Origin of the sequence: Methylobacterium sp. WSM2598, from assembly GCF_000379105.1 — a bacterium.
Taxonomy (GTDB): Bacteria; Pseudomonadota; Alphaproteobacteria; order Rhizobiales; family Beijerinckiaceae; genus Methylobacterium.
In genome coordinates this window covers 7,409,024-7,507,747 of record NZ_KB900609.1, presented here as the reverse complement: position 1 = coordinate 7,507,747, position 98,724 = coordinate 7,409,024, and the positions used below count along the sequence as shown (strand labels likewise).

Sequence of the window (98,724 nt, the reverse complement as noted above, 5' to 3'; positions counted from 1 at the left end):
CCCCTGATCAGCCCGGCTGCGCTTCCCCGACCGGCTCCGCCGGGCTGATCAGGGGCGTCACACCGCACCCATCCAGGGGGTCAATTTTGGACGCCGATCTGGGGTCAACATTCCACGCCGTTTGACACTGGACCTTCTCACCGGCAGGATCGCGCCCCTCAGAGACCGCCTGCAAGGCCGTGCGAGCACGTTCACGGGCATCTCCAAGGCCCAGGCGAGGGTAGGGGCCCAGCGTCATCTTCCTGGACTTGCCGTCGATCCTGTACCGCACGGCCCAGGACTTCGCCCCGGAGGGCTGGACGACGAGGTAGAAGCCCGGGAGCGCCCCATCAGGCAGTTCAAGGCGCTTGCTCGGATCTGGTTTGGTGAGCTCGACTGATCGTGCGGTGAAGGCGGGCATCCTGCGAACCTCGGACCACCAACAAGGTCGCCCGAGGCGGATCAGCTGGTCCACTCCGGGTAGCCAAGGGGTAACGGAGAATGCCCGTTTTGGGCTGTTACCCCGTGGTATTAACAACAGCGATCAGTGCTCGTCAATGCGAGTGACGGCAGAGGCTTGAGACAGCGTGAATGTTCTGATCTGATCGAAGATGAAAGGGGGCAGAAAGAGACTTTTAATCTGTAGGTCCTGGGTTCGGGTCTCAGCGCGCTCACCACAGATTTTGCCCGCTTGGTCAATGACTTAGCGGGCTTTTTCATGCCCGCTTCCCAGCCAAAACGTGTTGCAACGGGCTTCAACACGCCCCTTGAATTTACAAGGGGTTACAGCCGGGCGTCGGCGGCTCCTTGCAACACCAAAGCAACACGACACCCGCCCGGTCGAGGCCCCGGAGACAACCCACAGGGCCCGTTCCGCTGCATGCCGGTCGGGGGATGTGTCGGCCCTCATGGCGCCTCAGGACGGGCGCGGGCGACCATCTACCGGACGTGCTGGGTGGGGGGCAGGGGAGGGCGAGCTGCCCACCTTGTCGCCGCCGCTCGCTTCTCGAGCAGTGAATTCCGGCCCGGTCCGGGGGCGTCCCGGCGTAGCCTGCCGTGTGGCTGCGGAGGGCGAAGCTCATGGATCCCGCACTGCTTCTTGACACGCTCGAAGCCCGCATGACCGCGGTCGCCCAAGCCCTCGAGCACTTGACCTCGGGTGGCAATCCCGCGGCCGAAATCGAGAACGTCCGAGCCCAGCTTCTCGAGATCCTGCAGCTCGTCGAGCGTGATCCCGGCATCAATGCCGCGGCGGATGATCTCTACTCCTGCGCCCGCGCGTATGCCGCAGCGGAGGCGGATGAGCCAGGGGTAATGGGCCGCCGAAAGCGGCTTCTGACCGAGGCGTACTCACGGCTCTGGCACAGGCTCGGAATGGCGCACCTGGGCTCGGATGGTGCGAGAACGGCACCGGAGTGAACGAGGCGGCCGAGCCGATGCCAATACGCCGCGACCAGAGGCGGGTCGACGTTCGACGGCCTGCCACTGTTCACCACCCATTCCGGGCTGCCCAGGTGGTGGCCGGGCCGGATCACTCCCGGCTTGTTCGGCTATGCGCCACTTCCAGACCTTCGATCAGGGCTGCCGGAATGGCCGCTCGGCCCCACAAATCGGACGTCTCTGAAGCTTCCATCCCTCTGGTGGCCGACCCCTTCGCGGACGATCGGCGTCGGACGTGAGCGACGCCGCTCCAAGAGGCTTCAGCAGGTCAAATGATTCGACCGTCTCCGGTCCGTTCACGCGCACCTCCCGTGCCTGCGAAAACGGCTCGTGCGTCTCGGCGGCGCGACGTGCCCTTTGTGTTCGCCACCGGCTGCGCCGCCATGACCGTGCCGGCCGCCTACGCCGTGCCGCATCACCAGAAGCAGTGGATGTCGCCGAGGTCGCGTGGCACGCCGGGTCCCGCTGGTCGCGGGCCGGCACGAGGTGCAATGCTGTCAGCTCGTCCGCTGCACATCGGGATTGTCCGCGGCCCCAATCGGCGGCAGGGCGCCCGTGCCCGGCGTGGCTTCGACCCGCGCCACGGTCCGCCGGAAGTTGGCGAGGTGTGGGCGCCAAGACCGAGCGCCCCCGCTGCGGCGCTCGCCGGCCGCCCTCCGGTCACGCGCAAGGTCGCCCTGGAGGAGCGATCACCCGCTCGACCTCCCCACACAGGGTCTCGTTCTCCGAGATCTTCCTGCCCGGGAGGCATCGCAGCGCGCGGATCTGCCGCTGATCTGCACGGACGTGATCTCCTCGACGGGCCCGGCGCGGGGCGGGCCCTCGAACCCACCAGAGGGTCGGTCCGTTCCTCTGCTCGGCTCAAGGGCAAGGGCGTTGACGATCCGGGGCCGGCTCCGCAACCAAGGTGGCAAGGGGGGTGTGTTAAGGCTGATGGCGCGCGAACTTCAGCGCATTCGCGTCCGCGACACTCCTCTATGAGGAACGATCCGATGGCGTCCAGCACGGTCACCGGCGCGGTGCGCTGCAGCGGAGGGCGCCAGATCGCAGTGTCTCGGACATCGGACAAGTCTGCGGGCCGCCATCCATGAAACTCCTTTACCTAGCGGCGTTTCGCGCCGTCATGCTGACCGGAACGGTGAGCGCGGCCGCCGAGGTTCTCGGGCGGAGCCAGCCCGCGGTGAGCCGCCTGCTCGACAAGCTGGAGGCGGAACTCGGCGCCAAACTGTTCGAGCGCCGGCGCGGGCTGGTCGTCCCGACCTCCACGGCCCAACTCCTCCTCGACGAGGTCGAGCGGGCCTACGTCTCGCTCGAATCGCTCAAGACCTTCGCCTCGCGGGCCGCCGAGGGCGAGAGCAGCCGCGTCTCGGCCGCCGTGCTGCCGGCGCTCGGGCTCAACTTCATCCCGGCGACGGTCGCGACCTTCGCGCGGGACTGGCCGCGGACCCGGGTGCTGCTCAACGTCCAGCCCTCGGTCCAGGTCGAGGAGTGGGCAGCCTCGCAGCAGATCGATTTCGGCGTCGCGGAGATGCCGGTCAAGCGGTCCGGCTTCCGGACGGAGATCTTCAGCGACCGCCCCTACCTTCTCGCCGTCCCGCGCGATCATCCCCTCGCCGAGCGGGACCAGGTCGGGCCGTCGGATCTCCGTGGAGAGCCGTTCATCGTCGGTTCGTCGTTCACCGCGATGGGGCAGTTGCTGCCCCAGGCATTCCGGACGAGCGGCGTGCCGCTGGAGGCCCGCTACGAGGCCCCGCTGTCGATGGTCGTCTACGAACTCGTCAAGCAGGGCGTCGGCATCGGCCTCGTGGATCCCTACACCGCGCTCATGCAACGCGACGAGCGCCTGCGGCTCCTGCGCTTCGTGCCCACCATTCCCTTCAACGTCGCGCTCCTGCGTCCCGAATCGCGCCCGGCCAACCCGGCCGCCGACGCCCTGCTGGACCTGATGGCCTCGGAACGCGACCGCCTGATGGCGCGCTTCCCGGACTGAGCCTATTATGCGGAACGCGCATAACGCTCCGCGAACAATCAATTTTGCGCATTCCGAATTCCGGTGTTCACTCCATCAAGTCGCTGATTTAGAGGAAGGGCAGTGGGTATTCCCTCACGGCGAGAAGCACAGGGCGATCGCCGCTACGATGTCGTCATCATCGGTGGCGGCATCAACGGCACGAGCGCGGCGCGCGAACTCACCGCGGCCGGGTACAAGGTCCTGCTCGCCGAGATGTTCGACCTCGCCCACGGCGCGTCGAGCCGCTCGTCTCGGATCCTCCACTGCGGGTTGCGCTACTTCGAAACGTCGCGGCCCCTGCGCAGCTTCCTGTCCTCGCCCAGGCGCTTGGCCAGCGCGGCCGGCATGGCGCGGGCGGCGATGCAGGCGCGCGCCGAACTCAACGCCCTGAGACCGGAGATCTGCAAGCCCTTCACGATGTGCTTCCCCGTCTACGGCGGCGACGCCGTCAAAGGGTGGCATCTCGACCTCGGCTTCGGCCTGCTCAGGCGCCTCGGCCCGGCCCGGCCGGTCCTCGACTACCGGCGCGTCGCGGGGGACTTCGACCGGCACGTGCCCTTCGTGTGCGACCTGAGGGATCGCGATCGCCTGCGCTCCGTCGCCACCTACCGCGAGTACATCATCGACTCCCCGGACCGGCTCTGCGTCGATGCCGCCCTGGAGGCGGAGCGCGGCGGGGCGGAGCTGCGCCTGTTCACCCGTGCTACGATCGCCGGGCGCACGGCGGAGGGTGGCTGGTCATTGCGCCTGTCGGGCCAGGGCAGTGTCGAGATGGTCGAGGCCCCCGTCGTGCTCAACCTTGCCGGGACGTGGTCCGACGAGATCATCGCCGGGATCGCGCCGGAGCCGCGCGTACCGCTCGTGACGGGCACCAAGGGTGCGCACATCGTCGTTCGGCTGCCGCCGCGCTACGCGGGCCACGGCATCGCCTGCCTGCATCGCGGGGGACATCCGTTCTACTGCCTCCCCCTCGGAGGCGACCTGTTCTGCTTCGGACCGACCGAGACGCCCTACGGGGGCGACGCCGCGGACGCCGTGGCCACGGACGAGGACGTTGCCTTCCTGATCGAGGAGGCCAACTTCCTCCTTCCCGGTCTCCGGCTGCGGCGATCCGACGTCGTCTTCACCTGGGCCGGCGTACGGCCACTCGGATACGACGCCCGCCAGCCGATGGGGCGCCGGGTGCGCGAGATCCACGACCTCGCGGATCGCGGCCTGCCCGGGATCTTCGCGATGACCGCGGGGCCGGTGATGTCCCACCTGAGCGCCGGCCGCGACTTGCGGAAGGCGGTCGGCCGCGTGCTCGCGCCGTCCAGATTGCCGCCGGTGCCGCCTCTCCCCGCATCGAGACCGGATCCCGCCGCGGGCGACATGGCCCGCATGCGCCATGCCGTCGGCGCAGAGCACGCCCGCGACCTTATGGGCATCCTCTACACGCGCACGGGACTCGCGTGGGGCCGCCACCTCGACCGGCGCACCGTCGAGGTGGCGGCGGAGACCGTCTCCGATCTGCTGGGATGGTCGCCGGGCGATGTCGCGACGCAGGTCGACAGCTTCATGCGGCACCAGAATATCAGGTTCGCGCGGCGAGAGACTGATAGATTGTCGGTTGATCGGGTGGAGGCCAGGACATGACGATGGGCGGACCGATGAGGACGATTGTAGTCGTGGCGGCGGTGCTCGGCGGGGGGCTGGTCGCTTCGTCCGCCGGGGCGGCCGAAGGCCGCCTGAAGGAGATCCTCGATCGTGGCGTGGTGCGGGTCGGCGTGCAGGGCGCCTTCAAGCCGTGGTCGTTCCCGGCGCCAGATGGAACCCTGCAGGGGATCGAGGTCGAACTTGCCAAGTCCGTGGCCGACACGCTCGGCGTCAAGCTCGAGCCGGTGATCATCACCTCGGCCAACCGGATCCAGTACCTCCAGCAGGGCAAGATCGACCTCATCCTCGGCGGCATGTACGACGCCAGCGACCGGCGCAAGATCATCGGGATGATCGAGCCGGCCTACTGGTCGTCCGGACCGACGCTCCTCGCCAAGAAGGGCGCGATCAAAGACTGGAAGGACATCGCCAACAAGCCGGTCTGTGGCAAGCAGGGCAACTACTACAACAAGCAAGTGCAGACCGAGCTGCACGCCAACCTGATTGCCTTTGCGGGGAACACGGAGGGCAAGGAGGGGCTGCGGGCCGGAAAGTGCGTCGCGTGGCTCTACGACGACGTCAGCATCATGGCCGATCTCGCCCTGCCGGAATGGGAAGGCTACGAGATGCCGGTCCCCGTGCTCTACAACAATCCCTGGGCTGCCGCGGTCCCCCTCGACGAGCGCGACAAGGCCTGGGGCGCGTTCATGGCCGGCATGGCCTATCGCTGGCAGGCCGACGGCAAGCTGATCGAGCTCGGAAAGAAGTGGGGCGTGACGATGTCCGACTGGTTCGCGCAGCAGCATCAGAAGCTGCACTGGGACACATCCTACCTCAAGTGAGAATGGTCGCTCGCGGGTTGCGGTTCGAGCGCTGAGGTGTCGGCATGCTGGATCTCATAGGGCCATTCTTTCGAAGCCTCTACGATCGTACCGGGTGGAACTTCAACATCTTCTACGATCCCTACGAGTACGGCCGGTTCATCGCGGGCGCCTCGACGACCCTGTGGCTGATCGCCTGGTCGCTGGCCTTGTCCCTGGTGATCGGCGTGCTCGGAGCCTGGGCCCAGGGCGCCCGATCGCGGACGCTGCGCTGGGGCGTGGACGCCTACATCCAGGCGTTTCGCAACACGCCGCCGATGATCCAGCTCCTGTTCTTCTATCTCGGTCTCGGCGCCTTCACGCCCGAGATCGACATGGGCGGCTACTCGCAGCCTCTGATCTCCTCCTTGGCCTGGGCGGTGATCGCGCTCGGCATCTTCGGCGGTGCGTTTAACGTCGAGATCTTCCGGGCGGGCATTGAGGCCGTGCCCGACTCGACCCTAGAGGCCGCCGAGAGCCTCTGCTTCTCGCGGTTCCAGACCTACCTCTACATCACTCTGCCCCTCGCGTTCCGCATCAGCCTGCCCGCCCTTACCAATAACCTGGTGAGCTTGGCGAAGACGACGTCGCTCGCCTACATCATCACGGTTCCGGAGATGACCTACGTGCTGAACCAGGTCTGGTCCGACAACCTGAACACGTCGGAGATGATGCTGGTCCTGTTCGGGTTCTACATCGTCGTCGTGACGCTGCTGGCGGCCGGCCTGCATGCAGTCGAACGCCGGCTCGTGCTCCCGGGATACGGACAATGAGGCAGCCGGCCTTCCAGCTCAGCATCGCGCGCCTGAGGGACGGTCAGGTCCTGAGGGGGTTCCGGGCGTGGCACGTCGCCGTGGTGCTGCTGGCGCTCGTGGTCGCGCTCGCCGCGGCGGTCGTGCGCTCCTCCGCCCTCGGGACCCCCTCCACGGCGCTGACTGCGCTCATCACCTACGCTCCGTTCATCCTGCGGGGCTTCGCGCTCAACCTCGCCATGAGCTTCCTCGCTATGGCGATCGCGACGATCCTTGGGATCGGCCTCGGCCTCATGCAGATCAGCACGAGGGCGGCCGTCCGGCTGCCGGCCCGTTTCGTCACGCACCTCCTGCGCAACTCGCCGTGGCTGGTGATCCTGTTCCTGGTGACCTACTTCATGCCCGTCGAGGTCCGGCTGCCGGGCGGATGGCTGGTCCCCGTTCCGGACTGGAGCAAGGCCACCCTGGCCTTCGCGCTGCCGGTCATGGGCAATATCAGCGAGATCCTGCGCGGCGCGGTGCGGTCGATCCCGTCGGGGCAGTGGGAATCGGCCGAGGGGCTGGCCTTCACCCGCGCGCAGACCCTGCGCTACATCATCCTGCCGCAATGCGTCCGCCGCTGCATCCCGCCCTGGATGAACTGGTACGCCATGCTGACATTGTCGACGCCGATGGCGTCGATCTTCAGCGTGCACGAGGCGGTCGCGAACGCCCAGGCGAGCATGGAGGCGGCAGGCGCCCGCCCGGAGCTTCTGCTTCCGTTCTACCTGTTCTTGCTGTGTCTGTTCTTCGTCTACATCTACCCGATCGCGGTGTGGACGCGCGTGCTGGAGCGCCGATATGCTGTTGGCTGATCAATCCACCGCCGAGGGCGCCGCGACCGGCGAGGGCCGCCGCGCCCTCGTCTCGCTCCGCAACGTCCGCAAATCCTATGGCGCCTTCGAGGTGCTGAAGGGCATCAGCCTCGACGTCGGCAGGGGCGAGGTCGTGTGCATCATCGGACCCTCGGGCTCCGGCAAGTCGACGCTGATCCGCTGCATCAACGGCCTCAGCGCCATCCAGGGCGGCTCGATCACCGTGGACGGGCAGGAGGTCAACGACCCGAAGCTCGACAAGCTCGCCCTGCGCCGGAAGGTCGGGATCGTCTTCCAGCAGTACAACCTCTTCCCGCACAAGACGGTGCTGGAGAACGTCATGATGGCGCCTATCAAGGTGTTGCGTGAGCCGCGGGCGCAGGTGGAGGAGCGGGCGAGGCGCCTGATCGCCAAGGTGCGCCTCACCGGCAAGGAGGATGCCTATCCGGGGCAGCTGTCGGGCGGGCAGCAGCAGCGGGTGGCCATCGCCAGAAGTCTCGCGATGCGGCCCGAAGTCATGCTCTTCGACGAGGTCACGGCGGCGCTCGATCCGGAGACCGTCAAGGAAGTCCTCTTCACCATCAGGGAACTGGCCGCCGAGGGCATGACTTGCATCCTGGTGACGCACGAGATGGGCTTCGCGCGCGAGGTCGCCAACCACGTCTACTTCACGGATGGCGGCGTCATCGTCGAGGACGGGCCGCCCGACCAGATCTTCAGGAACGCCAAGGATCCGCGGACCCGACAGTTCCTGAGTCAGATCCTCTAAGGATGCGCGATGAGGTAAGCGTTCGTCGCGACGCGCGATGGGATCGATGATCCGGGGCGGCGTCCGTTCCGCGCGGGACGGTCGGGCTTCCGCAAGCGTCACGCCGGAGATCGCCTCGCGCCGGTGAGGCAGGCGTCCAGGCTTGTTCGAGATGGCGGCGCCCCGCGTGCTCACCCCACGCTGGCGGATGGAGCGCGGCCCCATGCCCGATCGCCTCGGGAGCGGCACCACGCCCGCCCCGCGGCGCGCCATGAGCGAGGTTCATACCGGTGAGATCCAATCATTGACGTCCGACGCCCCACCTCTCGATCCCGCGCCGACGGTCGGCCTGATCGGGCTCGGCCGGATCGGGACCGTGCTGCTCACGGCCCTGCGCCGCTTCGCGCCGGAGACGCGCGTGATCGTGGCTGGACGCGACCCGGCGCGGGCCGCCGCCACGGCGGAGGCTTGGCCCGGCGTCGTTTCCATGGACGTCGCGCGCCTCGCGGCGGAGGCGGACATGGCGGTGCCGTGCCTGCCCCCGGAGGCGTACCGCGAGGGCGTGGCGGCGCTCGCCCCTCACCTGCGCGCGGAGGCCGTCCTGGTCAGCGTCACCAACGCGGTGCCGCTCGCAGATCTCGGGCGCCTCTGCGCCCGCCCAATCGTCAAGGTGATCCCGTCGCCGGCCCTGGCGGTGGGCCGGGGCGTCGCCCTCATCACCCCCGGCCCCAACGCCGGGCCTGCGGAGGTCGAGCGCGTCCGCACCCTGCTGCGGCGCTTCTGCCGGCCGGTGCTCGCCGATCCGGCGGATGGGCGCATTGCCTCGAACCTCGCCGGATCGGCGCCCGCGATCCTGGCCGCGTTCTGCGCGGACTTCCTAGAGGCCAACGCTGTCCGGGCGCGGATCGTCGGGCCGGAAGAGCTGCGCACCATGATGACGGAAGCCGTCGCGGCCCTCGCAGCCCTCCTCGATGAGGGATTGCGATTCGAGGACGTCGTCGCACTCACGGCCACGCCTGGCGGCACCACCGAGGCTGCAATCGCTGCCCTGGACGGACCTGCCCTCTGCGCGCGGCTCGTCGATGCGACGGTCCGGCGCGAGGCGCAACTCCTCGGGCTCGCCCCCGTCACCCGTCACCGGCCGCCGGCCGGTTCCACACCCGGCGCCGCCCCGTCCATCCTCCCTTCCGGAGAGGTCCCATGCCCTTAGCCGAAGCGATCACCCCGTCCGTCGCGAGCACCCGCGATCCGCTCCTCCAGCCGCTCCGGATCAAGAACCTGGTCCTGCGCAACCGGGTCATGAGCACCAGCCACGCCGCCGGCCTGGAGGAGGGCGGCATGCCTAGGGAGCGTTATCAGCTCTACCACCTTGAAAAGGCGAAGGGCGGGATCGGCCTCAGCATGTTCGGCGGTTCCTCGAACGTGGCGCCCGACAGCCCCAACATCTTCCGCCAGCTCAATGTCGGCACGGACGAGATCGTCCCCTGGCTGCAGCAATTCTCCGCGCGCATGCACGCGGAGGGCGCGGCGCTGATGGTGCAGATCACCCATCTCGGCCGCCGCGGCGAGCCCTACGGCGACAAGTGGCTGCCGACCATCGGACCCTCGGCGATCCGCGAGACGCTGCACCGCAGCTTCCCCAAGGAAATGGACGAGCACGATATCCGACGGGTCGTGAAGGCCTACGCAGCCGCCGCGCGGCGCTGCCGGGACGGCGGCCTCGACGGCGTCGAGACCCTGGCGGGCGGTCACCTCATCGGCCAGTTCCTCTCCCCCTCGACCAACCGGCGGACCGACCGGTACGGCGGCTCGCTGGAGAACCGCTGCCGTTTCGGGCTTGAAGTGTTCGAGGCGATCCGCCGGGAGGTCGGCGACGACTACGTGGTGGGCATGCGCTACGTCATCGACGAGGGCGAGTCCGGCCTGCCGATGGACGACGCCATCAAGGTCGCGCACCTCTTCGAGCGCACCGGCATGCTCGACTTCTTCAACGCCATCGTCGGCCGCATGGACACCGAGCGGGCGCTCGCCGTGGACAACATGCCGGGCATGGCCTCGCCGATCGCGCCCTGGCTGCGGCAGGTCGGCGCCTTCAAGCGGGAGGTCGGGCTGCCGGTGTTCCACGCGGCCCGGATCTCCGACATTGCGACGGCCCGCCACGCGATCCGCGAGGGGCTCCTCGACATGGTGGCGATGACCCGCGCCCACATCGCCGACCCCCACATCGTGCGCAAGATCGCGGCCGGCGAGGAGGAGCGGGTGCGGCCCTGCGTGGGTGCAACCCACTGCCAGTCGCCCCACCGGCCGCACTGCATCCACAATCCCTCGACCGGGCGGGAAGGGCAGCTCCCCCATGAGATCACCCGGTCCAACCGGCCCGGCCGCAAGGTCGTGGTCGTCGGCGGCGGCCCCGCCGGCCTCGAGGCGGCCCGGGTCGCGGCCCTGCGCGGCCACGAGGTCGTGCTGCTCGAGGCGGGCGCCAAGCTCGGCGGTCAGCTCCTGCTGAGCCAGCGCGCGAGCTGGCGCCGCGACGTGATTGGCATCGTGGACTGGCGCGCCGAGGAGATCCGGCGCCTCGGCGTGCGGGTGGAGGTGAACCGCTACGCCGAGGTGGAGGACGTGCTCGCCGAGGCGCCGGACGCGGTCGTGGTGGCCACCGGCGGTGTCCCGGACATCGATTGGATCCCCGGCGCGGAGCATTGCGGCAGCGTCTGGGATGTGATCGGTGGCACCACCCCCTTCGCCGGGGAGGTCCTCGTCTACGACGGAACCGGCCGCCATCCCGGGCCCCAGGCGGCCGAGGCCGCGGCGCAGGACGGCCGCAAGGTGCAGTTCGTGTCGATCGACGCCCAGATCGCGCAGGAGCTGACCTATGCCGAGCGCATCATCTGGAAGAAGCGGATCTACGAACTCGGCGTGCCGACGACGTTCGACCACGAGATCGTCAAGGTCGAGCGGCGCGGCAACCGTCTCATCGCAACCTTCCGCAACCTCGCCTCTGAGCAGCTCAGCGAGCGCACGGCCGACCAGATCCTGGTGGAGCACGGCACCCGGCCGGCGGACGATCTCTATCACGGTCTCCGGCCCCACTCGGCCAATGACGGTGTCACGGATATCGACGCGCTCCTCGCGGGCGCCGCGCAGCCGCTAACCTGGCGCCCCGAGGCGCAGATGGAGCTGCACCGGGTCGGCGACGCGGTCGCCAGCCGCAACGTGCACACGGCGGTGCTCGATGCGCTGCGCCTCTGCCGGGCGCTCTGACCCATGCGGGTGAGGCAGGTCCGCGTCTACGTGGTCGAGAGCGGCGGCATCCGGCCGGTCATCCTCGAGATGACCGCCGACGACGGCACGGTGGGCCTGGGCGAGGCGGCGGTCGCCTACGGGCTCGGCGGGAAGGCGGCTGCCGCGATGATCGGGGAGCTCTGCGAGCGCTGCGTGATCGACCGCGATCCCTTCCGGATCGAGGCCATCTGGTCCGAGATGTACGACCAGAGCGTCTGGACGAAGGGCGGCGGTCCGATCGTCTTCGCGGCGATGAGTGCGATCGAGCAGGCCCTGGTGGACATCAAGGCGCGGGCGCTCGGCGTGCCCGCCTACGACCTCCTCGGCGGGCGGATCCACGACCGGCTGCCGGCCTATGCCAACGGCTGGTACTTTGGCTGCACGGACGCCGCCGACCTGCCGCGCCTCGCCGAGGCGACGGTGGCGGACGGGTACGACGCGCTGAAGTTCTATCCCTTCGCGGCGATCCTGGAGACGGGCCGATTGCGGCACCCGTCGCGCCGCGGGACGACCGACGACGGCCTGCGCCGACGGGCCGTGGCGGCCGTCGCCGGCCTGCGGGCCGCCCTCGGACCCGGGCCCAAGATCATGCTGGACCTCAGCGGGGGGCTCACCCCCGACGAGACGATCCGCTTCTGCCGCGAGGTCGAAGCCTTCGACATCGCCTATGTCGAGGAGCCGGCGGATCCGTTCGACCCGCACGCCCTCGGCAAGATCGCCGCCGGGATCTCCCAGCCGATCGCCTTCGGGGAGCGCGTCTATACGCGCTACGGCTTCCGGGACCTGCTCGCCGGGCGGGCCGTCGACATCCTGCAGCCGGACCTCGGCAATACGGGCGGTATCCTGGAGGGCCGCAAGATCGCTGCGATGGCCGAAGCCTACGGCGTGAAGGTGCAGCCGCACGTCTGCGCGAGCGCCCTCTCGACGGCGATCGCGATGCATTTCAGCGCGGCAACGCCGAACTTCTCCATGCAGGAGCACTTCCCGTACTGGGACCGCATCCCCGGCTACACCCAGGTGCTGGAGGATCCGATCGAGCCACAGGTCACGGCCGGCACCATCCCGGTGCGGGAGACCGTCGGGTACGGCGTGACGCTCCGCAAGGAGAGCCTGCGCGATTTCCTCTGGGCCGAGTTCCGGTAGGGCTCGACGCGCCGGCCCTGCTTGGTCGCGCGGAGACAGGGGGCCGCCCTCGCCTCCGCGCGGCAACCCCGCGCGGCGGGACCGTGCGTCAGCGGCCGATCGCGTCGAGGAACTGGTACCAGCCCGCGACGAGCCGTATCACCGGCTCGCGCAGGCCGTAGAACGGCAGCGGCTGGAACGCGTGGGTGCCGAGCAGACCGACATCGGGCGATTCGCCGAGCGCGAAGGCGGCGGCGTAGCGACCGAGATGCGTCGACATGGCGACGCCGGCGCCGTTGTAGCCCATCGCGAAGGTCACGCGGTCGTCTAGGCGGCCGACATGCGGCAGCGCGTCGAGGGTCATGGCGACGAGGCCCGACCATTGGTGGGACACCGGCGTGTCGGCGAGCGCCGGGAAGGTGCGCACCATCGCCCGGCGCAGGTCCGCGAATGCCGCCGCGGTGTCGTGGCGGCCGAAGGCGCCGCGACCGCCGTAGACCATTCGGCCGTCGACCATCCGGAACCAGCGCATCATCCGCCGGGTCTCGACGCAGATGCGGCGGGTCGGCAGCATCGCCGCCCGCAGATTGTCCGAGAGGATTTCGGTGGCGAGGATCGCGCTGCGGAACGGAACCAGGCGGGTGCGCAGGGGCTCCGTCGCGGGGGTGAGGTCGGAGTAGCCGTTGGTCGCCACGATCACCTGGCGGGCCCGGACGGAGCCGCGGGACGTCGCGACGCGGATTCCGCCCGCCTCGCGGCGAAGTTCCGTGGCGGGGCTGCCCTCGTGGATCGCGATCCCCCTGGCATGCGCGGCGCGCGCGAGTCCCCGCGCGTAGTTGAGCGGGTGCAGCCCGCCCGCACGGGCCGAGAGGACGCCGCCGACGAAGTCCCGCGAGCCTGTCTCGGCCGCCACTTCCTCGCCCGTGAGCCTCGTGACCGAAGCGTCGCCGATCTCCCGGCGCATCCACTCCATGTCGGCGACGGCGGATGCCAGGGCCTGCGGGGTATGGGCGCATTTGAGCTGGCCGACCCGGGCGTAACCAGCCTCCGGGATGTCGTGCTCGGCGATCATCCGCTCGAGCGTGCCGACCGAATCGTGCGCGATGGCGTGCATGCGCCGCGCCACCTCGATCCCGTGCGCCGCAGCGATCGCTTGGAAGGGGGCGCGAAATTTCGCCGAGACCACGCCGCCGTTGCGACCGCTCGCGCCCCACCCGACGGTGCTCGCCTCGAGGACGATCGCTCGCTCACCGCGCTCGGCCAGCGCCAAAGCCGCCGACAGGCCCGTATAGCCGCCGCCCACCACCGCGACGTCCGCCTGGACGTCGTCGCAGAGCGGCGCGAAATCCTGAGCCGGCACCGCGCGGGCGGCCCAGAGCGAGGCGGCCGAGGGCCTGGGGAAAGGCGATTCCATGGCCGGGCTACCGCCCCGTCACGGCCGCCGCGAAGGCCGCGTCGGCGGCGTCGGCGAGCTTCTCCAAAGTCGGAAAATGAAAATCGGGAGTGGTCACCCTGGCCGGCTTCGGCGTGCCGCCGAAGCCCTCGAGCCCCTGGCGCCGCTCGATCCAGCACACCGTGTAGCCGAGATCGCGGGCGACGCCGATGTCGTGATGCTGGCTCTGGGCCACGTGCAATATCTCGCTCTGCGTGAAGCCGAAGGCGGATTGCCGGCCGCGGTTGAAGGCGAAGAATTGTGGATCGGGCTTGGCGACGCCCGTCTCGTCGTAGGTGACGCTGTCGTGGAAGGGGGTTCCGAGCGTGTGGGAGTAGAACGAGAACGCGGCGCGGTCGGCATTCGTCATCGCGACGAGTCGATAATGGCCGCGCAGGCGCCTGAGGGCTGCGGCAGAGTCGGAGAAGGCCGGCCAGCGCAGCACCGAGAGCTGGAACGCGTCGGCGGCCGCGTCGCTGTCGGGAAATCCCAGTTCCTTGGCGACGTGGTGGTAGACGTCGACGAAGACCTCGCTCGACCGCTCGTGGTGCAACTCGCGGCCTCGCAGGTAAACCTCGAAGATGCGGGCGTCGCTGAGTTCCTCACGGCTGCGCCCGGACACCGCGCGCAGGTGGTCCAGGATCCCCTTCTCGAAGTCGATCAGGGTACCGACGACGTCGAAGGTGAGAACCTTGAAGCTGTCGAGGGAAGGAGTGGGCATGGGAGTTCCTCTCAGGCGGTGGCGCAGGGCGGCTCGGCCGCCCCAGCGATGATGTCTCGCGGCTGAACCAGGACCGCGAGCGTCGGGCGAGGCGCGGGATTGCACGCCGCCCGCCGATGGGATCGTCAAGCGTCCGGCGATGCCGGGCCGTGCGGCACGGCCCACTCGCGACGGCCCGCCAAGGCGCCGGGGCACCTCGCCGCGTGCGGCGTCGAGGACCGCACGGCCGGGAGGGGGGTGGTCTCCACCGCCACCCACCGCTGCGCGACCCAGCGACGGAACCGACGTTGCGCGCGCCGTCTCGGCTGGACGAGTGATCCGAACGTCACCATCGCGCCGACCGCTCTCCCGCGTCCCTGCGTGCTCTGCCCGCACAGGCTCACAAAACCCGACGGCCCGTTCAACATCAGAAAAGTCGACCCCGCATAACTTGAGGTTATGGCGCCCCGAAACACGCCCGCTCCAGGCCGAGGTCGGGGTAGCGCGCGTCGGCCTTGGCGATGTCGGCCCGCATCTCCGCGGTAATCCAATCCCGCACCGCGGCCACCGACGCGCGGAGTGGACGCGCGCGCAGGTGGACAAGTTGGCAGACGCGCGCGGTCCGCGTGAGTCGTTCGCTCGCCGGCACGAGGTCGCCGGTTGCGAGCCAGTGCGACACCACGTTCAGCCAGCCGAGCGCCACGCCCTGGCCGAGGAGCGCGGCCTGGACCACCACCGCGTAGTCGGAGAAGTTCAGGGAAGCGCGGGTGCCGGTCCAGCCCGGCCCGGGATCGACCTCGCGGGTGCGCGCCGGCGAAGTCGCCGTGAGGTTGACCATGGTGGTCCGGCCGCCGCCGGCCGTGCTGCCGGCGAGATAGGTCGGGCTGCAGACCGGGAGCATCACCTCGTTCATCAGGAACAGCGCCTCGTGGTCGCGGTCGGGCCCCTCCACGAAGCGCATCCCGAGGTCGACGCTGTCGACGGGGCCGCCGAGCGCCCCGGGGATGAGCTGGAAGCGGAAGTCGACCGCCGGGAACGCTTCCTGAAGGGTGTTGATGCGGGGCATCAGCCAGTGCGTGGCGAAGGCCGATGAGACCGACAGCGTGACAGTGTCGGTTCCGGTGCGCCTGATGTCGATCTCCCGCAGCGCCGCCTCGATGCCCTGGAATCCGTCCGTCACGCGCTGGAAGAGAAGGCTACCCTCCTCGGTCAGCGCGAGGCCGTCGCTGGAACGGTCGAAGAGCCGCACGCCGAGATGGCGCTCGAGCTGCGAGATTGCCTTGCTAACCGCCGGCTGGGTCACGTTCAGCTCGGTCGCCGCCTGGGTGAAGCTGACGTTGCGCGCCACGGCCTCGAACACGAACAACGCATGGCTGGACGGGATCATCCGGCGCAGAGGCGGCATCCGCGAGCATCCTTTCCCGAGCAGGTTGCGAGGGCGCTGAACCCGTCCCGATCATGCAGAATGTCGGTGTGGAGGATAGCGCTCACGCCGCAGGCCGGCGCATCGTCGCTGCGGTAGCCGACGCTGAAGGCGCCCGCAGCGGGGAGCCATGCGGGAGGCTGGATGACCGACAGGCGAGCGATGTGGCTAGGTGTCCGGTTCATGGCGTCGAGCATCGCGTGCATATCAATCCGTGACAGGGCAGGAGTCATAGCCGCGACATCGGGCTGCTGAGCGCCCGCGGCCGTGCGGGGACAATTCCGCCAATCGCGCAGATGCGCCAGGAATTGGCGTCCGCCCAGTTCGGCTAAGCGCCACTTCCGGACCTTTGCCTGAGGCGGCCAGAAAGGCCGCTCGACAACCGACAGCGGACCCTCGAAGTCGGAGAGTGCCACTCGCCACGGCGCCGATCCGCGTAAGGATGGCCTACGAAACCAGCGCGTCTCGAGAGCTGTGCCGGAAGCCTCGTTGTAGTATGGACGTCGCCCCGCTCCTACTTGCCGCTGCCCGCGCGAATCGTGAAGCCAAGGTTATGACCGCAGAGTCGTGAGCCATTGCAGCAGCGGGTCGGCAGCGGTTTCCCAGCGCGGCTCCAGCATCAATGTATGAGCGAGGTTCGGCACGATGAATGTGCTCGCACCATAATAAATTCCAGTTCTCCGCACTTCATCAGGTGGCACGAAACAGTCATCTGCTCCTCCGAGCACGAAAGTGCGCGGCGCCTGCCACGGCAGTGGGGCAAAGGGTGGCCAGCCTTGTAATTCTGAGCCGATCAAGACCGACTCCTGGCCGGCACGAGAGCGGATGTATTCAAATCGCTCATGTGAGAGGTCTTCGGAAAAGAAACCACGCCGCAGTGCAGCCAAGCTACCGTTTGCGGTGCCGCCAACGCTCATTGAGAGCACGTGCCGGAAGAGATCAGGCGCGGTCAGGCTCATATGGATCGCCGACAACGCTAGGCCCCACGGCGGAACTGAGGCCAGCAGAACCATGCCGGCAGCGTGGCCGCCGCAGCGCACCCAGTTCTGAACCACGGCGCCGCCCAGGGAGTGGCCGATGAGCACCGCCGGACCACCGATCTGCCGCACGGCTTCGGCCACGTCTCTGGTGTAATCCGCCAAGCGCCAGGTCGAAATATTCTCGTGTCCGTCGCTCTCGCCGTGACCACGCAGGCTGAGTGCGTGTGCCTCAAACCCCGCGTCAGCAAAGAAGGGGAGGAAATGTTCGTCCCACACCCAAGCTCCAACTGAAATTCCATGTACGAAAATAAGTTTTACGCTGCGGCTTGCCGCAGACGGTCGGCGATGTAAGATTTCGATTTTCATGTTTTCTACAGCGATGCCGCTCAGGCCGGCATCGCCCTCATCTCCGAGTTTTGCATCCAGCGGACCAAGTAGGAAGGAAAGCTGGCAAGTGTGTGGTGCAAGCCGCGCGGGCGGTCCTGAGCACCTGCCACCGCGTGGCTCGCCGTCCTCGATCGCTTTTCGGGGGCCGATGCTGGTGGAGGCGGGGCAGCGCACGGTCCAGCCGGTCGACGGCGCACCGCCCATCGGAGATCTGGCGGCAGAGCCGGGCCACGCGCGGTACAGACACAGGCATTCGCAGCCTTGCACCGTGCATGGCCTGCGAATGTCAGGCGATGCCCCCCATGCAGAGGTACTTGATCTCCAGGTAGTCCTCGATGCCGTAATGCGAGCCCTCGCGGCCGAGCCCGCTCTCCTTGACGCCGCCGAAGGGCGCCACCTCGGTCGAGATGATCCCCTCGTTGATCCCGACCATGCCGTAGTCGAGCGCCTCCGCCACCCGCCAGACCCGGCCGATGTCGCGGCCGTAGAAGTAGGAGGCGAGCCCGAACTCGGTGTCGTTGGCGAGCGCCACCGCCTCCGCCTCGGTGCGGAAGCGGAACAGGGGCGCGACCGGCCCGAAGGTCTCCTCCCGGAAGATCCGCATGGCGGGCGTGGCGTCGGCGAGGATCGTCGGCTCGTAGAAGCCGCCGCCGAGGGCGTGGCGCCGGCCCCCGGCGACGACGCGGGCGCCCTTCTCCACCGCGTCCGAGACGTGCTCCTCGACCTTGGCGACCGCCTTCACGTCGATGAGCGGGCCGACCAGGGTGCCGTCCGCGAAGCCGTCGCCCACCGGCATCGCCCGCACCGCCGCCGCGAGGCGCTCCGCGAAGGCGTCGTAGACCCCGTCCTGCACCAGGATGCGGTTGGCGCAGACGCAAGTCTGGCCGGCGTTGCGGTACTTCGAGGCGATGGCGCCCTTCACCGCGAGGTCGAGGTCGGCGTCGTCGAAGACGATGAAGGGCGCGTTGCCGCCGAGTTCCATCGAGGTCTTCTTGATCGTCCGGGCGCATTGCGCGAGCAGTTCGCGGCCGATCTCGGTGGAGCCGGTGAAGGAGAGCTTGCGCACGATGGGGCTTGCCGTCATCGCGCCGCCGATCGCTGCCGCCGAGCCGGTCACGCAGGAGAGCACCCCCTTTGGGATCCCGGCCTCCTCGGCGAGCGCGCAGAGCGCCAGCGCCGAGAACGGCGTCTGGCTCGCGGGCTTCACCACCATGGTGCAGCCGGCCGCGAGCGCAGGGCCGGCCTTGCGGGTGATCATGGCGGCCGGGAAGTTCCAGGGCGTGATCGCCGCGCAGACGCCGATCGGCTGTTTGAGCACCACGATGCGCTTGTCCGGGCCGTGGGCCGGGATGACGTCGCCGTAGACGCGCTTGGCCTCCTCGGCGAACCACTCGATGAAGGAGGCCGCGTAGGCGATCTCGCCGCGGCTCTCAGCGAGGGGCTTGCCCTGCTCGGCGGTCATGATCGCCGCCAGATCCTCCTGGTTCTCCATGATCAGGGTGAACCAGCGGCGCAGAATCGTGGCGCGCTCCTTGGCGGTGCGCCGCCGCCAGTCGGGCAGCGCCGCCTCGGCCGCCCTGATGGCGCGCTCGGTCTCGGCCGCGCCCATCTTCGGCACGCGGCCCAGGATGTGGCCCGTGGCTGGATTGTCGACCGCGACGGTCTCGCCACTATCGGCGGCCACGAAGGCGCCGTCGATGTAGGCCTGCTCGCGGAGCAGATCGACGCGGCGCAACCGGAGAGGATCATTCTGAACTGGTTTCGACATCATTCGACACCTCTACGCTGATTGCTTCGCGGGTGATTTCCCGGCGGATCCGCCCGTCCGCGAGGACTCGCCGCGAAGCGCACGAGGGAACTCATCGCGTCAGCCATTCCACGACGAGGCGGATCTGGTCGGGATCGAGCAGCGCGGGCGCGTGCCCGCAGCCCGGGATCTCGACACACTCCGTTCCCGGACGTCGCTGCACCATCTCGGTCGCCGTCCGCGCCAGCAGGAGATCGGAGGTCTCTCCTCGCAGCACGAGCGCTGGGCAGCGCATGGCGTCCCAGTAGTTCCACAGGCTCACGTTGTAGACCCGTCCTGGCCGGAACGCATGGCCGATGCCGGGATCGTAGTGCAGCTCGTACCCACCGCCAGAGCGGGGCAAGAGACTGTGCTCCGTCAGGTGCCGCCACTGGGCGTCGGTCAGCGCTCCGAAGGGCGCCAGCACGCCGCGAAAATAGGCCTCGGCGCGATCGATCGTGTCAAAGAGCCGGGTTGCGTCACGGATCGTGTCGCCGAGCCGTCGCAGCGCCGCCCAGGGCAGGAACGGCCCGATATCGTTGATGACGAGTCGCGAGATCGGAGATTCGGGCATGCCCGCGAGGATCATGCCGATGAGGCCGCCGAGAGAGGTGCCGACCCAGTACACCTCAGGTGCACCGACATGGGCGAGCAGGACCGTCATGTCGACGGCGTATTGCGGCAGGGCGTAATCCTCGGGGTCCCGCAGCCGGCCACTCCGGCCGCGACCGACGAGGTCCGGGCAGACCACGCGGTACCCCTTTGCTGCCAGGGCACGGGCGAGGTCATCGAAGTCCCGCCCCTGGCGGCTCAGGCCGTGGACGCAGACGATCACGCGCTCGCAAGCCGGATCACCCCACTCGACGTAGGCGATGCGGTGGAAGTGCTGCCGCGAGATGCTCCGCACGTCGCCGTACCGGAAGCTCGCAGTCTGCTCGCTCCCGCGAGAGGCGCGTCTCACGGGCGCGGAGTTAAAGTCCAAGAGCCCAGTTCCTGTTGTGATTCAACCGACGCACCATCTACCGCCTACTTCGTCGGCACGACAGCGCCGAGTGCCTCGCCCAAAGCCTTCGCGGCGAGATCGTGGATCTCGCGCGTTTGCTGCGCCACGCATCGAGCCTGGTCGCGGAGGTACTCCTTATGCATGATTGCGGCCTCTCGGGGTGTTCGCGCCTGAAACACGCGCTCCGCGTGGTCGAGGGCCGCCGTCACGTTGACGTCGGCGAAGGTCACCATGCGCTGGCTCACGTCGCGGGCGCCCGACCAGGAAAAGAGTGCTGCATCCGTCGTCACGTTGAGCAGCGTCTCCTGCATCCGCATCGTTCTGTCGTGAACCCTGCGCGCCTGCGCGATGCCATGTCGCGCGATCGTCCGCCATGCCGGGATCGCTGGCCCGGGACGGGGTTCCGTAGTCGCTCCCGGGAAGGGCGCTTCGGCTTGCCTCGACACTAGGCCTCTCCGTTCTTCGGAGCACGAGCGCTCGCCGACGCGTCGAGGGCACGAGTGATCTCGTCGAAGACCTCGTCGACGGGTCGCATCCCGTCGATCGGCCGCAGGAGGTTTCGCTCAGCGTAGTACCGTGTCAGCGGCGCCGTTTCGGCCGCGTACGCCGCCAACCGCCGCGAGAACGCCTCCGGGTTGTCGTCGCGCCGCACCGGCTCGCCGCGCGCGAGGGTATCGGTCACGCGCGCCGTCATCCGCCGCACCAGGATCTCCGGATCGACGACCAGCTCGATGACGGCGTCGAGCCTCGGCCCCTTGGCCCGAAGCACGCTCTCCAGCGCATCGGCCTGGGCGATCGTGCGCGGGAACCCGTCGAGGATGAAGCCCGCCGCCGCATCCGCCGCGTCCAGGCGCTCGCCGACGATGCCGGTCACGATCTCGTCTGACACGAGACCGCCCTCCTCCATCACCGCCTTGGCGGCACGTCCGATCGGGGTCTGGGCCGCGACCGCCGCGCGCAGCATGTCGCCCGTCGAGAGTTGGGGTATCCCGAAGTGGGTGCTCAAGCGTTGGGATTGGGTCCCCTTGCCGGCACCGGGGGGACCGAGCAGCACAAGTCTCACGATGACACCTCTGGACGGATGCAAGGTTCGCTGTTGATCGTCGCGAGCTCTGGATGAGAGCCTGCGTCAGCCATGGCCGCGAACATCGGCCGGTGTCTCACCCGGGGTTGCTCCCGACGGCCGGCGGCGCTGCCCCCGGATCTGATCTGCGGAGACCTGGGCTTCGGCCCGGGTCTCGAACACGTGGGGCGCCAGATCACGCTCCTTCAGCGCCTCGCCGAGCTTCAGCCGCATGAACGCGCTCGTCGTGTAGCGCGACGCCGTCTGATAGTACCGGCCCTGCAGGTACGTGATGGTCGAGAAGTAGGCGTCGCTCACCAGCGGATCGAGCTGAAAGCCGTCGTAGTTGACGATGAGGTGAACTTTCCGGCCGATCGTCCTGCAGCGCTGTTCGAACTCGCGCCGGATCATCTCGACGTCGTCGATGGTCCGGACCTGGAAGCCCTCCCAGTTGACGAACAGCGTGTTGCGCTCGGGATTGTAGCTGATCCGCTCGGCCAGCGTGAGCCCGAGGAGATCCCGTTCGAGCCCCATCGCACCGTCACGAAAGATGCGCGGGTCCATCGTGCGCGGTGCGTCAACCAGCGGAGCGAAGCCCAGGTGAGCCAGGATGTCGCGCTCGATATCGATGCCAGGTGCGACCTCGATCAGTTCCATGCCCGCCGGGACGCGCCGAAACACGCAGCGCTCGGTCACGTAGAGCACGGGCTGGCCCGTTTCCGCCGCGTAGTCGCCCGAGAAGGTAATCTGCTCGACAGCCCCGACGAATTTCGGCACCCGCCCCTCTCGGACGATCCGCAGCTGCCCCTCCTCGATCGCGACCTCCAAGCCTCCGGCCGTGAAGGTCCCGGCGAAGACAAGGGTCTTGGCGTTCTGCGAGATGTTGATGAAGCCGCCGGCCCCTGCGAGCTTGCGGCCGAACTTCGAGACGTTCACGTCGCCTCGGCTGTCCGCCTGCGCCATGCCGAGGCAGGCGAGGTCGAGACCGCCGCCGTTATAGAAATCGAACTGCTGGTTCTGGTGCAGGACGGCTTCCGGGTTGAGGGCGGCACCGAAGTCGAGCCCGCTCTGGGGCAGGCCGCCGATGATCCCGGGCTCGGCCGTGAGCGTCACGTACTTGAGCAGGCGCTCTTCGGCCGCCACGGCCGCCACCCCTTCCGGCATGCCGATGCCGAGATTGACCACGCCGCCTGGCGGCAGCGCGAAGGCGCAGCGCCGGGCGATGACCTTGCGCTCGTCGAGCGGCAGCGGTGCGATCCGATCGAGCGGCACGCGCTGTCGACCGGAAAAGGCGTGGTTGTACGGTGTCCCGTACGTCTGCAGGTGGTTCTCTGGCTTCGCGACGACGACACAGTCGACCAGAATGCCCGGGATCACCACCTCGCGAGGGTTCAGCGACTCCGCCGCGGCCAGTCGCTCGACCTGGGCAATGACGAAGCCGCCGGAGTTCTTCGCCGCCATGGCGGTGGCGAGGTTGTCCAGGGTGAGCGCCTCCCGTTCCATCGTGATGTTGCCGGCCGGATCGGCCGTGGTGCCGCGAATGAGCGCCACCTGGATCGGAAAGGACTTGTAGCGCAGCCAGGGTTCACCGCCGACCTCGACGAGTTCGACCAAGTCCTCCGTCGTGCGGGCGTTGAGTTTGCCGCCGCCGAGACGCGGGTCGACGAAGGTGCGCATGCCCACCTTCGTGAGGGGGCCAGGGCCCCTGGCGGCGATGTCGCGGTAGAGGTGCGACACGACCCCGAGGGGCAGATTGTAGGCCTCGATCTTCTCGTCGAGAGCGAGTTCGGCCAATTTGGGCACCAGCGCCCAGTGGCCGCCGATGACACGTCGAACCAGGCCTTCACACGCGAGACGGTTGAGCCCGCGGTCCTTTCCGTCGCCCGGAGCTGCCGCGAACACGAGGGTGAGGTCATTCGGGGCCTGAGTGGCCTCGAAGCGGGAGGATAGCGCCAGGATCAGCTCGTCGGGCGTGCCGATCCCGACGAAGCCCGAGACGGCGACCGTGTCACCCGAGCGGATGATCGCGGCAGCCTCGTCCGCGGAAACGATCTTGTTCTTGAGTGCCACGGTCGTTCGTCCCCTACTCGCGGCCAGACAGCCACTCGGCGATGCCGGTCCCAAGCAGGCTCTGCGCCCTCCCGCCGACGAAGACGCCGACGTGCCCGCCTGGCAGCGGCAGCTCGGTGTAGTCAGACGTGCCGACGAATTGCTTGAGTGCCTGCGACGTCGCCGGCGGAATGATATGATCATCCTTGGCGTATATATTCAGGACCGGACATTTGATTTCGCCAAGATCGACGGTTCTGCCGGCAAGCTGGAACGAATTTTTGACCAGCTTGTTGTCCTGATACAGATCTTTCAGCCACTGCTTGGCGGCCTCACCCGGATGGTGCGGCCGATCGGAAATCCACTTCTCCATACGCAAGAAGTTCATCAACTTCTTCTTGTCGTCGATGACCTCAAGAAGATCGAGATTGTACTTGGTCATCGTGCGCATCGGCGTCATCAGCGAGAACACCGAGCCCATGAATTCACCAGGTAGCGTGCCGTGCGCCTCGATCATGCGGTCGATGTCGTCAGGCTCTAGGCTGCGCGTCCACACGTTGATGAAGCCGTGACCCTTGCGGTTCTCGACCGTGTCGGCGTGGAAGTCGATCGGCGTGATCGTCAGCACCATCGCGTTCACGTCTTCGGGGTGTAGCGCCGCGTAACACGTCGTGAAGACACCACCCTCGCAAATCCCGAGCAGATTGATCTTCTGCCCCCCGTTCGCCTCGGAGATGACGTTCACGCACTCGGCGAGATAGCCGTCGATGTAATCGTCCAGCGTCACGAAACGGTCGGCTCGGCTCGGATTGCCCCAATCCACGACATAGAGATCGACACCAAGGTTCAGCAGATTGCGAACGAGTGAGCGATCCTCCTGGAGATCAGCCATGGTGTAGCGGCCGATGAGCCCATAGACGATGAGGACGGGTGTCCTGACCTTCTGCTCGGCAAGCGACCGATAGCGGTACAGTGTGACCTTGTCCTGCTGCCAGACGACGTCCTTCTCGCTCGTCGCAATCTGAACGTCCTCGTCGCGGATTTCCTGGAAGAGCTTGGCTCCTTCCGCGAGCCGCTTTCCGAGCGCTGCCGCTTCCGCGAAAGGATCAAGGGCGGCTTTCGATTTGGCAGAGCGGCTCATGTCGGCTCTCCTTCTGATTTTCTGCTGGTCCGCCTCTGGCGATTGAGTGCCCTCACTTCGCGGCGCAGCTGCGTCAGGCTCTGATGCACGTCGTCGAGTTCGGCACGGGTCGGGTAGCCGAACATCTGGCTGTAGAACTCAGCGATGTCCTGCTGAGCAAGGCGCAAATCCGTCGAGGCTTTCAGCGTCTCGCGCTGGCTCTTGAGAAATTCCTCCGACCGCTGCGCCTCCAGCAGAACGTCGTTGGCAGTCTCGACCCAGAGCGCCATCAGCTCGCGGCTCGAGGCGATCCCCTGCTCGTTCTTGGACCGCTCATTGACCACGGCGGAGAAGGCTGCCGTCGCTTTCTTCCAGACCTCCATCATCAGGGTATTGTGTTCGAGGTTGCGGCGGCGCAACGCGACCCAAGCCGTGAACACAGCCGCGAACTTGCGCTCGACGTTCCAGAGATCGGCGAGCCGTGGCCCTTCGGCCATGCGGTTGAGGGCTTCATCGACCTCGCTCGTCGACGAGAGCCACCCGCGCGGGTCGAAGATCTTGGCGAGGACATCGGCCGCGATGGGATCTCGCACCTCGCCTCTGCCCTTGACGCTCTTGGCAAAGGTCGCCGAGACCGCCTGAGCGGCCTCCCAGGCCTGCTGGTACGAGTGTTGTGCCTGTTGCAGGGCCTCCCAGTCCGGGACGAGGGGAAGGCTCGGCTTGCCGTCCTTGTCCAGGGCCGTCGTCATCGCCCCGAACATGTTGCGCTGGGCTTCGAGAAACGACTGGGTGCCTTTGCCCCAGAGCTCTCCCATGGCCTTGAAGGTATCGAATGGATCCATGACGTGCGCTCCTCCTTGAGCGGCTCAGGCAGCGGTTCTGAGCTTGCCGTCGAGGGCCTCGGAGTAGATCGCGAAGGCGTCCTGGTAGGTGACCTCGCGTGGGTTGTTCACGAGGAGCCGGGTCTGCTTCATCGCGTCGGTGGCGAGGCGCGCGAGATCCTCCTCGCGCACACCGACCTCGGCGAGTGAAGCGGGCACACCGCATTCCCGGCAGATCGCCGCGAGGCTCTCGACGAAGCGGGCTGCAGCCTCGCCGGTCGGCAGGTTGACTGCCGCCGGATCGAAGATCGGGGCGAGTTCGGCGTAGAGGGCCTGCGCGTGCGGGAGGTTGAAGCGCATCACGCCCATCAGCACGAGGGCGTTCGACAACCCATGCGGCACGTGGAAGACGGCACCGATCGGATAGGCCAGCGCATGAACCGCGGCGACGGGAGCGTTGGCGAAGGCCATGCCGGCCAGCATCGAGCCGAGCAGCATATTGGAGCGCGCCTCGAGGTTGCGGCCGTCGCTGCAGGCCGTGCGGATGCTGCCGGAGAGCAGAGCCAAGGCCTGTCGGGCGAGCTGGTCCGAGATCGGGTTCTTCTTGTGACGGCTGGTGTAGGCCTCGATCGCGTGCACCATCGCGTCGATGCCGGTCGCGGCGGTGACATGGGCCGGCAGGCCGAGCGTCAGGTCGGGGTCGAGCACCGCCCAGTCCGGCAGCAGCCGGGGCGAGACCACGCCTTTCTTCTCGGTGGTGGGCGTCGTGACGATCGAGATCGGCGTCACCTCGGAGCCGGTCCCGGCCGTGGTCGGCACCAGGATGAGCGGCAGGCGCTGGCCTTGGGCAAGACCGACGCCGTAGATGCTGTCGAGTTGGTCGTCGCTGCGCGCGAGGTAAGCGACGAGCTTCGCGGTATCGAGGGCCGAGCCACCGCCGATGGAGAGGACGAGATCCGTCCCCTCGGCTCGCGCGAGCGCGGCGGCGGCCTCGACGACGTGCGACGGCGGGTCGGCGACCACGTCCTCGAAGACGGTGACCTTAAGGCCTGCCGAGGCCAGAGCAGCCTCCGCAGCGCCGGTAAGCCCCGCGCCACGAACGCCCTTGTCGGTCACCAGCATGATCCGTTGAGCATGGAAGCTCGCCACAAGGTCAGGCAGCTTTGCTGAGGCGCCTGGCTCGAACAGAATATTGGGGCAGGTCTGAAAGGTGAATGGGGTCATGATAAGCTCCGGGAGTTCGTCTGCAGGCAAGAATTTACTCGGCCGGCTCGATATCGCTGACTTTATGGTGAAGCTCTTGGATCAAGACCCGCGTGTTCTCGGAGTAGTCGATCGGTACCGCGACGAGGTGGACCCCACCAGCCTTGAAGGCGGCTTCCAGCGTCGGAGCCAGGTCGCGAACCGCCGTGACGCGGTGGCCCGTCGCCCCGTAGGAGTTGGCGTAGGCGACGAAGTCCGGGTTGCCGAAGGTCATGCCGTAATCGGCGAACTCGTCCACCGCCTGCTTCCAGCGGATCATGCCGTAGGCCGAGTCGTCCAGGATCAGCACGACGAGGTTGAGCCCGAGCCGGACAGCCGTCTCCATCTCTTGGCTGTTCATCATGAAGCCGCCGTCGCCGCAGACCGCCAGCACGCGACGCCCAGGGTGGAGCAGCGCCGCCATCATGGCGGAGGGCAGGCCCGCGCCCATCGTGGCAAGAGCGTTGTCGAGGAGCAGCGTGTTCGCCACGTGCGTGCGGTAGTTCCGCGCGAACCAGATCTTGTACATGCCGTTGTCGAGGCAGACGATGCCGTCCTCCGGCATCACCGCCCGCACGTCGTGCACGAGGCGCTGGGGCGTCACCGGGAACCTGTCCTCCTCGGCCCGGTCGTTGATCCGCTCCAGGATCTGCTGGCGCAACCCCAGCATGCCCTGATCCGGATCGAGTCGCCCGCCGAGGCGGTCGGCGAGCGCCGTCACGGTGGCGCCGATGTCGCCCACCACCTCGGCATCGGGGTGGAACACCTGCTCGACGCTCGCCGACACGTAGCCGACATGGATCACCTTCGGGCCGCCCGCGACCTGCCCCATCAGGAACGGGGGCTTCTCCACCGTGTCGTGCCCGATCGAGATGATCAGGTCCGCCCGGTCGATCGCCTCGTGCACGTAGTCGCGCTCGGACAGGGCCGCGGTGCCGAGATAGAGGTTCGAGCCGCCCGTGACCGCGCCCTTGCCCATCTGGGTGTTGAAGAACGGGATGCGGGTGCGGCGCACGAAGTCGGAGAGCGGCTCGACCAGCCGCGGCCGGTTGCCGGCCGCCCCGATCATGATCAGCGGGCGCTTCGCGGCCAGGATCATCGCCGCCGCGCGCTCGATGGCGGCGGGCGCCGCCACCGGCCGGTCGATCGGGTGCGAGGGCACGAGCGCGACGTCGGCGGTCTCGGCCGCGATGTCCTCGGGCAGTTCGAGGTGGACGGGGCCGGGCCGCTCCTCCGTGGCGACCCGGAAGGCGTCGCGCACGATGGTGGGGATTGAGGCCGCCGAGACGATCTGGCGGGTCATCTTGGTGACGGGCCGCATCGCCCCGATGATGTCGACGATCTGGAAACGGGCCTGGCGCGCGCTCATGATCGGCTTCTGGCCGGTGATCATCAGCATCGGCATGGCGCCGAGATGCGCGTAGGCTGCCCCCGTGGTGAAGTTCAGCGCACCCGGGCCGAGGGTGGAGATGCAGACGCCCGGCCGGCCGGTCAGCCGCCCGTGCGTGGCGGCCATGAAGGCGGCGGCCTGCTCGTGGCGGGTGAGGACGAGTTCGATCTTCGAGGTGCGCAGGGACTCGACGACGTCGAGGTTCTCCTCGCCCGGGATGCCGAAGATGCGATCAACACCCTCATTCTCGAGAGCGGCAACAAGAAGATCAGATCCCTTAGACATGTCCATATTCCGTTCATTCGAAAGGTTATCTAGGCTTGCGCCTGTTGAGAACTCAATTAGGCGAGCACACGCCGGATGATGGCGTCCGCAAATTCCTGTGTTGAGGCAGACCCACCGATATCGCGCGTCCGCACGCTGTCAGCTTGCACCGTTTGCAGGATTGCCGATCTCAACCTGCCAGCGAGATCCGAGCGCTGTACATGCTCAAGCATCAGCGCGGCAGCGAGGAGAAGAGCCAAGGGGTTCGCGATACCCTGACCAGCGATATCGGGCGCCGAACCGTGAACAGCCTCGAAGATCGCGGCCTTCTCTCCGATGTTCGCACCAGGAGCCATGCCTAGGCCGCCCACAAGGCCTGCCAACTGATCGGATAAGATGTCGCCGAAGAGGTTCGTTGTCACGATGACGTCGAATTGCCAGGGATTGAGGACGAGCTGCATCGCACAGGCATCGACGATGCGGTCGTCGACGGCGATACGGCCTTCGTACTCCTTCGCGATCTCACGGCCGGCCTCGAGGAAGAGGCCCGTCAATGCTTTGAGAACATTGGCCTTATGGACGATCGTCACCTTCTTGCGGCCATGCTGCACCGCGTACTCGAACGCGAACCGCACGATCCGCCGCGCCTCCTCCCGCGTGTTGATGCCTTGAGAGATGGCCACGGCCCGCGGATCGTCACCGACGGCAATGAAGTGCTCGAACGCCACGTAGAGGCCTTCGAGGTTCTCGCGCACCAGGACAATATCGATGTCCTCGTAACGTCCGCCCGGGATCATCGTCCGGACGGGGCGCAAGTTTGCGTAGAGACCGAAGGCTTCTCGCAGGCGAACGTTGACGGACCGGAACCCACCACCGACGGGTGTCGTGAGAGGACCTTTGAGTGCGAGTTTCGTGCGGCCGACGCTCTCCAGGAGCGCAGCAGGGAGCGGATCTCCGCTGCTCTCGATGCCGGCCATGCCGCCCTGCTGCACATCCCACGCGAATGGCGCCTCGAGCGCATCGAGGATCTTGACGACAGCATTTGATATTTCTGGACCGATTCCATCGCCCGGGATGAGCGTCGCTGCGATACGGTCGTTGCTTTGAGTACTCACGGACGTCTCCTGCTAGATAGAGCTTTGATTTGGCTCGCTATGTTTGCATTCATAACCTAATGTTCGGCAACATCAGGCACCGGTGGTCTCATATTTTAACGCATTTGGCTGTATCGACACAGTGACGCGGGCTTATTGACGCCCGACTCAGACTACAAGGCTGCAGCACGTAGGTTATAAGTCTTTCAGCTATTGCCCTGTCCCGGCAGCTAGCGGCTCCATCCCGCTCTCTCGGATTGCGTTCGCAGCGTCCGGTGACGCCAAGAATCCGATCAGCGCGGAGGCGGCTTCCGGCGCTTGGCTGCCCTTGATTCGCCCGGCCGAAAACTCAGTGTAAAGCTGCACTTCCGCAGGTAGTGGACCCACGATGTCGATACCCGCCACAGGCTTAAGTTCGCTAAGCTGCTGAAATCCGACCTCCGCCTCCCCACGTGCCACGACCGCGGCGACCGGTTCTGCTGGGATCATGCGTGCCTTGTGCTTGATTTCGTCAGCGATGCCGAGGCGGCGGAACATCTCATTTTGAATGTAGACACCGCTGGCACTGTCTGAGTAGGCGATCGACTTCGCCTCGATCAGAGTCTTGCGTAGGGCGTCGAGCGTCGAGATGTCCGGCTGCGGCGCGCCTTTGCGCACCGCGAGCGCGATGCCGGAGCGCGCGAGCACCCTCTTGCTTTCAGCGTCGATTTTGCCGTCGCGAACCAAGTCATCGAGTGCATAGCCAACCATGATGACGACGTCGATCGACTCACCCCGGGCCAGGCGGGCCGGAACTGCCTGTGGGGTGTGACCCATCGAAGGACCCCAACCGGTCACGAGGGTGTGGCCACTGCGGCGTTCAAATTCAGGCGCGAGGGCCTTGTAGGCGGCGGCGAACCCACCGGAACTGACTACCCGAACCTCCGTGGCTGAAGCGGCAGAGGTGACGAGTGCTGTCATGAGCACTACGACACAGGACAGAAAGACGCGACGTATCACGAGCCCTCTCCATAAGCAGGAATGTTGGACGTACTGATCAGATGTTCTGTTGAATTACTGCCGGCGCAGGCGCTGAACTGCGCCGGCAGCGAACGTGAGAGGATGATCAGACTGCCGCAGCATCTCCGGGGAGCGCTGCCTTTGCGGGGCTTCGCTCCCGGTAGATGAGGAACGTCGCCACGAGGCCGCAGGCACCCGCGAAGACGAGCCAGAAGGCCGGGGCGGCGTTGTTACCGGTCACCTCGATCAGCCAGGTCGAAACCAGCGGCGTGAAGCCGCCAAACAGCGCCGTGGCCAGCGAGTAGGCGAGTGAGAAGCCCGCCGTGCGCACCTCGGGGGGCACGATCTCGGTCAGCGCCACCACCATCGCGCCGTTGTAGCTCCCGTACAGGAAGGACAGCCACAACAGCACGACCAGCATGTTGACGAAGGACGGACTGGCGACGAGCCACGCCAGCGCCGGGTAGGCGGTGAGTAGCGTCAGGGCCGAGAACACCAGCAGGATGGGCTTGCGGCCGATCCGGTCCGAGAGCGCGCCCATCACCGGCAGCCAGAAGAAGTTCGACACCGCGACGCAGAAGGTGACGAGGAGGCTGTCCTCCGCCGACAGCTTCAGCACGCTCTTGCCGAAGGTCGGGGTGTAGACCGTGATCGTGTAGAACGAGACCGTGGTCATCACCACGAGCAGCATGCCGAGCAGCACGATCTGCCAGTTGTGCGCCAGCGAGGCGAAGATCTCACGGGCCCCGGGACGGTGCTTGCGCGCGAGGAACTCCTGGGTCTCCTCCAGCGAGCGGCGGATGTAGAACAGGAACGGCACGATCAGGCAGCCGATCACGAAAGGCACGCGCCAGCCCCAGGAGCCCACGGCCTCCGGCGTGAGCGCCTGGCTCAGGACGTAGCCGATCAGCGCCGAGACCATGATGGCGACCTGCTGGCTGCCCGACTGCCAGGAGACGTAGAAGCCCTTCTTGCCGGGGGTCGCCATCTCGGCGAGGTAGACCGACACGCCGCCGAGTTCGACGCCCGCCGAGAAGCCCTGCAGCAGCCGGCCGATCAGCACCAGGAACGGGGCGAGGAGCCCGATGGTCGCGTAGGAGGGCACGAAGGCGATCAGGATCGTGCCCATCGCCATGATGCCGAGGGTGACGATGAGGCCCTGCCGCCGCCCGACCTGGTCGACGTAGGCGCCGAGGAAGATGGCGCCGAGCGGCCGCATCAGGAAGCCCGCCCCGAAGGTCANGAAGGTGAGCATCAACGAGGCATACTCGTTGCCGGTCGGGAAGAACGCCTTGGAGATGTAGGTGGCGTAGAACCCGAACAGGAAGAAGTCGAACATCTCTAGAAAATTGCCGCTCGTGACGCGCAGCACGGTGGCGATCTTGGATCGTGAGCGATCCTCGGGGGCGAAATGCGCCATGATATCCTCCCAGGGGCTTTGTGATGGTGGTGCCAGGGTGGCCCGCCGCCGGAGCGGACGGGCTGCGGGGTCGGGATCCGCCGGACGGCGGCCCGCGCCGGAGGCCGCGATGCGGCCTCCGTCCGATGCGCGGGGAGCGAGGCGTCGGTCCGGGCTGCGGACGGCTCGCCGTCGTGTCAGGAGCGGGACCCGCGCTAAGGCCGTCGCGCGGGCCTTCGCGTGATCAGGCCACGAAGCGGCACTGCGAGGCGGGCGTGCGCGTGTCCATGTTGCGGCCGCGGTTCGTGTGATCGTCCACCTCCGCCGCGCAGCCGAGCATGCGGGCGAACAGGAAGATCGTGAACGCCGCCGTCTCGAGTGCGGCGCCAGAGAAGTCGCCGTCCTGGTAGGGCCGCCACAGCATCTTCAGGAGCAGCGCCGCGATCACCGCGTCGATGTTCACGCAGTAGACGGTGCGCGACACGCCCGCCTCGTGAAGGGCCCGCACCAGGGCGCGGTAGTAGGCGTGGAAGGCGTTGGTGTCGCCGCGCGCCGCGAGCAGGTCGTGGATCCAGACCTCGCGCGGGTCGTGGTTCACGGCCTTGTCCTTGAAGACCGGGTGGTTGACGCCCGGGATCTTCTGGATGTCGAGGCTGCCCGCGCTCTTCCGGTCGGTCTTGTAGCGGGCGTAGTCCGCGGCGGTGCGGTCGGCGAGCGCCTCGAGGTCGACGTCGTGGTCCGGGTCGCCCGGGTCGGCGAGGCCCGCGTCGCGGAACTGCTCGATCAGGAAGGCGATGCCCTCGTAGCCGTTGCCGCCGTGGGCGTAGCCCGCATGGCTCAGGAACCCGATCACCGCCTTGTTGAGTTGCACCCGCTCCGGGCTCTCCGGCCCGTCGGCCGAGACCGCGCCCTTGGCCCCCTGCGCCGAGATCGTGCCCGGACCGTTCGACAGGAGGAGCCCGATCAGGGTCTCGAACACGAACACGTCGCCGGCTGCGCCCTCCCGGCCGAGGAGCGCGAGGCAGCCGATCTCGCCGAGGGTACGGCGCCCGAGGAGGTCGACGTTCGGCACGCCGCAGAAGCTGTCCGCTTCGTGCCCCTCCGCCGGGACCGCCGCGCCCAGCAGCACGCCGAAGAGCTGCAGCCACCAGGGCAGGCTCTCGGCCGTGAGGCGCGAGATGCGCTTGCGCATCAGCGGCCCCCAGGCGAGCGTGGTGGCGACCGTGGCCAGCACCGCGTCCCGCGTCGGGTGGCCGCCGAGGCTGCGCAGGTAGCGCAGGAACACCGAGCGGGCGCCGCGGGCTTGCAACGCGTCGAGGAGCGCCTCGGCCCGCGGATCGGGCTTCGGGCCGACGAGGAGTGCGGCGAGGTCCGGATCCGCCGCCACGTGACCGAGGTCGAAGCTCTCGTCGAGGGCGCTCGGCAGCCCCGCCTCCACGAAGCGGTCGGTGAGGAGCCGGCAGATCCGCCGCGCCGTCTCGGCCCGGCGCGGGCCGACGAGGCTCGCGGCGGCGGCGAGCACCACGTTCGGCGCGTTGCCGGCCTCGCGGGCGGCCTCAGCGGCCGCGAGTTCCGGCCGCCCGTGCAGGTTCACCTCGGCGGCCACCGCGGCATTGATGAGCGCCCGGTCGTTCTCGCCGGCGGCCTCGCGCAGGAGGGCGAGGGCGAGGTTCGCCTCCATCGGCAGGCGCGCCGCCTCCAGCATCGAGACGCCGTGCAGGCTGGTGACCTGCGTCTTCGGGTCCATCTGTGAGGCGCCCGAGACGTCCTTCATGGTCTGGCGCGGCAGCACGATGCCGATCTGGCGGTTGAGCCGCGCGATCTGCTCGCCGTAGGGCATCGCCGCCGCGACCACCGGCAGGTCGAGCCCGGCCGGCAGGGTCAGGCCGGCATTCGAGCCGAACCAGGGCTTGAGGGCGAGGCTGCTCTCGGGCGCGAAGTCGGGCCGCGCCCCGTTCTCGCGCATCACTGCGGTGAGCGCCGCCGGGATGTGGGCGATGTTCGTGACCACCGCGCCCATGGCCGAGACGACCGGGTTGTCGGGCGTGAACACCTCGTCCACCCCGAACTTCTCCATGAACCAGCGCTCCTTGGCGGCGGCATCGTCGTCGCCGCCCGCCATGGCGCCCGCGTGACCCACCGCCCGGGAGAGCCGGCTCTTCCAGCGCCCGACCACGCAGGCGACGACCGGCTTGGTGAAGTGCGCGTCGAGTTCGTAGTAGCCGCCCGGCTCCACGTAGAGCACCGCCGCCTTGCTGCGCGCGTCGTTGGCGAGCGCGAAGGCGAATTCGGGGGCCGCGTACTGGATGTAGACGTCCTTGCCGCTGGAGATGAGCGTGGTGGTGCCCCAGCCGCTCATGCGCAGGTAGGTGGCGATCGTCGTGGTGAAGTTGCCGGAATTCGAGAAGATCGCGACCGAGCCGGCCTTGAGCGCCTCGCCCGGGCTGTCGCCGCCGAGCGCGCCGCCGATGCGGACCTGATGGTAGGCGTCGGCGACCCCGAGGCTGTTGCCGCCGAAGATGTCGACGCCGTTCTGCTGGCCGAGGGCCCGGATCTCGCGGCTGTCGTGGACCGAGAGCTTCTCGGTGACGATGAAGATCTTGCGCAGGTCCGGATTGACCCGGATCAGCTCGGCGACGCCGTCGCGGGCGCCGGACGGCGGCAGGTAGACGACGCCGCAGTTGAAGCGGTGCCCGGCCTCCAGGCCCTCGCGGACGTTGTTGTAGACCGGGATCTCGCCGAGCGAGGTCTCGAGAACCTGCCCGCGGCGGCCGGGCGAGGTGCCGAACACCACGTTGCCGCCCGAATAGGCGTGGCCGACGGGCGTCACGTCGCTCGACTCACCCCCGAGGATGTTGAGCACGCAGACCCGGTCCTGGCGCGTGGCGACCTGATCGAGCGAAGAGATGCCGACGTGGTACTTGAAGCTGCCGATGCCGTGCTTGTGCATGTCGTCCTCCCCTGATCATTCGGCCGCGTGACGCAGCGGCTCGCCGAGCCCGATGGCGCGCGCCACCGCCTCGCGGCCGCCCTGGCGCATCCACTGGTCGGCCTTGCGGGCGTAGGCGACGACCTCGCTCATGTCGGAATCGAACCCGAACAGCCGGTAGGGCAGGCCGAGCGCCTCGGCCGTGTCGCGCAACGCCCCCATCCCGCGCACCAGGTTCGGGCCGCCGCGGCCGGCCACGATGTACAGCGGCGTCGGCCCGTGCCGGCCGACATGCTCGCGCAGCGCGTCCGCCATCGCCCGGAAAGTCTCGAAGATGTCGGTGTTGTTCGACTTGCCGCCGATGATGAACAGCACGTTCGCTTGGCGGAGCCAGTGCTTGAAGCAGATCCGCGCCACCTCTTTCATCTTCTCGTAGGGCGGGTTGCCGCCGAAGTCCGAGGAGATGATGGCGTCGTCGCCGAGCATCTCGGTGACGAGGGAGTTGGCGCCGCCGCCGAAGGTCGGGGCCAGGATGGTGCCGCCCGCATTGATGATGCAGACGTCGCTCTGGCCCTGGTAGGTCCGCAACTGGTTGATCTCCGCCTCGAAGTCCGAGTAGTCGACCGAGAACAGGTGGCCCGGCAGGCCGAGGCGCTGCCAGCGCGGGTCGTCGCGGTCGAAGCCGCACTTGAAGTCGCAGGCGACGGGGGTGAGGCGGCCGCTGCGGTCGGGGCGCATGCGGATCGGGTTCAGCTCGACCGTGGTCATGCCGAAGCCGTGGTAGAGTTCCCAGAGCTTCGGCAGCTGCTGCACCAGCGGCGAGATCAGGGCCTTCGGGGCGTTCAGTTCCGAGAGGGCGTTCGCCACCACGAAGGCCTTGAGGCCGGTGAGCGGGTCGAAGGGAACCTGCGCCACCTCGCTCTTGTCGAGTTCCTCGATGTCGACGCCGCCGCGGTGGGTCAGCGTCATGGTCGGGGCGCGGTAGCGCGTGCTGTCGGAGATCGAGAAGTAGACCTCGTGCTCGGCCGGCACCGCGCCCTCGAAGGTGACGCCGTTGGCCTTGGCCACCGCGTGGCCGTGGCGGTGCTCCGAGAAGTAGAGCCGCTCCTTCTCGCGCAGCGCCGTCCTCAGGTCCGAGGCGCGGCCGACGAGCCCCGCCTTGCCCTTCTTGCCGACGCCGCCCTTGAAGACCGGCTTGATGAAGATCGAACCGTGGCGATCGATCAGCCCCTTGATCTCTTCCTCGCTCGCGTCCGGGCCGAGCACCTCGGACGTGGGAAAGCCGGCGAACTGCAGGAGCTTCGCGCCGTGCAACATGCCCGTGACTTGCATCCGTTCCCTCCCGTCTGTGTTGGAGGCACTTTACGGATGGAACCTGTCACCGACCTGTCGCGGCCTAAAGTTTTGGCGAATTCACGCTTAAGCTTGCCGGCTACCGCCCCTCGATGACGCGCCAGCTCGCCCGGGCCTGCGAGGAGCGGGTCGACGTGATGGTGGTCACCGGCCTGAACCGGCCCGACTTCCGCACCATCGCCGATTTCCGCAAGCGGCATCTGGCGGCGCTCTCCGACCTCTTTGTGCAGGTGCTGCGGCTGTGCCGGGCGGCAGGCCTGATGGGCTTTGCCCACGTGGCGGTGGACGTCACCAAGCTGAAGGCCAACGCCTCACGCCACAAAGCCATGAGCTATGGCCGGATGAAGACGGCCGAGCCAGCGCTGGCCGCCGAGGTCGAAGCCTGGCTGGACTGGGCGCCGGAAGACCTGCGCCGTCAGCGGACCAAGGCAGAGATCGCCTTGGCCGGGATCGACCGGAATCGTGCCGAGAATGCGCGCTTCGGCTGAGAAGGCAGGTGCCGGATCATCCCCCATCGAGGAGGTAGCCGAGACCCCGGATCGTGCGGATCTTCGGTCCATTCGGTGCAAGTTTCTTGCGCAATCGTGCGACGTAGAGCTCGACGGCGTTCGGTGCCACGTCGTCGTCGAACCCGAACACTTCGCCGCTCAGGCGCTCCTTCGGCACCACCTGACCGACTTTCGCCATCAGCACGGTGAGCACGGCCATTTCCCGCCGTCGAAGGATGAGGAACTCGCCATTAAGAGTCACCGTCCCAGTCAAGCGGTCGAGGGCGAGCGCCCCGCAGTACAGGACGGGATTGGACAGGCCTTGGCCGCGCCGGATCAGCGCGCGCACCCGCGCCTCGAACTCGGCGGGCGCGAAGGGCTTGAGCAGGTAATCGTCCGCCCCGAGATCGAGCCCGCGCACCCGGTCCGCCACGGCGTCGCGCGCGGTCAGGATCAGCACCGGCACGGCGCGTCCCGCCGCCCGGACGCGCCGCAGCACCTCAAAGCCGCAGAGGTCCGGCAGGCCGATGTCGAGCACGATCAGGCTGTAGGGCTCCGAGCGGGCGAGCCGCACCGCCTCCTCGCCGTCCGGCACTTGGTCTGCCGTGAACCCGGACAGCCGGAGCGACGCCACGAGCCCCCGGGCCAGGACCGCGTCGTCCTCCACGACGAGCACCCGCATCCGCTCCTCTTCCCTTTGTTCAGGTCGCCTGTGCGTCCGGGCAACGGCGGCTTGCAATCCAGTGCCCGGCCCGGTTCGTTACGCCGCGAGCTGGCGCAGCACGTAGGGAAGGATGCCGCCGTTGCGGAAGTATTCCAGCTCGTCGAGGGTGTCGATCCGGCAGGTGAGCGGCACCTCCCGGGTCGCGCCGTCCGCCCCGGTGATCTCCGCCACCAGGGTCTGGCGCGGCTTCAGCTCCCCGGCGAGGCCGCGGATCGTCACGGTCTCGTCGCCCTTGAGGCCGAGGGAGGCCCAGCTGGTCTCGCCCTGGAAGACCAGCGGCACCACGCCCATGCCGACGAGGTTCGAGCGGTGGATGCGCTCGAAGCTCTCGGCGATGACCGCCCGCACCCCGAGCAGCTTCGTGCCCTTGGCCGCCCAGTCGCGCGACGAGCCGGTGCCGTATTCCTTGCCGGCGAACACGACCAGCGGCGTGCCCTCCTGCTGGTAGCGCATCGCCGCGTCGTAGATGAACATCTTCTCAGCCGTAGGCTGGTAGAGGGTCCAGCCGCCCTCCACCACCGTGCCGGACGCGTCGCGGACCATCTGGTTCTTGATGCGGATGTTGGCGAAGGTGCCCCGCATCATGACTTCGTGGTTGCCGCGGCGCGTGCCGTACTGGTTGAAGTCCTGCACCCGGACCTGATGCTCCTGCAGGTAGGCGCCGGCCGGCGAGGCCGCCCGGATGTTGCCCGCGGGCGAGATGTGGTCGGTGGTGATCGAGTCGAGGAACAGCCCGAGGATGCGGGCGCCGACGATGTCGGTGACCGGCGCCGGGGTCTTCTCCATGCCCACGAAGTAGGGCGGGTTCTGCACGTAGGTGGAGCCGGAATTCCACTGGAAGGTCTGGGCCGGGGTCACCTCGACCGCCTTCCAGTTCGCGTCGCCGCCGAACACGTCGGCGTAGCGGCTCTTGAACAGGGCGGAGGTGATGGTCTGCTCGATGAAGGCGTTCACCTCCGCCGAGGAGGGCCAGATGTCCTTCAGGTAGACCGGCTTGCCGTCCGAGCCGGTGCCGAGCGGCTCCCGGGTCAGGTCGACCTGGAGCGAGCCGGCGAGCGCGTAGGCGACGACGAGGGGCGGCGAGGCGAGGTAGTTCGCCCGCACGTCCGGATTCACCCGGCCCTCGAAGTTGCGGTTGCCCGACAGCACGGCGGCCGCGACCACGTCGTTGTCGTTGATCGCCTTGGAGATCGGCGCCGGCAGCGGGCCGGAATTGCCGATGCAGGTGGTGCAGCCGAAGCCCACGAGGTTGAAGCCGAGCGCGTCGAGGCTCTGCTGCAGCCCGGCCTTCTCCAGGTACTCGGCGACGACCTGCGAGCCGGGGGCGAGCGAGGTCTTCACCCAGGGCTTCGAGCGCAGGCCCTTGGCGACGGCGTTGCGGGCGAGCAGCCCCGCCCCGATCATCACGCTCGGGTTCGAGGTGTTGGTGCAGGAGGTGATCGCCGCGATCACCACGTCGCCGTGGCCGATGTCGAAATTGGCGCCCTCGACCGGGTAGCGCTTGGCGATGTCGGCGGCCTTGCGGAACTCGCTCTCCATCGAGGCGGCGAAGCCGGCCTTGGCGGAATCGAGCAGCACCCGGTCCTGCGGGCGCTTGGGGCCGGCGAGCGAGGGCTTCACGTCGGCGAGGTCGAGTTCCAGCGTGTCGGTGAAGACCGGGTCGGGGGTCGCGGCGTCGCGCCACATCCCCTGCGCCTTGGCGTAGGCCTCGACCAGCGCGATGCGCTCGTCGGCGCGGCCGGTGACCTTCAGGAAGTCGATGGTCTTGGCGTCGACCGGGAAGAAGCCGCAGGTCGCGCCATATTCGGGCGCCATGTTGGAGATCGTGGCGCGGTCGGCCACCGCCATGTCGTCGAGGCCGGGGCCGTAGAACTCCACGAACTTGCCGACCACGCCCTTCTTGCGCAGCATCTGGGTGACGGTCAGCACGAGGTCGGTGGCGGTGGTGCCCTCCGGCAGCTTGCCCGAGAGCTTGAAGCCGACCACCTCGGGGATCAGCATCGAGAGCGGCTGGCCGAGCATCGCCGCCTCGGCCTCGATGCCGCCGACGCCCCAGCCCAGCACCGCCAGGCCGTTCACCATCGTGGTGTGCGAGTCGGTGCCGACGAGGCTGTCCGGATAGGCCAGTTCCTGCCCGTTCTCGAAGGCCTTGGTCCAGACCGTCTGGGCGAGGTACTCGAGGTTGACCTGGTGGCAGATGCCGGTGCCGGGCGGCACCACGGAGAAGTTGTCGAACGCCGTCTGGCCCCACTTGAGGAAGGTGTAGCGCTCGCCGTTGCGCTCGTATTCGAGGGCGACGTTGTCGGCCAGCGCCTTCGGGGTGCCGAACTCGTCCACGATCACGGAGTGGTCGATGACGAGATCGACCGGCACGAGCGGGTTGATCTTCTTCGGGTCGCCGCCGAGCGCCACCATGGCGTCGCGCATGGCCGCGAGGTCGACCACGGCGGGCACGCCGGTGAAGTCCTGCATCAGCACGCGCGAGGGCCGGAAGGCGATCTCGGTCTCGACCTTGCCGCGGTTGTCGAGCCAGGCGGTCACGGCCTCGATGTCGGCCCGCTTGACGGAGCGGTCGTCCTCGAAGCGGAGCAGGTTCTCCAGCAGCACCTTCATGGAGAAGGGCAGCCGGCTCGCATCCGGCAGGCCGTTCTTCTCGGCCGCGGGGATCGCGTAATAGGCGTAGGTCTTGCCGCCGATCTGCAGGGTCTGACGGGATTTGAAGCTGTCGATGGAAGCCACGGCGTGGTCCTCGCGAGGGGTTGTCGAACACGGCGCAGGGATGACCTGCGCCAGACGTCATGTGTTCGGCCGGATGCGCGAGCGGCGCTGTTTGGTTATGTGATCACGACGCAGCGTCCCGTGAGGCGCTCGATCTCTTCGTCACTCGCGTCCGCGCCGGGCGCTTCGGATGTAGGGAAGCCGGCGAACCGCAGCAGCTTCAAGCGGCGCAACCTTCCCGTGACTTGCATCCGTCCCTCCTTCATTTGTTGAAACGGAGTTTACGGATAGAACCTGTCACCAACCTGTCGCAGTCAAATTTTTCAGGAGGGTCTGGTGACGCTTATCAACCAGAGTTGTCGATGACACGGTACAGGTAGCGCCACTGACCCTGGACGCGAATGTAGGTCTCGTCCACGCGCACGGACCCCCAAAGCCGCTTGCGGAACCGGCGCAGGCGGCACTCAATGGCCACGACCATGATGCTGGGAGGCGGATCGTGGGTGCGGCCGAGATAGCTGCCGCGCGGAGCGATCTGCATCTGGTAGCCGGCGAGCGCTCGGCACTGTAGGCGCGGTCTCGCGCGAGCCGCATCGATGCGGTCGAGTGCGGTGATCTCGGTCGCAGTCAGGACGGTGTCGGGCGGCGCGTCAGGGGTGATGCGCGCCGACACCTACATCGACCATCCGCGTGCAGTCCGCGCCCGCCAGCACGTCATGGAGGAGTTGTTGGACGCCCTGCCGGCAAAGTCGCTGCAGGACATGCGCGCTCGCCTCGACTGGATGCAGTGCGTTCTGGACTGGGTGACCAGCCGCGATGTGCGCGAGGATCAGGCGTGCCTCGCCGCTCTGCGCGACGACATTGAGCGCATGGCCGAGCGCGTCCGAGACCAGGATGCCGAGACCACATGCGAACCTGTCCAATCTGAACGCCCCTGCGCCGGACGAACGCCGAGAAGCGGCGCGACGTGCTGGGCCTGCTCGGCCTCGGCCTTTCGGATCCCAAAATCGCCCGCCGGGCCGGCATCTCCCCCGACCGTGGGCAACCTCAGGAGATCACTGGCATGACAATTCTACGGGATAGTCGACAGATTCGAGTCGGGTAGCGCCATTTGAGCCACCCCGCCATGCGCAATTTGATACTGCAATATATAGACTGTCATTACTACCATAAGCAGCATCGCGACCCAGACTATAAGTATGGGCGTCATCTCGTCAGCGTACTGGCGCAATCGTTGTATAAGCGCGCACCCCAGCGTGAAGAATGCTGCCGATGCGAGTGGTATGGCAAGCGCGTCCATTGATCTCTCGAAATTGTGCGACGCAACATGGCTAGCAGGAACCATACCGCACTGCACCATGAGCCCGCGCATAGCAGGGTCGCTCGCATGAGCCGTTCTTTCTGACAACCCACCCAGGAGCCGGGCCGCACTGACGTGACCGTGACGGCCTTGCATGCTCTCTTGCGGACCGTGGCGGCCAGTCCAGCCCAGACCGCCCACCGAGCCGCGATCCCCAGCCATGAGCTCACCCTGGCCCGAAACGCAGGAGCGGACGGCCTGCGCCGCCGATGAGCTTCGCCGCCTCAACCCCGGCCGCGTTGACGCCCGCACCGCCACCCTCACCGAAGCATGGCCGGCCTTCCCGGCTGGCAGGAGGCGTGCGAGAGGCGCCCTCACTGAAAGTGATGCGAGAGCACAGCGTGGCGCAGGATGTCAGCGGCCCATATCGGAAAACGGATGTCCGGAAAACCCTCGCGACCGGACATTCCCGGCATGGACTGCCAAATTCTGGAATGGGTCACTCTCATCCGTTCGCATCAGGTTCGGCCAACGGTCCGGACGAGCCGGAAACGGACACGAGGGTCGCGCGCCTCACCGGTTGCGGTTTGGCTGCTTGGCGCACCTCCCCTTCATCCACGGAGAGGGGCAGGTCGATGGTGAAGCACGCGCCTCCGCCCTCGCTGCTCGACAGCGCGATCTGACCCTGCAGGGTCGAGGCGACCAAATTGAAGACGATGTGCAGGCCGAGCCCCGTGCTGCCCTTGTCGCGCCCCGTGGTGAAGAACGGGTCGAATACCCTGCCCAGGTGCTCCGGCGGGATGCCGATGCCGTCGTCCGCTACGATGATGCGCAGCCGATCCTCACCCGAACGAGACGCCGCGACGTCGAGCACGCCTGATCGGCCGTCTGGATAACCGTGCACGATGGCGTTGAGGGCCAGATTGCTGATCACCTGCGCCAGCGCGCCGGGATGGGAATCGAGGACGATCCCGTCCTCGCAGCGGATCCGCACCGCGTGGCCTTTGCGGCGCACGAGCGGACCGAGCGTGCTCATCAGGTCCTCAAGCCAGCCGCGCAGCTCAAAGGTGCGCTTCTCCTCGCTGGCTTGGTCCACCGCGACCTGCTTGAAGCTGTGCACGAGGTCGGCGGCCCGCGTCAGATTGGAGAATAGCAGCCGCATGCCCTCGCTCAGTCGGGCAAGGCCTTGCGTGAGATCCGACCGGCGCAGCTGCCCTGACTCGACGGCGCGCTGGAGCTGCCTGAGATCACCCTCAGCGGCTGTCGAGGTGGTCAGCGCCAGCCCGATCGGTGTGTTGATCTCGTGAGCGACGCCTGCCACGAGTTGGCCGAGGGCCGCCAGCTTCTCGGCCTGCACAAGATGGGCCTGAGCCTCGCGCAACTCGGACAGGGCCATCTCCGACCGCTCCTTCTCCCGCCGAAGTGCCTCCTCTGTCCGGAATTGGCGCCGCGCCCGCACCTCCCGCGCTCCGACGGCGTAGAGGGAGAGCGCGTAGGCCATGCCGATCTCGAAGTTGTTCACGAAGCGCATGCCCGCCCGCTCGTGCACCGCGAAGGTCTCGCACACGGCGAAGCAGAGCCAGGTCAGGCCGCAGAACGCGGCGAGCGAGGGCAGGCGCAGCGGCAGCAGCGTCGAGACGAACAGGATGACGATGATCATGCCCGCGGCGGCATGGTCGAAGCCAGGTCCCAGCCGCAGGTAGATCAGGCTGAGCACGCAGCCGGGCACGACGCAGTAGCCGAGGTAGATCTCCTCGGCCCAGCGCCGCGCGGCCGGCCAGCTCAGCGCCGCGGTCGCGGGCAGCAGCACGGCGAGGGCGACGGCAAGGCGAAGGAATAGGGTCTCGGTCCAGTGCGCCGGGTCGAGGATCCAGTCCCAGACGGCGAAGGCGCAGTAGATGAAGGCGCCGAGCAGCATCGCCGCGCGCGTGCGGGGTAGGTCGTCGAGGGTGAAGCGCGTCACGAAGGCGCGCTCGGCGGCGGGAGCTTCGAAGCGCAGGCCGAGCCTGCTCAGGAGTTTGCGCATCAGGACGAAAGAGAGCAGCGGAGCGCCCCTCCTACGCGCTGAAGCCTCGGGATGCACGCCGTTCGATCATCCGCCCTGCGCCACTTCCGGACCTTTGATCAGTGCCGCCGGAATGGCCGCTCGTCACTCGACAGCGTTGGGGTGGACGCCCCCTGACGGCATCGATGTGCCAGAGTGGAGGTGTTGCAACACCACTGCAGGAGGCGTCCATGGGTGAGGTTAGCACAGTCGGGATCGATCTGGCCAAATCGGTGTTCCAAGTTCACGGCTCGGATCCGAGTGGCACAGTCTGATCCTCCCCTGATTTCGCGGACACGGGGAGTTTAGCTCGCGGTCCGTTCGGCTTGCTCGGGCGTGAGATAACCGAGTGCCGAGTGGATGCGCTGCCGATTGTCGTAGCCCTCGATGTAAGCGAACAGGTCGCGGCGCGCCTCATCCCGGGTCGCCCATCGTCGCTGATGGACGAGCTCGACCTTGAGGGTGTGGAAGAAGCTCTCCATCGGGGCATTACCGTAGCAGCAGGCCGTCCGGCTCATGGACGGCCTGGCCGCCATGCCGGCGAGCTGCCTCCGGTAGGCCTCGGCCGCGTNCTGGCTGCCGCGATCCGAGTGGCAGATAAGCCCGGCGGCCGGTCGCTGCCGCTGGGCGGCCATCATCAGCGCAGCCACGCTCAGCTCGGTGCGCATATGATCGCGCATCGACCAGCCGACGATCTTGCGCGTGGCCAGATCGAGGACGGCAGCCAAGTAGAGCCAGCCCTCGCCGGTCGGCAGGTAGGTGATGTCGGCCAGCCAAACCGTGTTCGGCCGCGCGGCCGAGAAGTCCTGCCTCAGGAGGTTCCGGGCGATGGGGAGATCGTGACGGCTGTCGGTCGTGCAGGGCCGGAACCGACGCCCCGCCAGGGCACGGATGCCGTGCCGGCGCATGAGACGCTCCACCCGCCCGCGGCTGGCTGAACGGCCCTCGGCCCGCAGGGCGGCATGCACGCGTGGGGCACCATAGCGCCGGTGGTGGGCGGCATGGATGCGCCGGACATCGTCCAGGAGCTGGCGGTTGGAGGCCGAGCGGGCGCTCTCAGGCCGTGACCGCCACCCGTAAAAGCCGCTGGGGGAGACGTCGAGCACGCGGCACATGAGACGCACCGGCCAGGTCCGCGCATGCTGCTCGATGAAGGCGTAGGTCACGTGGGCATCTCCGCGAAGATGCCGATAGCTTTTTTAGGACGTCGCGCTCCATGCGCGTGCGGTCGAGCTCACGCCGCAGACGGGCGATCTCGGCGGCCTGATCGGACGGCGAGGCGATCGGGCTTGATGGCAAGGCCCCGGTCGATCCTGCCGGCCGCGGTCGGGGCGGTGCCCCGTTCAGCGTTGCACGCCACTGCCGCAACATCGAGGGCTGGATCCCGAGCTCGGCCGCGATCTGCATCTGCGGCCGGCCGCTGCTCTCCAGCAGGGCGACCGCTTCGCGTTTGAACTCGGGCGTGAACTCCCGTCTCGTCTTCGCCATCCGACACCTTCCCCGCTCCGCCAGAGCGGATCAGAGGTGTCCGTGAAACCGAGGGAGGATCAGGTCTGGCCTCCTGATCGCGCCGCGTCGTCATGGGTCCGCCGCGGCGATGGCACGCCCCGACGAGACCCGCCTCGCGCATCAGCCGCGCAATCCGCTTGCGGCTGTGAGCCTCGCCCTGGTCACGCAACTCCGCCTGGACCCGCGGCGAGCCGTAGGTCTGACGCGAGCCCAGGTGGATCGTGCGGATGCGCCGGAGCAGCACCTCGTCCGCCTGAGCCCGCGCCGAGAGGGGTCGGCCGACCCAGGCGTAGTCCCCGGCCTTCGAGACGCCCAGCACGCGCGCCATGACGGCAATCGGGAAGTGCGCCTGGTTCTCGCTCATGAACCGGAAGATCCAAACGGCAGACCTCCGGTCTCGCGCGCAAACCAGGCTGTCGCGCGAGAGAGGATGTCGCGCTCCAGCTTCAACTGACGGTTCTCGCGCCGCAGCCGAAGCAGCTCCTCGCGCTCGTTCGCCGACAGCGCGGCCTCAGTAGCAGCAGGCTTCGCCTCTCGGCGTCCCTCCTGCTGGTCGGCCTCGGCCCCCCAGGTGCGGATGGCCTGGGCCGACGGCTCGAACTCACGGGCGAGGTCGGTCGGATCGCGCCCGGCGCGGACCAACTCGACCATCTCGCGGCGGAACTCCGCCGGGTACGGGGGACGGGGTCTCGGCATGGCAAACACACCTCACGCGAAAGCGCTCTCGGTGCCCACCGATCCGGGGCAATCCCACTAACTCTTAGAGCATCTATCTGAACCGCCTTCGCTCGTGAAATTTAAACCACTTGGTGGGGGCGAAGGTGGGTTGTGTTAGGGGCTCTTAATCTTGTGCGAGCCTCGCTGGCCGCGCTTCTAGATTGATACTGGACGGCCGATCATCCGCGCAGCTTCATCGCGTCGTGCGACAGACCGCCTCCGAGACCTTCCTGCAGCCGGCATCGCCGCCGAGATCCCGAGGCGGCTGGCCAAGTCGCGTCGACACGGCCCAGCCGCGACCTCGTCAAGCTCAGTGCAGCTTTCCGGTGACCCACCCGACGATCGCGTCCGCAACCTCCAGATTGTTTGATTCCAGCATCATCATGTGTCCATTGCCTCGGATGCCGTGCTCGGCCAGCGCGAGCCGATCCGGCTTCGCGCCAGCCTGTTCGAGGAAAGCCCCGGTACAATCGTCCATTGTTGCTCGAAACGATGCCTCGCCGGTGACGATCACAGCGGGAACTTTCGCGAGGTTCGGCAGCTTGCGCGCTGGCTCGGCCTGCAACCAGCACCGGATCTGACCTGGCCGCAGCGGCTTCTCCGCCTGAGCGATCGTGAGATCCGTGGGCGAGTTGACCGCCGGTTCGAAATGCAGCGGCACGCGCGTGATGCCGTACGGCCGAGCCCGAGCGTCGCCGACTTTCTCGTACCAGTCGTCACCGCCCTTGAACCGGATATCGAAGAACGTCGGACCATTCGGCTCGACCGCCACATGCGCCTTCACAAGATCCGGCCGCTGGTCCGACACGGCCCATCCAAAAACACCTGCCTGCGAGTGGGTGAGCAGAACTGACGGGCCGATCTTCTCCAAGAGAGCGATGAGCGCGGGATCGACGAGTTCCTCGCTCTTCAACGCGCTCGCGATGAAGGGCACTTGGGAGAGATAGAATTGGTCGAACGCGGCGTTGCCTTTCACGCCCGGACCTCCAGGCCACTGGGTGTGAAGCTTCGCCTGCGGAAAGAGGCCGAAGTTCTCCTGGCCGGTGAAAATGCTCTCCAGATCGCCCGTAGTGAGCCGGGCGTAGGGGCCATAGACCTCGGGATTGTCGCCGGATCGCCCGCGACCGACCTGATCGACCACGTAGACGGCAAAGCCACGCTCGACGAAGCGATCAACCCAGCCCGGCCGACCATCGGGGGTGCCCAGGAAGTTGATCCCGGTCTGCGCGGTTCCATGCACCATCACCACGGGATAAGGCTGCGTGACCTGCACCGGAGCGTGGTACTGCACGAACATGTGGCCGACGGCGATCTCCTTCCCTTGGACCGTCTGGTAGCGGCCACCCACGAAGAAGTAACCCTCCTGCTGGGCTGGCTTGAACGCGGCGTGGGTGCCGGGATCGCGATCCGCGGCCGCGGCGGGGAACAAGCAGGCCAGCGCGAGGGCGCAAGCCGTAGAAGCCCGAAGCATGGTTTCCTCCCATCAGCGTCTCCTGCGCCTGCCGAAGGCTAGCATGGCGGTTGAGAGCGGACGCGTGCGTCTTGCGTGGAGGTGGTGAGCGGGTGGAGCAGGGTGGTCCGGAGGGTTGTTAGATGGCGGAGCTGGCGCATGCCTGCCGCTCTGGCGCAGGAGCGAACGGTAGGGATGCGCGACTTCCGGAGCTTCGATCAGGGTCGCCGGATTGGCCGCTCGACACTCGACAGCGGACCTCTCGAAAGCGGCGATCGTTTCTCCGCCAGTGCGCTGGCGCCCGCGCGTCTCGAGTGCAGCTTGACGGCCCGCTGCGAGCGCCAGACAAGTAGCAACGCGCCCCAACCAGGCCTCCTGCGATTGAACCCGGGATTATCCTGTGTTGTTGACCCGTATCCGATGGTGAGGGTGTGGTGCGTGACGGACGCGTGTGAAAGTCCAGCATGGGAGGAGAAACGGCTGGCGGCTCTGCGCGCCTACCGAGTTCTCGATACACCCAGAGAAGACGACTTCGACGAGGTCGTTCAGCTAGCGGCCCAGATCTGCCGAACACCGGTGGCCGCCATCAGCCTCGTCGAGGACCGCCGTCAATGGTTCAAGGCCGAGGTGGGCCTGGGCATCCGAGAGACGCCGATCGATGTGTCAGTCTGCGCCACGACTGTCCTCACGCCCGGGCTCACCGTCGTGCCGGACATGAGCTTAGACCCGAGGTTCGCAGCCAACCCCTTGATCGCGAGCTTTCCGTACCTGCGCTTCTACGCGGGAGCGCGGCTGGAAACGCCGGACGGCCTGCCGCTCGGCAGCCTCTGTGTGCTTGACCGCAACCCGCGAGCAGGGCTGAGCCGTGAGCAGGCATCGGCTCTGATGGTCTTCGCCCGGCAAGTGACGAGCCAGCTTGAGCTGCGCCGGGCCGTGACTGAGCGCGACGAGGCGCTGTCGATTGTGCGTCAGAGCGAGGCGCGCCAGCACCTGCTCGTCCGCGAGCTGCACCATCGCACCCGCAACAATCTCGCCGTACTCCAGGCCCTGTTCGGCGTCACCGCGCGCGCGAGCGGCAGCGTCGATGAGTTATACCGCGCCTTCTCCGACCGGATCGCCTCCCTGGCGAGAACGCAGGCGCTCCTGTCCGACGACTACTGGCAAACCGTACGCCTCGACGACCTTCTCGCGCACGAGTTCGAATGGCACCTCAGCCATGACACCGGCCGCGTGGTGCTGGACGGCCCTGAACTCGATCTTGCTGCGGACCTCGCCGTGCCGCTTGGCATGGCCCTTCACGAACTCAGGTCGAACGCTGAACGCCACGGGGCGCTCTCTTCTGCCGGCGGGAGGGTCAAGGTGCAGTGGGGCCTCGTCAGGCAAGACGGGAAGCGGCTGTTACACCTCGTGTGGTCCGAGCACGGCAGCCATCGTGCGAAGCCGCCGTTCCGGGCTGGCGTGGGCACGAAGATCCAGAAGATGCTGGAGGCCCAGTGCGGGGCGGAGGTGAACACCGAACATCGGCCCGAAGGATTTTGGATCAGCGTGACAGCCCCACTCGTGGAAGCGCGGCTGGTTCCGGAATACTGAGTACCCCACGCTCGCCATCGACGAACTCGCCCGCGGCAGCGGCTTGAGCTAAACTGTATCTGGTCGGGAGGCTCATCGCCGCTTGCGGCGTGTGGCGCGTCATTCCCGTCCACGCAGATCGAGGTCGGCCGTGAGGCGACAGGAGTGGCATGGCCCAGGAGTGGCATGGCCCAGGAGTGGCATGGCCGGTGAACGCGGTCCGCGCGGTTGCATCCTCATCGCCGAGGACGAGGCTCTCATCGGCATTGAGCTTGCCGATCAGTTGGTGCTGCGTGGCTTCACGGTTGCCGGCCCATTCCCGACCTGTTCTCAAGCCGAAGAGTGGCTGCGGGCCAACGAGCCGGTTGCTGCGGTTCTCGACAACGCGCTCGCGGATGGGCCGTGCGAGGCGCTCGCACGCGATCTTGAGAGCCGCGGAATCCCGTTCCTGGTCTATAGCGGCTATGACCACACGGCGACACTGCCGGTCGTGTTTCAGCGCGTCCCCTGGATCAGGAAGCCGGCACCTGTCGAAGTTGTTCTCGCCCGCCTGACCGCGCTGCTCAAGGATGAGTAGGGCATAACCCCCGTCCATATGGTGCGACTGAACATAACGGAGCCAACTATTTTCGTCCGGGTCGAGCGGAACGCCTTGGCGGACTGGGCACAGCCTCCAGATCCGGCTCCTCTTCCTCGAAATCTGTATTTCCCAACTGGGTCCGACACCATCTGCGCATGTCGAGGTCATGGATCTGCTGACAGTAAGACGGGTCCTCGTGTTCGAGCGACAAGCACAGATTGAGCAGATCCGCGCTGTCGAGAACCACGCACCGCGAAGGATTCTCTTCGGCAGCACTCAGAGTTGCAATGAGTGCTCCAGCGATGGCCAGCGTTCGCGTCATCATCGGAGCAACAGGACCAGCCAGTCGGTGTGCCAGGCGGCACGCTCGTCGTCAGCATATTATGCGCGTGCCGAGACCGCACCTTGATCAGCATCAGGACTCCTCCATCTCAGCCGACGGAGGTTAAGTGCTCACTTGGTCGAAGCTGAAATGGTCGAACAGAAAAAATCAAAGAAATCCGGCTCGTCGACGGCTATCCTAGCAAGTCGTCATGCAATGCCGCCGAGCATCAGCATCGCGAGTATCAGGCCTGTTGTGGATGCTGCAAACCCGATGAGGGCTTTGCCGATCGACGGCAGCGGCAATATGCTAGCTGCCGCTCGCTCATCAAGCCGCGACATCTTATGCTCCGTAGGACGTGATTTGGCCTTACAACGAGCCGGAGCCTCGGCGGTTCCCTCGATGGGAGAGCAATCAGTTGACGTATCAGGACTGCTACACTCCTCACCAGCCAGGGGGCACCGACCGTAGAAGCAGGCCAACCAGGCTCCGGGCTGGTTGATCCCGCATTGACGGCGCGCCGCGGCGCCCAAGATTGCTGAGGGGGCGGCATGGAGGTAGCCATGACGCGGTTCGATTACATCCTGAATTGGAGGCTCAAGGCCGGGTCCCACCAGTTTCCAGGACCGGACGGCGGCACCTGCATCAACGAAGCCGCCATCGTCGCGGCCGGGTTTCCGTACCAGTCGGTGTGGCGGGTCGATATGATGCCGCGGTGCTTCTCGCGGCCCATCTGCCGCCTCGCGATGCTGCTCAATGACGACGCGGACGACGTGCAACGCCAACGGTTGCTGCCGTTCGTCACCCGCCTGGCCTGCGCGGACACACCCGAGGTGGAACGCTTGCGCCAGAACTACATCAATGCGCGCACGTACAGGACGCCGTTGAGCTTCGAGGAAGGACTGACGGTGCTCGAAGGGGCCCTGGCCATTGGCCGTCAGGCCATCCTTCTGAGCGAGGACGAGGTGAGCGAAAGGCTGGATCAGGCCAAACGCATTCCTGAACCGGCAACGCCAGACCGGACCATGATGGGCAAGATCAAGGAATGGCTCGGGATCGAAGCTGAAGTCGTCTGACCTTGTGTAGGGATGCCGCACCACTGGCGACAGGAACAAAGGGAGGCGTTCATGAGAACGTATTACGTCTTCCAAGCTGCAAGCTCCCCCGACTTGCGCGGGTACACCTACGATCCCACAGGCGAGAGACTGCCCGCCCAACATGGTCCGTGGACCCGCCTCCTGCAGCTAGGCCCTGATGAGGCGTGGACCCAAGACGTGAGCCGAGCGGTGGTGGCCGGCGGCATCTTAGAGAGTGGCTATTACCTGTGGGGTCCCGTCGATCAATCCGGTTCGTTGAAGCCCATTATCGAGAGTGATCGCGTCGAAGGGACGGCTGTGTTCAACCGGGATAATCATCAGATTGGCACAATCCAGCGGCTGTTGATCGAGAAGGTGAGCGGGCGCGTCCTCTATGTGGATGTGACGTTCGGGGGATTTATGGGTCTGGGCGTCCATCATCTCACGATCCCGTGGGGAATATTGACCTATGATAAAGAACTTGAGGGCTACCATACGGACATCACGGAAAATCAGGTCGAAGGCGCGCCGGCCTTCTACAGTGAAGACCGAGTCTGGCCGGGCCGCGAGCGAGAAGAGCAGCTAAGAAAGTACTGGAACAGTGTCGCTCAACGGGCCGGTTGATGGCGCAATCATTTGCTTGAGGCTAAGAACTGGCCCTCATCCCAGTCTTTCTGCCGGCACGGCCCGAGCGCAAAGACCAAGCTGCCGCCAAGGCGTTTGGCCACAGAGGTCGCCGGCATCTGCTCGGGGCATGGTCCTGCTCCCGCCCCGATCGGATCAGGTTCGTCGGTCAGGAGAGAAGGCAGCGACTCGTCGAACTCGACGAGGAATTGATAATCTTGAACATGCCTCAGGGAGATCTTGAACTGGGCCGACACGACTTGGCTCAGAGCGACAGAGCTTGGAGCACGTGGCGGCCGACGAGATCCGAGGATTGCGGGTTCTGGCCCGTGATCAGGTTGCCGTCCCGCACCGCATAGGGCTGCCAGTCCGGACCACGCTCGAACTTGCCGCCGAGCTCCTTCAGCCGGTCCTCCAGCAGAAAAGGAACAACCTTGGTCAATCCGACTGCCTCCTCTTCCGTGTTGGTGAAGGCGCTCACTCTACGGCCCTCGACGATGGGGTGCCCGTCCCGACGCTTAGCGCGCACGAGGCCCGCAGGGCCATGGCAGACCGCCGCAACGAATTTGCCGGCATCGATCATGGAGCCGATGATCCGCGCGAGCGTGTCATCGTTGGCCGCATCCCACATCGGTCCGTGTCCACCCGGTAGGAACACGGCATCGAACGCCTGCGGATCCACGCTCGTCAGAGCCGGAGAGTTCTTCGCTACCGCTCGGGCTCGCTCATCCGCGAGGAAGCGCCGGACCGACGCCGGTACCTCCTGCTGGTCGGCGGGTTTGTCACCGGGTCCCCGGCCGGCCTCGGCCGGTACGCTGCGGGGGTCGAAGGGGATCTCGCCGCCACGGATCGACACCAGCGTGATGTCGGCACCACCGTCCTGCAGGACGTAGTAGGGGGTGGCGAGCTCCTCCAGCCACACGCCGGTGCGATGGCCGCTTGAGCCGAGCTCCGCATGCGAGGTGGCGACGACCAGCACCTTGTTGCCTAGCATGGCTGATCTCCCGATCGTGCTGCCATTTCAACCCCAACCGGCCCTGCCTGTTCGCACCGCTCTCCTCGAAGATCAAGCCACGGCGAACGAGCATGGCAGCTCAGTTCGAGCGAAGTCACCGGTCCAGGAAGCTCGCCACCCGAGCGGCCACATCAACCTGGGCCGCACCGTGAGGCCACGCCCCTGGCCTGGATTGACCTTGGTCTCGTAAGACGTCCCCTGCTCCTTGAGCAGGCGTTCGATCGCGTAAGCCCGCGACACCGGTACGATTGGATCCATGACTCCGTGCAGAATCAACCTGGGCGGGAGCCGCGGCCGGTGCGCGGCGAGCTGTTTCGGCAGGGCCCGAAGCAGTCGACGATGGCCTTCGCGCGCCCATCGGCCGCGGCCGTCTCGAAGGCGAGAGCTGCACCCAGCGAGATGCCCACGATGCCGAGACGGTTCGCGTCCACACCGGGTTGCTTCACCAGCCAGTCCACAGCGTCCCGCACGGTGGCCGCCCAGAGGGAGAAGTTCTGCCGCATTCGTGCGGAGGCGACCCGCCGATCGCCCGTGCGATCGAGGTAGTAGACGAAGGCGACGTGAGAGCCGGAAGCCGCGATGGTGCGTGCGGCCAAACGAGATCCATCTGCGAAAGTCAGGCCGTCTGCGCCGTGCAGGAGCAGAACAGCGGGTGCGTTTCTGGCTATCTCCTCCCCTCTTAACGTGTCCCGATTGAGCAGCGAACCATTCTACCTCGATGTGCGTAGCGCCGCTCGTGAAGCTCAACACTCCCTCTACCCATATGATGTGCCATCGGCCACCGGAGCGGTGCCGTTCAATGGGCATCGTCAACCCATACGCATTCGGAATATTCGCCTGCGCGCCACGTCCGGACCTTCGACCGAGGCCGCCCAGGGCTCCTCGCGCGAGCAAATCCTGGAGGAGCTTCGCCTCGTTCGGCGCGTTATCGCCTCTGACGACGATGGGCTCTGATCCTCTGGTCAGTTGACAGGGGGAGTGAGCTGCTTCGGGGGCGCAGGTTGGCCCCGCGGCTCAAGCGGTGGTGAGCGAGGAGCGGCAACCATGCCTGTAGTTCATGACCTCCCGACCGACCGCACGACGCTCACGGGTCTGCTCTTCCCAGCTGGCGTTCCGATGCTCTGGTCGCCGACACTCGTGTTCTACGATGAAGCGGGACGCATCGATCGCGACCGCCAACTCGCGCATTTGGCTTTTATGACACCTCACGTGAAGGGCTATCTCGTACCTGGCTCAACCGGTGATGCGTGGGAAATGAATGATGCGGAGGCGCTCGCGGCACTGGAAGTTGTGCTTCCCTTCGCTGCTCAACATGGCCTGGATCTCCTTGTTGGTGTCCTGCGCCCAACGACGGATGCCATGCTTGCTCTGATCGACAAAGTTCTGGATTATCTTTGCCGGCGTGCCGGGACAGATTCGGTCGCCGACGCCTTGGCGGCAAGTCACGTCCGCGGGCTCACAGTCGCACCGCCGACCTCCGACCCGCCCCTCTCGCAAAACGCGATCGGCGCGGCACTCGCGCCTGTGTTTGAGCGTGGTCTGCCAATCGCTCTTTACCAGCTGCCGCAAGTGACCGGGAACACCATGACGCCGGCACTGGTCGCTGGGCTGGCGGAGCGCTTCCCGAACCTGCTGCTGTTCAAGGACAGCAGCGGCACCGATGAGGTTGCGCTGTCAGGCCGGATGCCCGCTGGGGTGACGCTCCTGCGGGGCGCCGAAGGCGACTATGCTCAATGGAGCAAAGCGCACGGCGGCGTGTACGATGGCTTCCTGCTCAGCACTGCCAACGCCTTCCCGGCCCAGCTCGCGACGGTGCTCGAGCATCTCCAGCAAGGCCGCTTCACAGAAGCTGAGCAGTGCTCGGCGTCCATATCGGCGGCGGTTGCCGACGCTTTTAGGGCCGTTATCGAAGTGCGGCAGGGCAATGCATTCACGAACGCGAATAAGGCCATTGCTCATATCATGGCATATGGCCGCGACGCGCTCCAAGCATCGCCGCCGAGGCTCTATGCGGGGGGGCATCTTCCTCACTCGGTTTTGAGGACAGTTATGGAATCCCTTTCCCGTCATGGGCTCCTGCCCGTACGAGGTTACCTGGAGAGCTGAGCTGAGTAGATCCGCGTTGAAAGCAGGCCACCCGCTTTCATCTAGAGCAGCACCCGATCACGTTGCAATCGGGTGCTGCTCTAGGTCTTTGATCTTGCCGCATTTTCTGCGACGAACCGGCATCCACTTCGTCGGAAAATGCTCTAGAGCCAGGCGAGCCACACTCTTTTGCGCTCTACTCGTCGGCTGGCATGTAAACAATGAGACCGATTCTTCACGGCCAGGGTAGCCGCGCCCGCTGACTCGCCTGATGCGCGAGGACGGCGTGCCGGCGGAGATGAGAGAAGCGCGTCCGGAAATCAAACGCCCGGAAAACCCACGCAACCGGTCATTCCCGACATCCGCCGCGAGGGGCCGCTATGGGTCATGATTTCGCCTTGGGCGCAGCGAGAGCAAGAACCGATCGCGTTGCAATCGGCTCTTGCTCTAGGCCTCTGGTTTTGCGGCATTTTCCGCGGCGAACCGGCGTCCGCTTCGCCGGAAAATGCTCTGGCTGCGCTCCGCGAGGACAGGCTGATCCTCAGCCCCCGAAGCCGGCCTGAGGTGTGAGCGGACTGAGATCAAACTCGCGACCAGCGGCCCGGTGCTGATCTCAGCTCGGCAGCACCCGCCATGCTCGACCGAGAGCCATGATCGGCCACCAGCGGCGGCGCTCCCGACCCGGACTGACAGTCGAGGCCGGAACCTCAGCCTGGATCAGGCGCGCACGGCGGTCCTGGATCAGGGCGTCGATGCGCGTCATCGCCTCCACGATCTCCGCAATCGTCAGCGCCGCGCCTTCGCGCACCTCGCCACGCTCGCACCGCGACAGGCGTTGCCGCGCCATGTCCAGAAGTCGGCGGCTCCCTTCGGCATAGCCGTCGATCGCGGCACGCTCCGAGGAGCGGTTCGTCAGCGCATTCATGGCGAGAACAGCGAGGAGCGTTAGCTGCGAAGGTGCCTGAAGGCCGCCTCAATACGACGGAGTGTGTGAGCGGGCGTTGGATCCTCCTCACTTGTGGGCCTGCAATTTTCCCCACCCTCCCGGCCGCCCCTGAGCCTCCTGTTTGAGGCGGGATGCCCGCGCGGCGGCCGTCTCACCGAAGCTGGTCCCCGTGGCGGGAGGGAGCGGCGCGGTGGTCAGCCTCGGGGAACTCATGACGATCCTGGACCTCCACCGGCAGGGCCTCTCGGTCACCGCCATCGCCCGCCAGCTCGGCCTCGACCGCAAGACCGTCGCCAAGTACATCGCCCGCGGCCTCGAGCCGCCCGTCTACGGACCGCGATCCCCCCGCGCGCGGGCCACCGACGCCTTCCTGCCCTACCTGCGCGAGCGCCTGGCCGCCTACCCGCAGCTTACGGCCGTCCGTCTCTGGCGCGAGTTGAAGGAGCGCGGCTTCGCAGGGGCCTACACCGCCGTGAAGCGAGCCGTGGCCCTGCTTCGCCCCTCAGCTCCTCTGCCTATCGAGCGCCGCTTCGAGACCCCGCCGGGCGAGCAGGCCCAGGTCGACCTCGCCCGCTTCGAGGTCGTCTTCGCCGACGAGCCGGGCGTGACCCGCATCGTCTGGCTGTTCGCGATGGTGCTGGGCCACTCGCGCTATCTCTGGGCCCGCTTCGTCGTCCACCAGGATCTGCAGACGGTCCTGCGCTGCCACATCGCCGCCTTCCAGGCCCTCGGAGGCGCCCCGCGCGAGATCCTCTACGACCGCATGAAGACCGCCGTGATCGGCGAGGATCCCGACGGCTTGGTCATCTATAACCGCAGCCTTCTCGATCTCGCGCGCCACTACGGGTTCCTGCCGCGCGCCTGCCGTCCCTACCGGGCCAAGACCAAGGGCAAGGTCGAGCGCCCGTTCCGCTACCTGCGCGAGGACTTCTTCCTCGCCCGCTCGTTCCGCAACCTCGACGACCTGAACGACCAGCTGCGGCACTGGCTCGACACCGTGGCCAACGCCCGCCGGCACGCCACGACCAAGCGGATCGTCGCCGACGCCTTCGCGGAGGAGCGCAGCCAGCTGCGGGCGCTGCCGCCCGTGCCCTACGAAGCCGTGCTCAGCCTGGAGCGGCGCGTCACCCACGAGGGCTTCGTCTCGGTGGCGGGCAATCTCTACAGCGTGCCCGACACCACCCGCCGCCGCGCCCTGGAGGTGCACGTGCTGGCCGATCAGATCCGCATCTACGAGGCGGGTGAGCTCGTTGCCTGCCACCTGCCCCTGGAAGGGCGTGGGCTGACGCAGGTCGATCCAGCCCATCGGCGGCCGCGATCTCCCCCGCCCGAGCCACGAGACCCTGCCGAGCCGGTGGTCGTCAGGCGCGCCGGCGACCAGGTCGCGCGTCGCCCGCTGGCCATCTACGACGCCGTAGCCCGCCAACTCGCGGGAGCCGGCGTGCCCAGGACCGACCGGGGAGACGCGGCATGAGCGGAACTGGCGAGCTGATCCCCCCACTGGTCGAGCGGATCAAGGCCACGCTGGTAGGGCTGAAGATGCCGCGCGCCCTGGAGATCGTCGACACCACCGTGCGGCGGCTGGAGCGCGGCGAACTCAGCGCGCTGGAGGCGGTCGATGCCCTGCTGAGCGAGGAGCTGAGCCTAAGCGAGAGCCGGCGGGTGAAGACCGCGCTGGTGATGGCGCGGCTCTCGACGGTCAAGACGCTGTCGGGCTTCGACTTCGCCTTCCAGCCCTCGCTCGACCGCACCCGCATCCTGGCCCTGGCCGAGCTGGGCTTCGTGGACCGCTGCGAGGTGCTGCACTTCCTCGGCCCGCCCGGCACCGGCAAGAGCCACTTGGCGGTGGCCCTCGGGGTCGAGGCGGTGAAGGCGGGCCGCAGCGTGTACTTCACCACCCTGGCCGACCTTGTGGGAACGCTGGCGCGGGCCGAGCGGGAAGGAACGTTGCGCGAGAAGATCCGCTCCTTCTGCCGGCCGGCGCTGCTGATCGTGGACGAGATCGGCGACCTGCCGGTGGTGCCGGGCGGGGGCAACCTGTTCTTCCAGCTCGTCAACGCGCGCTACGAGCGGGGCGCGATGGTCCTGACCTCGAACCGCGGCTTTGCAGAGTGGGGGGAGGTGTTCGGCGATCCGGTGGTGGCGACCGCGCTGCTGGACCGGTTGCTTCACCACGCCGTGGTGGTGCAGATCGAGGGCTCAAGCTACCGGCTGCGCCAGCACACCGCGCTCATGCCCGAGCACATCCGCTCGAAGGCAGCCCTGCAGGCTCCGCCGCTCGCCCCGCCTCCGCGTCGGCGCGGACGCCCGCCCAAGAATGGAGGTGCTCACCTCGGCATCGCCTGACCGCCGAGCCCGCCGATCTGAGGAAAATTGCGCGCCCGAAATTGCGGAAGGTTCGAAGCCCGTTGACAGGAGTGTCGTGCCCGCACGCGCGTGCCAGCCGACGGACCGGCGGCGAGGTGCCCTCAGACCGCCGGACCGAATGGATCCGGACCTTAGTCGATTACGATCTCAGAGCCTTGACGGCCTGGGTGGTGAGGCCCTTGCCGCCTATGCCCCAGGCTCCACTCCGGAACTCCTGGACCCGCACCCAGGTCACGCCACGCATGGCCTCGCCTTCGATCTCGACCATGGCGTCGGTGACCTTCTCGATCATCCCCGCCTTCTGCTCTTCCGTGAACACGCCTTCGATGAGCTGAATGTCGACGAGCGGCATGATCCTTCTCCTCTGCCTCCGTCCTGCACCGTCGCAGGGCGTGCTGGCCGCATGTTCTAATCCAGGTGCCCGTAGCGACGCTGGGAGGAGACCTGGAGGGAGTGGGGAGAGATCGTGGAGATGTGGTAGAACCGGCATGCTGCATCCGCTCGTCCACGAAGGACCGGCAATGCCCTACCTGTTCGACGAGTTCGAACTCGATGCGGACCGGGTCGAGCTGCGCCGTCACGGGCTGATTGTGCCTGTCGAGCGGCAGGTCTTCGGGCTGCTCCTGCTCCTGGTGGAGAACCGGGACCGTATGGTGCCCAAGGAGGAGATCATCGCGAAGGTGTGGGGCGGCCGGATCGTGTCGGATTCCGCCCTCTCAAGCCGGGTCAAGTCGGCGCGACGCGCACTCGGCGACGACGGCAAGGAACAGCGGCTCATTCGCACCCTGCACGGCCAGGGCTTTCGCTTCGTCGCGGACGTGACGACAGAGGGACACCGATCGCTGCCGCCGGCGCGCGCCCTGGACCCCGCCGAGACGCGACCAGGGCCGGCAGGGCATTCGAGGCCATCCATCGCCATTCTTCCATTCCAGCTCGTTGCCGCCTCGGATCTTCATCCGGCCCTCGGCGAGGCTCTCGCTCATGACCTCATCGTCGCTCTCTCCCGGTTGCGATGGCTGTTCGTCATTGCGCGCGGCTCCTCGTTCCGGTTCCGGTCGGAACATCCGGACGCCTGCCGCATCGGACACTTGCTCAACGCCAGCTACTGCCTCAGCGGCGTCGTCGAGACCGCGGCGAGCCGCGTCCTGATCACGGCCGAACTCACCGATACGCGGACCGGAGAGGTGCTCTGGGCAGACCGCACTGCCGGGCCGATCGACGGCATTCACGAGATGCGGGCTCGGATCGCGGCGAGCATCATCTCGGCCCTCGAACTCCAGATTCCGCTCCACGAAGCGGCTCTCGCGAGCCTTGCGGCACCGAGTTGCCTGAATGCCTGGTCCGCTTATCACCTGGGCCTGCGGCATCTCCACCGATTTACCCGTGAGGACAATGCCGCCGCGGCGGCATTGTTTGAGCGCGCTCTCGCCCTCGACCCCGGTTTCGCTCGAGCCAATGCCGGGCTGTCCTCGACACATTTCCAGAGCGCGTTTCTTCGCTATTCCGGCGACCCGGCCGGCGATACCAGGGCTGCGCGAGCCTTCGCGGAGCGCAGCGTGGACCTTGATCCGCTCGATCCGTTCGCCAACTTCACGATGGGCCGGTCCTTCTGGCTGACGGGGGACGTCGACCGGAGCTTTCCCTGGCTGGATCGGTCGACGGTGCTCAGTCCCAGTTTCGCTCAGGGTTTCTATGCGCGAGCCTGGGCCGATGCGATCTCCGAACGGGATCTGAATGGCATGGAGAACGTCGAGATCGCGATGTCTCTCAGCCCGCTTGATCCCTTCTTCTATGCTATGCTGGCGACCCGGGCGCTGACGTGCCTGATCCAGGGCGATGTCAGGCAAGCTGCCGTCTGGGCCGATCGAGCGGCGCAGTCACCCGGCGCGCACGTGATGATCTCGCTCATCGCCGTCATTGCCCATACGTTGAACCAGGATCGTGACCGTGCGGCGGTCTGGAGCGCTGACGTACGGCGGCGCCGCGGCGACATCTCTCAGGCGCATTTCTTCACTTCGTTTCCATTCCGACACGGACCGCTCCGTCTTCGCATGGCGAAGGCTCTGGACGATAACGATATCCGTTGAATGTTCCCGATCATTGATGCGCGACGGGTCATATCTCATTCGACGTGTGTCGGTGACGATCTGCTCGTACTCAGCGGGTCAAGCGTCGCCGAGCAGCTTATTCCGCTGTGCAAGGCTCGGGCACGACCGGTTCAGATCTGGTCCGGAATTTCCAGGTCGAGCAGCGCCGAGCTGAGACCCTTGCCGTGTGCGTCCAGTGCCAGCGAACGGGTCACGCCGCCGCCGAGTGCCCCCTTCAACACGAAATTCAGCGCCCCAATCTTCGGAAGCGCGTAGCGGACGACCTCGCCCGTAACGATCTCGCGAAAATGCTCCTTCACGCGCTCGGGCGTGACGTGCTCTTCGAGGCGGGCGTAGTCCGCCGGGTCGTAGGCGATGACCGAGATGTTCGAGGTGTTGCCCTTGTCTCCCGTGCGGGAGTGGGCGAGCGCACGCAGTTTCATCGTCTGACCTCTCGGCTTTTCAGGCTTCAACGAACTGGACGGCCGGGCGGGCGAGCTCGGCCGGCACGAGCACCGACTGTACCGCCACGACCTCGCGGGCTGCCTTCCAGGCGCCGCCGCCGCCGGCAGGACCATTGGTGTAGAGCGTCTCGACCTCGTTGCCGATCCGCACCGCCTCGGCCATGCTCTCGGTCCGCCCTGTGACGCGCAGGCGGACCTCGTAAGGCTCGCGCCCGCCCGAGAGCGCGTCTCCGTGCAGGGCATCGACGCCGATCAAGTCGCAGCGCAACTCGGTCGTCTGGACACCGGTGAGCGCGAGCCGTTCGCGCACCACTTCGCGGGCGAGCCGACCGCGGGCCAGCGCGCCGGGCCCAGCGTAGGAGATCTGCCCCTCGCCGACGTAGGAGTCCACGTAGCCGACGGAGACCTTGAGCAAGCCGGTAGCGGGCGCGCCTGTCGCGCCGGTCACCCGCACCCTGTCGGGACCTACCTGCTCCATCTCGACCCCGGTGAAGTCGCCGACCACGTCTGGCTGGAGATAGCGGGCCGGATCATGCACCTCGTAGAGCATCTGCTCCTTGCAGGTAGCGAGGGTAATCTGCCCGCCCGAGCCCGCGACCTTGGTGATTTCCACCGTCCCGTCCTCGCCGACGATGCCGATCGGAAATCCGAGGCGTGCTAGGCCAGGCACGTCCTTCTGACCGGGATCAGCGAAGTAGCCGCCGGTGATCTGTCCGGCGCATTCGAGGAGATGGCCGACCAGGGTGCCGCGCCCTAAGCGTTCCCAGTCGTCCATCGCCCAGCCGAACTCGTGCACGAGCGGTGCGAGGAACAGGGCTGGATCGCCAACGCGGCCGGTGATCACCACGTCGGCGCCGTCCGCCAGCCCGTTGATGATGGGGACCGCGCCGAGGTAGGCGTTGGCCGAGATGACGCGGTTGCCGAGGTTTGCCACTCGCTCGCCGCTTTCCTCGAGCGTGAAATTGCCGGCGCGCACCGCATCGAGCAGATCGTCGCCCGTGACCGCGGCGACCTTCAGCCCGTTCAGGCCGAGCTCTCGGGCGATGGCCTGGGTTTTCTTCGCGGCGGCGACGGGGTTTGCCGCGCCCATGTTGGTGACGATGCGGATCCGGCGCTCCCGGCACGGCGCCAGCACTGCCCGCATGCGGGCCTCTAGCAGCGGATCGTAGCCGCCGTCCGGGTTCCGCATCTTCGCCTGCTGCGCCAGCGCAATGGTGCGCTCGGCCAAGCACTCGAACACCAGGTAGTCGATGTTGCCCTTCTCGGCGAGTTCGAGCGCGGGCTCGATGCGGTCGCCGGCGTAGCCGGCGCCGGAGCCTAGGTGGATGGTTTTCATTGTTCGGTCTCCGCTTTCAGAGAGGGAACACGCCGAGCAGGACGCAGGCGAAGGTCATCACCACCGAGGCGGCGAGCAGGAACGGGAAGGTGAACTTCTGGTGGTCGGCCAGATCGATGCCGGTGAGGCCGCAGACGAGGAAGGTCGCGGGGGTGAGCGGGCTGACAGGGAAGCCGGTCGTCATCTGACCGAGTAGCGCGCCCTGAGCGACCTGCACCGGCGGTACGCCGAGTTGGTGGGCGACCTCGGCCACGACGGGCAGAACGCCGAAGTAGAACGAGTCGGGGTCGAACAGCATCGAGAGCGGCATCGAGATGAGGCCGAGGGCAAAGGGAATGTGTCTACCCATCTCCGGCGGCACGAAGGTCACGGCCGTCTGGGCCATCGCCTTGAGCATGCCAGTGCCCTGCATGACGCCGGTGAACACACCGGCCGCCAGGAGGATCGAGGCCATCAGGATCGCAGCCTTCGCGTGGGCGTCGATCCGCTGCCGCTGAGCATCGACGTTCGGGTAGTTGATCACGAGCGCCAGGGCCGTGCCGAGCATGAACATCAGCGCCGGGGGCACCTTCTCGGCCATGAACACCATCGTTCCGAGGACGATCGCGGTCAGGACGATGTTTGCCCAGAACCGGCCCGGACGGCGCAGCGCCCGCTCGGCATCGCTCAGGGTCCGCGCAGGCCCGCCGACCGCGTCGGGCGCGGCGGTCGCCGCGGCGCCAAGTGTGGAGGGAACCGGTCGGTTAGGTGCCACGGAGCCACCCGCAAGACCTAGGCGGCGCTCCTCGCGCAGGCCGAGCCAATACGAGACCGCGAAGATGAACACGAGACCGACCGCCTGCACGGCGACGAGCGGTGTAAAGATCTCCGGGATCGGTAGTTTCAGGGCCGCGGAGGCGCGGATCATCGGCCCGGTCCAGGGCAGGAAGTTCACGCCCGCCGCCAGCGAGGCCGCGCAGGCGAGGATGCGCCGGTCGATGCCGACGCGGTCGTAGAGCGGCAGCATCGCCGGGATGGTGATCAGGAAGGTCACCGCCCCCGAGCCGTCGAGGTGGATGAGCAGCGCGAGCAGCGTCGTGCCGGGCACGATCCGGGTCGGGCGCGTGCCGACGGTGGCGAGGATGCGGTCGATGATCGGGTCGAGCATCCCGGCGTCGCTGACGATCCCGAAGAACAGGATCGCGAACACGAACATGCCGACCACGCCCGCGAGATTCTGGATGCCGGAGAGCACGAACTTGCCGGTGTCGAGCCCGAAGCCACCGATCAGGGCGGCCGCGACTGGGATGACGATTAGCGCGACGAGGGGCGACATCCGTTTGGTGAGAATGACGGCGAGTAGCAGCGCGATCGTGCACAGGCCAAGCAGGGCCAGCATCCGTTCCTCCCATAGGATTTGCGGCACGCTTTGACTCGGCGCCGCTACTTTTGTGAGGAAGCCGCCAAACACTACATAACGCAATTGAAAAGATTGGATCGCTGCGATAAACTCAAACTATGGATCTGAATCTACGGCAGCTCCGAGCCTTCGTATCCGTCGTCCAGACGGGCAGTTTCACCCGCGCGGCCACCCTCCTGAACCTATCGCAGCCCGCCCTCACGGTTCAGATCCGCCGTCTGGAAGAGGCGCTCGATGCACGGCTGCTTGACCGTACCAGCCGCACCGTGGCGCCGACACGGCTCGGCCGCGAGTTGCTGCCGGTGTTCCAGCGGGTGCTGCGCGAACTCGACAGCGTGGTGATCGACACCCGCGACCTCGCAGCCCAACGCTACGGGGTCGTGCGTGTTGCGACGCTGCCCTCCTTCGCTGCGAGTTCGTTGGCCGAAGCGATTGCGCTGTTCCGTGCCGACCATCCCGGCGTGACGTTTCAGATCAAGGACGTGATCGCGCAGCGGGTGTTAGACCTCGTGCGAAGCGAGGAGGTTGATCTGGGCATCATCGGCGGCGAGATCCGCGATCCAGAGGTCAGTACGCTTTATCGGACGAGCGATGTCCTGCATGTCGTCTATCCGCATGACCACCCGATCGGCACGATACCGAATGTCACGACTGAAGTACTCGCCGAGCATCCCTTGGTGTTGATGGACCCCGCTACCAGTGTGCGGGCAGTGGTCGATAGGGCCTTCATCGAGGCGGGCCGGCTTCCCGTGGTGGCCTGTGAGGCGACCTACATGATGACGGCGGTAGGCATGGTTCGGGCCGGCCTCGGCCTAACGATCCTACCAGGCTCCGCCCGTGAGATCCGGGCCGAGGCCACGCTCCGCTCAAGGCCGATCGCCGATCCACGGTTCGAACGCGCGGTCTGTCTGATCAAGAAAGCTGGCCGTACCCTGCCCGCGGCTGTCGAGACATTCTGTAAAACCGTCGCGCTTATATTTTGACTCGTAGAGGGTTTTCACGGATCAGCAGACGTGATTCGCTGCTTGCCTGAAGCGGGGAGGAGCCTGTGACGGGTGCCGTCGAGATCCGGACCGACATCGCCACAGCCGCCGAACTGCGACGGCAGGCCAAGCGGGAGCCGCGTCGGCGTACCGCTCTGCGCCTCCTAGCCGTGGCCAACGCGCTCGATGGCATGAGCCGGGCCGAGGCAGCACGGGCGGCCGGGATCGAGCGACAGGCGCTCTGCGATGCCGTCAAGCGCTTCAACGCCGAGGGGCTCGCCGGCTTGGTCGACCGCCCGCCCGGCCGCCGGCCGGAGCGCCTGAGCGAGGGCGAGCAAGCGGTGCTGGTCCACCATATCCTGCGGGGCCCCGATCCCGACCGCGGCGAGCCCGCCAGTTGGACCCTGCCGGACCTGTGCCGCTTCATCGAAGCCCGCTTCGGCAAGACCATGCTGCCCCAGTCGATGTCGCGCCTGGTGCGCCGGCTGGGCTTGTCGAAGCGGAAGACGCGCCCCGTTCATCCGCAGCGCGACGCCAGAGCTGCCGCCGCCTTCGCAAAAAGGGGCGCCGCGCGGCTCTGACGAGCGCCGCCGAGGCGCATCCCGGCCAGCAGATCCGCCTCTTTTTCATGGACGAGGCGCGGGTCGGGCAGAAGGGGCGCAGCGGCCGTCGCTGGTGGATGCGGGGTCAGCGCCCGTCGGGACGCTGCGACGGCCGTTTGAGCTATGCAGGAATTTGGGTGACGGAGGCGGTCAGGCGGCGCGGTGATCTGGGCTCGCGACGACCTCGGTCCCGTCCCGGAAAGTGACACCCGCCACCACCTTCGGCAACTGGTTCTCGCCCTTCAGCCGCCGCCAGGTCTTGGCGGCCGCCATCACCAGCTTGAACACCATCAGCTTGGCGGTCGTGGGCGAGAGCGCGCCCTTGGTCCGCACGGTGCGGTGTCGGACCGTGGCGAACACGCTCTCGATCGGGTTCGTGGTCCGAAGATGATCCCAGTGCTCGGCCGGCATGTCGTAGAACGCCAGCAGGGTGTCGCGGTCCTTCGTCAGGCACTCGCTCGCGCGGGCGTACTTGGTCCCGTACTTCTCAACGAAGACATCCATCGCCACCTCGGCCGCCGCTCGGGTGGACGCTCCGGAGATCTCGCGCAGGTCCGCCTTCATCGCCAGCTGGAGCGACTTCGGCACTTTGTTGAGGACGTTGGCGGTCTTGTGCTGCCAGCAGCGCTGATGGCGCGTGCCCGGGAACACCTCGTCGAGCGCCTTCCAGAAGCCCAGCGCCCCGTCGCCGACCGCGATCTTCGGCTCGATCGAGAGCCCGCGCCGCTTCACGTCCACCAGCAACTCCCGCCAGCTCTGGGCGCTCTCGCGCACCCCGACCTGGAAGCCGACCAGTTCCTTCTTGCCCTCCGGCGTGGCGCCGATCAGAACCAGCATGCACTCGGCCTGATCCTCCATCCGGGCCTGCAGGTAGACGCCGTCGGCCCAGACGTAGACGGAGTGACGGGCGGAGAGATCGCGGGCCTGCCAGCGAGCGTACTCGTCCGCCCAGCTCGCCGTCAGCCGAGAGATGACGGCCGGCGACAGGTTCGGGGCGTCCTTGCCCAGGAGGGCGGCGAGCGCTTCCTGGAAGTCGCCGGTGGAGATCCCGCGCAGGTAGAGGACCGGCAGCAGGGCATCCAGGCTGCGGGTGCGCCGCGCCCACTTCGGCAGGATCGTCGAGGAGAACCGGATCTGCTCCGCGGGGCTGCTCGCGCCGCGATCCCGGATGCGCACCCGCGCGACCGGCACTGGGCCGATGCCGGTCTGGATCTCGCGTTCCGGACCGTGCCCGTGGCGCACGAGGCGGGCGCGTCCGTCCGGTAACCGCAGATCCTGCATGGCGGTGAGGAAGGCCTCGGCCTCGAGCTCGACGGCCTGCGCAAGCAGGCGGCGGGCGCCGGCGCGCAGCACCTCGGTCAGGGAATCGTCGATCTCATCCGGCTGACGAAGCCGCACGATGTTGGTAGGGCTGTCCATGGCGTATCGCTCTCACTGAGAGGCTCTGGCAGGCTCGACACCCGCCTCGATACGCCGCCCTCACGCCCAGCGCGTCACCCAATCTCCCGCATAGCTCCGGCCGTTTCCAGTCCGCCTACATCTTTGCCGCCGTCGAGCCGGAAACCGGCTCGGCCTTCGGCCTGGTGCTGCCGCGCGTCTCGACCGAGGCGATGAACCTGTTCCTGGCGCAGTTTGCGGCCACGCGCGAGCCGGACACGCATGCCGTCGTGGTACTGGACGGGGCGGGCTGGCACATCGCCAAGGATCTGCGCGTGCCCGACACCGTGACGCTGGTGCGGCTGCCCGCCTACAGCCCCGAACTCAATCCGGTCGAGCGGATCTGGCTGTACCTGCGCGAGCGCTTCCTCTCTGCACGAGTGTTCCACGATTACGAGGCGATCCTCGACGCATGCTGCACCGCCTGGAACGCACTCGCCGCAGAGCCAGGCCACATCCGCTCCCTGGCCAACTTCCCATACATCGCACGCGTCAGTGCTTAAGCGCGACGGTATAAGGCTTAGCGGTAAGGCACCGAGTGTGGCGCGGCGTCGAGGACGGGCTGCCGCCTCAGCGGCCCATGGACCTTCATCTAGAGCTGCTCCCGGTCAGGTAGCGACGGCTAAGTCGTTTTCGTATCCGGCAGCGGTGAGGTAGTTGCGGCATTCCTGCGGTGTGAAGTGGGTGAAGGCCTGCCGGATTGCCGCCCAGAGATCCGGGATCGTGCGGGCGGCCGCACGGCGCAACAGCGCCTTGAGCTTCGCGAAGACCTGCTCGATCGGGTTGAAATCAGGACTGTAGGACGGGAGGTAGAGCAGCCGCGCTCCCGCGGCCTCGATACCCTCACGCACCCCGGCGACCTTGTGAGCGGGCAGGTTGTCCATGACGACGATGTCACCGGGCTGCAGCACCGGCACCAGAGTCTCTGCGACGTAGCTGCGGAAGCGGGTGCCGTTCGTGGGGCCGTCCAACAGCGCGATGGCACATAACCCGCGCGTGCGCAGGGCCGCCGTGACGGTGGTGGTCTTGTAATGTCCCTGCGGGGCTGCGAGCCGGCAGCGCTCGCCGCGCGGAGCCCAACCGTAGCGCCGCGCCATGTTGGTGGCCGTGGCCGTCTCGTCCAGGAACACGAGCCGGTCCGGATCAAGTTCGAGCTGCGCCTCGAACCACGCCTCGCGAGCGGCCCTTACGTCCGCACGCTCCTGCTCAGATGCGTGCGTCGCCCCCTTTTCCAGGTGATCCGGTGCCGGGCAAAGAAGCGCGACAGACCACTCGTGCTGGTCTTCACGCCCTGCTCAGCCAGTCGGTCGCGCAACTCGCGCAGAAGGAGACGCGGTTCCTGCTCGGAGGTCGACAGGATCAACTCGGCATGGGCCTCAATCCGCTGCGACGTATGATCGCCGCCCATCGGCTTGGGCACGACGTGCCCTTCTCGGGCAGACTGCCCGCACCAGCGGCTGGCGCTCGACACGCTGACCCCGAAGCGAGCCGCGGCGCGATGGCAGGAGGCCCCCGCCGCGACGGCAGCGACCACACGCTCGCGCAGGTCCACAGAGAGCGGTGAGGGCATCGGCAAGCTCCTTCACCCGCCAACGCGCAACCCGCAGATCCGTCTCTAGCGGCTCGGGACCAGCTCTAGCTCCGCGCGAGACACCGCCTCCGCAGGGCTGCTGTTCCGCATGCCATGAAAGACTGACTCCTCACGGCCACGGTAGCTGCGTCCTCTCACGCGCTTGACATGAAAGCCCTGCGGGCTGGCTGGTGGCAGGGAACCGTGTCGGGAAACTCTTCGAAATCGGACGCTTCTTGCACGCGCCGCAAATGTCCGGAACGGGTCACGATCCGACATGTTGACGGCAATGGGCTATGCACCAGCTCGGCTCTTGCGCTAAATCAAGGCTGCGCCGATCGCACGGCCTATACTTGCACGGACCGATGTAATAGGATCCAGTGTCATGCGAATGTTTTTCAGCGCTTCTCACAGGCAGCTGGCGGCAGCGCGGGCCATGATCGCTGGCCGGCCTAGTAACAACGGCGCCGAACGCGTCCGTGCTGAATGGGGCGAATGCCCTCTGCTGTCGAAAGATGCTGTGTGCTAACACCTGCACACTCGCTGAGTCATGAATTTGGCAGCTCAAGGAATATGAAACAGCAGGCGAACTCAGGATCCTCGTGCTTAATAACATCCTGCGGGTTTCATCAATGGAAAGCGGGCATTGGTTGTCCTGATTCGTCACGCCTCAATAGTGTCATATCCAGCAATTCACCAGGAAGATCAGCTCATGACCGACTCTCTGAGCGACGCGACCATCCACCTCGTCAAGGCGACAGTTCCCGCCCTCCAGCAGCACGGCCTCGCTATCACGCGGCGCATGTACGAGCGCATGTTCCAAAACCCCGACATCCGCGATCTCTTCAACCAGTCGCATCATGGTGAGACCGGGTCGCAGCCCAAGGCGCTGGCCCAGGCGGTGCTCGCCTACGCTCAAAACATCGACAACCTCGGCGCCCTTGCTCCGGCAGTCGAGCGCATCGCGCAGAAGCATGTCGGGCTCACCATCCTGCCCGACCATTACCCGCACGTCGCCGAGGCGCTCCTCGGAGCCATCAAGGACGTGCTGGGCGGGGCCGCAACCGACGAGATCCTCGCCGCGTGGGGCGAGGCCTACTGGTTCCTTGCCCACGTTCTGATCGGGCGTGAGACCGCGATCTACACCAGCTTGGCCGCAGCTCCCGGCGGATGGCGGGGGTGGCGCAACTTCAAGATCGACAGCAGGAGGCGCGAGAGCGAGATCATCACCTCCTTCATTCTGCGCCCAGAGGACGGCGGACGCGTCCTGCACCACCAGCCGGGGCAGTACCTGACATTCTGGATCGACATCCCGGGCCAGCACCCGCTGAAGCGCAACTACAGCATCTCCAGTGCGCCAAGCGAGGAGGCCTATCGGATCTCGGTCAAACGTGAGCCGAACGGGATCGCGTCCAATTGGCTGCACGACCAGGCACAGGAAGGACAGATCCTGAGGGTGGCGCCGCCAGCGGGCGAGTTCTTCCTCAACGAGGAGTCGCCGCGGCCGGTCGTCCTGTTGAGCGGCGGTGTCGGCCTGACGCCCATGATGAGCATGCTGGAGACCATCGCCAGTCAACACCCGAACGTTCAGGTCCAGTACGTGCACGGCACCTTGAACGGTTCGACGCACGCGATGAAGGAGCATGTGGCATTCCTGACACAGGCACACGGGAACATCACGGCCACAACCTTCTACGTCGAACCACGGGCGGAGGACCGCCAGGGGCAGGACTATGATCATGCGGGCCTGATCAGCGTGGACTGGCTTCAGGCGAACACACAGCTTGGCGAGGCGGACTTCTACCTGTGCGGGCCACGCCCGTTCCTGAGAGCCTTCGTAAGCGGTCTCGCTCTAGCCGGCGTCCGGTCGGACCGCATCCATTACGAGTTCTTCGGTCCCGCCGACGAGTTGCTGGCCGCCTGAGCACAGCGGCCAGCCTCGCGAGATAGCCGGCGAGCAGGCAATCCGCTCCGTTGATGATGACCGCTTGAACCGAAAGCATGCGCCCGTTGCGGACGTTCGATAACTGCAAACGGAACGGCTGCTCGACGCTCGACAGCGGACCTTCGAGATCAGCCTCCTGCGCGTCTCAAGCCCGGACGTCGCAGGGCCTGAGACGAGATCCCATAGCCGGAACCAGCGGTCATCCCTCGACACTCGGCCCGACACCGATCATGCAGCGGCGCAGGGATTCAGGCCCCGCCCACGCTTGGCCAAGGGCTCGCTGCTCAGGATGTGCCAAAGCCGTAAAGTGCGGCCGGGTTGTCGATGAGGATGCGCCGTCGCGCGGCCTCGCTCGGAGCCCACTCGGCCAGGAGATCGAACAGGCCGGCATCGTCCGGCATGTGCTTCTCGCCGCGGTGCGGCCAGTCGCTGCCCCAGACCATACGCTCCGGCGCCGCCTTCGCGAAGAGCTTGGCGACGTCGGTCGCGTCCGCGTAGGTCGGCGGGCCGCTCGTGGTGTTGAGGTAGGCGCCCGACAGCTTCATCCAGGTCCGCCCGCCGTCGAGGAGGTTCCTGACGACCGGCACGGCGCGGTGGTTGAGCCCCTGCCCGGGCAGGAGGCGGGCGAGGTGGTCGATGACGAGCGGGGTCGGCAGGCGCGCCAGCACCTCGGCGTGGTCGGCGATCTGATCGCCGGTCATGTAGACCTGGACGTGCCAGCCGAAGGGCTGGACCTTCCGGGCCATCGCTTCCAGTCGCTCCGCCGTCGTGACGCCCCAGGATTGCGGGGTCACGAAGTTGACCCGGATGCCGACCGTGCCCCGGGCGGCCATGTCCCTCAGCTCGGCCTCAGTCGCGTCGAGGTCGACGACCACGACGGCGCGGGCGGAGGCGCCGAGCTGCGCCACGCCATCAAGGGTGGCACGGTTGTCGATGCCGTAGGTCGACGGGGTCACGACAACGGTGCGGCTGGTCCCGATCCGCTTCTGGAACAGGCGGTAGGCCGCGACGTCGCTGTCGGACACCGGCTGGCCTCTCCAGTGCGGCGAGGCGGGAAAGCGCGTCGAGAAGATGTGGATGTGCGAGTCGCAGGCCTGCGCCGGCACCTCGGTCTTCGGCTGCTCCGTGCCGGCGGAGAACGGCACTGCGTTTTGCGCGAGGGCGGGGCCGCCCGGCAGCCCCGCGGCCGCGGCTGCGCCGAGGCCAGCCGCCTTGAGGATGTCGCGCCGCGACAGGTCGAAGGTGGTCACAGCATGTCCTCCCGAAGACGATGGGATCGGGCCGGGCTCAGAAGCCGTAGAGCCGGGCCGGGTTCGAGACGAGGATCTTGGCCTGCACGGCCGGATCGGGCGCCCACTCCGCCAGGAGGTCGAGGAGGACGGCGTCGTCGGGCTTGCCCTCGGCCGGCGAGGTCGGGTGCGGCCAGTCGGAGCCCCAGATCAGCCGCTCGGGCGCGAGCGCGACGTAGGCGCGGGCGAGGCGGCCACGATCGGCGTAAGCGGGCGGGCCGGATTTCGAGAGGATGTAGGCGCCGGTCAGCTTCACGTAGGCGCCCCGGGTCTCGATCAGGCGCGCCATCACCCCGAAGGCCGGGTGGTCAGGTCCTTCCGGCTCCGGCAGGTGCCCCATGTGGTCGAACACCACTGGTACGGGCAGGCGCTCCAGCACGTCCCTCAAGCCGATGATCTTCTCGCCCTCGGAGACGAGCTGGATGTGCCAGCCGAGATCCGCGATCCTGCGGGCGACCGGCTCCATGTCCTCGATCGGCGCGCCGCCCGGTAGGCGCGTCCCGAACCGCACACCCCGGATCCCGGCCTCGTGCAGGCGCTTCAGTTCGTCCGCTGTGACGCTCGCGTCGAGCATCACGATGCCGCGGGCGGTCGACCCGAAGGCCTTGACCGCTTCGACGAGCAGCCGGTTGTCGGTGCCGTAGGTCGAGGGCTGCACCACGACGTTGCGGGTGAGCCCGAGGCGGCGCTGGAGTTGCCGGTAATCCTCGACGCTGGCGTCCGGCGGGCGCAGGGTCGCGGCGGGCGCCGCGGGAAAGCGCGCGTCGTAGATGTGGTGGTGGCAGTCGGTCGCGCCCGGTGGCACGGTAAGCCTCGGCCTCTCCGTTCCGGCGGACCAGCGTACGGCTTGAGCCGAGACGGGCCGAGGGCCGGCGATGGAAGCCGCCCCGGCCGCGAGGAGCGCGAGGTGCCCGCGCCGTGTCATCGTGTGGGTCATGGAGCGTCCGCTCAGGCGTGCGAGAACAGGGCCTGACCGGGCGCGGGCATGCGCGCCGTCAGGATGCTTCCGGTCTGGGATTCGGTGATGAACAGGGTCGCACCGTCCTGCCCGCCGTAGGCGATGTTGGTCGTCGAGATCCCGGCCGGCGAGCGCACGCGCAGGATCGGCTCGGCGACGGGCGAGAGGCGCCAGACCGAGCCGAAGCCCGTATGGGCGACGAGGAGGCAGCCCTCCGCATCGAGCGCGATGCCGTCCGGGCCGCCGAGCCCGCCATGGAGCTGCGAGAACACGCCGACCTTCGCGACGAGGCCGCTGGCGTTGAGCGGGATGCGCCAGATCTGCTGCGCCCGCGTCACCGCGACGAAGAGGTTCTGCATGGCGGTGTCGATCACGATGCCGTTCGGGCTCGGCACGGTGTCGATGAGGCAGGTCAGTTCGCCGGACGGGCGCAGGCGGTAGACCCGGCCGGTCGGGTCCTGCAGCCCGGTCTGGCCCTGGTCGGTGAAGTAGAGGTCGCCGTTCCCCGCGAAGCTGAGGTCGTTGACGCCCTTGAACCCTTCCGAGCCGGCCGTCTCCAGGAACGGCGTCACCGACCCGCTGTCGGGATCGAGCAACATGATCCCGCGCTTGTAGCAGGTGATGAAGATGCGCCCGTCGCGATGGATCTTCAGCCCGTTCGGCCAGCCGTCGTACTCGGCGATCAGCTCCCACTCGCCGGCCGGGTCTATGCGGAAGATGCGGCCGTGGGGGATGTCGGTGACGTAGAGCCGGCCGGCGCGGTCGAAGACCGGCCCCTCCAGGAAGGAATCGATGGCGTGCCCGCCGCGGTTGGCGTTCGCCCAGGCGGTGGGGCGCGGGTTGCGGAAGCGATCCGGCAGGCGCGTGAAGATCTCGGCCGTGACGGCCGGCGGGGGCGCGAAGAACGACATAGAGGATCCTCGACAGGGGGGCGAAACGGAGCCGTCAGGCCGCGGCGGCGGCCGTGCGCGCGTCGCGGGCATGCGCGCGGCTGATCATCACGACGCTGAGGGCGGCCGCCGCATCGAGCGCCGCGACCGGGAGCATGCCGAGGGTGAAGCTCCCCGTCGCGTCCTTCACGAGGCCGACGACGTTGACCATCAGGCCGCCGCCGATGAGGTTCGCGATCGCGTTGATGCCGGCGAGGCCCGCCGCGAGCGTCCCGGCCGAGAGCCAGCCGGCCGACAGCGCCCAGAACGGCCCCTTGAAGGCGTAGGCGCCGACGAGCGCGCAGGACACTGCCAGGATCGTCGTGGCGATGCCGCCCGACAGGTTGAGGTAGGTCAGGCCGAAGGCCGCGAGCAGGAGCGGGATCGCCGTGTGCCACGTGCGCTCGCCGCTGCGGTCCGAGCGGCGGCCCCACAGGATCATCAGCACCGTGGCGATGCCGTAGGGGATCGAGTTGACGAAGCCGGTCTGCAGGTTGGTCAGCCCGAAGGACTTGATGATCTGCGGCTGCCACACCGACAGGACGCTGCCGGTGGCCGACGCCCCGGCGCAGACGAGCGCCATGGTCACGAAGTACTTGTTGCGGGCGAGCTGCCAGAGGGAGAGGTGCCCCACGGGCTTCTTGCGCGCGGCCTCCTCGGCGAGGCGCCCGACGAGCCAGTCGCGCTGCGTCTCGCTCAGCCAGCCGGCCTCCCGGGGCTTGTCGACGAGCACGAACAGGCAGGCGATCCCGAGGATTACGGTCGGCAGCCCCTCCAGCACGAACAGCCACTGCCAGCCCTTGAGCCCCAGCGCGCCGTCGAGTTCGAGGAGCGAGACCGAGAGCGGCGAGCCCAGGAAGGTCGCAAGCGGGATCGAGACCGTGAAGGTGGCGAGGATCCGCGCCCGGTACTCGTTCGGCAGCCAGGTGGTCAGGTACAGGATCGCGCCCGGGAAGAAGCCCGCCTCGGCCGCGCCGAGCACGAACCGCATCGCGTAGAGGGAGGTCGGGCCGGTGACGAGGGCCATGCCCATCGTGACGAGGCCCCAGGTGATCATGATCCGGGCGATCCAGCGCCGCGCGCCGACGCGCTGCAGCGCGAGGTTGCTCGGCACCTCGACCAGGAAGTAGGAGACGAAGAACAGGCTCGCGGCGAACCCGAACATCGAGGGCGTCAGCCCCAGGTCCTTGTTCATCTGCAGCGCCGCGAAGCCGACATTCACCCTGTCGAGCAGGGCGAAGAAGTAGCAGAGCATCAGGAACGGCACGAGGCGCAGGATCACCCGGCGCATGGTCGTGCGTTCGATGGACTGCGACGGGTGTTCTGTGGCGCTCACGTCCTGTCCTCCCAGGGTGGTCTTCGATGCGGGCCGCCGTCTCGCGGCCTTCGGGCGGGTCAGAGGCCTTCGCAGCCGGCGTCCCGCAGGGCGCGCTCGACCCAGGAGCGGTCCACGGTGCCGGCCCTGATCGCCGCCATGGTCTTGGCCTCGCCCCGCTGCTTGGCGTCGGCCGCGGCGAAGACCTCTTCCGTGCGGTCGAAGGGCACGCAGACGACGCCGTCGTCGTCGCCGACGATCAGGTCGCCGGGCTCGATCACCATGCCGTCGAGGGCGATGGTGCAATTCACCTCGCCAGGGCCGTTCTTGTAGGGGCCGCGATGGGTGATGCCGGCGGCGAAGACCGGCAGGGCGTTCGCGCGGATCCAGCCGGAATCGCGCACGGCGCCGTTGAGGATCACGCCCGCGACCCCGATCTCTTGGGCATGGGAGAGCATCAGTTCGCCCATGAGCGCGTTCGTCAGGTCGCCCCCCGCATCGATGACGAGCACGTCGCCCGGGGCGGCGCGGTTCAGGGCCGCGTGCACCATCAGGTTGTCGCCAGGCCGCGTCCTGACCGTGAGCGCGGCACCGGCGAGGACGCCTGCGGCGTGGAGCGGCCGCAGGCGCGGCCCGCCATGCACCATGCGGTTCATGGAGTCGCTGATGTTGGCGACGGCGATGGCCTTGAACTTCTCGACCGTGGCCGCGTCGACCGCGCGGGGGCGGGAATGGATCTTGAACCCGATGGACATGGCTTGCGTCCTCGATGACGGAAGAAGTGGGAGACGGGAGGATCAGGCCGGGTCGGGCCGCGTGAGGCCGGCCCTGAGCGCCATGGCGTCGAGGGCCTCCTGGTAGGTCGCCGGCACGACGCCGTTGAAGTGGTCCTTGAGGCCGAGGCTCTCCTTCCAGCGCAGGCGCTGGGCGACCGCGCGGGCCATGATCGGCTCGACGCCCGCATCCGCGACGGCGTCGGCCGACATCTCCAGTTCCTCGGCGCGGCGCTTGGCGTGGATGACGCCCGAGGGCGTCAGGCTCTGCACGGTGTCCATCCAGGGCCGCGCCAGGGTCTTGCAGGCGGAGGCGAGCACGACCTCGTCGATCCCGTACTGGCGGGCGGCGAGCAGCATCTCGTCCGTCAGGGCCTCGATGCCCTTGATGAGGACGGAGCGGATGATCTTGATGCCCGAGGCCGTCCCGAGCACCGGCCCGGTGAACGCGATCTGCATGCCCCAGGGCACGAGGAGGTCGCGCACGCGCTCGCCGGCCGGGCCGCTCGACAGCATCCGCATGGAATAGCCGTGGAGCGGCGTGCCCTCGATCGCGCCGTCGCCGAGGAGCGCGCCGCTCGGCCCCAGCCGCTCGGCGACGCCTTGCTTGATCTTCGGCGTGGCGGAGGCGAAGTCGAGGAAGGTATGGCGGCCCGTCAGGACGGGCGCGAAGGCGTCCGCGCTCTCGAGCGAGGCCGCGCCCGGCGTCACGCTGACGATCAGGTCGCTCGCTTCGGCAAGCTCCGCGTTCGAGCGCACCAGGGTGACGCCGGCCTCGCGCGCCCGGCCCTGGATCAGGTCGGCATAGGGACCGTCGAAGGCGTACTTGTCGTAGCAGGCGATCTGTTCGAGGCCGGCGCCGCGCAGGCCCGCCCCGAGCGTGCTGCCGATCTCGCCGTAGCCGACGAGGCCGAGCCTGACTTGCGTGCGGTCCGTCATGAGGAACTCCTTGTCGCGTGTGCGATGGGGGCGGTGCCGCGCAGGACGGAGGCCTTGGCGACGTGGTCTCGCAGGATCTCGACGGGGTGCGGCAGACGCACGCCATCGATGAGCTTGGCTTGGCTCCGGCAGGAATAGCCGTCGGCGACGAGGCGGCCCGACCGGCCCTTCTCGGCGACGGGAGCCGCCCAGCTGAGGGCGTAGATGCGCTCGGATAGCGCGCGGTGCTCGGCCTCGTGGCCATAGGTCCCGGCCATGCCGCAGCAGCCGGAGGGCAGCACCTCGAGGGTCAGCCCGAAGGCTGCGAAGACGCGCGACCACGCCGCCACGGCGGGTTGCGCCGTCGCCCGCTCGGTGCAGTGCGGCAGGAGCCAGTAGGTCTCGGCCTCGGGTGCCCGCGAGGCGCGGTCGAGCCGGGCGGCGAGCCATTCCTGCACGAGGTGGACACGCGGCAGGTCGCGACCGGGCAGGGCCTGGGCGTAGTCCGACCGGTAGGTCAGCGTCATCGACGGATCGAGGCCGACGAGGGCGACGCCGGTCGAGGCCAAGCGGCCGAGATCGGCCGCGTTTCTCTCCGCGAGGCGCTCGAAGCGGCCGAGGAAACCGTGGACGTGCAGCGGCTTGCCGTTCGGGCGGTAGGGCGCGAGCCAGGGCCGGAGGCCGAGGCCGATCAGGAGGTCGAGGAGGGCGAGCAGGACCGGCGTGTCGTAGTAGCTCGTGAACGCGTCCTGCACGACGACGACGCTGGTGAGGCGCTCGGGCGCCGGCAGCGCCGCCAGGACGTCCGCATCCGCGAGCGCCACGCCGCGCCGCGCGATCTCCCGCTTCAGATCGAGCCCGGAGAGCTTCGGCGCGTGGACGAGGCCGATCGCGCCGGCAAGCTTGGTCGCCAGGTTGGCGAGCCGCGGCGCCTTCGCGAGCCAGGGCACGATCGCCTCCAGGGAGGCGACCGCGTGGTGGCGCAGGGGCCGCAGGTAGCGGCCGTGATAGAGTTCGAGGAACCTCGCCCGGAAGCTCGGGACGTCGACCTTGATCGGGCAGAGGCCGGTGCAGGACTTGCAGGCGAGGCAGCCCGCCATCGCCTCGTGCACCGCGTGGGAGACATCGTCGCCTCGGCGTAGCGTCGCCGCGAGCCGGGCCGGGAAGGCGCGCCAGGCCGGCCGCGCCCGCAAGGCGGCCGCCTCGGCGAGCGGGTCGCTGCCCGCGGCCGCGAGCCGGCGCAGCCATTCTCGCATGAGCTGAGCGCGGCCCTTCGGCGAGTGGCGCCGCTCGCGCGTGCCCTTCCAGGACGGGCACATCGCCTGGTCCGGGTCCCAGGTGAAGCAGGCGCCGTTGCCGTTGCAGTGGAGCGCCCCGTCGTAGGCCGCCCGCACCTCCGGCGATATCGCGCGGTCGTGCCCGCCCTTGGTCGGCACGCCGTCGACCGTGAGCAGCGCCTCGCCCGCGGGCACTGCGATCTTGCCGGGGTTGAACTGATTGCGCGGATCGAAGGCGGCCTTGACGGCCTGCAGCACCGGGTAGAGCGGGCCGAAGAACCGCGGCGAGAACTCGGAGCGCACGCCCTTGCCGTGCTCGCCCCACAACAGCCCGCCATAGGCTTGCGTCAGCGCGACGACCTCCTCGGTGACCTCGCGGATCAGGGCCTCGGCGCCGGGTGCCTGCATGTCGATGGCGGGCCGCACGTGCAGCACCCCGGCATCGACGTGGCCGAACATGCCGTAATCGAGGCCGCGCCGGTCGAGCGCCGTCCGGAACTCCGCGATGTAGTCGGCGAGGTTCTCCGGCGGGACCGCGGTGTCCTCCACGAAGGCGATCGGCCGCCGATCCCCCTTCATGTTGCCGAGGAGCCCGACCGCCTTCTTGCGCATGTTCCAGATGCGCGAGACGTGCGTCTCCCCGCGCGCCACCGTGTAGCCGCGCCGTCCCCCGGCCGCACCGCCCGCATCCAGCGCCACCGTCAGGCGGCCGACCGCCGCCTCGACCGCATCCTCGCCGTCGCCGACGAACTCGATGAGGTTGACGCCCCGCGCCCGCTCGCCGTCGTCCTCGGGGAAGAAGGCGGCGACGCTCTCCCAGACCGGATCCCCTTGCGCGAGCGCGAGTACCGTGGAGTCGACCGTCTCGATCGAGGCGGCCCCGAACGGGACGAGGGCCTGCGCATCGCGCAAGGCCGCGTCGAAGCTGGCGTAGCGGACATTGACCAGGGCCGCATGGCTCGGCAGCGGCAGGACGTTGAGCGTCGCCTCGGCCAGGAAACCGAGGGTGCCCTCCGCGCCGCACAGGAGGGCATTGAGGTCGAAGCGCCCGTCCGGTCGCCGGATATGGGCGAGGTCGTAGCCGGTGAGGCAGCGGTTGAGCGGCGGAAACCGCTCGGCGATGAGCGCCGCGTTCTCGCGCTGGAGCCGGTCCACCTCGCGGTGGATGTGGCCCGCCCGGTCGGGCCGCGCCTGCACGGCCATGAGTTCGTCGTCGTCGAGGGGCTGCGAGTGCCAGACGGTGCCATCGGAGAGCACGCTCGTCAGTTCGAGCACGTGGTCGCGGGTCTTGCCGTAGAGGCAGGAGCCCTGGCCGCAGGCGTCCGTCGAGATCATCCCGCCGATCGTGGCGCGGTTCGAGGTCGAGAGTTCGGGCGCGAAGAACAGCCCGTGGGCCTTCAGCGCCGCGTTGAGCTGGTCCTTGACGACGCCCGCCTCGACCCGCGCGGTGCGTTGCGCGGGATCGATCGCCAGGATGCGGTTCATGTGCCGCGACAGGTCGACCACGAGCCCGTCGGTGAGGGATTGCCCGTTCGTGCCGGTGCCGCCGCCGCGCGGCGCGATCCGGATCCCGGAGAAGCGCTCCTCGGCCAGCAGCGTCGCGATGCGCACGAGGTCGTCGAGGCCGCTCGGGAAGGCGATGGCCTGCGGCGTCAGCTGGTAGATCGAGTTGTCGGTCGCGAGCACCGTGCGGTCGGCGGCACCGAGCGACAGGTCGCCCGAGAAGCCCCGCGCGCGCAACTCGGCGCAGAAGGCCGGGTAGAGCGGCAGCGCGACGGGATCGGGCGGGAGGCGCGGGATCATGGCGGGCTCAGGCCGGGAGCGCGGCCAGGGCGTCGTGCCGCCGGACCCGGCGGCCGAAGCCGAGCATCAGCACCGCGCCGAGGAGGAGGCAGCATCCCACCGCGACGAGCGGCGCCGTGAACCCGCCCGAGAGGTCGCGCACGAAGCCGATCATGTACGGCCCCGCAAAGCCCCCGAGGTTGCCGATCGAGACGATCATGGCGATTCCGCCCGCCGCCGCCCGGCCGGTGAGGAAGCCGGACGGCACGGCCCAGAAGGTCGCCACGAAGGAGTTGATCCCCATGACGGCGACGCAGAGGGCCGCGATGGTGAGGAGCGGCGTCGGGGTGAAGGCGCTCGCCATGAGGGCCGCCGCGCCGACGAAGAGCGAGATGGCGGGGTAGATCGTGCGGTCGCCGCCCCGGTCGGAGAGGCGGCCCCACACCACCATGGCGACCGCGCCGCAGACGTAGGGGATGGCCGTCACCACCCCGACGAGGGACGTGGCGAGGCCGAGCTGCTTGATGATCTGCGGCAGCCACAGGCCGATGCCGAGGGAGCCGACGATGGCGCAGAAATTGATGGCCGCGAGGGTCAGCACCCGCCAGTCCCGCAGCGCCTGGGCCAGGGTGAGGTTGTGCTTCTTCTCGATCGCGGCCTTCTCGGCGGCGAGCTTGGCCACCAGGACGTCGCGCTCGGGGGCGCTCAGCCACGCCGCCTTCTCGGGCCGGTCGGTGAGGACGAACAGGCAGGCGATGCCGAGGAGCACCGCGGGCGCGGCTTCGAGGACGAGGAGCCACTGCCAGCCCTTGAGGCCAAAGCCTTCGAGCTGGACGAGCGCGCCCGAGATCGGCGAGCCGATGATGTTGGCGACCGGGATGCCGAGCAGGAACAGGGCGGTCGCCCGCGCCCGCACGGCGGAGGGGAACCACAGGCTGAGGTAGAGGAACACGCCGGGCACGAAGCCCGCCTCGCCGAGGCCGAGCAGGAAGCGGGCGATGCCGAACTGCACCGGGCCGGTCACGAACGCGGTCGCAGCCGAGACGAGGCCCCAGGTGATCATGATCCGGGCGATCCACAGCCGCGCCCCGACCCGCATCATGATCAGGTTGCTGGGGATCTCGGCGGCGAAGTAGCCGAAGAAGAACAGGCCCGCCCCGACGCCGAACGCCGTCGCGCTGAGCCCGATGTCCTGGTTCATCGTGAGCGCGGCGAAGCCGACATTCACGCGATCCAGGTAGCTGACGACGTAGCAGACGAACAGGAACGGCAGGATGCGCCGCATCAGCTTGCGGTGCAGCGCCGGCTCGTCGACCGCCGCTCCCTGAAGGACTGCCGGCTCCGCCGGGTGCATCCGTGCCATGGCGCTTTCTCCCAAGCCGATTTTGCAACGGCGTTTCATTTTGCGTACAGCGCGCGGCCGGGCGGGTCAAGCGGTTGCAAAGCATTCGCGGGCCTTGGTGCAGGCAATGCTTGGCTCGGCCGCCAACTCGGACAGTCGCGCTTAAGTCATCTGCCGGGATCGGCGCGACGCGTGCGGCGTTGCGGGGATCGTGGTGGCAGCTCAGCGGCTTACAGACGTCCGCAGCGCTGTGGGCAACCGTGCCGCGGCCCGGGACCCACCGCGGGCCGCAGGAGTGGGATGCTGCGGAGTGTCGCACGCGGCCCGCGACCCGACGGGAGGCGCGGCCGGCCGCGACCGCTGCGACCCGTGCCCTGGAAGCCCCGGCCCACTGCCCCGTTTGGCGATGCCGGAAACCGCGCTAGAGCATTTTCCGACGAAGTGGATGCCGGTTCGTCGCAGAAAATGCGGCAAGATCAAAGATCTAGAGCGGCACCCGATTGCAACGTGATCGAGTGCCGCTCTAGAGGCTTCTTCCCCGATCCACTCCAGCGTGAGCGAGCGCGAAACGGATGCCGAAAGAGGCTCGGAAGAGGCCCAAGCTTGAGGGTGTGGCCTCGGCCGACAGAGTGTTGACGGTTCTGACTGCGTTCCGACGCGGCGACGACGCGCTCGAACTGTCGGAACTCGCCCGCCGCACGGGCCTCGTGAAGAGCACGATCATGCGGCTATGCATCTCGCTCGAGAAGTTCGACCTGATCGAGCGCCTGGACGACGGGCGCTACCGCCTCGGCGTCGAGGCCGCCCGCATCGGCTCGGTCTATCAGCAATCCTTCGCCCTGGAGGAGCGCGTCGTCCCCGTCCTGGAGCGCCTCGCCGCCGAGTCGCTGGAGACCGCGTCGTTCTATATTCGCCGCGGCAATCAGAGGCTGTGCTTGTTCCGGGCCGACTCACCGCACCCGCTGCGCATGAACGTTCGGCCGGGCGACATGCGCCCGATGGACGACTCGGCCATCGCGCAGGTGTTGTCGATCTTCGGCGACCGCACGTCCGCGAAGCGGACGGACGTGGCGCTCCCGATCTATACGTCGGGCATCACTGACCCGCATGTCGCATCCATGGCGATGCCGATCTTCGGCACCGAGAGACGGCTCATCGGAGCGCTCGCGTTATCCGGTCCCTCATCCCGTCTCACGGCCGACCAGGCCAGAGCCCTGGAATCCCGATTGCGGGAGGCGGCTGAGCGCCTCTCGTCCGAATTGGGCGCACAGCTTTGAAGGACGATGCTGAGAGCTCAGCCACGACCTGTCCCTTCATCCCGGGAGCCTGCAGGGCATGCCGACCTATTCGCGGTGAGAGGAACCCACGTTGAAGTGCCGGACGCGAAAGCGCCGTGTGGCGGCGAGTATCAGGGAACCTTGTCACTCAGTCAGATGTCCGGAATACCCCCGCAACCGGACATTCCCGGCGTACCCCACGAAGGACTGCTCAGGGTCACTCTGAGGCCTTCGCCGGAACCGCATCGAACGTCCGCTTACCCAAGCCAGGAACACCGAAGCGCACGGACCGCAATCGGTCGGACCCGGTCCTTCTGGGCCGCTGAGCCGAATTGCCCGAAAGCGGGCGTTCCCAACTTCCATTTGGGGGTGGGTTCCGGACGTTGAGGCGGCGCCCGGTTCTCTTCCGGCAGTCAGCGCGTGAGCACGATGCGGGTCGCAAGCTCTGTTGGGACCGTCTCCGTCACCCGATAGCCAAGGCCCGGCAGGTCGATGTCCGCAAAGAGGTGCTCGCCCCGGCCCAGAACAATGGGCGCACCGCCAAGTGCAATTCGTCGATCGCGCCCGCGAGCAGATACTGGCGAACCGTCGACACACCGCCACCGATCTTGACGTCCAGATCGCCGGCGGCCTTGGCCTGGGCGAGCGCTGCCTCAATCCCCCCGGTGACGAAATGGAAGATCGTCCTGCCCTCCATCACGATGGGCGCCCGGGTGTGGTGGGTGAGCATGAAGGTCGGCGCGTAGTACGGGGGATTGTCGCCCCACCAGCCCTTCCAGTCGGGCCCGCCCCAATCGTCGCCGGCCAGCCCGAACATGTTGCGGCCGAGGATGAAGGCGCCGAAGCCTTCCGCCGCGGCGCGGGCGAAACGATCATCGGTCCCGCCATCTCGCCCGATCATCGATCGAAAGGTTCGGGTCGGGAAGAACCACTTGTGTAGCTCCCGACCGCCCTTGCCCATCGGATGCTCCAGGCTCTGGTCCGGGCCGGCCCCGGAGCCGATCACGATGCGCGGCAGGCAAAAACAATCAGACATGTTCCTGATTACTACGAGTGTTAATGCGTTTATAATTATAGAGGCATCGACGCGTCTGCCATAAGCCCGATCGTCCTCCGCCCCACGGTTGCTTGAGACACCCCGTTAGCGGACGGTCTCCGCGGCCGGGGTGAGGCCGATGACCACACACACGAGGGTGGATGCCGGCGCGGCTGGTCCCGGCCGAGGCGGGCGCATGTCCCGGCAGCGCAAGCGGGATGCGGTGCTCCGGCTGCTGCGCGGCGAGGACCTGGAGAGCGTCTCGCGCAGCCCGGGCGTGACCGCCGCAACCCTGTCGGGCTGGCGCGACGCCTTCCTGGCGGCGGGCGAAGCCAGCTTGGCGACCCGACCCGCCGACGGCGAGGCGCTGGAGAGCGGGCAACTGAAGGCCAGGCTTGGCGAGATGCTGCTCGAGCGCGAGTTGCTGGAGGCCAAGATCGCTGCCCTGGAGGCGCGGGGCCCCGGCCCTTTGGCCCGCAGGAGGTCGCGGCCATGAGCCAGGTCGTCTCGCCGTCCAGCGGCACAGCTTACGGGCTGGCCCGGGTGTGCCGGATCTGGGGCGTGTCGCGCGCCACCGTCCACCGCCACCTCTCACCCGCCCGGCCCGAGCCGGCGCGGCGTCCCGGCCCGATCGGCCCGATGCCGGATGCGGCTGGAGGAAATCCGCGCCACCCTCACCGGCAGCCCCTTCCACGGCGAGGGCCACCGCAAGGTCTGGGCGCGCCTGCGCCACACGGGCGTGCGCACCTCCAAGTGCCGCGTGCTGCGCCTGATGCGCAACCATGATCTGCTCGCCCCGTCTCGCGTCGGCGCGCCGCGCGGCCCGCGCACCCACGACGGCACCATCATCCCGGAGGCGGTGGACACGATGTGGGGGACCGACCTGACCACCACCTGGACCGGCGAGGGGCAGGTCGCGGTGTTCGTGGCCGTCGACCACTGCTCGGCCGAGTGCGTGGGCCTGCACGCAGCGCGGCGCGCCACGCGCTTTGAGGCGCTGGAGCCGATCCGCCAGGGCGTGCGGCAGCGCTTCGGCGGTTTTGCGGCGAAGGTCGCTGCTGGTCTGAGTGTCCGGCACGACCACGGCAGCCAGCACATGTCGGATGACTTCCAGGCCGAACTGGCCTTCTTGGGCATCGCGAATTCGCCCGCCTTTGTGCCTGCGCCGGAGGGCAACGGCTGCGCCGAGCGCTTCATCCGCACGCTCAAGGAGAACCTGCTCTGGGGGGAGCGCTTCGACACCGTCGAGGATCTCCGCCGAGCCCTGCTGGCGTTTCGCCAGACCTACAACGAGACGTGGCTGATCGAGCGGCACGGGTTCCGCCCACCGGCAGCCATCCGCGCTGCGCAGCTTCCACCCGCGGCTCTGGCCGCGTAGGCTTCAGATCGGTGTCTCACAATCCGCGGGCGGTACAATCAGGATATAAGAGCTGTCGACGCCTATCCCACGAAGAAGCTAGTCCGCCGCAATGCTGTGAAGGACACGCGGGCGGGCTTCGCCGCTATAGACGAGCTACATAGTCAGTACAATCTTGCCGCGGGGTTTGGCCGAACGCCCTTCGAGAAGGTGATGAGCCGTTCGAGCCTCCGCAATCGGGAGCGTCAGACCGACATCGACGGTCACGCGACCTTCGTCGATCATTGCCACAATCGTCTCAAGGCGCGTACGCGTAACTTCCACGAGAAAGAAGGCAGCGCGCACACCGTGTACTTGCGCGAGGGTCTGATCAGGCTGTGAGACCGCCGAGATCAGCACGCCGCCCGGCCTCAAGACCGAGAAGGAGCGCTTCTGCGTTTCGCCACCGACGAGATCGATTACCGCATCGACACTCGTCGCAATATCCTCAAAGCGCGCAGATCGGTAGTTCACGACCTTGTCTGCCCCAAGACCTTCGACGAAGTCTCTGTCCCGCTCGCTCGCAGTCGCGATGACGAGGGCTCCTGCCTGCTTGGCGAATTGTACAGTATAGGCTCCAACGGCGCCCGCACCGCCGTGGATCAGAACTGTATCGCCGTGCTGGACATTCGCCTGCTCGAAGAGTGCCTGCCAGGCCGTAACGGCAACCACCGGAACCGCTGCGGCTTCGACCGCACCCAGTGATGCGGGGCGCCGTGCGATCATGTCCGCCGAGGCGACGGCGTACTCCGCGTAGCCGCCCGTGAAGCGGGCGTTCGTGACGCCGAAGATGGGATCGCCGACATGCAGGCCGGTCACTGCGGGGCCGACCGCTTCCACGATGCCGGAGATGTCCGAGCCAAGGGTCAGTGGCAGCGGTTGCGGCAGTACGCTCTTCCCAGCCCGGATCCAGGCATCCCAGGGGCCAACGCCCGCAGCTTCGACACGGACGAGCACCTCACCTTCGGCAGCTGTCGGCCGCTCGATCTCTTCCAGCACAATCGCATCGACATTGCCAAACGCGTGGATGCGCGCCGCGGTCATAATGGATGAATCTGAGGCGGCACGATCGACATTGGTCATGGTCACCTCCTCATTTGCTCGGGGTGGTGAGAACGGCGCCATCATCCGCGACGAAGACCGCAAGCAGGCGTGCTGGCTCGGTCCTGCTAGCGTTCTCTGAGATGAGGTGTTCGCTGCCGGGAGGCTCAAAGAAGCTCTCGCCTGCCTTGTAGACGCGAGCCGCGCCAGTCGCGGAGTTCTGGGAGCGGATCTCTCCGGAGAGCACATACGCGAAGACACTGCCTGCGTGCCTGTGAGCCGGCGAGGCTTGCCCCGGTGCATACGTCACCACGACGGCCGACAGAGTCTTGCCGGAAGCGTTGGCCAAGGCCTGCTGCATGACCGGCGTCACCGTCTCATGGCCGGCGCTGCTGGCCTCGTGCGCATCAGACGTTCGAAGGGCGGACAGGGCGAGGGCGCCTGCGGCGATCATGGCGGTCCTCAACGCGGGATGGGCGACTATGATCATAACGGCTCTCCGGTGCGATGTTGAACTGCCGCCTCGTCGGATAGGAGCACTTGAGCAGGATCCGATCGCGCTGCAATCATATATTACTCTAAGTCATTAATATTTTCGCATTTCCTGCGCCGAACCAGCATCCACTTCGTCTGGATATGCTCTAGTATGCCAGCAAGCACCGGGCCAGAGGGATTGATCGCCTTCAGACCTTACGCCATCGCCTTGCCAATCGAACCGCCGCCATCGACGAAGAGGGTCTGCCCCGTGGTGAAGCCGGCGTCCTCGGACAGGAGAAACTCGATGGCGGCGGCGATCTCCTCGGGCCGGCTAGAGCATTTTCCGGCGAAGTGGACGCCGGTTCACCGCGGAAAATGCCTCAAAACCAGAGGCCTAGAGCAAGAGCCGATTGCAACGCGATCGGTTCTTGCTCTCGTCGCCGCGTCGGGATCATGGAGAGAAAGCGGGCTTCAGCTTGGCTGCCGACCGGGGTGTTGCGGCGGAACATCTCCGTCTCGACGGGCCCTGGCGCGACCGCGTTCACGGCGATGCCGGTCTCGGCCAATTCCATGGCCCACGTCCGAATGGCTGTTCAGCGCCGCCTTAGCCGCGGCGTAAGCGCTGCGCAGGGGCGTTCCGGTCACCACGAGGCGGCTCACGTGGACGATCCGTCCCCATCCCTTCCCCGCAGCGCCAGCAAGATCGCCTGCGTGGCCACGAGCGCGGGATGCACATTCATCCTGAAGAGATCGTCGACATCGGCCAGATCGATCTGCCCAAGGGGGGCTAGCCGCGCCAGGCCGACGTTGTTGACGACCCCGTCGAACGAAATTCGCTCGGCGAGTTCAGCGATGGCCGCTTGCGCAGCGCGCGTGTCGTTCAGGTCGATCGGGACCAGTGTGCCCGGAAACGCCGGGTCCTCGGCGCGGGCGATCCCAACCACGCGGTGCCCAGCCTTTGCCAGGCGTTCTGACAGCGCGCGGCCTATGCCCCTGCTGGCGCCGGTCACGAGGAAGATGCGTTCGATCATGTCGAGCTCTTGCTCCTGGTAGGAACCGGCGCGTCACGTGCGGGTCTGGGGACGTGTGAGTCAGCGGCCTGCCGCGGCCCACTTCGAGGACAGGATGACGCTGCACATGTCGATCCTGCGGAACTGCGGATCCTTGTAGGCCAGCACGTCGTCGTTGAATGTCCCGACGGTGCTGCCGGGACGGTGCTTCATGCCTTCGTAGAAGGCGTCGATGATCCCATGCTCGAAATGCGGGTCGCGAGGAGCCGCCGCGACAACCGCCTGACGCTCCGCAACGGTGAACTCGTCGTATCCGCGGCCCGCGACGTCCATGCCGGCTCCCGCCTGGACCAATGCGATCTCTGGCCGCATGAACTCCGGGATCCCGGGCGTAGTGTGAAGGGCGATCGCGTTCCACACGATCTCAAGATCGGTGTCCGGCAAGCCGTGGCTGCGCAGGAAGTCACGCGCGGCGTTCGCCCCATCGACTTCGAACCGAAGCTGGCTGTCGCGGAACGAGCCCGTCAGGCCGATGTCGTGGAACATGGCAGCCGCGTAGAGCAGCTCGGCGTCGAAGGTCATGCCCATGCGTCGGCCCTTCAGAGCGCCCCAGAAATAGACCCGCACCGAATGGTGGAAGAGCAGGTCGCCTTCGGTGTCGCGGACGAACTCGGTCACCTTCCGCGCGAGGGCGCTGTCGGGAACGCTGACACCCGAAATCTCCTGGATCATCACAGTGCTCCTGTTCGATTGCGGAACCCTCCGCGTCACCGGCCCACCGTCCAGCGCCAAGTCCGCATCAGCGCGCTGAAATCGCGTCAGCACGGCCCGTGCCCTGAGTGGCCTCCGGCCGGTGCTTGAGGCCTGAAGATCGTCCCCGCCTGGGCCAGCGAAAAGCACCAAGAATGCGCAAAAACGCTGTACTATGAGCGCATGGCCAAAGCGCTGACGTTAAGCCTCGACCGATCGGCGCAGCGTTCGCTGGCCGAGCAGATCCAGCTGGGGATCTCCAAGGCCATCAACGATGGCGTGCTGAGCCCCGGCGCGCGATTGCCATCATGGCAGGACCTCGCGGCGCAGCTCGGGGTGGCCCGCGGGACGGTGCGGACGGCCTACGAGAAGCTCGCCGCCGCCCAGCTGATCGAGGCCTCCCGCGCCACGGGCACGCGCGTCGCACAGCGGCCTCGAAGCCGAGCGGGCGGCGGGGAGCCCGCAGACGCGGGGCCGTTCATTGCAGCCTACGAGGCAATGATCCAGGGACCGGCTCACTTCCAGATGGGAGTGCCGGGGAGCGATACCTTCCCGGCGACCCTCCTGTCGCGCCTTCGTGCGCGCGCGGTACGCGCCGAGGCGAGCGCCTCGCCGCTCTATCCAGACCCGAGGGGCGAGCTCGACCTCAGGCGCGAGATCGCAGGCTATCTGGCCGTCGCTCGAGGGCTCGCTTGCTCGCCCTCCCAGGTGATCATTACGGCTGGGTTCGGTGGGGGACTCGGCCTGACGCTCCACGTCCTTGGCCTCGACGGCCGCAAGGCATGGATGGAGGACCCCGGCTTCCCTTGGTCTCGAAGGGCTCTGGAGCTCGCGCGCCTGTCGCTCGCGCCGATCCCGGTCGACGCAGACGGAATGGATGTCGACCAGGGGCTGCGCCTCCATCCGGACGCCAAACTTGTGCTGGTGACGCCCGGTCAGCAGGCGCCTCTAGGTGGCGCTCTTTCGCTTGAGAGACGCCTTCGTCTCTTGGAGTGGGCCTCGACGAACCGTGCCTGGATCATCGAGGACGACTACCTCAGCGAGCTGCAATTGTCGGGGCGGGCTGCGCCGGCGCTCGCCTCGCTCGATCGCGCGGGCCGCGTCATCCACATCGGCTCATTCAGCAAGACGATCAGCCCTAGCCTGCGGCTCGGTTTCGTGGTCGCGCCCGCCGAAATGGTCTCGCGGTTTGCTGAGACGGCCGCGTGCCTCTCGCCGCCGCCGGGTCCGTCGGTCCAACTTGCGATCGCCGAGTTCATGCGCGAGGGGCACTACATGCGTCATCTGAGGCGCACCAAGCGCGCCTACGCCACGAAACGGCAGGCGGTGATAGAGCGCCTCAGGGGCTTTGTCGCCGCCGATCAGCTCACGACGTCCGGGTTGGCCGTACTACTGAGGTTGCCCGGCTCGACGTCCGACCTGCGTGTGGCGAGCGAGGTCTGGCTGCTCGGCATGTCCCCAACGCCTCTTTCGCCCTGGTATACGTCATTGGACGGAGCCAGGTCGGCGCTTCTGCTGGGTGTCGCGACCGCGCCGACAAAGGACCTCGACCGCGTGTGCGAACGGCTGGTTCAGGCGATTGAACGATGTACCCTGCGGTAGGGAAGGTGGCCGAGCTCAGAGGCGTGCTGATTAGGGTGGGTATCTGGGGCCGAGCTCTGCGTCACCGAGCCTCGCCGATGGCGCTCTTCCCCTTCCTCGCTCGAGAAAACCGTATCACGAACTCAAACGGCCGCAAAACCCTCGCGACCGCACATTCCCGACATCCGCCGCGAGGGGCCGCTCAGGGTCATTCTCACCCAGTCTGGATCGGTCCGGCCATTAGCTTAGTTGCGCCGATCGCGATCCCGGCGGGCACCCGGGCGACATGGCCCGGCAGTGACGCGCCTGCCAACGAAACGCGAAACGTGGCAGCACATCGGTGTGATCAGGACCGTTTCGATCGTGCCATCAGACGCGTCCCTCGACAGAGTCAATGCCGAGCAGCGGGGTTGTGAGCAGCCTGCGACATGGCGCGTGTCCCGGGAGTGGCTACCCGGTCATAGCCACCCACCTCTCACCAGCGCATCGGGAAGAATGCCCAGGGCGACATGAAACCGGAGCGCGAGGCAAGCTGGCAATGCTTAGAGGTTCGTCAACCATCTTCGATCAAGCATGCCGCTGGGAACGGACGCTCAGTGCCCCCTTCACGGAGGACGTGCTCAACCCGGAGCAGGCGATCCTAGGTCGGGTACGGACACAGAGCGACTCTCGAGCGTCGAACGCCAGTTGTGCGGATCGGATGAGGGCTCTGCAATGCTTGTACCCCGCCTGACCGGGAAAGGTCTGTCATCCTGTTGCGCTCTGACGGTAGGCCTTGGCATACTCGCAAGCCCAGCAAGGTCTACTCCGGCGATCGATATTGAGGCGGTGCTGTCTACTCTGCCTCTGCCCCCGGACGTTGACCCGCCCACGTACGCAAGTCTTACGGAAGAGCTTCCGCTCAAGAAGCTCATACTTGGCAAACCTGTAGCTGACGGGAATTTACGGTCGGGCTTCGGCATCCGGCGGCATCCCATTCTCCATTCGTCCAAGATGCATACCGGTGTTGATTGGGCTGCCCGGCTCGGCGCACCGATTCTCTCAGCCGGTGAGGGAACGGTGGTCTTGGCGAAATGGGCTGCAGGCTACGGCCGGCGTCTGGAGATCCAGCATGCTGATGGTGTGGTCACTGCCTACTCTCACATGTCTCGCTTCGGCACGGACATCCAGCCTGGGACCAGGGTGCGCCAGGGGCAGGTGATTGGGTTTGTGGGCAGTACGGGTCTCTCGACGGGGCCGCATCTCCACTTCGAGGTGCTGGTCAACGGCGACTTCGTTGATCCTATGGACATTTATGCGCCGGGAGGTGTGCGCGTCGCGGCAAAAGTCCAGAAGGCCCCACCCACAGACGGGCGGACTGCCACCACCTCCGCCCAGCGAGTTGCGGCACTCGAAATTTCGGCAGTCCCGCTTGCGCAGCCCGCTACAAAGCTGCCTCAGTTAGCGCAGCATACGCTCGCCCGGCGGATAGCGGCTGGACCTTCCAGATTGGCCGAGAAATGGGCTGAGCATGACCACAGGATGAGGGCGATCGAGTCAAGGATCACTGCCTCATCTCTCATGATTATGCGCTGATGAACCAAAATAGAACGCCAAGACCGCTACTTCGGCGCGCGACGTGCCCGTGCACCCCGATCTCCCGCGAGTTGCCCGTTCACACCAACGCTTCGTGTGGACGTGGAGCCCCGAGTTCACAAGCGTTCACTCGGAAGCGCATCGCACTCGGCGGCGGTCATCGATCTGGTGGGAAGCGACAGCCGCGCGTTGATCTTCGCTCCGTCCGACGCTGGTTCATCCGTAAGGCCATGGTCGCGCCTGGGGATGGTGTTGCTATCTTCCGTCAGCGGATCGCTGATGTGGTCGGACACTCGAAGACGGGTAATCCACTTGCTATGACCATGGGCCGCTATCCTGGCCGGGCCTATCTGACGGCGTTACGCACCTGCTTGGAGGCGGTGAAGCTGCCGAATGTTCGAGGCGAGGCAGGTGCCCACGCTGACTTGGCCGAAGCTGTTCTACTCGTTCCAGCCAACCGTGGAGCCGACCTGCCAAATCTCAGCAGGTACACGTCGGGCATGATGACCACGCGCGCGGGCACGCGCATCGGCAGTGCGGCTCCGTGCAGTCTTCCCTGCTGACGCTCCGTTCGTGATGGATACCTTGGTGGTACCGGGACCTACAGCTCGGACAAGCGCGAACAGCGCGGCAGCGTTGGCCGGCGCAAGTCGGACGCATCCGTGCGATGCCGGTCGCCCGAGCTGGCGAGTGGCGGTGCTGGCGTGGATAGCGTGGCCCGCCGCCGTGAAGAAGATGGAGTAGGGCATCGGAGCGTCATCCCACTCCCTGGAGTAGTGCTCCTTTGCCAGACGCAAGGGGTGGAACGTGCCTGCGGGCGTCTTATACGGCGCTCGGGCAGTTGAGACTGCCCAGGAATGGCGCAGCTTTCCATCCACCGTCACCCGCATCCGCTGAGAAGCCTTGTCGATCGTGATTAGAACGCGCGGGGGAGACGCAACAGCGAGCCCCGCGGCATCCCGAGCAGGCGCTGCTGTGGGCTGCGGCTGGGCAGGAGCAGGGACGTCGCGGACAGCGCCCGGTGTTAGAGTTGGCAGGAGTGGAACCCCCGGTTCATCCGCCTGGATTTGGGAAGTCGTGACAGAGCTGGGGGCGGGCGCTCCGTTGGCCCTGCCTTCTGAGGAGGCCGGCGAATCAGCTGCTTCCGCAGCAGTCGCGCGAGTTGCCGGAGCCGCGGGTTGGTTAGGCCCGGTCGTTCCGGTTCCGGCGTCACCGGATGCTACTGGCGGCGTAGGAGCGTCGGAAGTGGGTGCAGGATTCGGCGGAGACCCTGCCTGCTCTGCTGACGTAGCAGGTGAGATGCCACTGATTGCCGAGGCTCTTTGCTCATCAAGCTTCCGCTGCGCAGCCGCTTTCGCAGCTTGCTCGGCCTTCTCTTTCTGCCTGCGCTCCGCTGTCTCGCGTGCGAGGCGCTTATCCAGTTCGAGGCGATCACGTCTCGCCTCTTCCAAGACCTTCAAGGGATCAACGAACTGAGCGGAAGCCGTGTCGATGCCGGCTGTGGCGAGCATGCACGATGCGATCAGCAGCTTGGCAACACGCATACTTCGTCTCCGGCCGCGACACCGCCTCAGGGCACCTTCATACAATCGAGCCCAACGGCCAAGGTTCCCCGCTCAGGCTGTGCAGGTGCTGTCGGGGACTGCTGCGTGAGCGTCGCAACTTCGGGTACACGGCGGCGCGGCGGTTGCGCCCGCGGTGCCCACCTCAGATCTCGCTCTGCTTCGATAGAACCAGGGCATCATCGACTTCGATACCGGGACCGCATCGTGCTCTCCAGCTTCGTGTGCCCGCGCAGCAGCTGGCAGGCGCGGATGTGGACTGTTCCGCGGATCGCCGACGTTGCCCGGACATTCATCGAGACGAAGCGGCAGGCTGCATGAGGCTGCGCCCGGTATTCGACCCCAAGCGCGTCAGAGCTTGACACCCTCCAGGTAGCCGCGGTTCCACGTCGGACTGATCAGGATCTCGTTGACGCACACGGACGGGGGCAGGCGGGCCACGAACAGGATCGTCTCCGCGAGGTGGTCTGCCTGAAGCATGCGCGCCTTGTCTTCCGCCGTGACCGGAACGGGACGCTTGTCGAGGATGGGCGTCGCGACCTCGCCGGGACAGATGCAGCAGGATCGGATGCCATGGCCGCACTCCTCCTGGTTCAAGCTTTCCGAGAGCGCCACGAGACCGTGCTTCGCGGCCGAGTAGGCCGGCCCCGTCAGTTTGGACACGTAGCGTCCAGCCCAGGAGGACACTTGAATGATCAGCCCGTCGCGTTGGGCCCGCATGGTCGGCAGCACGAGGCGCGAGGCATAGAAGGGCCCGTTGAGATCGACCCCGATGACTGTGTCGATGCCAGCCGGGTCGATCTCGCTCCAACTCCGCTTCGGCACGTTCAGGCCGGCGGAGTTCACCAGGATGTCGCAGCGGCCAAAGTGAGATCGAACCGTCTCCCAGGCGCGCTCGACCTCGTCGGCCCGGCCCATATCGGCGGGCGCGACGAGCGCCTCACCCCCCGCCTCCCGGACAAGATCGGCCGTCGCCTCGAGTGTCTCCCGGCCGCGTCCCGTCAACGCGAGCCGCACCCCAGCCTTCGCGAGTGCGACCGCGGCGGCCCGGCCGATTCCGGAGCCCGCCCCCGTGACCCAGGCGACCTGCCCTTCGATATCTCGCGGCATGCTCGGTCTCTCCCATCATCTCGCGGTGTTCGCTTCGTATGGCGATCAGAGTGCTTGCTGGTAGAGCTGCTCCTGAGCCGTGTGATAAATTTGCTGTCCTTTTTGACCGTGTCCGACGAGCGGTCAATGCCGAGTGTCCGGACGACGTTCGTAACCGGACATTCCCGACCCACACTGCGAGGGGCCGCTATGGGTCGAGGCTGTGTGAAAACGCAAAGGCGGCAGAAGGATCTTCCCTCGATAACCCTGGGCAGCGCCGGAATAGGCACCCAGCTGGCATCTCAGCCGCTATCCAGGATGCTCGGATAACGGCTTTGTAGAAGATTATTCTACGATTTCGGAACCCGCCTGAGTTTTCACACAGCCTCGGTCACAAGCTTCCGTTGCCGTGTTTATGAAAGGGGCCTGTCGAGGCTGAGCAGCGTCAGTTCGGATAGCCACCGGGAGATACGAGATCCTCGCCCCAGTCCGTGCCATCTCCAACCCTTTCTGAACCTCTCTCTGTTTATTCATTATTTCTCGTCAGTCCTCGATCTGGACACCAATTCTGTGCGCAATTTTGCCATCTGGCATTCGCTCTCCCAGTTCGGCAGCTGCAACGTTGCGCAATCGTGCGGGATCCCCTGCTATTCTCATAGTCCAAGCGCGTAGCGGCACTGTCGTGGCCGAACCTCATGCGTCGTTCCCTCTTCGGGAAAGGGCTAAGGACGGCCGGTTGGCTCTGCGCAATTGGCCGGTGTGAGATTGGTGGTCTTTCGATTTTCTGATTCCAGGTTCGGGAAGGTGGCGGTTTTTAGCGGCGGACAGGCGCTGCACGTGCCACACCCCACCCGGAGATATTCATATATGTACCGGAAGTGGTACTGGAGACTTCCGGTACCGGAAGTGGTGGTACTAGATGTACCGGAACTGGTACTAGAGCAGCACCCGATCACGTTGCAATCGGGTGCTGCTCTCGATCTTTGATCTTGCCGCATTTTCTGCGACGAACCGGCATCCACTTCGTCGGAAAATGCTCTTAGGGCAAATCGTCAGGCGGCGGTCGGAACGGGGTTGAGCCTGTTGCGGCGAGCCGGCCGGATGGAGGCGCTCTCCTCGACCCGCTGCCGTGCGTTCTTCGCGGCTTGCTCCGCCTCCTCAAGGCTGCCGAACCGCTTCCAGTCGTTGCTCGGGGGGCGCCCGTCGACCATCCCGAACCAGGTCAGGCCGAACAGAGCAGCCCGGCCTTTGAACGCGCCCCAGGCACGCTGTCCCTCACGCACGCGCCGGATGAGCCCGATGGCGATCGCTTCTTCGATGGCCGGCAGGACGGAGTTCGCCCGGACGCCATGCAGCTTGAAGTCGTCGTGCGTGACCGCCAAAGCGCCGTTCGTGAGCCCTCCGTGTCCGATGTGCTCCAGGAGGATCCTGTCGACCACCCGGCGGCAGTTGATCGATTGAGCCCGTCAGGCGTGGCTGTCGAGGAGGTCCCGACCCAGTGAGGTCCAGTGCCCCTCCCAGACTGCAGGTCCCTGGCGGGGATCGGTCTGGACGGTCGAGCGGCCCGTCTTGTCCGCCTTGGCCGGCGCTGCGGGGCGCGAGTGCAATGTCGGCGATGGCGGCGTTGTGGGGATCGCCCGGATCGAGGGCGATGGTCGCCCGCCCGGTGATCTTCTCCGCCGTGCCGCGCTCACCGAAGCTGCGCCCTTGGAGCGCCGGCCGCTCCACCGCAATGGCCTCGAACCGTGTCACCTCGGCCTTGACCGGCTCGGCCGGCAGGCTGCCCCCGATCAGCACCGGGGCAGCGGCCGCTCTCGCTCTCGTCATGCTCAATCCCGCCGGACCTCGTCGAAGGCGCCGCGCCGCGTCCGGCCAGGGCAGTTGCGCGATCCCCGTCAGCCACGCGCCGGCGATGGACCGAGGCGGCGTCCGCGGCCGACGCAGCTCCCCTCGCCGCCTCGTCGTTCCAGCCGGCAGGCGCCGGTGCTGCGCCCTATTCGAGGACCGGGCCGGCCGCTACCTGCCGCGAGGCGGCTTGGGCGACGGCCTCGGCCCGATGGAGCCGCGCGGCGTCCGGCGCCGGTCCGCCGTCCCGGCCGAGGATGCCGGGCGTGAACCGGCCGAGCCCGGGCTCGCCGACGATGCGGGCCTCCTCCATCACCACTTGCCCACGGACGATCGTGGCGACCGGCATGCCGCGGACCCGCATCCCCTCCCAGGAGGTGTGGCCCGCGCGGCTGTGCATGTCCTCCTTGCGCAAGACCGTCTCCCGGGCGAGGTCGACGATCGTGATGTCGGCGTCGGCACCGAGTTCGAGCGCGCCCTTGCGCGGGTAGAGGCCGAAGCGCTGGGCGGGCTGGAGGGCGCAGAACCGCGCGATGTCCTGGAGCGTCATCCGCCCCTCGTTCACCGCGTTGAGCATCAGCGGCACGAATTCCTGGGCACCCGTGATCCCGAGCGGGACGGAGAAATTGTCCTCCCAGCCGGGCTCGACGTCCTCGACGGAGTGGGGCGCGTGCTCGCCGACCAGCATGTCGGCGACGCCGTCCCTGAGACTGGTCCAGCCCGCCTCCGGGCTGTGCGCCCAGAGATACGCGAAGGGGCCGACCCGCTCCGCCTGCTCGCGCGACATGAACAAGGAGGCGGCCTCAAGCTCCGCGGTGACGTCCTGCTTCAGGTCGAACTTGGCATGCCGGAGCATCTCGTACGCGCCGACCGGCATAACCCCCAGGTGAAGCACGTGCAGGCGCAGCTTGGTCAGGCGCGCGTAGTAGAGCGAGCTGGCGAGACCGGCGACCATGCCGTGTCCGTACATGTAGCCGCGCTCGTAGCACTCCATGTAGTATTTGTTCTCAACCTTTCCAGGATTGATGTAATCCCGAAACGTCAGGCGCTTGCACCATTCCGTATCGTCGTGGTGCACCGAGCCGACGAGGCCGGTCTCGGCGATCGCCTCGTAGAGTTCGTAGAGGATGCCGTGATCGACCACCCCGAGTTCGGTGATGTAGGGGTAGACCTCCTTGACGTGCCGCGTGTTGAAGATCTTGATGCCGATCGCCCCCGCCTTGCCGAGGTCGAGGCACGTCTTCGGGTAGAGGCCGCCGCCGTAGATCGCGTAATCGACGTGGGCTTTGGGAGCGATCGCCGCTTTCTTCATCTCGAAGGTTTCGAGCGTGGTGGGATGCGGGGTGTTGTTGGTCATGTCGATGCAGAAGGCGATGCCGCCCGCCGCGGCCGCCCTGCTGCCGCTCTCGAAATCCTCCTTGTAGGTGTGGCCCGGCTCCCGGAAATGGCAGTGCACGTGCCACAGGCCCGGCAGGACGTGCCGGCCGCGCGCGTCGATGGTCCGGACGGCCGGCAGGTCGACGCCCGGCGCCACGATCGCGGCGATCCGCCCGTCCACGACCGCGATGGAGCCTCGGTACTCACCGTGCGCGGTCACGACGGTGCCATTGGTGACGAAGAGATCGAACGGCTTCATGGCGGACCTTGAACAGGGCAGGGTCAGGCCGCGACGCCCATATAGGCTTCGCGGATCTTCGGATCGTCGATCAGGGTGGCGGACGGCCCGTCGAGGACGACGCGCCCGGTGTCGAGCACGGTCGCGTGGGAGGCGATCTCCAGCGCCAGTTCCACGTCCTGCTCGACGAGCAGCATCGTGACGCCTTCCGCTTCGTTCACGCTGCGCAACGCCGCGGCGATGCGGTCGACGACGACGGGGGCGAGGCCGAGCGACATCTCGTCGATGAGGAGCAGCCGCGGGCGGGCCATCAGCGCGCGCCCCACCGCACACATCTGCTGCTGACCGCCCGACATCGTGCCGGCGATCTGGCCCGCGAGCGGCGCGAGTTCCGGGAACAGGGCGAAGACCCGGCCGAGGTCGCGGGTCACGGCGGTCCGGTCGGCCCGCATGTGGGCGCCGAGCATGAGGTTCTCGGTCACCGAGAGGCCGGCGAACAGGCGCCGCCCCTCGGGGACGAGCGCGATCCCGCGGCGAACCCGCGACTCCGCCGGGACGCGCGCCAGATCCTCGCCCGCGAACACGACGCGGCCGGCGCTCGGCTGCGCCAGTCCGGCGATGGCCCGCATGAGCGTGGTCTTGCCGGCGCCGTTGGCCCCGACCAGCGCGGAGATCCGGCCCTCCTCGACCGCCAGGTCGACGGACCACAGGACCTGGCTGTCGCCGTAGCGCAGGTCGAGGCTCTCGACGCGAAGGAGGCTCATGCGGCGGCTCCCCGGGCAGCGTGTCGCTTGGCGTAGCGGTCGCCCAGATAGGCGCTGACCACCTTGGCGTCGGACAGGACCGCGTCGGGCGGGCCGTCCGCGATCTTCTCGCCGAACTGCAGGACGACGACCCGGTGGCAGACCGCCGTGATCGCCTTCATCACGTGCTCCACCACGATGATGGTCAGCCCGGTGCGGTTGATGGCGTGGATCAGCGCGATGATGCGTTCGATCTCGGCATGGTTGAGCCCGGCCATCACCTCGTCGAGGAGGAGGAGGCGCGGGCGGGTCGCGAGCGCCCGGGCGACCTCGAGGCGCTTGCGCTCGGACAGCGTCAGCTGGCTCGGGAGGAAGTCCCGCTTGCCCGCGATCCCGACCTGCTCCAGGGCCTCCGCGCAGGCCTCCGCCACCGCGGCGGCCGAGCGTCCCGCGTTGCAGAACATGGCGCCCACCGCGACGTTCTGCGCGACCGTGAGATTGCGGAACGGCTGCACGATCTGGAACGTGCGCGCGACGCCGCCGCGCGCGATGGCGTGCGCCTTGCGCCCGGTGATCGTCTCGCCGTCGAAGGTGACGCGGCCGGCCGCGGGCTTGACCAGGCTCGACACGACGTTGAGGAGCGTGGTCTTGCCGGCCCCGTTCGGCCCGATCAGACCCAGCACCTCCCCGGGCGCGACGTCGAAGCTCACGTCCTTGATCGCCTGGACGCCGCCGAAGCGGACGCCGATCCCCTCGATGGTGAGCAGCGGCTCGGTCATGTCACGCCTCCGCGGGCCGGCGGCCGCGCCGCGCGGGCGGGCGCAGCCGCGACAGGCTGTCGAGCAGGCCCCGCGGCACCATCAGCACCACGGCCATCACGAGGGCCCCGAGCAGCAGGTTGTGGATGCCGGAGAAGTGGCTCCAGATCGCGTCGCCCACGAGCTGGAACAGGGCGGCCCCGATCACCGGGCCGATCACCGTGCCCATGCCGCCGAGCAGCATCATGACGTAGCCGCGCACCGAGATGGAGACGTCGAAGGCCGTCCCGACCTCGATGAAGGTGAGCCAGTAGGCCCACAGGCCGCCGACCGCCCCGGTCATCGCGGCGCTGATCATCCAGGCCAGGATCTTGGCCCGCACGGTGTCGACCCCCATCACCTCCGCGCCGTCCTCGCTGTCGCGCAGCGCCCGCAGCGCGTAGCCGAGCCGGCTCCGCGACAGCCAGAACACCACCCCGGTCGCGAGGACGAGCGCCGCCAGCATGGCGAAGTAGATGATGCGGTAGAGCGTGGTCGGGGGAAGCGCGGAGAACGGCAGGGGCAGCCCCTGCGCGCCGCCCGTCACGCCGCCGATGTTGATGATCGCCTCCGTGGCGGCGGCGTTCAGCGCCACGGTCGCGATGGCGAAGTAGTGCCCGCGCAGGCGCAGGAGCGGCCAGCCGAGGATCGCCGCGACCAGGGTCGCGGCCAGGACGGCGACCGGGACCGCGATCCAGACCGGCAGGCCGAGCGTCATCCCGACCCCCGTGGCGTAGGCCCCGATGCCGAAGAAGACCGAGTTGCCGAAGGCGTGATAGCCCGCGAACCCGACGATCACGTTCAGGCCCTGCGCGACCACGCCGAACATGAACACGGTCGTGAGGACGCGCAGCCAGTAATTGCCGACGAAGG

Annotated in this window: 81 protein-coding genes and 7 pseudogenes (1 of these 88 running past the window's edge); 27 read left to right on the top strand and 61 right to left on the bottom strand. The window is 67.4% G+C overall.

The features are described from left to right. Positions 1-7: 7 nt before the first annotated feature. Positions 8-400 (bottom strand): Arm DNA-binding domain-containing protein, encoded by a 393-nt coding sequence (locus tag MET2598_RS40280; protein ID WP_084673988.1) that lies wholly within the window; start codon positions 398-400, stop codon positions 8-10. A gap of 659 nt (positions 401-1,059) precedes the next feature. Here MET2598_RS40280 and MET2598_RS0134885 point away from each other — a divergent pair. The 10 genes from MET2598_RS0134885 to MET2598_RS0134840 all read left to right on the top strand — a co-directional run bounded on the left by MET2598_RS0134885 (position 1,060) and on the right by MET2598_RS0134840 (position 12,704). Then, a complete protein-coding gene (locus MET2598_RS0134885) occupies positions 1,060-1,398 on the top strand; it encodes a hypothetical protein (protein WP_018263976.1) in 339 nt (112 codons plus the stop codon). A gap of 1,108 nt (positions 1,399-2,506) precedes the next feature. Next, complete coding sequence (locus MET2598_RS0134880) at positions 2,507-3,409, top strand: LysR substrate-binding domain-containing protein (RefSeq protein WP_012335218.1); 903 nt, start codon at positions 2,507-2,509, stop codon at positions 3,407-3,409. Positions 3,410-3,511: 102 nt separating this feature from the next. Continuing rightward, positions 3,512-5,065 (top strand): FAD-dependent oxidoreductase, encoded by a 1,554-nt coding sequence (locus MET2598_RS0134875; RefSeq protein WP_018263974.1) that lies wholly within the window; start codon positions 3,512-3,514, stop codon positions 5,063-5,065. A 14-nt stretch (positions 5,066-5,079) separates the two neighbouring features. Continuing rightward, positions 5,080-5,907, top strand: coding sequence for a transporter substrate-binding domain-containing protein (locus MET2598_RS0134870; protein WP_150108735.1), 828 nt, complete (start codon positions 5,080-5,082; stop codon positions 5,905-5,907). A 44-nt stretch (positions 5,908-5,951) separates the two neighbouring features. Then, complete coding sequence (locus MET2598_RS0134865; protein ID WP_018263972.1) at positions 5,952-6,698, top strand: amino acid ABC transporter permease; 747 nt, start codon at positions 5,952-5,954, stop codon at positions 6,696-6,698. Then, a complete protein-coding gene (locus tag MET2598_RS0134860) occupies positions 6,695-7,531 on the top strand; it encodes an amino acid ABC transporter permease (RefSeq protein WP_012335222.1) in 837 nt (278 codons plus the stop codon). The genes MET2598_RS0134865 and MET2598_RS0134860 overlap by 4 nt, the downstream gene beginning before the upstream one ends. Next, positions 7,518-8,300, top strand: coding sequence for an amino acid ABC transporter ATP-binding protein (locus tag MET2598_RS0134855; protein WP_012335223.1), 783 nt, complete (start codon positions 7,518-7,520; stop codon positions 8,298-8,300). Before MET2598_RS0134860 ends, MET2598_RS0134855 begins: the two co-directional genes overlap by 14 nt. Before the next feature lie 202 nt (positions 8,301-8,502). Continuing rightward, positions 8,503-9,489: a pyrroline-5-carboxylate reductase family protein gene (locus MET2598_RS0134850; protein ID WP_051086623.1), complete on the top strand. Its 987-nt coding sequence runs from the start codon at positions 8,503-8,505 to the stop codon at positions 9,487-9,489. Continuing rightward, positions 9,480-11,540 carry an NADH:flavin oxidoreductase gene (locus tag MET2598_RS0134845; protein ID WP_018263970.1) on the top strand — a complete coding sequence of 687 codons (2,061 nt, stop codon included), beginning with the start codon at positions 9,480-9,482 and terminating at the stop codon, positions 11,538-11,540. The genes MET2598_RS0134850 and MET2598_RS0134845 overlap by 10 nt, the downstream gene beginning before the upstream one ends. 3 nt (positions 11,541-11,543) lie before the next feature. Then, on the top strand, positions 11,544-12,704 hold the full coding sequence (locus MET2598_RS0134840; RefSeq protein WP_018263969.1) for a mandelate racemase/muconate lactonizing enzyme family protein: 1,161 nt from the start codon (positions 11,544-11,546) through the stop codon (positions 12,702-12,704). 88 nt (positions 12,705-12,792) lie between these two features. Here the strand turns inward: MET2598_RS0134840 and MET2598_RS0134835 are convergent, their stop codons facing one another. The 19 genes from MET2598_RS0134835 to MET2598_RS0134750 form a co-directional block, all read right to left on the bottom strand. Further along, positions 12,793-14,097 (bottom strand): NAD(P)/FAD-dependent oxidoreductase, encoded by a 1,305-nt coding sequence (locus tag MET2598_RS0134835; RefSeq protein ID WP_012335226.1) that lies wholly within the window; start codon positions 14,095-14,097, stop codon positions 12,793-12,795. A 7-nt stretch (positions 14,098-14,104) separates the two neighbouring features. After that, complete coding sequence (locus tag MET2598_RS0134830) at positions 14,105-14,836, bottom strand: HAD-IA family hydrolase (RefSeq protein ID WP_012335227.1); 732 nt, start codon at positions 14,834-14,836, stop codon at positions 14,105-14,107. A gap of 436 nt (positions 14,837-15,272) precedes the next feature. After that, positions 15,273-16,220, bottom strand: coding sequence for a LysR family transcriptional regulator (locus MET2598_RS0134825; RefSeq protein ID WP_018263968.1), 948 nt, complete (start codon positions 16,218-16,220; stop codon positions 15,273-15,275). After that, on the bottom strand, positions 16,199-16,471 hold the full coding sequence (locus MET2598_RS42540) for a hypothetical protein (RefSeq protein ID WP_157182318.1): 273 nt from the start codon (positions 16,469-16,471) through the stop codon (positions 16,199-16,201). Before MET2598_RS42540 ends, MET2598_RS0134825 begins: the two co-directional genes overlap by 22 nt. Before the next feature lie 318 nt (positions 16,472-16,789). After that, positions 16,790-17,809: an alpha/beta hydrolase gene (locus tag MET2598_RS40275; RefSeq protein ID WP_084673987.1), complete on the bottom strand. Its 1,020-nt coding sequence runs from the start codon at positions 17,807-17,809 to the stop codon at positions 16,790-16,792. An 82-nt stretch (positions 17,810-17,891) separates the two neighbouring features. Beyond that, complete coding sequence (gene gabD / locus MET2598_RS0134815; protein WP_026191101.1) at positions 17,892-19,373, bottom strand: NADP-dependent succinate-semialdehyde dehydrogenase; 1,482 nt, start codon at positions 19,371-19,373, stop codon at positions 17,892-17,894. Between the two features lie 91 nt (positions 19,374-19,464). Next, complete coding sequence (locus MET2598_RS0134810) at positions 19,465-20,373, bottom strand: alpha/beta hydrolase (protein ID WP_018263965.1); 909 nt, start codon at positions 20,371-20,373, stop codon at positions 19,465-19,467. Between the two features lie 44 nt (positions 20,374-20,417). Continuing rightward, entirely contained in the window at positions 20,418-20,705 is a 288-nt protein-coding gene (locus MET2598_RS37915; protein WP_018263964.1) for a phasin family protein, read from the bottom strand. A gap of 134 nt (positions 20,706-20,839) precedes the next feature. Beyond that, on the bottom strand, positions 20,840-21,457 hold the full coding sequence (locus MET2598_RS0134800) for an adenylate kinase (RefSeq protein ID WP_026191100.1): 618 nt from the start codon (positions 21,455-21,457) through the stop codon (positions 20,840-20,842). Positions 21,458-21,523: 66 nt separating this feature from the next. Continuing rightward, positions 21,524-23,527 (bottom strand): acyl CoA:acetate/3-ketoacid CoA transferase, encoded by a 2,004-nt coding sequence (locus MET2598_RS0134795; RefSeq protein ID WP_018263962.1) that lies wholly within the window; start codon positions 23,525-23,527, stop codon positions 21,524-21,526. A 13-nt stretch (positions 23,528-23,540) separates the two neighbouring features. After that, positions 23,541-24,647: a class III poly(R)-hydroxyalkanoic acid synthase subunit PhaC gene (gene phaC, locus MET2598_RS0134790; protein ID WP_018263961.1), complete on the bottom strand. Its 1,107-nt coding sequence runs from the start codon at positions 24,645-24,647 to the stop codon at positions 23,541-23,543. After that, positions 24,644-25,468 (bottom strand): poly(R)-hydroxyalkanoic acid synthase subunit PhaE, encoded by an 825-nt coding sequence (locus MET2598_RS0134785; protein WP_018263960.1) that lies wholly within the window; start codon positions 25,466-25,468, stop codon positions 24,644-24,646. Before MET2598_RS0134785 ends, phaC begins: the two co-directional genes overlap by 4 nt. 24 nt (positions 25,469-25,492) lie before the next feature. Beyond that, positions 25,493-26,671, bottom strand: coding sequence for an iron-containing alcohol dehydrogenase (locus tag MET2598_RS0134780; protein ID WP_026191099.1), 1,179 nt, complete (start codon positions 26,669-26,671; stop codon positions 25,493-25,495). A gap of 34 nt (positions 26,672-26,705) precedes the next feature. Next, positions 26,706-28,364 carry an acetolactate synthase large subunit gene (locus MET2598_RS0134775; RefSeq protein WP_026191098.1) on the bottom strand — a complete coding sequence of 553 codons (1,659 nt, stop codon included), beginning with the start codon at positions 28,362-28,364 and terminating at the stop codon, positions 26,706-26,708. 56 nt (positions 28,365-28,420) lie between these two features. After that, positions 28,421-29,458, bottom strand: a complete 1,038-nt coding sequence (locus MET2598_RS0134770) for an isocitrate/isopropylmalate dehydrogenase family protein (protein WP_020493686.1) — start codon at positions 29,456-29,458, stop codon at positions 28,421-28,423. Between the two features lie 189 nt (positions 29,459-29,647). Continuing rightward, the gene (locus MET2598_RS0134765; RefSeq protein WP_085984621.1) at positions 29,648-30,397 is read right to left on the bottom strand and encodes a substrate-binding domain-containing protein; all 750 of its coding nucleotides are present in this window, start codon (positions 30,395-30,397) and stop codon (positions 29,648-29,650) included. Between the two features lie 145 nt (positions 30,398-30,542). After that, positions 30,543-31,856: an MFS transporter gene (locus MET2598_RS0134760; RefSeq protein ID WP_018263955.1), complete on the bottom strand. Its 1,314-nt coding sequence runs from the start codon at positions 31,854-31,856 to the stop codon at positions 30,543-30,545. A 223-nt stretch (positions 31,857-32,079) separates the two neighbouring features. Continuing rightward, positions 32,080-34,785 (bottom strand): CoA-binding protein, encoded by a 2,706-nt coding sequence (locus MET2598_RS0134755; RefSeq protein ID WP_018263954.1) that lies wholly within the window; start codon positions 34,783-34,785, stop codon positions 32,080-32,082. Positions 34,786-34,800: 15 nt separating this feature from the next. Next, entirely contained in the window at positions 34,801-36,096 is a 1,296-nt protein-coding gene (locus MET2598_RS0134750; RefSeq protein ID WP_018263953.1) for an ATP citrate lyase citrate-binding domain-containing protein, read from the bottom strand. An 86-nt stretch (positions 36,097-36,182) separates the two neighbouring features. Between MET2598_RS0134750 and MET2598_RS0134745 the strand changes: the two are divergent. After that, positions 36,183-36,587 (top strand): annotated as a pseudogene (locus tag MET2598_RS0134745) (transposase); the annotation flags it as partial. Positions 36,588-36,621: 34 nt separating this feature from the next. On the opposite strand, the gene MET2598_RS0134740 reads toward MET2598_RS0134745, so the two are convergent. From MET2598_RS0134740 to MET2598_RS0134695, 9 genes and pseudogenes are all read right to left on the bottom strand, one after another. Further along, complete coding sequence (locus MET2598_RS0134740; RefSeq protein WP_018263951.1) at positions 36,622-37,287, bottom strand: response regulator; 666 nt, start codon at positions 37,285-37,287, stop codon at positions 36,622-36,624. A gap of 78 nt (positions 37,288-37,365) precedes the next feature. After that, positions 37,366-40,068 carry an aconitate hydratase AcnA gene (acnA, locus tag MET2598_RS0134735; protein ID WP_018263950.1) on the bottom strand — a complete coding sequence of 901 codons (2,703 nt, stop codon included), beginning with the start codon at positions 40,066-40,068 and terminating at the stop codon, positions 37,366-37,368. A gap of 328 nt (positions 40,069-40,396) precedes the next feature. Beyond that, positions 40,397-40,519: pseudogene (locus MET2598_RS40270) on the bottom strand (DDE-type integrase/transposase/recombinase); the annotation flags it as partial. Positions 40,520-40,697: 178 nt separating this feature from the next. Continuing rightward, positions 40,698-40,970 carry a hypothetical protein gene (locus MET2598_RS0134720; RefSeq protein ID WP_026191096.1) on the bottom strand — a complete coding sequence of 91 codons (273 nt, stop codon included), beginning with the start codon at positions 40,968-40,970 and terminating at the stop codon, positions 40,698-40,700. A gap of 882 nt (positions 40,971-41,852) precedes the next feature. Further along, positions 41,853-43,373: a sensor histidine kinase gene (locus MET2598_RS0134710; protein WP_018263946.1), complete on the bottom strand. Its 1,521-nt coding sequence runs from the start codon at positions 43,371-43,373 to the stop codon at positions 41,853-41,855. Between the two features lie 323 nt (positions 43,374-43,696). Then, positions 43,697-44,879 (bottom strand): IS3 family transposase gene (locus tag MET2598_RS0134705; protein ID WP_085984607.1). Its coding sequence is split into 2 segments (ribosomal slippage): positions 43,697-44,585 and positions 44,584-44,879, totalling 1,185 coding nucleotides; the frame shifts between segments, so codons are not numbered across the junction. Between the two features lie 115 nt (positions 44,880-44,994). Further along, positions 44,995-45,228 (bottom strand): annotated as a pseudogene (locus MET2598_RS43265) (IS3 family transposase); the annotation flags it as partial. 32 nt (positions 45,229-45,260) lie between these two features. Further along, a complete protein-coding gene (locus MET2598_RS0134700) occupies positions 45,261-45,551 on the bottom strand; it encodes a hypothetical protein (protein WP_157182317.1) in 291 nt (96 codons plus the stop codon). A gap of 376 nt (positions 45,552-45,927) precedes the next feature. After that, positions 45,928-47,088 carry an alpha/beta hydrolase gene (locus tag MET2598_RS0134695; protein ID WP_018263943.1) on the bottom strand — a complete coding sequence of 387 codons (1,161 nt, stop codon included), beginning with the start codon at positions 47,086-47,088 and terminating at the stop codon, positions 45,928-45,930. 138 nt (positions 47,089-47,226) lie between these two features. Between MET2598_RS0134695 and MET2598_RS0134690 the strand changes: the two genes are divergently transcribed. Together MET2598_RS0134690 and MET2598_RS0134685 are read left to right on the top strand one after the other, a co-directional pair. After that, positions 47,227-48,657, top strand: coding sequence for a sensor histidine kinase (locus MET2598_RS0134690; protein WP_236728878.1), 1,431 nt, complete (start codon positions 47,227-47,229; stop codon positions 48,655-48,657). 181 nt (positions 48,658-48,838) lie between these two features. After that, positions 48,839-49,213, top strand: a complete 375-nt coding sequence (locus MET2598_RS0134685) for a histidine kinase (protein ID WP_018263942.1) — start codon at positions 48,839-48,841, stop codon at positions 49,211-49,213. Between the two features lie 534 nt (positions 49,214-49,747). On the opposite strand, the gene MET2598_RS43515 is transcribed toward MET2598_RS0134685, so the two are convergent. Continuing rightward, entirely contained in the window at positions 49,748-49,879 is a 132-nt protein-coding gene (locus MET2598_RS43515; protein WP_265576439.1) for a hypothetical protein, read from the bottom strand. A 210-nt stretch (positions 49,880-50,089) separates the two neighbouring features. Between MET2598_RS43515 and MET2598_RS0134680 the strand changes: the two genes are divergently transcribed. Both MET2598_RS0134680 and MET2598_RS0134675 read left to right on the top strand, forming a co-directional pair. Then, entirely contained in the window at positions 50,090-50,614 is a 525-nt protein-coding gene (locus tag MET2598_RS0134680; protein ID WP_018263941.1) for a hypothetical protein, read from the top strand. Positions 50,615-50,665: 51 nt separating this feature from the next. Beyond that, positions 50,666-51,238, top strand: a complete 573-nt coding sequence (locus tag MET2598_RS0134675; protein ID WP_036271110.1) for a PRC-barrel domain-containing protein — start codon at positions 50,666-50,668, stop codon at positions 51,236-51,238. An 8-nt stretch (positions 51,239-51,246) separates the two neighbouring features. On the opposite strand, the gene MET2598_RS41845 is transcribed toward MET2598_RS0134675, so the two are convergent. The 3 genes from MET2598_RS41845 to MET2598_RS43260 form a co-directional block, all read right to left on the bottom strand. Beyond that, a complete protein-coding gene (locus tag MET2598_RS41845; RefSeq protein ID WP_150108740.1) occupies positions 51,247-51,495 on the bottom strand; it encodes a hypothetical protein in 249 nt (82 codons plus the stop codon). Positions 51,496-51,503: 8 nt separating this feature from the next. Further along, entirely contained in the window at positions 51,504-52,232 is a 729-nt protein-coding gene (locus tag MET2598_RS0134670) for a type 1 glutamine amidotransferase domain-containing protein (protein ID WP_012335282.1), read from the bottom strand. A gap of 293 nt (positions 52,233-52,525) precedes the next feature. Then, complete coding sequence (locus MET2598_RS43260) at positions 52,526-52,873, bottom strand: dienelactone hydrolase family protein (protein ID WP_236728942.1); 348 nt, start codon at positions 52,871-52,873, stop codon at positions 52,526-52,528. A 424-nt stretch (positions 52,874-53,297) separates the two neighbouring features. Between MET2598_RS43260 and MET2598_RS0134660 the strand changes: the two genes are divergently transcribed. Continuing rightward, entirely contained in the window at positions 53,298-54,359 is a 1,062-nt protein-coding gene (locus tag MET2598_RS0134660; protein WP_018263939.1) for a dihydrodipicolinate synthase family protein, read from the top strand. A gap of 592 nt (positions 54,360-54,951) precedes the next feature. Here MET2598_RS0134660 and MET2598_RS37905 read toward each other — a convergent pair. Beyond that, positions 54,952-55,263 carry a hypothetical protein gene (locus tag MET2598_RS37905; protein ID WP_036270629.1) on the bottom strand — a complete coding sequence of 104 codons (312 nt, stop codon included), beginning with the start codon at positions 55,261-55,263 and terminating at the stop codon, positions 54,952-54,954. A 211-nt stretch (positions 55,264-55,474) separates the two neighbouring features. On the opposite strand from MET2598_RS37905, the gene istA reads away from it, so the two are divergent. Further along, positions 55,475-56,758: an IS21-like element ISMtsp8 family transposase gene (istA, locus tag MET2598_RS0134650; protein WP_012290058.1), complete on the top strand. Its 1,284-nt coding sequence runs from the start codon at positions 55,475-55,477 to the stop codon at positions 56,756-56,758. Beyond that, on the top strand, positions 56,755-57,630 hold the full coding sequence (gene istB / locus MET2598_RS0134645; RefSeq protein ID WP_018263937.1) for an IS21-like element ISMtsp8 family helper ATPase IstB: 876 nt from the start codon (positions 56,755-56,757) through the stop codon (positions 57,628-57,630). The genes istA and istB overlap by 4 nt, the downstream gene beginning before the upstream one ends. A 160-nt stretch (positions 57,631-57,790) precedes the next feature. On the opposite strand, the gene MET2598_RS0134640 is transcribed toward istB, so the two are convergent. Next, positions 57,791-58,003 (bottom strand): tautomerase family protein, encoded by a 213-nt coding sequence (locus tag MET2598_RS0134640; RefSeq protein WP_012335285.1) that lies wholly within the window; start codon positions 58,001-58,003, stop codon positions 57,791-57,793. Between the two features lie 169 nt (positions 58,004-58,172). Here MET2598_RS0134640 and MET2598_RS0134635 point away from each other — a divergent pair, with 169 nt between their 5' ends. Further along, a complete protein-coding gene (locus MET2598_RS0134635; protein ID WP_018263936.1) occupies positions 58,173-59,738 on the top strand; it encodes a winged helix-turn-helix domain-containing tetratricopeptide repeat protein in 1,566 nt (521 codons plus the stop codon). Positions 59,739-59,869: 131 nt separating this feature from the next. Here the strand turns inward: MET2598_RS0134635 and MET2598_RS0134630 are convergent, their stop codons facing one another. From MET2598_RS0134630 to MET2598_RS0134620, 3 genes are read right to left on the bottom strand one after another with little or no spacing between them, the layout of a single operon-like run. Beyond that, a complete protein-coding gene (locus MET2598_RS0134630) occupies positions 59,870-60,181 on the bottom strand; it encodes an AtuA-related protein (RefSeq protein ID WP_012335287.1) in 312 nt (103 codons plus the stop codon). Between the two features lie 19 nt (positions 60,182-60,200). Further along, positions 60,201-61,538 (bottom strand): acyclic terpene utilization AtuA family protein, encoded by a 1,338-nt coding sequence (locus MET2598_RS0134625; protein WP_018263935.1) that lies wholly within the window; start codon positions 61,536-61,538, stop codon positions 60,201-60,203. A gap of 16 nt (positions 61,539-61,554) precedes the next feature. Next, complete coding sequence (locus MET2598_RS0134620; protein WP_018263934.1) at positions 61,555-62,916, bottom strand: CitMHS family transporter; 1,362 nt, start codon at positions 62,914-62,916, stop codon at positions 61,555-61,557. A 119-nt stretch (positions 62,917-63,035) separates the two neighbouring features. Here MET2598_RS0134620 and MET2598_RS0134615 point away from each other — a divergent pair, with 119 nt between their 5' ends. Both MET2598_RS0134615 and MET2598_RS0134610 read left to right on the top strand, forming a co-directional pair. Further along, a complete protein-coding gene (locus MET2598_RS0134615) occupies positions 63,036-63,920 on the top strand; it encodes a LysR family transcriptional regulator (protein WP_018263933.1) in 885 nt (294 codons plus the stop codon). A 65-nt stretch (positions 63,921-63,985) separates the two neighbouring features. Beyond that, positions 63,986-64,501: a winged helix-turn-helix domain-containing protein gene (locus MET2598_RS0134610; RefSeq protein ID WP_036270621.1), complete on the top strand. Its 516-nt coding sequence runs from the start codon at positions 63,986-63,988 to the stop codon at positions 64,499-64,501. Positions 64,502-64,672: 171 nt separating this feature from the next. Here MET2598_RS0134610 and MET2598_RS0134605 read toward each other — a convergent pair whose 3' ends face one another. Beyond that, positions 64,673-65,941 carry an IS256 family transposase gene (locus MET2598_RS0134605; protein WP_018263931.1) on the bottom strand — a complete coding sequence of 423 codons (1,269 nt, stop codon included), beginning with the start codon at positions 65,939-65,941 and terminating at the stop codon, positions 64,673-64,675. A 5-nt stretch (positions 65,942-65,946) separates the two neighbouring features. Here MET2598_RS0134605 and MET2598_RS0134600 point away from each other — a divergent pair, with 5 nt between their 5' ends. Beyond that, positions 65,947-66,462 (top strand): IS630 family transposase, encoded by a 516-nt coding sequence (locus MET2598_RS0134600; RefSeq protein WP_157182361.1) that lies wholly within the window; start codon positions 65,947-65,949, stop codon positions 66,460-66,462. A gap of 105 nt (positions 66,463-66,567) precedes the next feature. Here MET2598_RS0134600 and MET2598_RS40260 read toward each other — a convergent pair. Continuing rightward, positions 66,568-67,529 (bottom strand): IS630 family transposase gene (locus MET2598_RS40260; protein WP_085984606.1). Its coding sequence is split into 2 segments (ribosomal slippage): positions 66,568-67,190 and positions 67,190-67,529, totalling 963 coding nucleotides; the frame shifts between segments, so codons are not numbered across the junction. Between the two features lie 712 nt (positions 67,530-68,241). On the opposite strand from MET2598_RS40260, the gene hmpA reads away from it, so the two are divergent. Next, on the top strand, positions 68,242-69,453 hold the full coding sequence (gene hmpA, locus MET2598_RS0134585; RefSeq protein ID WP_018263927.1) for an NO-inducible flavohemoprotein: 1,212 nt from the start codon (positions 68,242-68,244) through the stop codon (positions 69,451-69,453). A 305-nt stretch (positions 69,454-69,758) separates the two neighbouring features. On the opposite strand, the gene MET2598_RS0134580 is transcribed toward hmpA, so the two are convergent. Genes MET2598_RS0134580 through MET2598_RS0134545 form a run of 8 tightly spaced genes read right to left on the bottom strand, consistent with a single transcriptional unit; the run spans position 69,759 to position 80,069 of the window. Next, the gene (locus MET2598_RS0134580) at positions 69,759-70,724 is read right to left on the bottom strand and encodes an amidohydrolase family protein (protein WP_018263926.1); all 966 of its coding nucleotides are present in this window, start codon (positions 70,722-70,724) and stop codon (positions 69,759-69,761) included. Positions 70,725-70,761: 37 nt separating this feature from the next. Continuing rightward, positions 70,762-71,700: an amidohydrolase family protein gene (locus tag MET2598_RS0134575; RefSeq protein ID WP_026191093.1), complete on the bottom strand. Its 939-nt coding sequence runs from the start codon at positions 71,698-71,700 to the stop codon at positions 70,762-70,764. An 11-nt stretch (positions 71,701-71,711) separates the two neighbouring features. Continuing rightward, complete coding sequence (locus MET2598_RS0134570) at positions 71,712-72,632, bottom strand: SMP-30/gluconolactonase/LRE family protein (protein WP_012335294.1); 921 nt, start codon at positions 72,630-72,632, stop codon at positions 71,712-71,714. A 34-nt stretch (positions 72,633-72,666) separates the two neighbouring features. After that, positions 72,667-73,986, bottom strand: coding sequence for an MFS transporter (locus MET2598_RS0134565; protein WP_036270618.1), 1,320 nt, complete (start codon positions 73,984-73,986; stop codon positions 72,667-72,669). Between the two features lie 59 nt (positions 73,987-74,045). Beyond that, positions 74,046-74,720: an RraA family protein gene (locus MET2598_RS0134560; protein WP_012335296.1), complete on the bottom strand. Its 675-nt coding sequence runs from the start codon at positions 74,718-74,720 to the stop codon at positions 74,046-74,048. 42 nt (positions 74,721-74,762) lie between these two features. Beyond that, on the bottom strand, positions 74,763-75,677 hold the full coding sequence (locus MET2598_RS0134555; RefSeq protein WP_018263923.1) for a DUF1932 domain-containing protein: 915 nt from the start codon (positions 75,675-75,677) through the stop codon (positions 74,763-74,765). Further along, a complete protein-coding gene (ydiJ, locus tag MET2598_RS0134550) occupies positions 75,674-78,736 on the bottom strand; it encodes a D-2-hydroxyglutarate dehydrogenase YdiJ (RefSeq protein WP_018263922.1) in 3,063 nt (1,020 codons plus the stop codon). The genes MET2598_RS0134555 and ydiJ overlap by 4 nt, the downstream gene beginning before the upstream one ends. 7 nt (positions 78,737-78,743) lie before the next feature. Next, a complete protein-coding gene (locus MET2598_RS0134545) occupies positions 78,744-80,069 on the bottom strand; it encodes an MFS transporter (protein ID WP_012335299.1) in 1,326 nt (441 codons plus the stop codon). Positions 80,070-80,629: 560 nt separating this feature from the next. Between MET2598_RS0134545 and MET2598_RS0134540 the strand changes: the two genes are divergently transcribed. Beyond that, complete coding sequence (locus MET2598_RS0134540) at positions 80,630-81,334, top strand: IclR family transcriptional regulator (protein ID WP_012335300.1); 705 nt, start codon at positions 80,630-80,632, stop codon at positions 81,332-81,334. Between the two features lie 413 nt (positions 81,335-81,747). Here MET2598_RS0134540 and MET2598_RS37900 read toward each other — a convergent pair. Next, positions 81,748-82,370 (bottom strand): annotated as a pseudogene (locus tag MET2598_RS37900) (dihydrofolate reductase family protein). Between the two features lie 139 nt (positions 82,371-82,509). Between MET2598_RS37900 and MET2598_RS37895 the strand changes: the two are divergent. Then, positions 82,510-83,748 (top strand): annotated as a pseudogene (locus tag MET2598_RS37895) (IS3 family transposase). A 135-nt stretch (positions 83,749-83,883) separates the two neighbouring features. Here MET2598_RS37895 and MET2598_RS0134520 read toward each other — a convergent pair. The 5 genes and pseudogenes from MET2598_RS0134520 to MET2598_RS0134505 all read right to left on the bottom strand — a co-directional run bounded on the left by MET2598_RS0134520 (position 83,884) and on the right by MET2598_RS0134505 (position 87,026). Continuing rightward, entirely contained in the window at positions 83,884-84,849 is a 966-nt protein-coding gene (locus MET2598_RS0134520; protein WP_018263919.1) for a zinc-binding dehydrogenase, read from the bottom strand. Positions 84,850-84,859: 10 nt separating this feature from the next. Continuing rightward, entirely contained in the window at positions 84,860-85,297 is a 438-nt protein-coding gene (locus tag MET2598_RS0134515) for a cupin domain-containing protein (protein ID WP_012335304.1), read from the bottom strand. A gap of 200 nt (positions 85,298-85,497) precedes the next feature. Continuing rightward, the gene (locus tag MET2598_RS43510; RefSeq protein ID WP_269083049.1) at positions 85,498-85,578 is read right to left on the bottom strand and encodes a hypothetical protein; all 81 of its coding nucleotides are present in this window, start codon (positions 85,576-85,578) and stop codon (positions 85,498-85,500) included. 86 nt (positions 85,579-85,664) lie between these two features. Then, positions 85,665-86,315: pseudogene (locus MET2598_RS37890) on the bottom strand (SDR family NAD(P)-dependent oxidoreductase). A gap of 60 nt (positions 86,316-86,375) precedes the next feature. Further along, positions 86,376-87,026, bottom strand: a complete 651-nt coding sequence (locus MET2598_RS0134505; RefSeq protein ID WP_012335305.1) for an HD domain-containing protein — start codon at positions 87,024-87,026, stop codon at positions 86,376-86,378. 201 nt (positions 87,027-87,227) lie between these two features. On the opposite strand from MET2598_RS0134505, the gene pdxR reads away from it, so the two are divergent. Then, a complete protein-coding gene (gene pdxR / locus MET2598_RS0134500) occupies positions 87,228-88,646 on the top strand; it encodes a MocR-like pyridoxine biosynthesis transcription factor PdxR (RefSeq protein ID WP_012335306.1) in 1,419 nt (472 codons plus the stop codon). Between the two features lie 879 nt (positions 88,647-89,525). Then, positions 89,526-89,933 (top strand): annotated as a pseudogene (locus tag MET2598_RS43255) (M23 family metallopeptidase); the annotation flags it as partial. Positions 89,934-90,640: 707 nt separating this feature from the next. Here the strand turns inward: MET2598_RS43255 and MET2598_RS43505 are convergent. The 7 genes from MET2598_RS43505 to MET2598_RS0134470 form a co-directional block, all read right to left on the bottom strand. Continuing rightward, a complete protein-coding gene (locus tag MET2598_RS43505; RefSeq protein WP_084674041.1) occupies positions 90,641-91,711 on the bottom strand; it encodes a L,D-transpeptidase in 1,071 nt (356 codons plus the stop codon). Positions 91,712-92,113: 402 nt separating this feature from the next. Next, a complete protein-coding gene (locus tag MET2598_RS0134495) occupies positions 92,114-92,872 on the bottom strand; it encodes an SDR family oxidoreductase (protein WP_018263918.1) in 759 nt (252 codons plus the stop codon). 1,031 nt (positions 92,873-93,903) lie between these two features. Then, positions 93,904-94,290 (bottom strand): hypothetical protein, encoded by a 387-nt coding sequence (locus MET2598_RS37885; protein ID WP_051086554.1) that lies wholly within the window; start codon positions 94,288-94,290, stop codon positions 93,904-93,906. A gap of 554 nt (positions 94,291-94,844) precedes the next feature. Then, on the bottom strand, positions 94,845-96,332 hold the full coding sequence (locus MET2598_RS0134485) for a dihydroorotase (protein WP_012335309.1): 1,488 nt from the start codon (positions 96,330-96,332) through the stop codon (positions 94,845-94,847). A gap of 23 nt (positions 96,333-96,355) precedes the next feature. Then, positions 96,356-97,075 (bottom strand): ABC transporter ATP-binding protein, encoded by a 720-nt coding sequence (locus MET2598_RS0134480; RefSeq protein WP_012335310.1) that lies wholly within the window; start codon positions 97,073-97,075, stop codon positions 96,356-96,358. Continuing rightward, positions 97,072-97,833, bottom strand: a complete 762-nt coding sequence (locus MET2598_RS0134475; RefSeq protein ID WP_018263917.1) for an ABC transporter ATP-binding protein — start codon at positions 97,831-97,833, stop codon at positions 97,072-97,074. The genes MET2598_RS0134480 and MET2598_RS0134475 overlap by 4 nt, the downstream gene beginning before the upstream one ends. Position 97,834: 1 nt before the next feature. After that, a protein-coding gene (locus MET2598_RS0134470; protein WP_018263916.1) for a branched-chain amino acid ABC transporter permease crosses the window boundary here: on the bottom strand, positions 97,835-98,724 show its 3' portion. It continues 64 nt past the right edge of the window; the window shows 890 of its 954 coding nt (coding positions 65-954); the start codon falls outside the window, past its right edge — the gene reads right to left on this strand; the stop codon is at positions 97,835-97,837.

Coding starts and splice junctions, on each gene's coding strand:
- MET2598_RS40280 (WP_084673988.1), bottom strand. CDS start 400: ATGCCCGCCTTCACCGCACGATCAGTCGAGCTCACCAAACCAGATCCG.
- MET2598_RS0134885 (WP_018263976.1), top strand. CDS start 1,060: ATGGATCCCGCACTGCTTCTTGACACGCTCGAAGCCCGCATGACCGCG.
- MET2598_RS0134880 (WP_012335218.1), top strand. CDS start 2,507: ATGAAACTCCTTTACCTAGCGGCGTTTCGCGCCGTCATGCTGACCGGA.
- MET2598_RS0134870 (WP_150108735.1), top strand. CDS start 5,080: ATGAGGACGATTGTAGTCGTGGCGGCGGTGCTCGGCGGGGGGCTGGTC.
- MET2598_RS0134865 (WP_018263972.1), top strand. CDS start 5,952: ATGCTGGATCTCATAGGGCCATTCTTTCGAAGCCTCTACGATCGTACC.
- MET2598_RS0134860 (WP_012335222.1), top strand. CDS start 6,695: ATGAGGCAGCCGGCCTTCCAGCTCAGCATCGCGCGCCTGAGGGACGGT.
- MET2598_RS0134855 (WP_012335223.1), top strand. CDS start 7,518: ATGCTGTTGGCTGATCAATCCACCGCCGAGGGCGCCGCGACCGGCGAG.
- MET2598_RS0134850 (WP_051086623.1), top strand. CDS start 8,503: ATGCCCGATCGCCTCGGGAGCGGCACCACGCCCGCCCCGCGGCGCGCC.
- MET2598_RS0134845 (WP_018263970.1), top strand. CDS start 9,480: ATGCCCTTAGCCGAAGCGATCACCCCGTCCGTCGCGAGCACCCGCGAT.
- MET2598_RS0134840 (WP_018263969.1), top strand. CDS start 11,544: ATGCGGGTGAGGCAGGTCCGCGTCTACGTGGTCGAGAGCGGCGGCATC.
- MET2598_RS0134835 (WP_012335226.1), bottom strand. CDS start 14,097: ATGGAATCGCCTTTCCCCAGGCCCTCGGCCGCCTCGCTCTGGGCCGCC.
- MET2598_RS0134830 (WP_012335227.1), bottom strand. CDS start 14,836: ATGCCCACTCCTTCCCTCGACAGCTTCAAGGTTCTCACCTTCGACGTC.
- MET2598_RS0134825 (WP_018263968.1), bottom strand. CDS start 16,220: ATGCCGCCTCTGCGCCGGATGATCCCGTCCAGCCATGCGTTGTTCGTG.
- MET2598_RS42540 (WP_157182318.1), bottom strand. CDS start 16,471: ATGACTCCTGCCCTGTCACGGATTGATATGCACGCGATGCTCGACGCC.
- MET2598_RS40275 (WP_084673987.1), bottom strand. CDS start 17,809: ATGGGCGGTGCGCCGTCGACCGGCTGGACCGTGCGCTGCCCCGCCTCC.
- gabD (WP_026191101.1), bottom strand. CDS start 19,373: ATGTCGAAACCAGTTCAGAATGATCCTCTCCGGTTGCGCCGCGTCGAT.
- MET2598_RS37915 (WP_018263964.1), bottom strand. CDS start 20,705: ATGCAGGAGACGCTGCTCAACGTGACGACGGATGCAGCACTCTTTTCC.
- phaC (WP_018263961.1), bottom strand. CDS start 24,647: ATGAGCCGCTCTGCCAAATCGAAAGCCGCCCTTGATCCTTTCGCGGAA.
- MET2598_RS0134785 (WP_018263960.1), bottom strand. CDS start 25,468: ATGGATCCATTCGATACCTTCAAGGCCATGGGAGAGCTCTGGGGCAAA.
- MET2598_RS0134780 (WP_026191099.1), bottom strand. CDS start 26,671: ATGACCCCATTCACCTTTCAGACCTGCCCCAATATTCTGTTCGAGCCA.
- MET2598_RS0134775 (WP_026191098.1), bottom strand. CDS start 28,364: ATGTCTAAGGGATCTGATCTTCTTGTTGCCGCTCTCGAGAATGAGGGT.
- MET2598_RS0134765 (WP_085984621.1), bottom strand. CDS start 30,397: ATGACAGCACTCGTCACCTCTGCCGCTTCAGCCACGGAGGTTCGGGTA.
- MET2598_RS0134755 (WP_018263954.1), bottom strand. CDS start 34,785: ATGCACAAGCACGGCATCGGCAGCTTCAAGTACCACGTCGGCATCTCT.
- MET2598_RS0134750 (WP_018263953.1), bottom strand. CDS start 36,096: ATGCAAGTCACGGGCATGTTGCACGGCGCGAAGCTCCTGCAGTTCGCC.
- MET2598_RS0134740 (WP_018263951.1), bottom strand. CDS start 37,287: ATGCGGGTGCTCGTCGTGGAGGACGACGCGGTCCTGGCCCGGGGGCTC.
- MET2598_RS0134710 (WP_018263946.1), bottom strand. CDS start 43,373: ATGCGCAAACTCCTGAGCAGGCTCGGCCTGCGCTTCGAAGCTCCCGCC.
- MET2598_RS0134700 (WP_157182317.1), bottom strand. CDS start 45,551: ATGGTCGAGTTGGTCCGCGCCGGGCGCGATCCGACCGACCTCGCCCGT.
- MET2598_RS0134695 (WP_018263943.1), bottom strand. CDS start 47,088: ATGCTTCGGGCTTCTACGGCTTGCGCCCTCGCGCTGGCCTGCTTGTTC.
- MET2598_RS0134690 (WP_236728878.1), top strand. CDS start 47,227: ATGCCTGCCGCTCTGGCGCAGGAGCGAACGGTAGGGATGCGCGACTTC.
- MET2598_RS0134685 (WP_018263942.1), top strand. CDS start 48,839: ATGGCCGGTGAACGCGGTCCGCGCGGTTGCATCCTCATCGCCGAGGAC.
- MET2598_RS43515 (WP_265576439.1), bottom strand. CDS start 49,879: ATGTCGCGGCTTGATGAGCGAGCGGCAGCTAGCATATTGCCGCTGCCG.
- MET2598_RS0134680 (WP_018263941.1), top strand. CDS start 50,090: ATGGAGGTAGCCATGACGCGGTTCGATTACATCCTGAATTGGAGGCTC.
- MET2598_RS0134675 (WP_036271110.1), top strand. CDS start 50,666: ATGAGAACGTATTACGTCTTCCAAGCTGCAAGCTCCCCCGACTTGCGC.
- MET2598_RS0134670 (WP_012335282.1), bottom strand. CDS start 52,232: ATGCTAGGCAACAAGGTGCTGGTCGTCGCCACCTCGCATGCGGAGCTC.
- MET2598_RS0134660 (WP_018263939.1), top strand. CDS start 53,298: ATGCCTGTAGTTCATGACCTCCCGACCGACCGCACGACGCTCACGGGT.
- MET2598_RS37905 (WP_036270629.1), bottom strand. CDS start 55,263: ATGAATGCGCTGACGAACCGCTCCTCGGAGCGTGCCGCGATCGACGGC.
- istB (WP_018263937.1), top strand. CDS start 56,755: ATGAGCGGAACTGGCGAGCTGATCCCCCCACTGGTCGAGCGGATCAAG.
- MET2598_RS0134640 (WP_012335285.1), bottom strand. CDS start 58,003: ATGCCGCTCGTCGACATTCAGCTCATCGAAGGCGTGTTCACGGAAGAG.
- MET2598_RS0134635 (WP_018263936.1), top strand. CDS start 58,173: ATGCCCTACCTGTTCGACGAGTTCGAACTCGATGCGGACCGGGTCGAG.
- MET2598_RS0134630 (WP_012335287.1), bottom strand. CDS start 60,181: ATGAAACTGCGTGCGCTCGCCCACTCCCGCACGGGAGACAAGGGCAAC.
- MET2598_RS0134625 (WP_018263935.1), bottom strand. CDS start 61,538: ATGAAAACCATCCACCTAGGCTCCGGCGCCGGCTACGCCGGCGACCGC.
- MET2598_RS0134620 (WP_018263934.1), bottom strand. CDS start 62,916: ATGCTGGCCCTGCTTGGCCTGTGCACGATCGCGCTGCTACTCGCCGTC.
- MET2598_RS0134615 (WP_018263933.1), top strand. CDS start 63,036: ATGGATCTGAATCTACGGCAGCTCCGAGCCTTCGTATCCGTCGTCCAG.
- MET2598_RS0134605 (WP_018263931.1), bottom strand. CDS start 65,941: ATGGACAGCCCTACCAACATCGTGCGGCTTCGTCAGCCGGATGAGATC.
- hmpA (WP_018263927.1), top strand. CDS start 68,242: ATGACCGACTCTCTGAGCGACGCGACCATCCACCTCGTCAAGGCGACA.
- MET2598_RS0134575 (WP_026191093.1), bottom strand. CDS start 71,700: ATGACCCACACGATGACACGGCGCGGGCACCTCGCGCTCCTCGCGGCC.
- MET2598_RS0134570 (WP_012335294.1), bottom strand. CDS start 72,632: ATGTCGTTCTTCGCGCCCCCGCCGGCCGTCACGGCCGAGATCTTCACG.
- MET2598_RS0134560 (WP_012335296.1), bottom strand. CDS start 74,720: ATGTCCATCGGGTTCAAGATCCATTCCCGCCCCCGCGCGGTCGACGCG.
- MET2598_RS0134555 (WP_018263923.1), bottom strand. CDS start 75,677: ATGACGGACCGCACGCAAGTCAGGCTCGGCCTCGTCGGCTACGGCGAG.
- ydiJ (WP_018263922.1), bottom strand. CDS start 78,736: ATGATCCCGCGCCTCCCGCCCGATCCCGTCGCGCTGCCGCTCTACCCG.
- MET2598_RS0134545 (WP_012335299.1), bottom strand. CDS start 80,069: ATGCACCCGGCGGAGCCGGCAGTCCTTCAGGGAGCGGCGGTCGACGAG.
- MET2598_RS0134540 (WP_012335300.1), top strand. CDS start 80,630: ATGCCGAAAGAGGCTCGGAAGAGGCCCAAGCTTGAGGGTGTGGCCTCG.
- MET2598_RS0134520 (WP_018263919.1), bottom strand. CDS start 84,849: ATGACCAATGTCGATCGTGCCGCCTCAGATTCATCCATTATGACCGCG.
- MET2598_RS0134515 (WP_012335304.1), bottom strand. CDS start 85,297: ATGATCATAGTCGCCCATCCCGCGTTGAGGACCGCCATGATCGCCGCA.
- MET2598_RS0134505 (WP_012335305.1), bottom strand. CDS start 87,026: ATGATCCAGGAGATTTCGGGTGTCAGCGTTCCCGACAGCGCCCTCGCG.
- pdxR (WP_012335306.1), top strand. CDS start 87,228: ATGGCCAAAGCGCTGACGTTAAGCCTCGACCGATCGGCGCAGCGTTCG.
- MET2598_RS43505 (WP_084674041.1), bottom strand. CDS start 91,711: ATGCTCGCCACAGCCGGCATCGACACGGCTTCCGCTCAGTTCGTTGAT.
- MET2598_RS0134495 (WP_018263918.1), bottom strand. CDS start 92,872: ATGCCGCGAGATATCGAAGGGCAGGTCGCCTGGGTCACGGGGGCGGGC.
- MET2598_RS0134485 (WP_012335309.1), bottom strand. CDS start 96,332: ATGAAGCCGTTCGATCTCTTCGTCACCAATGGCACCGTCGTGACCGCG.
- MET2598_RS0134480 (WP_012335310.1), bottom strand. CDS start 97,075: ATGAGCCTCCTTCGCGTCGAGAGCCTCGACCTGCGCTACGGCGACAGC.
- MET2598_RS0134475 (WP_018263917.1), bottom strand. CDS start 97,833: ATGACCGAGCCGCTGCTCACCATCGAGGGGATCGGCGTCCGCTTCGGC.